Origin of the sequence: Arthrobacter wenxiniae (assembly GCF_013376105.1) — a bacterium.
Classification (GTDB): Bacteria; Actinomycetota; Actinomycetes; order Actinomycetales; family Micrococcaceae; genus Specibacter; species Specibacter wenxiniae.
This window is the reverse complement of the sequence record NZ_JAAMFM010000004.1, coordinates 110,772-216,367: the sequence shown is the minus strand read 5'-3', so window position 1 is coordinate 216,367 and position 105,596 is coordinate 110,772. Positions and strand designations below refer to the sequence as shown.

Here is a 105,596-nt window from a genome sequence, read left to right as displayed (position 1 = left end):
GCTCTACGGGGCACTACTGAACTTCTGTACGGTATATGTGGAGTGGGCCGTCGTGATGCGCCGAATTGTCTGCATCGCCGAAGGATCTAAACCGATAGTCCGCCGGTGTGAACTGGCTGAGGCGATTTTGAAATTCATAAGCGAAATCTGGCCAAATTAGGGTTAGCCGACGGCTCCCTGGATCGATATACCAGCTATCGCATCCTCCTTGTGTCCAAACCGTGGCAGCGCCCACATGGTCAAGTTCCAAAACGTACTTGACTTCTGCATCTCGGTCGACGTCGAGCATTCGGTAAGGCGTCGAGTGTAGGTATTCGATGGCTTTGAGTATGTATCGGACCTGAACCTCAATCATGAATATGGCAGAGTTATGCCCGAGACTGGCATTTGGACCGTTGATGATGAACATATTGGGAAAACCGCTGACGGAGGTTGATGCATAGGAAACCATTCCATTTTTCCACCGCTCTGAGAGCCTCAACCCCGCGCTGCCCATGATTCTTTCGGCAAACGGAGGCGTTGTCGCCTGGAATCCCGTGGCGAGGACCAAGACATCAATGTCATGTTCGGCGCCGTTTGCGGCTATGGCCGTTCTGCCATTGATACGTTCGAGGGGGGACGGTTCAAGGACGACGCCGGGCGATGAAAGTGAAGGGTAGAAATCATCTGACAATAAGACCCGCTTGCAACCTATTGAGTAGTCCGGGGCCAGCTGGGCGCGCAGGACCGGATCGGCGATTTGCCGCTCAAGATGTTCTACGGCCTGAGCACGCAGACGCCCGATGTGCTCTGGAGATTCTGCCCTGGCCGCGAATCCGGCTTCAGCCTTCCAGAAGAGCCGTGAGCGCAACCTGGCAGCGGAATCAGGGAGTCGTAGGAAGGTGCGCTTCTCGGCTTCGCTGTAGCTGCGGTTTGACCTGGGCACCACGTACGGTGCGCTTCGTTGAAACAACACCAAGCCTTCCGCGACGGCGGCGAGATGCGGCACGAGCTGCACTGCTGAAGCTCCGGTACCAACCACGCCGATGCACTTTCCCGCCAGTTCCGCGTGTTCATCCCACCGTGAGGAATGGAAGATCGGTCCCGGGAAGGATTCTAGCCCCTGAATGTCGGGAATGCGCGGCTCTGAGAGCCGGCCGGCAGAGACTACAAGCATCTCGCATCTGTAAATGGCCTGTGGAGTTCGGACCTGCCACCGCAGGCTGCTGTCGTCCCAGTTCATCTCCAAGGCCTCGGCGCGCATACGAAGATGCGGCCTCAATCCCTCTTCCTGGACACATTCCCGAAGGTAGTCGTGGATCTCCGCGCCTCGCGCGTAAAAGTGGGACCAGTCTAGTTTGGGACGGAAGGAGTAAGAGTACAAGTGAGAGGGGACATCGCATGCTACACCTGGGTAAACATTGTCGCGCCAAGTTCCGCCGACGTCGTCAGCTCGTTCGAGAATGACAAAAGATGTGATTCCTTGGCGCAGCAGTTGAATGCCCATCCCCAAACCACCGAAACCGGCCCCGACAATCACGATTTCCACTTCCACCACCGGAAGATCAATGGGATGAGGCCGCCGGATCGTCAGCGCGTTGGGCATCAGGCACCAGCCTCCTGTCGGTTGGATCCGGATAGTTGTCGCTGTGGCCTGGAAAGGAATCCATCGATGAGACTGAACAACTCAGCGGGCCGTTCGAGAACCACCGCGTGACCGCTTTCAACTTCGGCGTAGCTGGCGTCCGGGATGGCTCCGACAAGGGCCTCGGCCTGCTCACGGCCTGCGATCGTGTCGTTGGAGCATCCGATCACCAGTGTCGGGATGCAGATACGTGCGGCGGTTTCGCTGAGATCGACCGTCGCGGCCAGACGAATCTGGGCGTCTGTGAACAAACCGGGGCTGAACGGGGACATTGCCTCAAGTTCTTCCAACGGGCTGCTGTTGAGGAACGAAGTCCCCAGCGCAGAGAACCTCGCGAACCGGCTCAAAACCGTGGGCCCCAGGATACGCAGCCGTTGCCAGAGGTCATTGAATATCCGGTGGCTGGCGCCTGCCTTCAACCACCCGGACACTAGGACAAGCCGTCCGGGAGCCGGGTGTGATGCGGCAACGGCTGCGGCGATGACAGCCCCCAGTGAGTATCCGACCATGCTGACCTGTCTGCCCGGCAACACTTCATCGATTGCAACGCGGACCTGCCTGGCCACGTGCTCGAGCCGTAAGGTCTCGTGTTCACCGAGTGCCGGAAGGCAGAAATCCACTGACATGACGCGACCGTGGCGGGCGAGCATTGGAAAGATGAAGCCGAAATCCGCTGCCGTGCTGCCACCGATCCCGTGAATCAGGACGACAGGATCCAAGTCCTCCCGATCGGCGCCGCCAAGATGGCACGTCACCTTGGCACCATCTACGTCCAGGGACATGGTTTCATTCGCACAGAAGCCATTCATGAGCGCGCCTGGGCTGCACCAGCAAGGGGCAGAACCGATCCGTAGTCCGTGGTTCGCTGCCTGATTGTCCGGCCCATCTCGGCGGCGATCTGTTCGACGTCGGCGACCGAGAGTGTTCGGTTGGCTTCGGGTCCTGCTTCGGGCCACACCGTGCCGTCCAGCAGCAGTCCACCGAAGTCGTTCGCGCCTCCCCGCAGCACGGTCTGGCTCGTTGCCAGCCCAAGTTTCGTCCACGCCGTCTGCACATTGTCGAGACGACCGTTCAGCATGAGCCTGGCGACGGCGTGGACCGCCCGAATTTCGCGAAGATCCGGCCCGGGGCGGGAGACACCCGCCAGCGATGCCGGCACGTCCGCGGGGAGGATGGGCATGGGGATGAACTCGGTGAAGCCGCCGCTGGTGTCCTGGATCGAGATGAGCGTGCGAAGGTGCGCCACCTGCTCGGCAGGGGATTCAATGTGGCCGAACACCATGGTTGCCGTAGATTTCAGGCCGACGCTGTGGGCGGTCTTGATCACCTCCACCCAATCGGACACTGGCGGGTCGGTCTGGCCGCTCAGCTCCCCGCGGATGCGGTCATCGAGGATCCTCGCGCCCGTGCCGGGGATGGAGTCCAGTCCCCGTTCCTTCAGAGCTTGGAGAAACTCCTGCACCGATATGCCCAGACGGGACGCGCCGTCGAGGATTTCCGCCGGGCGGTAAGCGTGGATATGGAGGTCCGGCTGCTGAGCCCGGATGGCCCCCACAAGCTCAAAATATCCGGTGGCGAGCACCTCGGCAGGCATTCCGCCCTGGACACATACCTCGCTTGCGCCCAGGGTACGGGCTTCATCGACCAGGCTCCTGAGCATTGGGAGCGAGAGTGTGGGCCCTGAGGTTCCCGCCGGCCCGGCGTGGTGGGGATTGAAGAGGGCCGCGTCGATGTTCCGGTTCACCACGTAGGTGATGTCGTTGCCGACGGCGTCGTGCCGTACTTCGTCCGCAAACACGCACAGTGCGTCCAGCTCGATTTGGTCGGTTTCCAGGAGCCGAATGTACTCGCTGTCGGCCAATCCGGACGGGTTTCGGGACGCCCGGAGGAGAATCGACGCGATGTCGCCCTTGAGCGGAGGAGCTGACGGCCGCTGTGCCGCCTTCGACCACGGTTTCCCCAATGCAGGCGCCTGCTCGATCGCGAGACTTGATGACGGGTGTGCCAGCGCCTTCACATGGGGCTGTATGCGTTCGTCGATCCAGGTGCCTTCGTCGGCGATGTATTGCGGATGCACAGTAAGCCGCTCCCTGAGCTCATAGCCGGCCTCGAGGGTGAGCCGGGCCAGATCGTCAATGTACGGCCATGGGCGTTCTGGATTGACGTGATCGGCCGTGAGGGGGCTGACCCCACCCCAATCGTCGATGCCCGCCCGGACCAATAGCGCGAGCTCGGTTTTATCGGTGAGGTTTGGCGGCGCCTGCACGCTGGCTTCAGGTCCCATGACGAGCCGCGTAACCGCAACGGCCGCCACGTACTCCAGCAGCCCGAGATCGGACTCGTTCTGCATAGCTGTTTGCTGCTTGGCACGGAAGTTCTGGACGATCGTTTCCTGGATATGTCCGTGGCGTTCATGGACGGCACGGATCGCAAACAGGGACTCAGCACGGTCGGCGTTGTTTTCCCCAATGCCCAGGAGAACGCCGGTGGTGAACGGAATACGGGAGCGCCCGGCATCGTCGAGCACCCTGAGCCGCAATGCAGGGTCCTTGTCGGGAGATCCGTAGTGGGCCCTGCCTTTTTCGGCCCAGAGTCGCACCGAGGTGGTCTCCAGCATCATGCCCATTGATGGTGCTACCGGCCGGAGGCGCTGGAGTTCAGCCCAAGACAAGACCCCGGGGTTGAGGTGGGGCAGAAGGCCTGTCTCTTCAAGAACCCGAATGGCCATGGCCCGGATGTACTCGAGCGTGGATGCGTAGCCGTGCCGGGCAAGCCACTCGCGCGCTGCCGGCCATCTGTCCTCGGGCCGGTCTCCCAGTGTGAACAAGGCTTCTTTGCATCCGAGTTCAGCGCCTGTCCGGGCAACATTGAGGATCTCCTCCGGGGACATGAACATCGGCTCACCCTTGGCTGCGAGTTTCGAAGGAGTCTCCACGAAAACGCAGTAGTGGCAGCGATCCCGGCACAGCTTGGTGATCGGGACGAACACCTTCTTCGAATAGGTGATGACCCCGGGCCTGCCGGAGTGTGCCAGTCCCTCGTCTCTAAGTCCGGATGCGAGAACGAGGAGACGTTCGAGCTCGTCGCCACGTGCGGAGAACAGGATCTCCGCATCGCTTACGTCGGTCATGCCGGTCACTTCCGCCCGGGAAACGGCGTCGGAGATCAAACGGCGGGATGGATTCATAGTCTCGTTCATGACCACCTTTGTGTGGGCGAGGGGAGGTAGGGACGTGGAACGCGGATTCGCTGACGCCGCGGCGGTGCGTTCCCCCAGGCGGAGAGAAGCGGCAAGCTGGTTCAGCTGCTCTGCGGTGTCGACGTCGCGCCGGAGACCGGACGACGGCGGGATCGACAGTTCGACATAACCGGCGTCAAGATGTGCTTGGCGTGACTGGCCGCCAAAAGCTGGTTCATGGGTCGAACCCCTTTGAGCTGTGATGAGAACCGTTCCAACTCCGTCGGCATCCGGAACCATGGCGCGTGGATAGGAGCCGGCCTGATTGAGCGCCGCTGCCAACTCCGGTCCCGCGAGGCTGGGAAGATCGCCCAACAGCACCGCTACTGGACTGTCACCGGCAGCAGCTACCCCCTCTTCGATTGCCTGGTTGAGCCCGCCACCAAGATCCAGCATGACCTCGGCGCCGAGCTTCGAGAACATCGGCATGGCCTGCGGACTGGTGACCACGATGACCCGGGTGACGGCCAGTGCCGCACTGACGGTGTCCAGGGCAATGGCTGTAGCCAGTTCAGGCGAAGCGTCCAGGCGCGATTTGGCGTCAGCTGTTCCTTTGACGGGAACGACGACGGTCCAGGCGGTCGCGTCATTCGCGAGGCGCTGGCCGCCGTCGAAACGACGCCTACTGTTCAGCATGTGCGCGTCCTTCCTCAAATCCCTGTGCCCAAGCCTCGTTGGCGCCCATCCGAAACATGTCCGCCTCCGCCGAGCGGATCAGGACCCGCCCGCCAGCAGCATCCGGATCCAAAAGATGCGAGAGGCCGCGCACGACGGCGACAGGAAGGCCGTTGCTCTTTCCCTTCACCAGTTCGGCCGCAGAAGCAATTTCGTCCCCGACGGCGGGAGCGGTCACGTCGAGGGTCCGGCCTTGGCTGTCCTGTGTGCCACGCAGGTCTTCGATCAACAGAACACCGCTTCCGCCGATGGCGACATCAGTCTGCCCCTCGCGCCACGCCCTGCCCAGGGTGTCCGTGACAATGACGCCAAGGCGCACGCCGAAGCGCCGCTGCAATGCCGCGCGTAACCGTTCGGCCGATCCGTCAGGGTCCACCGGGAGAAGCAGTACTGTGCCGTCGGGCGTGTTTGATGCGTCCACGCCCGCCGCTGCGCCGACAATTCCAAGGCGGTTTTCAACAATGCGGGTAACCCCTCCGGGGTGCTTCTTGGTGGCAACGATCCGCACTGTCTCTTGGGTGATCGCCTCCTCGCGGTGTGCCGCGAGGACGATGCGCCCCTCGGCTTTGGAAATAATCTTGCTCGTGACAGTGATGATGTCGCCGTCCAGGAGCGAACCGACCGCATCCCCGATAATGGCTGCGAGGTCGTCTCCCTGAAGAATCTCAGGGATTCCCTTCAGTGCGAATATTGTGAGCATGACTACTTCCCAGCCCTTGGGTCCATCAATGCACCAAGCTCTATGCACTGCCGGACCATCTCCGCCGTGGCAGCTGGGTCTGTCATCAGCAGCGGTGCTTCGACAACGCGTACACCCGGCAGCTTGAACGTCTCCCCAGGTGCCACCAGATACCCGTCCAAAATACCGCCCTCGGCACGGGCGCCATAGAGCCTTCCGACTCCCTCTGCGGAACACGCCACGTTGATGGCAGCCAAGCAGACATCCGCGTATCCCCTCAGCGGCGCGCCCCCGATGATGGGCGACACTCCGATGATGGGGGCCGAGGCGGCTTGGAGCGCGCTCCGGATGCCCGGAACGCTGAGGATCGTACCGATCGAAACAACTGGATTGGACGGGGCAATCAGGATCAGATCGGCCGCTTCGATGGCTTCGAGAACTTCAGGGGCTGGCCGGGAATCCTCGGCGCCGTCGACCCTGATCCTATGTGGGGGAAGCGTTGCCCGGTAGCGGACCCACCATTCCTGGAAGTGAAGTGAAATTCGAGCGGGTGCGGTGCCGATCGCCAGGGCCGGTTCGTCGACGTCGACGACTGTTGCGACTCGCCCGTCCGTCATGGGCAGCAACTGCACACCTGTGCGGCGACGTTCAGTAAGTGCAGCGGTAACCTCCGACAAGGGTGCTCCCTCGGCCAGCATCCGGGTCCGCACAATATGGGTGGCTATGTCCTTGTCGCCAAGGGAGAACCAGGGCGCGTCCGCGCCATAGGCTGCGAGTTCGGTCGAAACCACCCACGTCTCGTCGGACTGCCCCCATCCACGGGCGAGATCGGAGGCGCCCGAGAGCGTATACATGCAGGAATCCAGGTCCGGACAGATCTGCAGTCCGTTCAGGCGGATGTCATCGGCCGTGTTCACGACCGCCGCCACATGGTCCCGGGCCGACGCCGGCCGGTCACCGAACGGCGACCACCCGAGCGCGGATTTCACGCCAAGCAGGAATTTGGCACCGCCGACGCCGCCCGTGAGCACAACTATGTTCACCATTTCGGCTGTCCTCCCAAGGGGGTGCGTCGCATGTTGGTCATGCTAGAGCTCCCTTAGGCGTGGCTCGAGGTCGGCTGCGAAGAGATCAAGGAACCTTCGCTGGTCGTGGCCAGGGGCGTGAAGCACCAAGTGAGTGAAGCCGGCATCGACGTAGGGCTTGATCATTTCGACGGCCTCATCGGGGTCCGCGGTCACTATCCAGCGTTTGGCGATCTGCTCGATCGGCAGCTTGTCGGCGGCTGCCTCCATTTCCATTGAATCCCCGACGGAGTGTTTCTGTTCCGGGGTCAGCGACAAGGGTGCCCAGAACCGGGTGTTTTCAAGGGCTGCTTCACCGTCTGGATCGTAGGAGAGCTTGATCTCGATCATGCGGTCGAGGTCGCCATATTTGCGGCCGGCCTTGTCCGCTCCCTCCGCGACGGCCGGCAGCAGCTTCTCGGTGTACAGCTGCATTCCCTTGCCGGAGGTGCAAATGAATCCGTCCCCCGCACTGCCGGCATACCGCGCCACCACCGGACCTCCAGCCGCAATGTAGACGGGCACTCCGGCGTCGGGAACGTCGTAGATGGAAGCGGCCTTCGCCCGGTAGTACTCGCCGTCGAAGTCGACCCGGTCGCCGCCCCACAGCTTCCGCATCAGGGAAAGTGCTTCGCGCAGCCGCGCGAAACGCTCTTTGAACTCGGGCCATTCTCCCAGGTGGCCAGCGGCGATCTCATTGAGCGCCTCACCCGTTCCGACGCCGAGCATGATGCGTCCCGGGTACAGGCAGGCCATCGTCGCGAAGGCCTGGGCCACAACGGCCGGGTTGTAACGGTACGTCGGGGTGAGCACGGAAGTGCCTAGTTGGAGCCTGCTGGTCCGTTCGCCGACGGCCGCCATCCAGGCCAGGGCGAAGGGAGCGTGTCCGCCCACATGCCGCCAGGGTTGGAAGTGGTCGCTGACGGTGGCAGAGTCCATGCCACTGTTTTCCGCATGTACGGCAAGTTCCACGAGTTCCCGTGGTCCGAATTGCTCGGCAGACGCTTTGTAACCCAATTTCAGTGTTGCTGCCACGCAGTGCTCCTCGATGAAATGGTGACCATGGTGTTGTTCGGCGGTCCCAGGACCAGCCGGGTTACGCCTCGAGGACGCCCTGAATCATGTGGCGGGCCACTTCCGTCAGTGCCTGCAGGCCGGCGACCATGTCCTTGTCCTCGGTGAATTCGCGTTCACAGTGGGAGACGCCGTCTACGCTCGGGATGAACATCATGACTGTGGGTGCCATGGTGTTCAGCGCGGTCGAGTCATGCCCGGCCATGGTCCTGATCCGCCGGACGGAGATGCCCAACTCCGCTGCGACTTTCTCGGCCAGCACCAGTCCATCCTCCGGGTAGTGGCGGTGAGGACGAATGTCGAAGTCGGCTACGTTGATGCGGATGTTGTGCTCCGTTGCCAGGTTCGCAATCTTTTCTAGGAGGGTGGACCTGGCACCCTGCACGATCTCCTTACTGTCGGAGCGCAAGTCCGCAACGAGGCGGACCCTGCGGGCAACGACGATCGGGGAATTGGGTTCAACGAACATCTGACCGATCGAAGAGACCAGCGCTTCCTCTTCGTAGTCCCGGGTGACCGCTTCCACCATCAGGATGATCTTGGCAGCGGCAGTCAGGGCATCATGGCGGTCTGCCATCGCGGTAGCCCCGGTGTGCGACTGTTCGCCAAGGACCTCTATGTCTAGCTTCTGGGTATACCAGGAGCGATCCACAGCGCCCAGCGTAATGCCCCCGCGCTCCAGGATACGACCCTGTTCGATGTGGATTTCGGCGTAGCCTGCCACTTCGGGCCGCTCGTCGCCGCCGAGGAAGCCGATGGAATCCAGTGCCTCACGGACTGTGGTGCCCTGATGATCCTTGACGGCCAGCATCTGCTCCTGGTCCATGAGGCCGGCAAAGACCGAGGAGCCCATGATCGACGGCGCGAATCTGGAGCCTTCCTCATTGAACCAGTTCACCACGGCAAGATTGAACTGTGGGGCAGCGCCTCCGGCCGAAAGGTCGGCGGCTATTTCCTCCTGCAGGGTCTTGGCCGCGTGCAATGCTGCCAGCACACCGTATGCGCCATCAAATCTGCCGGCCAGCGGCTGGCTGTCCAAGTGTGAACCGATCAGCACGAAGGGCGCCCCAGGCGTCCATTCAAGTAGCGCGAACATGTTTCCGATCCCGTCCACCTTGACGGGGTAGCCCAGTCCTTCTGCCCGGGCTGCGAACCAGTGCCGGCTCTGCTGGTCCTCCGCGGTGGCGGCCTGGCGGTCCACGCCGTTGTTGGCGGTGGCCCCGATGGTTGACAAGTGCCGGAAGTCAGTCAGAAACGCTTGGATATCCAATGTGGTGCTCCTCAGTGTTGGTAAGACGGGACATGGTGCGGCGCTCATGCCTTCGCCACCACTTGCTCCTTCAGTGCCGGAATAATGTGTTCGCCGTAGACGCGCAGGGTTTCCTCTTTGTTGTCATGCTGCAGGTAGCCGGCAAACTGGGTGACGCCGAGAGCCTTGAGCTTTTCAAGTTTTTCGATGTGCTGCTCATAGGTGCCGAGCAGGCAGAAACGATCAACGATTTCGTCCGGAACGAAGGTCGTGTGGGTGTTTCCTGCGCGTCCGTGCTCGTTGTAGTCGTAACTTTCACGTCCAGCAATGTAGTCGGTCAGTGCCTGCGGGACCGCGGAGTCATCCCCGTACTTGGCAACGATGTCGGCCACATGGTTTCCCACCATGCCACCGAACCAGCGGCACTGGTCCCGCATATGTTCCCAGTCGTTGCCGACGTACATCGGTGCGGCGACGCAGAATTTGATGGACATCGGATCCCGGCCCGCAGCCGCCGCGGCAGAGCGCACGGTATTGATCATCCATTCAGCGATGTCCACATCGGCCAGCTGCAGGATGAATCCGTCGCCCACTTCGCCTGTGAGCTTGAGCGCCAGTGGACCATACGCGGCCACCCACATCTCCAACTCCGAGCCCTGGCTCCAGGGAAACTGGAGTGTGGCGCCGTTGTATTCTACAGGCCTGGAGTTGGCCAGTTCACGGATCACGTGAATGGATTCGCGCAGCGCCTTGAGGGTAGTGGGGGCGCCGTTGCTGACCCGGACAGCGGAGTCTCCGCGTCCGATCCCGCAGACGGTCCGGTTGCCGTACATCTGGTTCAAGGTGGCATAGACGGATGCGGTCACGGTCCAATCGCGGGTTGCGGGGTTGGTGACCATCGGTCCCACCTTGATACGCCGGGTTTCGGCGAGGATCTGGCTGTAGATCACGTAGGGTTCCTGCCAAAGCAGGTGCGAGTCAAATGTCCAGACATAGTCGAACCCGTGTTCCTCGGCGTTTTTGGCCAGGGCGATGGTGCGAGCGGCAGGCGGGTTGCACTGGAGAACAGCTCCGAATTCCATGGTTTTGTTGCTCCTAGATCAGGTACTGGCTGGGTGCGCGGCGGATGTATTGCCCGTGGTTCTTGCTGCCGAGGTACTGGTTTTCGTTGATGAGGACACGTCCACGCGATAGTACGGTGTCCACGTGGCCGTCGATCTCGAATCCTTCCCAGGCCGAGTGGTCCATATTCATGTGATGGGTCTTGTCCAGTCCGATGGACGTGTGGCCGCGGGGGTCGTAGATAACGACGTCGGCATCCGCACCGGGTGCGATGACGCCCTTCTTGCCGTACATGCCAAACATCCGCGCCGGCGTCGTACTGGTAATTTCCACCCAACGCTCCAGTGAAATTTTGCCGTTGACCACTCCCTGGTACATCAGATCCATGCGGTGTTCCACCGAGCCGATGCCGTTGGGGATCTTGGAGAAGTCGCCGACACCGAGCTCTTTCTGGCCCTTCATGCAGAAAGGACAGTGGTCCGTCGCGACCATCTGCACATCGTTCGTGCGCAGCGACTGCCACATATGGTCCTGGTGATGTTCGTGCTTGGAGCGCAAAGGTGTGGAGCAGACCCATTTGGCGCCTTCGAAGCTTTCTGCGCCCAGCTGGTCCTCCAGCGAGAGGTACAGGTACTGGGGACACGTTTCCGCAAAAACGTTCTGTCCATTGTCCCGGGCAGCAGCCACCTGCTCAACGGCCTGTTTGGCCGAAACATGCACCACATAAAGGGGCGCACCAGTTAGGTTGGCCAGCATGATGGCCCGGTGCGTGGCTTCCTCTTCCATCTGCCATGCCCGTGCCACCCCGTGGTAGTACGGTGTCGTCTTGCCTTGGGCCAGCAGCTCCTCGACCATGGCGTCGATCGCGGGACCGTTCTCCGCATGCATCATGGTCATCATGCCGGTGTCGGCCCCCACCCGCATAGCCTTCAATATCTGTGCATCGTCACTGTAGAAGACCCCGGGATAGGCCATGAAGAGCTTGTAGCTCGAGACGCCTTCATCCATCAGCGACCGCATAGCCTGAAGCGAATCCTTGTTGACGCCCCCAACAATCTGGTGGAAGCCATAGTCGACGGCGCACTCGCCGGATGCCTTCTCATGCCAGGCGTTCAAGCCGTCCATCACACGCTCGCCTTGGCGCTGGATTGCGAAGTCGACGATCGTCGTCGTACCTCCCCACGCGGCGGCCCGGGTGCCAGTCTCAAAAGTGTCGCTGGCTTCGGTGCCGCCAAAGGGCATCTGCATATGTGTATGGGCATCGATGCCACCGGGAATAACATACTTCCCGGTGGCATCGATGACCTGACCGACTGAATTCTTCAGATCGGTGCCGAGCAGCTCGGAACCACTTTCCAGAACCGCAACGATTGTCTCACCGTCGATCAGGACGTCCGCCTTGCCGCGGCCGGTGGCACTGACCACCGTGCCGCCGGTAATGAGTTTTGTAGCCATAGGTGTTTGTCCTCTTGTTGTTCGAGCCGGGCGGGCTATGGTGTGACGATCGGATCGTAGATATCCGGCCGTCGGTCCCGGTAGAACTGCCAGTTGTTTCGAGTCTGGCGCACGAGGTCCAGATCCAAGTCCCGAACCAGCATCTCTTCGCTGCGGGTACTGCCCATTGCGCCGACAAAATTACCCAACGGATCCACGAAATATGAACTGCCGTAGAAGTCGACGGCCGAATCCCCGAACTCCTGCTTTTCGGCACCGACCCGGTTGGGCACCGCAACAAAGTAACCATTGGCGCCAGCGGCTGCAGGTTGCTCCAGTTCCCAGAGCCGATTGGACAGGCCCGGCTTCGAGGCATTTGGGTTGAAGACAATCTGTGCACCGCCCAGCCCGAGGACACGCCAGCCCTCTGGAAAATGCCGGTCATAGCAGATGGTCAAGCCGATCTTGCCCACTGCTGTGTCAAAAACCGGCCATCCCAGATTGCCGGGGCGGAAGTAAAACTTTTCCCAAAAATGATCCACCTGCGGGATGTGGTTCTTGCGATACTTGCCCAGATAGCTCCCGTCCGCATCGATGACCGCGGCGGTGTTGTAAAGTACCCCCGGCTGGTCTTCTTCGTACAACGGCAAAATGATGACCATATGGTGCTCCGCAGCCAGTTTCTGGAACCGTTCCGTGATGGGCCCGGGGATGGCTTCGGCGTAGTCATAGTATTTTTGATCTTGGACGATGCCGAAGTAGGGCCCGTGGAAAAGCTCCTGAAAGCAAATAATCTGGACACCTTGTGCCGCCGCCAGACGAACATAACCCTCATGCTTGGCCAACATGGATTCCTTATCGCCTGTCCACATCGCCTGGGTGATCGCCGCTCGTACTATTGTCATTACTTTCCTTTCGGTAGTCCAAGCCGGAGTTGTCTCTTCGACGGCGAGCCAGGCTCCGTTGTCTTGGATGGTTGTGTTGGACGGTTGCCCCGCGCTTTGGTCTAGACCTTGTTCGTCTCGACGTTGAGGTCTGATGCTTCGGCCAGCATGTCGGCTGCCCGTGCATGGACATTTGGACGCAAGCGGTTGATGAGCAGGCAAGACAGGCCACCGAGTGCAACTCCAATAGGCCACGAGAACGTCGCCAGGCTCTCAAATACGGGCATGAGCGCGACACAGAGCGTGATGGCACCAGAGATGGCTATCGAGATGACGGAGTTGAGGTTTGTTCCGCGGCTATAGAAGTAACGGCCGTTGGGAGCGTCGCTATAAAGGCTGTGGGGATCGACTTGGGCTTTTCTGATCAGGTAGTAGTCCGCCATCATGATCCCAAAGATAGGCCCCATCAGCGCCCCGACTCCTCCGATGAACAAGTTGATGACTATGGGATTGGAATACAGATTCCACGGCATGACCAACAAGGCCAGCAGGGCCGTAATGATGCCCCCCGTTCGGAAGCTGATGTATTTGGGCAGGACGTTCGCAAAGCCGTAAGAGGGCGAAACAAAGTTCGCGATGATGTTGATCCCGATGGTAGCTATGCCAATGGTGATAATTGCAATCAGGAGGATGGTCACACTGTCTATGTCGCCGAGCAGTTCGATGGGATCGGAAACGGCTTTGCCGTAGACCTTGACGGAGGCCAGTGCTATGACGACGGACACTACGCAAAAGGCCACACCGTTGAGAAGCAGGCCCAGCCGGTTGCCGTTGACGACCGACTTCTTGTCCGGCGAGAAACGTGTAAAGTCCGCAAAGTTGAGCATCGGTCCCGCCATGAACGCGCAGGTCAGTGATACGGCGGAGAGGACTGGCACAATTGAGGATGAAAGGCTCAGCGGTGCCGCGCCGACGTGATAGTTCCAGTCAAGCGTCCAATTTGCCCGCGCGAGGGTCCAGATGGCCAGAGCTATCATTGCGATCCAGATGGACGGCCCGGCGAAGTCCGAAAGTCGGCGAACTGTTTCCATGCCGCGGTGAAGGACTACGAGCTGTGCCGCCCACAGGATGAGAAAGCAGATCCACCCCAAGGCCGAGAGCCCCAGGAACGACGACTCCGTCAGTGTCTTGGAGCCCGGCAGGACTTTCAGGACCAGAAGCATCACTGCGGCCGAGGCCAGGTAGGTTTGGATCCCGTACCAGGCGACGGCGACGAAGGCGCGCAGCAAGGAGGGGATGTTTGCGCCAAATACGCCGAAGCTTGCACGGGAAAACACGGGGAAAGGGACGCCTACTTTTTGCCCGGCGACGCCCATCAGGTTGCTTGCAAAGTAGATGACCACCACGCCGAGGGAGAGCCCGAGGGCCATCTGCCAGCCCGTAAGGCCCAGCACGAGCAAGCCGATGGCCATCGTATATCCGGCCAGGCTGTGCCAGCAGGACATCCACCAGGCGAAAAGATTCCAAGTCTTCCACGTGCCTTCGCCCTCCCGTGGGGCAATATCTTCGTTGTACAACCGGCTGCTGTAGCCGGGAGGGATGCTGGCCATGATTGCTCCTGATGATCATTGGTTGGAAGGATACAGTTGTGAATTGCAGCGCATTAGCAGCAAAGAGCGGGCACCTTTCTGGGGCTGACCTCCCCGAGAGCATCGTCGAGCACGGTGCCGTGCTCATTCGTTTTGATCACGGCCAACTCCCTTTGCGAGCATTGGGCGATTCGCGGAAATTGAACAGAATTTGGAGACAGCGAGTCAGAGAGGTGCCGCACCAGGCAGGGAGGAACGAGTGAGCGCCGGCTACAGCCGCGTCGACCTCGATGACGGTGAGCGCGACTAGCGAGGTGGCCTTACCCGTGGCCGGATTCGTCATGTCCTGGAGCCGGCGGCAGGCCGGACCCGCGAACGCGCCATCGGCCCAGTTCTTGATGGCTGCATGAAATCCCCTGGTAGGTGGAGGTGGATGTGAGGTTTCTCCATCGTGGACCATCCAGCGAATTCAAGACAGAGGCATTGCGTAAAGACAACGCCATCGTCCTTTACGCTATGTCAATGAACATCACCGTGCAGGGAATCTTGGATGTGCCGGAAATCCAAGTCGCAAACCCGCAAATTCTGGCTGGCGGCGATCAGTTGGACAATCCCGTCCGCTGGGTCCATATCGCTGAGGTCACCGATTTCTCCGGGCTACTGCAGGGCGGCGAAATGGTCCTCACCACCGGCCTAGCCTTGGATCCCCCGCCCGGTCAGGAACCATCTGCCGAAGATTCGGAGGAAAGGGCCCAGGCATATCTGCGGGCGTTGGACCGGGCAGGTGTATCCGGTGTCATTGTGGAGTTGATGGCCGGACGCACAAACGCGGTCGCTGCGCTGCGTTCTGCGGCAATGCATGTGCGGATTCCCGTCATTGTGGTCACCCAGCGCGTTCGTTTTGTGGAAGTGACAGAGGTGGTGCACCGCCTGATCGTTGCCGAACAATTGGAACAAGTTGAGAAGGCACGGTTTGTGCACGAAGTCTTTACCGAACTCAGCCTGACCGGCGCCGCACCGGAGGAAATCGTCACCAGGGCTGCGGAAATAATCGGTGCTCCCATAGTTTTGGAAGACCTGTCGCATCTAGTGGTCGCCTATGCCCCCGAGGGCATTCCAGCCCAGGAGCTGTTGAATGATTGGGAAAGGCGGTCACGCCGCGTCCCATTGCGCCACCAGACCCTTCGTTCAGGCACTGAGGACTGGCTTCAATCAACAGTCGGGCTGCGCGGACATCCGTGGGGCCGCTTGGTCGTGCCTATAGGATTGGCGGACGATTCTGCGGCCCATATGGTTTTGGAGCGCGCCGGCCAGGCCTTGGCCATCAATCGCATGGCGGAGCGGGACCAGCGCGAACTTAGCCAGCAGGCTCAGGCAGGCCTGCTCCACGAGCTTCGACAAGGTCGCTCGATGGAAGAGTCTGAGGCGCTTGTGCGGGCAGCGGCGTTTGGCTTGCGGGCCGCGCCACTTTATGTGCCTGCCGTGATCCGCCTGGTCAGACCCCACACACCGGATCCACTAGTACTGCAGCGTCAGGAAAGAAGTCTATTGGATCTGGTCAATCAGACTCTTCAGGCAAAGGGCATGTCCGGTCTTGTTGCCAGCCTACAGACTGGTTCTGTCGCGATTCTGCTTGCGATACCGGCCCGGCAGCCCGCAGATCCGATACTGCAACGGCTTTGTCGCTCCTTGATCGATGGTGCCGCCGGCAGCCTGACCGCTCTGAGCTGGACCGTCGGCATTGGCGAAAGCCGTGAGGCTCTGCTGACTGCGGCAAGAGCTGGAATTGATGAGGCAAACCACGTGGCCGAAACCGCGAGCACACTGCGGCAGAGCGACCGACCGATGTATCGCTTCGCCGACATTCGCCTGCGCGGTCTCCTGGCGCTACTGCGCGGCGATCCGCGGGTGCAAACCTTTGTGGAGGCAGAGCTGTCCGGGCTCTTGCGCAGGGGCGACGGCGGCGATCTGGACCTGCTGCAAAAATATCTGGAGAGCGACGGAAACAAGGCCGGGCTTGCCCGAAGCGGATACCTCAGCAGGCCAACACTCTACGCTCGGTTGGCCAGCCTGGAGAAAAGGCTCGGAGTCAGCCTCAGCGATCCGGAATCCCGCACATCGCTGCATGTGGCGCTGCTACTTTACCGGCTCAGAAACCTTTGACCACTCAGCAGAGAAGGCCAAGGACAACGTGGACACCATTGTTGGGACGTTGACCGTACGGGCAGAACCTGACAGACACCCTAGTTCTTCCGGGTGGGAACCGAATTCAGTGCTTTGATGTTCTTGTTCATGGTGTTATTGGGTTTGACCTCCGCGGTTGTGACACGGACAGCGAGCAGTGTTTGGATCTCCGGCCAACGGTTCGCCACGGTTCCCTGGGGCCGGGTCGGCTTCCTTCATTCCAACGGGGTGACTTTCCGGGTGAAGAACGCCAGACGCTCCGGGCGCTGGCCCGATTGGTTGTTTTGAGCATCAGGCATCGGACTTCTTTAGTGCTCAGACGGCGAGGAGTTCCTGGGTCGTACAACCGGTGGCGCACACCTTGGACCAGCCAGAGCCTGCCGGTTGCCTGACGGTACTTAGCCTTGATCCGCCGATAAAACTCGGGGGTTGCTCGGCGTTTTAAACACGAAATGCCCGTCTTTGTCGAGGCCGCCCACCCGGTCCTGCCCAAAATCCCAAAATTAACAAAATTCAGGATTCACCACAGACCCAACCTAGATCGGTGGATACAGGCTTAGTTTGGCATGAGGGTGTGACACTGTGTCCGCTGTCCAGTGGCGGTGGTCGATGACCGATTGCACGACTGTCATGGGCCGTCGTTGTTTTCTGAGGGAATGGATGGCGAGTGGTGGTTCTGGATATGGAGGGCCTAGTGCTGCGACCCTGGCCAGTCCCGTCAATAGCAGCGGTGTTTCCAGCCCCACAATGCGCCCCGGGCCGGGTGCCGCAACTGTATTCCAGGGTGGTGGTAGGGCATGGATAATTCCGTCCGCCTGCGGAGGTCGGTTCACAACGTTCATGATTTCACCTCGTTGGCTCGCCGCCCAGGCGGTGCAGGAGGAGGGCCACGTGGAGGGAGGTGCGGGATTCGGCGTCGTCCAGGTCGACGGCGAGCAGTTCCTCCAGCTTCGCGAGCCGATTGTAGAGTGTGGGCCGGCTGAGGTATCCTTTGCGGGCCAGGGCGGCCTTGTTGCCGCCGGATTCCAGGTAGTGGCCGAGCAGGTCAAGGAGCCCGGGCCGGCCTTGGGCTTCGGCGTCGAGGATGCCGGCGAGTTCGGATTCGGCGAACTGCTGCACGCGGGGGTCGTTGCGCAGCAGCGCGAGCAGGCCCCGGAGCCGGATGTCCGTGGCTCGGTAGAATGGCCGCCCGGGGCCTCGGAGAGTTGCGGCCGTTTCGGCCACGTGTGAGGCCTCGTCGATTCCTGCGGCAGCTTCGAGCAGGGTGACGCGGAGGCGCCCGACGCCGATTCTCCAGCGGGCGGCTTCCTCGCCTGAGTGCTCTGCCAGGGACTCCGTGAGGCGTTCGAGTGTTGGCTCTTCGAGTTGTTTGGCGGGCAGGGCCAGGATCATGCCGATGGATCCGGATTGGAGGCTCGCGGTCAGGGCGCTGCCCGAGATGGACTTCAGTGTCTGCGCCAGCCGTTCGAGCAGTTCGCGTTCCTCTTGTTGCCCGAGAAGGAGGTCGTTGGTGCCGGATGCGGTCGTGGACGTGGACGTGGGGTTGCTGCGGGGAGGAGTTCGGAAGACCAGCGGGAGGTAGAGCGGGGCGCGCTTGAGCCCCAAGGACGCGGCGCGTGCCAGGGCTTCTGCCTCACTCAGTCCACGGGGGTTGCGCAGGATGTTCAGCAGCCCGGCCTGTGCCTGGTGGGAGAGTTCGCGTTGGTCCCTTTCGGCCAGGCGGTTGATGGCCAGGGTCTGGGCGGCACGTTCCAGGACCATGACCGCAAGATCGTCATCTCCTGTGGTTGTGGGCACCACGAGCCGTCCCCAGAGCTGGCTGCGCACGCCGACCGGGACCTGCAGCCACTGCTCGTGGCCGGCGCGGACGGTCCGGGCGGGGGAGGGGGTGGTGCGGGAGCGCCGCTCCCAGTCGTTGAGCAGTTCGGTGGTGGGCACCTGCCATGCGGCGTAGGCCAACACAAGGTGTTGGAGGTCTTCGAGAACGACGGGGGCTCCGATCATCGCCGCCGCCTGTTCCACTACCTGCTGCGTTCCGGCGCTTTCCAGGCTCAGCAGGGTGAAGGCTTCGTGGATGTCGCGGGCCCGTTCGACGCGTTCGAGCTGTTCGGCGACGATCATGCGGTGCACGGTTTCGGTGATGGCCACGAAGCGCACCCGGTGCTCGAGCGTGATCACGGGCAGTGCCGAGTTCCGGGCCGCCGTTCGCAGGGCGGCAAGGCTGCGGGCGCGGGGCCCCGCGAGTTCCACGATGAGACCCGCAACCCCTGCCTGCTCCAGTGAGTGGATGTACGACGCCGTGCGGCCTGGTTCCTTTTCCAGCTCCAGACCGGTCGTGAGCACCAGCTCGCCGCCGGAGAGCAGGCCGGTCACATCCAGCAGTTCGCTCACGTGTACCCAGCGCACGGGGGAGTCCAGGGCGCCCTGCCCGCCCAGGACGGTGGGCGCGGCGTCGTGCACTACGGCAAGGTCGAGAATGGCGCGGAGGGTCGGCAGCATTTACACAGTGTAAATCAGATTGGTCAATTACTTACAGTGTGCCAGTTATGCTGTCGGTGCCTGGCGGAGAGACTTGGATCACGGACAACACCAAGCATAGGAGAAACATTGAACATCATCGAGCACTGGATCAACGGCAGCTACGTTCCGGCCGGGGAGCGCACCGCCCCGGTCACGAACCCGGCCACGGGCAAGGTCACCTCCGAGGTCGCCCTGGCGAGCGTGGAGGACGGCAATGCAGCCGTCGCCGCAGCGAAAGCCGCCTTCCCCGCGTGGCGGGACATGTCCCTGACGCGCCGCACCCAGATCCTGTTCGCCTTCCGGGAACTGCTCAACGCCCGCAAAGGCGAGTTGGCCGCGATCATCACCTCCGAGCACGGCAAGGTGCTCGATGATGCGTTGGGGGAGGTCAGCCGCGGCCAGGAAGTCGTCGAGTTCGCCTGCGGCATGCCGCACCTGATTAAGGGCAGCTACACGGAGAACGCATCGACAAAGGTCGACATCCACTCCGTCCGCCAGTCCCTGGGCCCGGTGGCGATCATCAGCCCCTTCAACTTCCCGGCCATGGTGCCCATGTGGTTCTTCCCGCTGGCGATCGCGGCTGGCAATACGGTCATCCTCAAGCCGAGTGAAAAAGTCCCCACGGCCGCGAATTGGATGGCGGAACTGTGGAAGGAAGCGGGCCTGCCCGACGGCGTGTTCAATGTCCTCCAGGGTGACAAGGTGGCCGTGGACACGCTGCTGACCCACCCGGACATCAAGGCCGTCTCCTTCGTCGGCTCCACCCCCATCGCCAAGTACGTCTATGAAACCGCCACCGCCCACGGCAAGCGCGTCCAGGCACTCGGCGGGGCAAAGAACCACATGATCGTCCTGCCCGACGCCGACCTGGACTTGGCTGCGGACGCCGCCATCAACGCCGGCTTCGGTTCCGCAGGCGAGCGGTGCATGGCCATTTCCGCCCTGTTGGCCGTGGGCGGCATCGCCGATGAACTGGTCGCCAAGATCGCCGACCGCGCCAAGGCCTTGCGCACCGGCGACGGGCTGCGCGGCTGCGACATGGGCCCGCTGGTCACCTCCGCGCACCGGGACAAGGTGGCCGGCTATGTTGACGCCGGCGAGGAATCCGGGGCCACGCTGGTGGTCGACGGGCGCACCATCGCGCCGGACGCCGAAGGGGACGGCTTCTTTGTCGGCCCCACCCTGTTCGACAACGTCACCACCGACATGTCCATCTATCGGGACGAAATTTTCGGCCCGGTCCTCTCGGTGCTGCGGGTCGGCAGCTTCGACGATGCCCTGGCCGTGATCAACGCCAACCCCTACGGCAACGGCACTGCGATCTTCACCAACGACGGCGGGGCGGCCCGCCGCTTCCAGAACGAAGTCGAGGTCGGCATGGTCGGCATCAACGTCCCCGTGCCCGTCCCGATGGCCTACTACTCCTTCGGCGGATGGAAGAACTCGCTGTTCGGCGACACCCACGCCCACGGCTCCGAAGGCGTCAGCTTCTTCACCCGCGGCAAGGCCGTGACTACCCGCTGGGTGGATCCCAGCCACGGCGGCATCAACCTCGGCTTTCCCCAGAACGCCTGACACATCATCACTTTTCGACAATTTCTGACGAAGGAACATGGACATGACTTCCATCATTGACAACGGCCCCCTTGCCGATGCGTCACGCGGCGCGTCCCCCGCCATCGACACCGCAGCAGCCCGGCGGGCCTACGAGCTGGACCGCAAGCACGTGTTCCATTCCTGGTCCGCCCAGGAGCTGCTGGATCCGATGGTCATCTCGGCCGCCCAGGGATCCTGGGTCTGGGACGGCGAGGGCAATAAGTACCTCGACTTCTCCTCGCAGCTGGTGAACACGAACATCGGCCACCAGCACCCGGCCGTGGTGTCGGCCATCGCGGCACAGGCCGCGAAACTGTGCACCATCGCGCCCAGCCATGTCAACGAGGCCCGGTCCGAGGCCGCACGCCTGATCGCCGGGCGCACGCCGGGTGAGCTGGACAAGATCTTCTTCACCAACGGCGGCGCCGACGCGAACGAACACGCCGTGCGGATGGCCCGGCTGCACACCGGCCGGGCGAAGGTCCTCTCGGCCTACCGGTCCTACCACGGCGGGACGCAGCTGGCCGTGAACATGACGGGGGACCCCCGGCGTTGGGCCAATGACACCGCCAGCACCGGCACCGTCCACTTCTTCCCGCCCTACCTGTACCGGACCAGCTTCCACTCCACCACGGAGGAGGAGGAAAGCCAGCGCGCCCTGGAACATCTGGAACAGCTCATCGGCTTCGAAGGACCAGACACGATCGCGGCCCTGGTCTTGGAATCCATCCCCGGTTCGGCGGGCATCTACGTCCCGCCGGCAGGGTACATGCAGGGAGTGCGGGAGCTGTGCACAAAGTACGGCATCGTGTTCATCGCCGATGAGGTCATGACCGGTTTTGGCCGCACGGGCAAGTGGTTCGCCGTGGAGCACTTCGACGTGGTCCCGGACCTGATGACGTTCGCCAAGGGCGTCAATTCCGGGTACGTGCCCCTGGGTGGGGTCGCCATTTGCCCGGAGATCGCCGCCACCTTTGGCAAGCGCGTCTATCCGGGCGGGCTGACCTACTCCGGGCACCCGCTCGCCACCGCAGCGGCCGTCGCCACCATCACTGCCATGGAGACTGAGGGCATGGTGGACCACGCCGCCAGGCTCGGCACCGACGTCATCGGCCCGGCACTGGCCGGCTTCGCCAAGCGGCACCCCGCCGTCGGCGAAGTGCGGGGGACGGGAGTCTTTTGGGCCATCGAACTCGTCAAGGACCGCCAAACCCGCGAGCCCCTGGCCCCCTACGGATCCTCCAGTCCGGAAATGAACCAGCTCATTGCGGCCTGCAAGTCCCGCGGGCTGCTGCCGTTCGCGAATTTCAACCGCATCCACGTCGTCCCGCCGTGCAACACCAGCATCGAAGACGCCACGGCGGGACTGGATATCCTCGACGAGGTGCTCGACATCGCCGACGGCTGCACCGTGTAGAACGGGGCACCAGAAGCGGTCTGGCATCAACGTCAAACGGACGGGCAAACAGATTTCCCCCTGCGGGCAACCCGCAGGGGGAAATCCTTTTGGCCCGGAGCGTGTCCCTTCCGCCGATCTGGGCCGTCATGCAGTTGGGGGAGGCTAGGGTTCCGGGCCTCCTCCATGCCCACGTGTCGAAGGCGGGCAGTTTGCGCCCAAGCGGTGGATTCAGACGGCGGCCATGGCCGTCATGATGGAGAGCCCGAGGGAACAGCCGTCGGCGTCGGCACCTTGGGTTATGCGTTGGGCGATCAGGTCGCCGAGTTCGTCGGTGTGGGCACACATGCCGGGTCCGGCTAGTGCCGGAAGCCCGGCGAGGACGGATGCTGCGGCGCGTTCGAGGGACAATGCGGCCTCGCCCTCTCCAAGGGCAGCCAGGCAGAGTGCGGCCGAAAGAACGGCAGCGGCCGGGTTCGCCCATCCCCGCCCGGCAATATCGGGCGCGGATCCATGGACGGGCTCGAACATGCTGGGTGCCTGGCCATCGAGGTTCAGGTTGGCACTGGCAGCAACACCTAGTCCACCTTGAATGGTCGCGCCCAGGTCCGAAATGATGTCCCCGAAGAGATTGTCGGTGACTATGACGTCAAACCTCTCCGGTGTCATCGGCATGTGCTGGCACATAGCGTCAACGTGGACGTAGTCGACTTCGACATCAGGATACTGGGGAGAATGCTCGTCAACGACCGTTTGCCACAGTTCTCCGGCATGCACCAGGACGTTCTTTTTGTGGCACAAGGTGAGCTTCTTGCGACGTTTTTGCGCAAGCCGGAACGAGTAGTCAACCACGTCAGCAATCGCCCGGGCCGTGTTCACTGATTCCTGTAGTGCCACCGCATTCTTCGTGCCCCCGTGGACGGTGGATCCCTCGCTAACGTACAGGCCTTCGGTGTTCTCCCGCACGACAACGAAGTCACACCGGTCGGGGCTGAGATCCTTGATGGGCGTGGGGACGCCAGGGTAGAGCCGAACGGGCCGGAGGTTGACCTGCTGACGGAACTCGCGCCTGATGCGCAGGATTAATCCTCGCTCCAAGATGCCAGGGGCCACTCGGGGATCGCCCATGGCGCCAAAGAGAATGGCGTCGTGGCGCCTAATTCGCTCAAGTGTTCCCACCTCGATTAGTTTGCCGGTGTCCAGATAGTTCTGTGCGCCCAAGGGGTATTCAGTTGATTCCAGTCTGAAGCCGAAGCGTTCGGAAGCAGCGTCCAGCGCCTTAAGGGCCTGATGATTGACTTCGGGTCCGATGCCGTCGCCATGGATGACAGCTAGATTGTATGTTCTCACTGTTGATGATTCCTTCTTGCCGGTACGAGTTGGCCGGTGCAAGCCGAATGCTCTCACCGCCTCAGCGCGATGGTGTCAGTTGGCTATTTCCGACTGCCAGCGTGTGGTCCAGTCGGAGAGGTGGGTGGCTATGGCCTCAGCATCGACGGTTGCGAGGGATTTGATTTGTTGTTCCCCGTAAGGGACGTAGTTCGCCTCCAGAAACGATGGTGACAGTTTGACGGTCCTGTTGGTTGGGCCTTCCCCGACAACTTGCACGAATTTTGCGTTGACTTTGGAGGAGATTTGGAAGTCGATGTACTCGTGGGCTGCATCGATCTTCTTCGTCCCTTTCGGAATGACCATGGCGCTAAGGACGGCGATGGCGCCCTCCTTGGGCTGGACGAAAGCAACTGGTGCGCCGCTCTTCCGGAGGGCGCTGGTCCGGTCGGCATACCAGACTCCTATAACCGCTTCTCCGCTGGTGAGGAGCTTGCTCATCTCGTCGGGCGTGCTCCAGATCGCTGCAAGGTTGGGTTTGAGCGACTTGAGCTTCTTGAATCCCGGGTCGATGTTGGATTCGCTGCCCCCGTTGAGCTTGGCCATGGTGGCGAGGAATTGGTATCCCGCTGTGCCGCCGACGTTGCAGATCGCAACCTTGCCGGCGTATTTGGGATCCCAGAGGTCCTCCCAAGAGGTGGGCGGTGTTGTGACTTTTTCAGTGTTGTAGGCGATTCCTGTCATCGAAGCGAGTTCAGCGATCCAATAGCCTTTGTCATCCACAGCCAGGGGGTAAAGTTCAGCGATGGACTTGAGTTTACTGTGGTCGATGGTTTGTAGCAGGCCTGCGGCTTTCGCCTGGTAAATGATGGCAAGGTCCATATAAGCGACGTCGAAGGCGGAGGCCGATGCCTTTAACTGTGTCAGGGCCTCGCTTGAAATGGCGGTGGTCACGTTGACCCTGGTGCCGGTGGCTGCGGTGAATGGGTCAACGACGGTTTCTTGAATGGTCTTCTGGAACGTGCCGCCGAAGCTGTTGATGCTGATGCTGTTGGCACTGGCACCCTGCGATGAGCCGGAAGCGCCAGTGGCGTTGGGTCCGCATGCTGTCAATGCGAGTCCGGCCGCGGTAGTTCCAATTGCGAGGCCAGAGATGGACAGGAACTGACGTCGGTTGAGGTTGGCATTCATGGTTTCTCTCCTGAAGTTGGTTGGGGCATGTGGATTGAAGGGCGATGATCAGTGGGGCCAAGGCCCGGTCAGTGCAGTGTTCGGCCACCATCAACGGCGAGCGTTGATCCGGTCAGGTAGCGATTGGTAGCGAGGAGTACGACGGCTTCGGCGATCTCGTCCGGCTCTGCGGTTCGTTTGACAAGATAATTGTCGAAGTTCTGGACAGCGGACCTTGCTTCGTCGCGGCGGAGTTCTTGCGCGCGTCGGGCCATGGGAGTGTCCACGGGGCCCGGACACACACAATTGACGCGGATATTTCGGGGGGCTAGATCGATGGCCATTGACGCGGTTAGTCCGACCACTGCCGACTTTGACGCAACGTAGGCTGACATGTCGGGAATTGCCCGGAGTCCGGCGCCGGAAGCTATGTTCACTATGGCGCCCCCGTCGATCATCAAAGGGACGAAGGCCCGGGCCGTGCGCCAGATCCCCGTCACGTTGAGATCGAGAATGCGAGTCCAGTCGGACTCGCTGACTGCCAGGATGTCCCCTGCAACGACGGCTGCCGCGCCGTTGATGAGTACGTCGCACCGGCCATGTTTCTGGGCAACCCAGGTGGCCAGGGCGTCGACGCTGTCGGTTGATGACAGATCAGTGATGGGAGCGTCGCTGACGTCGGCGAGGTCGGCGATGACGATGCTGTAACCTATCGCGCGGAACCGGTTCGCGGTCGCCGCTCCGATTCCGCTTGCGCCTCCTGTAACTACCGCGATGGGAGAAGCGGCGTCCACAGTTGGACCGGCGTTCATTGGAGTGGCCCGCGTGCAAGGAGTGCCGGGCGTACCTGGTCAGCGTAGGCTGCGCACGTGGTGAATGCTCCGGTGCCCGACTCAAGGATGTGCTTAACTGTTTGCTCGAGCGCCCATAGACGAGAGTGTCGGCCAATCACCTGCGGGTGCATACCGAGCATGAAGTGGGTACCGTCCTCGCGAGAGATCCCGTCGTACTCGAGAATCCAGGATTCTGAGACGGCCGAGGGTGCCGACATATTCCTGCCGGTGAGGCGATTGCTGTAAAGGAAGAAGGGAGCGTCATCGAGAACCCACGCAAACGGCAGTTCAACAATGGTGGTTTGCCGTCCCTGATCAGTTAACAGGTGTGCGGTGTCTGAATCGAATAGGTTCGACGAGAACGACATGCCGAACTGCTCCATGTATCGGACCGAGTCGGGGGTCAATTCGCCGGCTGGCGAACGCCAACCGCGAGGGTTCCGGCCTGTCGCGGAGACGATGGCGTCCCAGCCTTTTTGAAATTCTTCGAGTTCGGCCTCGGGGCCGAGGCTGTCCGACCACTGATGTGTATGGCTGTGGTGTTCGATCTCGATTCCGGCCTCGAGGATCGCATCGATCTCGCGTGGATAGTTCTCCACGACGATGCCGGGGATGAAGAACGTTGCGGCGACGTCATACTTCTTCAGAAGCGCGAGGATGCGCGGCAGGCCCACCTTGGGCCCATATTGGCCCTGCGAGACCCAGACCGGTTTCGTGGCGCTGTCAGGATCTCGGGCGATCCAGAGCTGCTCGGCGTCCATGTCGAAGGTGAGCAGTACGGGTGTGGTCATCGGTTGCTTCCTGACGTGAGAGTTGCTTCAAAATATGGGTGGACGGGTGCGGATGGCAGTCGGTATACCCTCTCTTGGAACCTCGCGGCGTAGGCCAGCAGCAGTTCCTCCGATCCGGGGCGCCCGATGAGCTGCATGCCGACTGGAAGGCCCCGGACGACGCCACAAGGGACGGTGACGGCTGGCAACCCGGTGTAGTTCATGAGGTAGGTGAAGGCGACGAAGCCGCGGCGGGCATCCTCGGGAAGTGCCAGATCGCCGATGGGGATTTCGGGTGCTACAAAGGCGACGGTGGGCGTCACAAGCAGGTCCACGCCGTCAAGAAGTTCTTCCATGTATTCGAGGGCTGCTAGTTGCATCTCGACGCCGGCCGAGTATGCGGCACCCGAGACGGTAGTCGCCCGCTGGAACTGGTGGCGACTGTAGTCTGTGAGAAGCGCCCTTGTTTCGGGGTTCTCATACAATTCTCTTCCGCCAGTTGAGAGACGGTCAGCCTGCATCATGTCGTAGAAGGCGCCACTGAATCGGCCCGCGTCCATGATCTCGTCCCTTTCTTCGAGGGTGCCGCCATGGGAACGGGCAAACGCAAGGGCGGCAGCGTGCACGGCGGATACGACGTCGTCCTCTGCACCAGGGATACCGCTATCACCGATCCAGCGCATCCTGGGGCTTGCCGGGAATCCCGTGCCCTGGCGGAGTCCGGTTGGTGTGAGTCCACGGCTGAGTCCGTCCGGCGCGAACGGGCCTGCCATTACTTGGTACAGAAGCTGGGCATCGAGGGCGTCAAGGGTCATGGGGCCCGCTGAGGAGAAGCGTCGTGTGCCGATGCGTCCACCTGTGCGCGGCAGGGCACCCCGGGCGGGCATCAACCCAACGCAGCCACACAGGGCGGCCGGTATCCGGATGGAGCCTCCACCGTCGCTGCCGACAGCGATTGTGGTTAGGCCGGCACCGATGGACGCTGCGGCACCGCCGCTGGAGCCGCCGCTGGTCCGGTTGGGATCCCATGGGTTCACGGTCTCGGGCTGGAGGTCGTTGGTTGACCTAATGTAGATCGCGAACTCAGGTGTGTTTGTCTTGCCAACGAGAATCCCGCCTGCACGTCGGATGCGCCGTACGAATTCCGCGTCGTTCGTGGGTACATGGTCGGCGAAGACTCGGGACCCGTAGGTCGTTCGTACTCCTGCTGTGTCGTAGGTGTCCTTGACCGAGAATGGTACGCCCCACAGCAGGCCCGGTGATTCGCCGGCTACCCGTCGGCGCTCAAGTTCGGCGACCTGTTCACGGGCGTGGCGTTCGTCGACGGTGAGAAAGGAATGGAGTCGGCCGTCGCTTGCCGTTATGGCCGCGAGCGTCTCGTCGAGGACCTCAGTCGCCGTCCGCTTACCGGTGACGACGTCATTGCGGATTTCAAGTGCTGTTGTCGGGTTCACGACCAGCCACCCCAGATGGACCATCCGCCGTCGACGCGGAGCGTCTGGCCGGTGATGTACGACGAGTCTGCGGTGAGCAGAAAGCGCGCGACCGTGGCGATCTCATGTGGTGTACCCAGGCGGCCGAGCGGGGTGCGTTGGAGGACCTGATTCTCGTCGAGCAGTCCGCGCTCGAAGTTGCGGATGACGAGGGGAGTGAGAATCGTACCCGGGGCTATGGAGTTGACTCGTACTCCGTCAGGAGCCCACTCGGCAGCAAGCTGCATTGTCAGGCCATCGAGACCAGCTTTTACGGACCCGTACCCGGCGCGGCCCGGAATGGCGGTGTTGCTTGCGAGACTGGACATGTTCACGGCGGCGCCGCCGGTTTTGACGAGGTGGGGGTGGGCGAGGCGCAGTAGGCGTGCCGCCGCTAGGAGGTGCATTTGAAAGAGGCTGGACCAATCGTCGTCGACTATGTCGATGAAGCGTTTGGTGAGCCCCGTCCCAGCGTTGTTTATAACGCCGTCGATGCGACCAAAGTTTGTGATCGCCGCATCGACTAGCGTCTGGGCGGCCTTGCTGTCGCGGACGTCGGCGAACACGGCGACGGCGTGTGCCCCCTGGGCTTGGGACAATGCGACAGTTTCGGTGAGGTCCTCGCCTTGCGTGCGGCCGTGGACGATGAGGTTCCATCCGGTGCGGGCGAGCTCGAGCGCGCACGCGCGGCCGATGCCGGATGAAGACCCCGTGACGATGGCGGTGGGACGGAATGGGGTGATGGGATCAACGGTCATGTCGTCCTTTGGGGTTGCGGGTGACCAGTCCAACGAGAATGACGCAGAAAACCACGATGACGGTGGAAACAGCGGCGATGGTCGGATCGTTGGAATACTGAACGTAAGTGAAAATCGTGACGGGAAGGGTGGAGAACGTTGGGCCAGTCAGGAAAAGCGTCACAACGGCCTCGTCGAAGGAAATAACGAACGCGAAGACGGCGCCCCCAATGATCGATCCACGTACCGAGGGCACGACAATGCGGAGGAAGGTGTGGACTGGTCCGGCCCCGAGGGAACGGGAGGCTTCTTCCAGCCTCGGATCCAGCTGCCGAAGCCCGGCCAGCACGGCTCTTGTTACGAAAGGGCACGCGACGATGACGTGGGCCAGAACGCCACCCTCGAATGTGCCCCGCCATCCCGACGCCGACAGTACGAACAGGATACCCAGCCCCAGCACGACACCTGGAAGCATGATTGGAGAAAGGAAAATCTGCTCAAAAAACGCACCCAGGCGGCCGTTGTTATAGGTAATTCCATAGGCTGCGAGCACTCCGGCAACGACACTTATAAAGGTCGTAAGCGTTCCTAGGCGCAAACTGACCCATAAAGCGTCAACGAAGGTCGCGTCTTGGGCCGATTTGACGTACCACTCGAGCGAAAAGCCTTTCGGCGGAAAGGTGACGTAGCCCGTCGCGGTGAAAGACGAAGCAGCGACCACCGCGAGTGGTGCCACGATGAATACGACAATCACGACTATTGCGAACCAAAATAAGGCTGAGCCGATGCGAAATTGTCTGCGCCCGGCTGACCTGACGGAAGTCTTAACGAGTCGCACGACGCACCGCCCAAGCTTGGAGAACTAGAATCACCAGGGTGATACCGAGAAGCACGACGCCGAGCGCGGAAGCCAACGGCCAGTTTTGTGCGCTCGTTGCTTGTTGGTAAATTACTGTCACGATAGTGGACACTTTGCCCCCACCGAGGATCTGCGGCGTGACTAGTGCACTCATGCTCGTGACGAATGTAAGTGCTGATCCTGCGGCTAAGCCGTCCAGTGACTGAGGGAGGGTAATCCGGAAAAAGATGCGCGAGCGCGTCGACCCGAGCGATTCAGCTGCTTCCTCCGTGCGTCGATCGATCGCTCCGACGGCGGTCACGAGGCTGAGCACCATAAAAGGGAAGTATGTATGCACCAGCCCGATCACGATGCCTATCGGTGTGAACAATAACTTCACCGAGGCCAGGCCGATGGCGTCAAGGGAAGACTGCAGAAATCCGTCGCTCGAGAGGAGCACCGACCAACCGAACGTCTTCACGACCACACTGGTAAGCATCGGCACCATGACGATTGCCATCAATGCACCGCGGAGGAACCCGGGCCCACGAGTGATGGCGAGAGCGAGGGGATAGCCGATCAGTGCGGAGATTGCAGTGGTCGCGAAAGCCAACCCGAGGGTTCGAACGATCAGGTCACCGTAGAGGGGCGTCGTGAAGACGGCAATGAACTGTTCTGCTGTGAATGCTCCGCTCTGACCCGCGCTTGCATCAAAGTGATCGAAAGAGAAACGGAGAACGAAGAACAGAGGTGCGACGAACCCAGCCAGGAAGAGCAACATCATCGGTGCCATGAGCACTAGCGACTGCCTGGTTCGTGTGCCGGGAGCCCGACGAGGTGAGCGCGACGCACCGGGCTGCTGTCTAAGCTGCGGCTCGGCAGCGAGCACTGGGGCCGTCACGACGCTGCATCCACGTCGTTGGCAACTACAACTACATCGGCAGAAGCCATCTGGAGCGCGACCTGATCCCCACTGTGGACGCGATCTGCCAAGGAGCCGGTTACCAGCGCTTGCAGCGAAACACCATTGGCGGTCAACTGCACGACCGTCGAGCTCCCGTAGTAGAAGGTCTCATTGACCGTTGCGACGAGTGCGCCGATTTTGTCGTCAACGGGTGTGAGTTGAATGTCCTCGGGCCTGACAAGCAGCGTTACTTCTGCGCCTGCTGCTGCTATGTCATTCGTTCTGATCGGTCCGGCGTCCGTCGTGACGACTGATCCATTGCTGTCGACAGCCAAAACTTTTCCGGAGAGCAGGTTTGCATCGCCGACAAAACTCGCCATGAAGCTCGTGGCAGGACGGCGATAGATTGCATCCGGTGTATCCAACTGCTCAATCCGACCACCTCGCAGTACAGCAATCCGGTCGGCCATGCCAAATGCTTCCTGACGGTCGTGCGTGACCATGATCGCAGTCGTGCCGGTCCGCTGTTGCAAACGGCGGATTTCTTCGCCGACTTCACGACGGAGGTTTGCATCGAGGTTCGATAGCGGCTCGTCTAGCAGTAACAGCTCGGGATCCATTGCCAAGGCCCTTGCCAAAGCCACCCGCTGTTGCTGTCCTCCTGAGAGTCCGGAAGGGCGCTTGTGTGCATGTCCACTGAGTTGGACGAGGTCGACGAGCTCGTCCACGCGGCTGCGGATCTGTGCCCGCCCCTTTTTTTGAACCCGAAGCGGGTAGGCAATGTTCTCAGCCACGCTCAGGTGGGGGAAGAGGGCATAGCTCTGGAAGACCATGCCAATGTTGCGTCGGTTGATTGCCACCGCCGCGAGATCGTTTCCCCGTAACACGATCTCGCCACCGGAAGGTTGGATAAATCCGGCGATGCTCCGAATAATTGTCGTCTTGCCTGATCCGCTCGGGCCGAGCAAGGCGATTAGCTCTCCTGAGCCAACCGAGAGATTCACATCCTGAAGGACACGTAGGCTGCCGTAATCGACAGACACCCCGCGCAACTCAAGAACTGTTTCCCGGGCAGTAGGTACTGGCATCGCCGTCCTTTTGGACTGTGCGGACTGAAGGGCGGTGATCATCCCGAACCTCGGTCTTTCTCGGATAATGGCGGCATCCTGGAGTGGATGTGGACTAAATTGGTCCAATGTCGTCTGGTCGGACCAGATGCTATGACTTAGGTCTCATCATCCGGCCTTCCGCGGTGTGGGTCAAGGTCCGAAATGGTTTTGTCGAAAAGTTTCTTCTACGCCTCGGGGGACTGACGGCGTCATGGAGGCGCGAGTCATTCGCCGGAGCAAACACGCTGTTAAATCAATATCTGGAGGAGTGAAACGGTGTCATCTGGAGTGCATAGGTTGGTCAGACCAGCTGTTAGCATTGGCGATAAGTTAGTGCGTTTGGAAAGGGTCCCATGTTTACGCCGATCAAAAAGGGCCGAGCATTCGAGGCGGTGGTTGCCCAGATCGAGGCTGCCATCTACGCCGGCGAATTAAAGGCTGGCGACAATCTCCCCTCCGAGCGTGCGCTGGTCGACGAGTTTAATGTTGGACGTTCCACCGTCCGCGAGGCACTGCGGATCCTTGAGAGCATGGGGCTCATCAAGACAAGTCCAGGCAGCCACAAGGGGCCACGCGTCTCAGCGTCCCTCACCCAGGGCATCTCACGGATGCTCAATGGCGCCGTGAGGGTCGAGGAGATCGAACTAGTTGACCTTATCCAGTACCGAATAATGTCCGGATCGACATCGAATTTCCTCGCCGCGCACTTACGAACCGACGAAGATCTTGTTGAGATGGGCGCTGCCATTCAGCGAATGGTCGAGTCGGATAAAGACGACAGTGCTGGATTTGCTCGTGCAGACGCAGAATTTCACGCCGCCATCCGAGTGGCTGCCGGTAACGCGTTGATGGAGTTAATCAATGAGGTGATCGATGCCGCCATCATAGAGCTGGTGGCGACTACCATTGAGAACACGCCCGAAACGCGTGCGACGCGCGAAGAGTTCATCCGTGTTCACCGCGCCGTGCTCAAAGCCATTGCAGATGGTGACGGCATCGAAGCCGCTCGGCTTGCCCGACGGTCACTCATTTCTGAATATGGTGCATCGCTCAGCGTTGATGAGCGCCGTCGTTTGGTTCTTCTAGACCTTTCTTCAGAATCGGCCAGCTGACGCGCGGCGTGGCCGCAAACGACGCGGCCCGACAGCTGCTTCAGCGACGATTGAAGGTTGATCTGAAAGAGCCGCTCCCGTCTTCGAATCCCACTTGGGCATGGAAGTCTGCCTATTCACAGAGGGTATCTAGTTGTTGTCAGCGGGCCAACAGCTCCTAGCTATGTTTGCTGTGTGGATGTTGCGCTGGTCCCTTATCCATGCTGGCAAACCGTCTAAGCTAGGTGAGCGCCATCGATCCAGTGACCGATCCTCCTGACCACCGCCTCTTGGATACCGAAGGTTTGTTAGCGGCCATGAAAGCTTCTGCCCATAGGCGGCCACGAAACTGCCCACTGCCCAGGTAGCCAATGAAGAACAAGCCTGAGGCCAGGCCAAATGTGCCGACCGTCAATCCCAGGGCGGCATTCATTCCGTGCGGTGCGGCAAAGGCTACGTTTGTTCGGTCTAAGTAGTTGATGAGATACAAGATGCCGAGAAATGGCAGCAGCCGGCGGGACACTTTTCGGACAACAAGTTTGCGCATGGCTGCATCGGATGTGGTTGGTCGGTTGGTGGTCGTCATCGTGGTCCTCGGTGATAGGGGATCGGTAATAATAAGTTGCCGGAGCTTACGGCTGGTGGGGGAACGCTTTGCCTGGGTTGAGGGTGCCGCGCGGGTCAAGGGCCTTCTTGATGCTCCGGTGGAGGTTAATGACCCCCTGTTCCAGTTCCGCGGCTGCCCCCGGCAACTTGAGAAGGCCGACCCCGTGTTCGCCGGTGACTGTGCCGCCCAGCTCGCGGCAGGCGTCGACGATCTCATCGAAGGCCGTTTTGGCCCGGGCTACAGCTGCCACGTCACCGACAGGTGCAATGATGAGCGGGTGGAGGTTGCCATCGCCCGCGTGGGCAATGTTGGCGATGACCACCTGGTTCTTGGCGGCTGATGATTGGATGCGGGAGAGCATTTCCGGAACGGCGGACCGGGGCACACAAACATCTTCGGTCAGCACTGGGCCTAGCCGCTCAAGGGCGGGGTAGGCCATGCGCCGGGCAAGGAAGAGCCGGTCGATCTCTTTGGGGTCGGTGGCCTGTTCAATATTGGTCCCCCCGCTATCAGAGAAAATGGTGGCAACTCGATTGGCGAGTTCGGCACCGGTGGTTCCGGGTTCGTCAACCTTGGCAAGGAGGAGCGCGTGGACGTCCTGGGGCAGTTCCAAGCCAAGCCATTCATCCACGGCCCGCAGGCACATGGAGTCGATGAGTTCAAGTGCCGCGGGGACTATTCCTGACGCCGCAACTGTCGCGACGGCTTGTCCTGCCGACTGAAGAGAAGGGAAGAATCCGATGACTGCCCGGTCCTCGCGCCCGGACATCGGGAGCAATTTGACCGTGACCTCCGTGATGATTCCCAGCGTTCCTTCCGAGCCGACGAGGAGGGAGGTAAGGTCGTATCCTGTGACACCTTTTGCGGTTCGGCGGCCGAGATGGACGATTTCCCCGTCCGGCAGGACAACAGTCAAACCGAGGACGTAATCTCCGGTCACTCCGTACTTGACGCAGCAAATACCGCCTGCATTCGTGGCTGCGTTGCCGCCAAGGGTGGAAATCTTGTAGCTGGCCGGATCTGGCGGATACCACAAGCCCTTTGCGGCGACGGCCTCCCTCAGGTCATCGTTGATGACCCCGGCCTCAGCCACGGCAAGGCTCTCATCAGTATTGATCTCAAGAATTCTCGTCATGAGTTCCAGGGAGACGACGATGCAATTGGTAACACTGTTGGCGCCGCCGGAAAGCCCCGTCCCGGCGCCTCGGGGTACCACGCGCAAGCCATGACTTGAGGCATAACTGACCACGGCGGCGACTTCCGCGGTGGTCTGCGCCAACACCACAGCCAGCGGGGTGGTGAAGGGCGCCCATTCGGCGTCATCGTGGCTGTATTTCCGTACGGAATCCGTATCGCTGAGCACCTGCCCTTGAGGCACACACCCGGCAAGCTCGCCTACCAAGTCCTTTGCGGTCACTGTTGAGTTCATTCTGCGCTAGTCCTTTGCGGCGACGGCATGGCTTTGACCGGCGGGGTTCCGGGGTCTCTGTCCCACCATATTGTGAGACTCACGTCACAGGAATGGGCACTATGTCCGTATAAGTTGTTCTAGTCTGGAGATCTCATCCAGTCCTGTTATTTTTGGCCGGCCGTCAGTGAGGCGAGCAGATTGCAGGGGCAGCCTATTGCACCGTTTGGCGAAAGCGTTAGCTCTTTCGGGATATTCGACCGGCGCCAATTCGGACGTGACGCTGCACGCGATTAGAGGGCTGGCTTTAAGCGCAGAGGGTGCATGTGACAGCCTGAAGCTGGACAGTTCGGACGGACTTAATTGATCGCTTGAAGAGCTGTTCCCGCCGGGAACATTTTTTCGGGTCTGCCCAAGGTTTAGATGACAGGCTGGACTGAGCCAATAACAGACGGTTGGGTTTGCTGAGGCTCAGGGCGGTGCCGGCGAAAATGAGGGTGTGTACAACGTACACACCCCGGTGCCTCGGACTGGGCCGTACTGGTTCGGTTTGCTGTGGATTCTGTATCTTTTCTGTACTTCCCAGTGTTTGTAAGGGCTGTCGGCTGGTTCGAGTCCCACCTCGGGCACGTGTTTTCCCTGTTCAGGGGCTTGAGGGCCTCTGAGCGGAGCTGGCCGACAAGCTCGGCATCGACGCCGCACGGCGCAAGGGAACAGTGGCCGAATTCAACCCCCGCCGCAGAACGCGGAGAGGACCCGGCGCTTGGCCGCGGCTTCACTCTATGCAACCACTTCCGCGGCGACGTGGAACACCAGTGGAACACCAACCGAACCCCAGCCTTGCCCCGGTCGGCACGGGCCCCTACTGTACGGCCAAGATCCAGCTGGGCGATCTGGGCACCTTGGCAGGCCTCGGCGTTAACAAACCCTCCGAAGTCACCACCGAAGAGGGAACCGCTATCTCCGGCCTCATCGCCGTCGGCGCCGTCAGCGTCTTCGGCAGCGGCTACCCCGGATATGGCTCCCACATCGGCCCCGCCCTGGTATTCGGCTACCGGGCCGGAAGGGACATAACCAAGCTCGCAGCCAGCCGCGGCGTACCGCGAGTGGCCCGCGTCTGAGGCCCCTATCGGTCCTGACGGGACGCCCGGCCGAAGATTCGAAGGAGTCAGGAAACAGCAAATGCTCCATGGTGGATCCGCTGCCGTGGCGGGTGGGGCTTCCGGAATCGGCGAAGCCATAGCCCGCAAGCTTGCCGATGACGGGGCTGCGGTCACCATCGGCGAAATCGGACGCAGGGTCCCGAGGATTGTCGATGAAATATTGGCCCGTGGGGTCAGAGTCGAATTCATTCGCACGGATCTCACCGATGAACCTTCAGTGCGCGGCCTGATGGAAGGGACAGCGCGCACCTTTGGAGGCTTGGACATCCTGGTAGCCAACGCCGGCATTCCCGGGGTCGAGACACCGCTACACGAGTTCGACATGTTGAATTCGCAACGCGTCATCGACGTCGACCTCACGGGTGTCGCCATCTGCAACACATGGGCTGCCGGAACGATCCTGGCATGCCGCAGGGAAGTCGCGGATCCCCGGACCGCGTCGATGATCAACACGGCCTCGATTCTTGCCCACGTGGACCAGGCGAACAGCAATCCATACTCTGCAGCGAAGGCAGCCGCAGCAAACTTCACCCGGTCCGCGGCGCTGACCTATGCCCGGGAGGGGATCCGCTTCAATGAGAGCGCGAATGCCGTTCCGTTCCTGTCCAGTGATGCATCTTGCGCACTGACGGGATCCGTTGTCAACGCCGACGGCGGATACACGTCCGGCTGAAATCCAATCGGTCGGTTGCTGCGCCCGGACCTAGGCTTACGCAACGCACCTACTTTTGTTGGCGGGTGTGGGTCGCAGAATGACTGGGCTGTTCAGCCGGGCATAAGGGGGATTCCTGGTGCCGGGTGTGCGGAAGCCGCCACCAGGGCCTTCCGCACATGAAACAGCCTCAGATCGGCCCCTGAGCGGCATTTCCTGCCTGCCCTGGTGGCGCTGTTGCCCGACCTCCACCGGACAGCGTCTTCCGCAATCCTGGGGCCGGCCGAATCCTGCTGCCGGAACGAGCGGATCTGTGAGTGGACTGTCAGGAGGGCCTGATCATGATGGCGATCCTGCAGTCCTGGTGCCAGGGCGTCGGGCTGTGGGGTGAGGCGAACATGCGGATAATTTGGCCGGCCGCGAACGCCAAGGTCTACGGCGGCGGTGTCGCCGAAGGCGGGTTCCTCCGCGTCTGCAGGACCCGTATCAGTCAATCCGACGGGGCAGGGCCTCGGGGCGCGCGAAAACTGTGCGACGACTTGATCGATGCCGAGAGATCCGAGCGGAAGAAGGCCAACACCTCCGCAGCACGAGCCGCGTTGTTGGAGGATGCCGCGACAGCACCCGCGAAGACCGTGATAATCGCGCAGTCGGCCGGGAGAACGCCGAGGATGCACACGCCGGGTTGTCCGACCAGTTCGCTGAGCTGCTGCAGGCCGAGATCGACCTCTCCCTCGGCGAGCAGGCGCGCCACGGGTACGCCTGGACGGGCCTGCACCAGCCGATCGCTGATCTCATCGGTCATGCCCCACTGGTCCATCATTCGCAACAGCTCTGTGCCGCTCGGCCCGGTGGAATATCCGATGCGGAATGCCGCGCGCAGGGCGCCGCGAAGCTCGTCGGCATTCGCAAAGGCCGTGCCTTCGGAACATGTGGCTGCATCGGCGCTGCGTGCTGCAACGCCTACGGCGACCTCCGACAGTACGATCGGGGCGATGGATGCCGGATCGACGTGCCCCTCGGCAGCGAGGCGTTGGAGGGCGTACTCGGCGAGGAACACAAGGTCGAACGGCTCGCCGGCGGCCACCCGCTGGGCGGCGTTCACTCCGCCTACGGATTCGAGCTGCAGAAGCGGTAGCCCGGCACGGGCGGCAGCTTCAGCGAGGTCGGCGAGAACGTGGCGGGTGGCCATCGACGAGATCGCCCTCATGCGGCATCCTCGAAAGTCTCGGCGTCCACTTCGGCAGCAGATGCTGGCGCATAGCGCGCGCCAGAGATGGTGGCCGTGCCAATCAGCTCGCCGGCCCGCGTCAGCAGCGCGCCGTCGACAGGGAGGTCGGCCGCCGCCATGTTCTCACGCAGGTGCGCGACGCTCGTTGTTCCCGGGATCGGCAGAACGTGATCGCCGCGGGAGAGCAGCCAGACCAGCGCGAGCTGTGCTGGGGTGCAGCCGGCCTCCGCGGCCAGCTCGCGCCAAGAGGCCAGCAGCGTCGCATTCGCACCCCAGTGCTCGGGCTGGAAGCGCGGCATGCTGCGGCGGATGTCGTTTGGGGCCAGCTTACCTGGGTCCTTGATCGCATCGGCGAGGAAACCCCTTGCGACCGGCGAAAACGCAACCAGGGTCACGCCGTCCTCGCGAGTGGCGTCGAGCACGCCCAGCTCGGCATTGCGACTCCACAGCGAGTATTCGTTCTGCACGGCCGCGATAGGGGTGATTGACTGCGCCTCGCGCAGTCGCGCGACCGACACCTCGGACAGGCCGATTGCGCCGATCTTGCCCGCGGCGACCATCTCGGCCAGCGCGCCGACGCTGTCGCCGATCGGCACTTTCTTGTCCCACCGGTGAAGGTAGTACAGGTCGATGTAATCGACGCCAAGGCGGCTCAGCGAAGCATCGACCTGTGCGCGCAGCGTGCCGGGGCGTCCATCGATGACTTTCACGCCGTCGACGGACGCCATCCCGCACTTACTCGCCAGGAAGACCTCGTCGCGGCGCCCCGCGATCGCAGCACCTACAAGCTCTTCGTTGCGGCCGCCGCCGTACAGTGTTGCCGTGTCGAGCATCCCGATGCCTTCATCGAGTGCTGCGCGCAGCACCGCCACCCCCTCGTCACGCGACGGGGGGACGCCGTACGCGTGGCTCAGCGACATGCAGCCCAGGCCGGTGGGGGGCAGCCTCACGCCAGCTGCTTCTCAAGCGCGCCGAGCACGCGGTAGCAGTCGATGACCTGGCGGATCGACGAGTTCGGCTCGCGCCCCTCGCGGATCGCGCTGACGAACTCGCGGTCCTGCAGCTCGATGCCGTTCATGCTCACCGCCACCTTCGAGACGTCAATCGGCTCCTCGCGGCCGTTGAAGAGGTCGTCGTAGCGCGCGATGTACGTCTCGGTGTCTCCGATGTAGCGGAAGAACGTGCCGAACGGGCCGTTGTTGTTGAACGAGAGGGACAGGGTGCAGATCGCCCCGGACTCGCTCTTGAGCTGGATCGACATGTCCATCGCGATGCCCAGCTCCGGGTTGACGGGGCCCTGGATCGCGTTCGCCTGCACGATCCTGCCCGCCTGGTAGGCGAACAGGTCGACAGTGTGCGCGGCGTGGTGCCACAGCAGGTGGTCGGTCCAGGAGCGCGGCTCGCCCTTGGCATTCGTGTTCGTGCGGCGGAAGAAGTACGTCTGCACGTCCATCTGCTGCACGTTGAACGAGCCCTCGGCGATCCGGTTGTGCACGAGCTGGTGCGAGGGGTTGAACCGCCGCGTGTGGCCCACCATGGCGACGCGGTCGGACGCCTCGGCCGCGGCGAGCGCCGCCTTGGCGTCGGCGAGCGAGTCGGCGAGCGGGATCTCGACCTGCACGTGCTTGCCGGCCTTGAGGACCTCCTGCGTCTGCGAGGCGTGCAGACCCGTGGGCGTGGCGAGGATGACGGCATCGACGTCGTCGCGCTCGAGCACGGCGTCGAGCCCGACGACGGCGTTGGCTACGCCGTACTTCGCCGCGACTGCCTGGGTCGGTTCGAGCCGCGTGCCGCTGACGACGGTCACCTCGGCCTCGGGGATGTTGATCAGGCCGTCGAGATGTTTCATGCCGAAGGCGCCTGCGGCGCCGACGACGGCCACACGGATCTTGTCAGTCATGGGGGCTCCTTTGTTGCGGATGCGGTCAGTCGGTCGGGTTCGTGAGAACAAGGTGGCCGACGGCGGTGTTCGACGCGGGCACGTGGTAGAACCGGTGGTCAACAGAAGGCGCCTCGCCGCCGAACTGGTCGTCCATCGCGCCGCGCGCGATCAGCCAGTCGACGAGCTCGATGCCCTCGGAGCCCGCCTCATCGACGTACTCCATGTGATCCCACTCGGTCAGGCCAAGCGGGTCGGCGATGAGGTGGTCGAGGAACGCGTTGTCCCACTCCTCATTGATGAGGCCGGCGCGCGGACCCTGGAGCTGGTGGCTCATGCCGCCGGTGCCCCAGATCTGCACGTTGAGCTCCGGGCCGTCCCACTTGTCGAGGGCGCGGCGAAGGGCCCTGCCGAGCTCGTAGCAGCGGCGGCCGGAAGGCACCGGGTACTGCACCACGTTGACGGCCAGCGGGATGACCCTGCATGGCCATTCCTCGACGTCGCCGAAGACGAGCGAGAGCGGCACGGTGAGCCCGTGGTCCACGACCATCTCGTTGACCAGGGTGAGGTCGAAGTCATCCTGGATGACCGACTGCGCGATGTGCGCGGCGAACTCCGGGTAGCCCTTCACGTCGGGCACAGGGCGGGGGCCGTAGCCCTCGTCCGCGACCGGGTACTCTGCCCCGGTGCCGAGCACGAAGGTGGGGATGATCGAGGCGTCGAAGGCCGTGGCGTGGTCGTTGTAGACGAGGATGACGACGTCGGGCGTATTCTCCCTGGCCCACTTTCGGGTCCACTCGTACCCGCAGAACACCTTCTTCCAGTACGGCTCCTCGGTTTTGCCGAGGTCCATCGCGGCACCGATGGCCGGGACATGCGAGGTGAACAGCGCCGACGTGTACTTCGCCGGGGCGTTCCCGCGCATGGTCGCGGACTTCTCGCGCGGCCCCGGCGGGACCCAGCCGTCGAGGTCCTTGAGGCGGTTGCCCTCGGGGCGGCGTCCGCCGCCGATCATCATGTCGCGGTAGGCGGCCTCGGACATGCCAGTCATGGAGCCGGCCATCTGCTGGAAGCTCAGGCCGTGCGTGGCGCCGATCTTGCTCAGGAAGTAGATGTTGCCACCCTCGGCCATCATGGCGTTGAGGTCCATGTCCAGCACAGCCTGGCGCTGCTTGGGTGAAAGGGGCCACTCATCGAGGTACGCCTCGCGGTCGGCCAGGTATCGCCTGCGGTTCTCGGGCTTCATCAGCGACATCGAGAACTGGTTGAGGTGGTATCCCTTGCGGGCCATCTCCGCGTCGAAGATGATCGTGCCGGGAACGTCCTTGTACGGCTTGTCGAGTGCCATGTCATGCTCCTTCTTGCCAGTAGAGGCGGCGCGGGTTGTCCACGAGCAGCTTCTGCTGGAGCTCGGGCGTCGTCGCGATCCGTGGGATGTAGTCGACCAGCAGCCCGTCGTCGGGCATGTGGTCCTTGAGGTTGGGGTGGGGCCAATCGGTTCCCCACAGCACGCGGTCGGGGAACTCCTCGACCACGCGTCGGGCGAACGGCACCACGTCGGTGTAGGCGTGCTGTTGGCCGTCGAGAGCGTGCGGGCCGGTGACGGACAGGCGCTCTGGGCAGGAGACCTTGGTCCACACATTGGTGTTCTCGCGCATGAAGCGCAGGAACAGTGCGAACTCAGGGCCGTCCGGGTCCTTGGACACGTCGGGTCGGCCCATATGGTCGACGACGACGTCGGTCGGGATCGCGGAGAAGAAGTCGTAGAGCTCCGGCAGGTCCTCGGCCTCGAAGTAGATGACCACGTGCCAGCCGAGCGGCGCGATCTTCCCGACGATCTCCTCGAGCGAGTCGGTGGGCACCCGGTCGACGAGGCGCTTGACGAAGTTGAACCGGACCCCGCGGACGCCGGCCGCGTCCAGCCCGGCCAGCTGCTCCTCGGTCACGTCGCGGCGGACCGTGGCGACGCCGCGGGCGCGGCCGCCGCTGCGCTGCAGCGCATCGACCAGTGCCCGGTTGTCGGCGCCGTGGCAGGTCGCCTGGACGATCACGTTGCGGTCGAAGCCGAGGTGGTCGCGCAGCGCGAAGAGCTGCTCCGCCGAGGCATCGCACGGGGTGTACTTCCGCTCGGGGGCGTAAGGGAACCGCTCCCCGGGCCCGAACACGTGGCAGTGCGCGTCGACCGCGCCGGCCGGCAGGCGGAACGTGGGCTTGGTGGGGCCGTCGTACCAGTCGAGCCAGCCGGCGGACTTCTCGAAGCCTCCCGTGGTGTCTCCGTGCGCCATGGTCACTTCTCCACGTACTCGAGGCCGGCGGCGGCGAGCGGCCCTCGCATGCCGTAGATATCCAGGCCCAAGACGCCCTCACGGAACTTCACGCGTTTGGCTTCCTCGTTATCCTCGCGCTTCTGGCTGGCGTCTGCCACCGCTCCGACAAGCTCGCGCGGGACAACCACGACGCCGTCGACGTCGGCCACGACCACGTCGCCAGGGTTCACCACGGCGTTCGCGACCACTACGGGGACGTTCACCGATCCGAGGGTGGCCTTGACCGTGCCCTTGGCGTTGACAGCGCGGGAGAACACCGGGAAATCCATATTCTCCAGATCGGCGACGTCGCGGACACCACCGTCGATCACCAGGCCCTTGCAGCCGCGGGCGGTCAGCGAGGTGGCAAGCAGCTCACCGAAGAAGCCGTCCTCGCTTTCGGTGGTGCAGCCGGCGACGATCACATCGCCTTCCTGCACCTGCTCGGCGGCGACGTGGAACATCCAGTTGTCACCAGGCTGTAGCAGCACGGTCACTGCCGGACCACAGAGCTTGGCGCCGGTGTAGGCCGGCCTGATGTAGGGGCGCAGGAGCCCGACCCGCCCCATCGCCTCGTGGATAGTGGCGACGCCGAACTGCGAAAGCCGTTTGACGTCCGTGGGATCCGGACGTTCGATGTTGGTGCGCACGATGCCGAGGGTGTTCAGTCGCATTTGATGGTCCTCTCAGAGTCCGCGCGCAGTAAGGGCGCGGTCAAGCCTTGGGTAGACACGGCGGGCGTTGGCTTCGAACACCTGCGCGCGCTGCGCGTCGTTCAGGTTCGTGGTGGCGTCGACGTACCGCTTGGTGTCGTCGAAGTAGTGTCCGCTGCGCGGGTCGACGTCGCGCACGGCGCCGATCATCTCGCTCGCGAAGAGGATGTTCTCGGTCGGGACGACCTTGGTGAGCAGGTCGATGCCCGGCTGGTGGTACACGCAGGTGTCGAAGAACACGTTGTTCAGCAGGTGCTCCTCGATTACGGGCTTGCCCAGCGCCATTGCGAGACCACGGAAGCGCCCCCAGTGGTAGGGAACGGCGCCGCCGCCGTGGGGGATTACGAGCTTCAACTCGGGGAAGTCTCGGAACAGATCGCCCTGGAGCAACTGCATGAACGCGGTGGTGTCGGCGTTGAGGTAGTGCGCTCCGGTCGTGTGGAAGGCCGGGTTGCACGACGTGCTGACGTGCACCATCGCCGGGATCTCGTATTCGACGAGCTTCTCGTAGATCGGGTACCACGAGCGATCGGTCAGCGGCGGGGACGTCCAGTTGCCGCCGGACGGGTCGGGGTTGAGGTTCACGGTGACGGCGCCGAGTTCCTCGACGGCACGAGTAAGCTCGGCGACGCTCGTCGCGGGATCCGTACCGGGGGACTGGGGGAGCATCGCCCCCATGAGGAAGCGTTCGGGGTAGAGCTCGCTGACGCGGGCGCACAGGTCGTTGCAGATCCGGGCCCAGGTCTCGCTCACAGCGAGGTCTCCGATGTGGTGCGCCATGAACGAGGCACGAGGGCTGAATACGGTGACGTCGCTGCCGCGCTCGTTCATGAGCTTGAGCTGGTTGGCCTCGATGGTCTCACGGATGTCGTCATCGCCGATGCGCAGGGTCGAAGGGTCAGGAGCGTCCGCGCGTCCTTCAGTGAATGCGATCTGCAGGTCACGCCAGGCTCCGAGCTGTGTTGGAGCTGTGGTGTAGTGGCCGTGGATGTCGATAATCACGCGTGTCGTCCTTGTCACTGAGTGTAAGCGGTGTGAGAGCAGCTGCACTTCGTTGGTTCAGTGCTGCCCCAAACTGACTTTAGGCGTGTTCGCCACTGTGGTCCAATAGATATGCAAAGACAGAGCCATCGATAGGATCTATGTCATGACGTTCACAGACCTCAACCTGCTCCGGACATTCGTCACGCTCTACGAGCTGCGCAGTGTCACGGGCGCCGCCAGGCGACTGCACGTGACACAGCCCACGGTCAGTTATTCCCTGAAGCGGCTCAGGGAGCGGTTCGGCGACGAGCTGTTCCGTCGCGAGGGGAACGACATGGTGCCGACCGCGAAGGCGACGCAACTGTTTGGGCCCCTACACAACGCCTTGGCACAAATAGACGCGACCGTCATGGGATCGGACGTGTTCGAACCGACCGGATTCAGCGGCGAACTCGTCGTCGGACTCACCTCGATCGGCGAGCAGACGTTCCTCCCACCGATCATGACCGCCCTCGGCCGGGTCGGCGCCGATCCGCGAATACAGGTGGAACGGCTCGATTCGGACGAGGTCGAGAGCGGGCTGATCCGCGGCACCATCGATCTGGCGTTGACCGTGTCGCGGATCGCCACACCGCGGCTGTGGAGGACGCACGTGCGTTCGGTCGAATACGTGGCTCTGTCGTCCGGGTCGCATCCACTGCCCGCGACCGGGCCTGACATGTTCGAGGGGAGGCGCTTTGTGCGGGTCTCCGCCCGTGGCGGGCACGTCTATCCTTTGCAGGCGCTGACCGAACACGACTTGATGTCCCAGGTCGTGCTGACCATGGAGGAATACGGCACCGTGCCCGCCGTGCTCGAGGCGACGGATCTGGTCGTCCTGCTGCCCCGGCATGTAGCGGGGGTGTTCTGCGGCTGGTTTCCCCGCCTTCGCATCGCCGAGCTGCCCTGGCCCGGGCAGAGCACACCAGTGGAGTTGTACACGCGGCGCGAGGCCAGCCTCTCGCAGGCGCAGCGATGGTTCCGCTCGCTGGTGCTTGATGCGGTTGCGGCGGATGAATACAAGTCGTAGTCATCAGCGTCTGCGGGCGTCTCAAAATCGGACGGGCCGCGCACGCTGCATCGGCGTGACTGAAGAGGTCGGTGGGGACGGTGGGACCCGGCGTAGCCAGTGGACCTATCGCCGGCGGGCCCAAGCGGAGCGCTAGCGTTTCGTCCTGTTCCAGCTGGCCTTGCCCGGAGCGAACGGGCTACGCACATGGATCGACCATGACGAGTGCGGGTGGATCGTCAGAATCGCGTGCTCCCACCAGGCGCGGGCTTCGTTGGAGAGCTCCGGTAGAACCGCATCCTTGTCGGCGTCGTCCTCCAGACGGGGACGCAGCGCCTTCCAGACCAGCTGCACCTCGGGAGCTCCGGTCGGAATGCCGTCGACGTCGATCACTGCACGATCCCACGGCAGCTGCAGTCGGGGATCTCGTCGATAAACCCAGGCGCTATCCGTGCCGTCCTCGATGTTGACCTGTAGTACCCATGCGCCCGTTGCGTCATCATGGATACGGATTGGCTGCAGATCGGCATCCATATCAGCCTCTGCCCAACGGAGAACGCCGTCGCCCGACGGAGCCCACGCGCTAAACGGCGCCGGCAAGTCCTGCACCACTTGACGCAGGTCGGCGATCGTCGTGCTGACATCGATATTGTCGTGCCCGCGAGTGTCAGTGCCGAGCCAGTGGTCGAGCGCCACCCCTCCGGACAACCACCAACGCGCCGATGACGGCCCGAGCAGCTCCGCCACGACTCGCAGGGGCAGGGGTTCCCATCGCGTCGCGACGGTGGGTGTGGATGAGGCCATGGCTCAAGGTTACCCGTGGGCGGCGGTGGTTTGTCGAAATGGCAGGGGCATCGAACAGGAAACCTGCGGGAGCAAACCATCCAAAAAGGAATTCTGGCTCCAGCGTGTGAACGCAGTCACCGCCCCAAAGGCCCCCCTGTCCTGCCAAAATGTGGAATTGGTTCATGGGACGGGAGTCGTCAAATACTTGCACGCCCGCACTTTCGACACCGATGAGCGACCCTCCGTCAAGCCATCGAGGGCCAAGCAAACAGACAGCGGCGAATCCGGCCGGGAGGGATCCGCTCTTTAACTCCGCCACCCCAGGAACGCCCGACGGCGGGAGTGTCCCGCCCCCGGGCGTTCCTGGGGCTAATAGGGAAACCAGGCGCTTGGTACCAGAGCGCGGGGAGGCTGCCGGCGCTCCTGCCTACCCGTGAGTGGATTCCTCCAGCGGCCGGGAGCAGGGCATCTCCGGCGGCCGTCAGTTCCACCGGGCGGCTGCTGCGTGGAACAGTCCGACACCCGTAGAGTGTTCCGGCTTGCGGCTTGCGGGTTGTCAGGCTGAGCAGCTGCCCTGCCGTGCACAACCGGGTCACGGAATCGGCGGAGGGCACTTCCTGACGCCGCAACAACGGCCTCCAGCAACCGGATTCCCGTTACTCCCGCTCCCGAGCACTAGATTGCCTTAGATTCCTCCAGACTGGCCGCGGCCTGGGCTGTGGCGGCCGCGTGGCGGGCCGCCTGCCAGCCGAAGGTCATGCCGGAGCCGACCTGCACGCCTGCGCCGGGGTATTCCGAGCCCATGACCGACGCGGCGTCGTTTCCAGCGGCATAGAGTCCGGCCACCGGTTTGCCCTCGGCATCAAGTGCCTGCCCATTTCCGTCGGTCAGCACCCCGTAGGCGGTGGCCAGCGGTGTGGGCACGACGGCCATCGCATAAAAGGGCGCCTTCAGCAGCGGCCCGATGTTCGGGTTCGGCCCATGGTCCGGATCCCCGGCCACCTGACCGAAGAGCAGCTCGCCCTTGTGGAAGTCCTCATCCACGCCGGTGGCGGCAAATCCGTTGTAGCGCTGCACGGTCGACTCCAAGCCCGCCGCGTCCACGCCGATTTGGGCCGCCAAGCCGGTGAGGGTCTTGGCGTCGTAGAGATAACCGTCCTTGATGTAGCGCCGCAGCGCCGCACGCGGCAGGTGGGGCATCGTGATCATGCCCAGCCCGTACTTTGCCAAGGTCCGCGAGTCCACGACCAGCCAGGCCGGCACCGCGGCGGCGTCCGGGGAGGCGAACATGGCCCGCACAAATCGGTGGTAGGAACAGGATTCGTCCACGAAGCGCAAGCCGTTAGAGTCCACGGCGATCACGCCGGGACGGGCGCGGTCCCAGATGTGCGGGAAGACCACGCGAGAACCGTCCCTTCGTCGTCCGATGGAGCTGGGGAACCACAGTGCGTTTTCCCCGTCATCCCTGGCCAGCGTGGCACCGGCCTCCCTGGCCAGGGCCAGCGTGTCTCCGGTGGACCCTTCCCCGGCCCGCGAGTAGAGCGGCGTGGGGGAAGGCAGCAATTTCTTTCGCATTTCAGCGTTTTGGGCGAAGCCGCCGCCGGCGAGCACCACGCCTTGGCGGGAGCGGATGCGCAGGCGCCTGCCGTTGTGCACAACCACCGCACCGACAACACGGTCCCCGTCCTTAAGCAGTTCGGTGGTTTGCGCACCGAAAAGGAACTCCACCCCGCGCTTGCGCGATTCGTGGAACATGCGGGCCACAAGCCCGTTGCCCATCACCAGACGCGTGCCTCGCGGACGGGTGAGCCGGTCAAGGGCCCACCGCAGGCCGAGTTGCGCAGCCAGGGCCACGGCCTTGCCACGCTCAGCCAGCGAGCCGTTGTAGAGCTTGAGCAAGACGGACACGTCCGCGCGGCGCAACATCAGGGTCCCGCCCAGAAGAGCGAACTCGGGTACCGGCGGACGGACACGGCCGAAGTCGGCCTTGTCCAGCAGGCGCCCGTCGAAGGGGTCCGGTTCCAATGCGCGTCCGGTCTTACCAGTCTCGGGCAGTTCGGAGTGGTAGTCGACCACGGCAGGGGAGCGGCGGAAGGTGACGCCGAGGTCATGCATCGCGTCCAGCATCTTCGGCGCGGCGTCCAGATAGGCGAGCCAGCCTTCACGCGGGGCGTTGCCGCTCACCACGGCATCCAGATAGCGTGCGGCGCGGTCGTAATCGTCCAGGATTCCGTCTTCACGCTGGAACCGGTTGTTGGGCACCCAACACGTCCCGGCCGAGTAGGCGGTGGTTCCCCCGAGGAATTCGGTTTTTTCCAAGACCAGGACTTCCGTGCCCTGGGCCGCGGCGGTCAACGCCGCTGAAAGCCCCGCCGCTCCAGTACCGAGCACCAAAAGGTCCACTTCCTGATCCCAATTGTCCGACAGGGGCGTTTTCATGTTTCTCCTTCGCGCACATCCGTGTGCGTCCCGTGCTGTATGTACATCTCATTATGGGCGCCATACAATGTAGAGTCTATGACTAATTAGGTTACTGATTATGTGCAAAACAAGAATAGTCCGGGTCTGGCGCGCTGGACCGACATGCCGCGGTCGTACCGGGACGGGGAACCTGGCGCCAGCAGATCATTTCGGGGCCGTTGGTTTTTGACGAGGTAAGTCCCGAGCGGCGCATCGGTCGTTGGACCGCCGACGCCCGCGTCCGAGGACGGTGCCCTGTGGCCATTTCCAAACCGTGGGCTTTGGCCGAGCCGACCCGCGGAGGAGGTCCGGCCCAGGCGCATTTGAAGGCGCTCCCCTGCATATCTTCGGACGCCGATAATGGACTTTCGCCAATTTGAGGCGGGGGAGTGCCTGGCATCACCGGAATCGTTCGGCGCTGGAAGCCACGCTGGGTTGAATTCCGATACGGCTCGCTGCCAGGGAGGGCACGCCCACCGGTAGGCCTGCGAAGGACAGTGCGAGGGAGCCGTTGTGAAGGAGGTTCAGCGCGCCCGAGAAACCAACGCCCAGGCGTCCGTAAGACGTGCCACTCTCGGTCGTGGCCGCGCGGCGGGCAAGGTCCAGTTCCTCGAGGGTGTTCCGGGCATGCGGCAGGAATGACAATCTGGCGGCCGTCAGTGAAACGGCCCGGGTATTGCGCTCGAACGGGTCAGCGCCGAGGTATTTGCCAGCTTCTTGATGGTCTGTCTCAGTGGGGACTTTGCCATGCGCAGGCGGCTGGCGGCCCCGCCGGAGTGGAGTTCCTCCGCGACGGCACGAAATGCCTCGATTGACGCAAGATCCCTGTGCCGGTCCGGTGGGGTAATCCCTGAAATCCAGAGCCCCTGTCGGTTCGATGTTCAGGTACAGGGTACATTCTGAAGACATGACAGAGATCCGTTGGCTGGAAGCCTTCGTTGCGGTGGCCGAAGAACTGCACTTCGGCCGTGCTGCTCAGCGCCTGCACACTTCACAGTCCCCGCTGAGCCAGACGATCCGGAAGCTTGAGTCCGACCTGGGAACGCGGCTCTTTGAGCGGAACACGCGAAGCGTGGCATTGACGCCCGCCGGCCACGCCCTCCTGCCGCGGGCCTACCGCGTGCTCCAGGAGATGCGCCTGGCCCGGGAGGCAGCACAGGCGGACGTAGCGGGCATCCGGGGCAAGATTAGAATTGGATTTTCCGGAGCGGTGAACCACTTGACCCTCCCGCCCCTCACCCGCGCCTTGCGGCGCAAGCACCCGGACATCGAACTGGACCTCACCAGCAGGGTACGCACCGCGGATGGGCTGGCAAGCGTTGCTAAAGGCACCCTTGATCTCGCCTTCGTCGGCATGCCGGAATCCCCGGTGCCCTCCGTTGCGGCCCGGCTGATTGCCCGGGAGGAAATCGGGGCGCTGCTCCCACTGGATCATCGGCTGGCCCGGGAGTCGTCAATACCGCTGCAGAGCCTGGCGGGGGACGACTTCATTGCCCCGCCGCTGGACGGCTCGTCCTCCATGACGGAAGTCTTGCTCGCGTCTTGCATGGCCGCCGGGTTCCGGCCGCGCGTCGTCCAGGAGCTTTCCGATCCCTACATGGTGCTGACCTTCGTGGCCGCAGGCGTGGGCGTGACCCTCATGAGCAGCGGGATAGCCGGGATCATACCCTCCGGCGCAACGTACGTTGCCCTTGATCCCCCGCAGCACTTCATGAACCACGCCATCGCGTGGTCCGAGGAAAACGACTCCGCTGTGCTGGCGGCGGTGCTGGCCGTTGTCGAGGAGATCTTTCCCAAGATCCCCAACTAATCATCCACTCGATATAGTCGAATTGCAGCATAGTGATAGATCATTTTAGTCGTGGACAAGCTAAGTGATCGCAGCCACACTGGAGGGAGAAGCCGCATAGCGCGGCAAGCCGTTTCGCAGCCCGGCCCACCCCAAGAGCCCCGGGACGGTCCCGTTACCTGAAGGGAACACCATGTCAGTGTCGACATCAGCGCCAGCACGCCCCAAGAACAATGCGAAGATCGCAGCAGTTTCAGGGTTTGTGGGCAGCGCACTTGAGTATTACGACTTCTTTATCTTCGGCTCGGCGGCGGCGCTGATCTTTGGCAAGCTGTTCTTCGCTCCCGGTCCTTCCGCGATGCTGCTGTCCTTCGCAACCGTCGGTGTCGCTTACATTGCCCGCCCGCTCGGCGCAGTGATCTGCGGACACCTTGGCGACAAATTCGGCCGGAAGCGGGTGCTGCTCCTCACCCTGCTGCTCATGGGCTCATCCACCTTCCTGATCGGATGCCTTCCCACGTACAACGACATTGGAATGGCAGCGCCGATGCTCATTGTGGCCCTCCGGCTTGTGCAGGGCCTCTCCGCCGGCGGCGAATCTCCGGGGTCAAGTTCCCTCACGCTCGAGCACGCACCGGAGAGGAAGCGCGCCTTCTACACCAGCTGGACCATGAGCGGCATCATGTTCGGCATCGTGCTCTCCACGCTGGTGTTCATTCCCGTGGCATCCATGCCCGAGGACCAGCTGCTGGCCTGGGGCTGGCGCATCCCGTTCCTCGCCAGCGCCGTGGTGACAATCATCGCCGTCGTGCTCCGCCGCCTCCTGGAAGAGCCCCCGGTCTTCGCCGAAGTCAAGGAGCACGACGAAGTGGTCAAGGTTCCCCTCGTCACCCTGTTCCGACACCACTGGGTCACCGTTCTCCGCGTCACCGCCATGTCGCTGTTTACCATCATCAACACCATCATCAACGTCTTCGCCCTGTCCTACGCCACGTCCGTCGTCGGCGTTGAAAAGGGCCTCATGCTGACAGTCATCGCCGTCGCCAACCTCGCCGCGGTGGCCATGGGTCCATTGGCCGGCATCCTCGCGGACCGGATCGGGCGTAAACCAGTCTTCGTCACCGGTCTGGTGCTGCAGATGGCGATGATCTTCGTGTTCTTCTCGGCCCTGTCGGCGGCGAATGTTCCGCTGATCTTTGTGACCGGCATCCTTCTGATCGGCGTTGCCTACAGCGGGTCGAACGCCATCTACCCCGCATTCTTCCCGGAGCAGTTCCCGGTCAAGGTCCGCTACTCCGGCATGGCCATCAGCCTCATGTTCGGACTCCTGCTGGCAGGATTCGCACCGGTCATTTCCGAGCTGCTGATCGGTGGCGACAAATCCAACTGGGTTCCTGTCGCAACATTCGCGGCCGTGGCCTGCGTCATCTCCGCCGTCGCAGCCCTGCTTGCACCCGAGTCGTTCAAGACCCCGACGGCCCTGCTGGGACTGAAAAAATCCGACCCACGTCACCACGCGCCGTCGTCCGTTACCCCGGAGCCGGCAACACGGCAGTCCAGCACGGCCGACGACGCTTCCCGCGCAGTTGCCGATAAGGCACGGGCATGAGTCAGCAAACCCTGGCAGGCACCCAGATGTTCCGGCCGCGTGAAGCCGATATCAACCACCGGTTCGTGGTGGGCCTGCTCGGTTCCGGTATCGGCGGATCCCTCACCCCGGGCCTGCACGAAGCGGAAGCCGACAGACTGGGCCTGGCCTACACCTACCGCGTCATCGATCTGGACGCCATCGGACAACCTGCCGAAAGGTCCGCGGCGCTGGTTCGGTACGCAGCCGATCTCGGATTCGACGGACTGAACGTCACCCACCCGAGCAAGCAACTGGTCCAGGACGGCCTGGACGAGCTTTCACCCGAAGCCCGGATCCTCGGGGCCGTCAACACCATCACCTTTCACGACCGCAAGGCAGTGGGGCACAACACGGACCACACCGGTTTCATCAGCGGCCTCAAGGCCGGCCTCCCATCGGCCGCGACTGACTCCGTGGTGCAGATCGGCGCGGGAGGAGCCGGTGCGGCGGTGGCCTTCGGGCTCCTCAGCACCGGAACCCGGCACCTGGTCATCGCCGACATCGAGCCGGCCCGAGCCGAGGCCCTGGCCGCCCGGCTGGCCCCGCACTTTCCGGACAGCCGACTGTCGGTGACCCGGGCGGATGCTCTCGCCGGAAGCATCCGGGAAGCCGACGGGTTGGTGAACTCAACGCCGATCGGCATGACAGGTCACCCCGGTATGCCAGTGGATCCCGACCTGATCCACTCCGGGCTGTGGGTAGCGGACGTGATCTACCGGCCGCTCGAAACCGGGCTAATCAAGGCCGCCCGCGGCAAGGGCTGCGCCGTCCTCGACGGCGGACGCATGGTCGTGGGGCAGGCAGCCGCCGCCTTCGAGCTCTTCACGGGCATCCCCGCCGATGCCGAGCGCATGCTGGCCACGTTTCGAAAGGCAGTCGGCTAGATGGGTTCCCAGGCACCGAGCACCATCGCCGAGTCCCGCTGCCTGGTGGTCGGAGCAGCCAGCGGCATCGGGCGCGCGACGGCGGCACGCCTCAGGACGTCCGGCGCCACGGTGGTAGGCGCTGACCTGCGCCCGGGCACCTGGCCCAAAGCACCGGGCAGCTCATCGCTTGCCATGGACGTCACCGACCCGGCATCGGTTGCGGCGGCCGTCTCTGCAGCGGCCCTGGAGATGGGAGGGCTCGACGCCGTGGTGAACTGCGCCGGCATCCTGGGCCCCGTCGCCCCGGCAGCCGCCACATCGGTTGAAGACTTCGAACGCATCATGAAGATCAACCTGACAGGGGCGTTCATTGTCTCGCAGGCCGTCCTGCCGGGGATGGCCAAGGCAGGCTATGGACGGCTGCTCCATATCTCCTCGACGGCGGGCAAGGAAGGCGTGGTCAATATGCCCGCCTACTCTGCCAGCAAGGCCGGGATCCTGGGCCTGGTCAAGTCACTGGCCAAGGAGTTCGCATTGTCCGGAGTCACCGTCAATGCCCTCGCCCCTGGCAATGTGGTGACCCCGCTCTTCGCCGAAGTGCCGAAAGAACAGCAGGCGGCCCAGGCCGCCAAGATCCCGATGGGCAGGTTCGGCACACCCGCCGAAGCGGCCGCCCTCATCGAATTCATCGTTTCGCCGGCGGCCTCCTACACCACCGGCTCCGTCTTCGACCTGTCCGGCGGCCGGGCCACCTACTAGCCCGCACCAGCCTCCGCCGGACCGCAGCACAATTTCCTACCAGCACCAGAAAGATGGCACCCGTTGATGATCACCCCGTCACTTGTCACCTCACGCCCCCTTCGCATCGGAATCGCTGGGTGCGGGGCGATCTCCCGCAACCACCTGGAGGCGTTCCGCGCCCTTACCGACGCCGTCATCGTGGGGGTCTGCGACATCGACCTCCAACGCGCCCAGGAAACCGCCCAAGCCTGGGGAATCCCTGCAGCAGTCACCACCGTCCAGGAACTCCTGGGCCTGGGCCTGGACATCATCTCGGTCTGCACCCCACACCCCACCCACGAGGATGTGGTGCTCCAAGCCGCTGCCGCAGGAGTCCACGTGCTCTGCGAGAAGCCCATCTCCACTGAACTGGCGTCCGCAGAGCGCATGCTAAAAGCTTGCGACGACGCCGGCGTGAAGCTGGGCGTCCTCTTCCAGCGGCGGTTCTGGCCGGCAGCCCAGCGGATCCGCGCAGCGATCGACGATGGCACCCTGGGCCGGCCCATCATGGGCCAGTGCTCGGTGATGTTGCACCGCGAATCGGAGTACTATTCCCGCGACGCCTGCCGCGGGACCTGGGCCGGCGACGGTGGCGGGGTGCTGATGACCCAGGCCATCCACTACATCGACCTGCTGCAGTGGTTCATGGGGGACGTGGCCGAGCTCTACGGGAAGATCAACACCTACAAGCACGGCGCGAACATCGAGGTCGAAGACTCAGCGACCGCCGTCATCACCTTCACCTCCGGTGCCATGGCCACCCTGGAAGCGTCGACGGCGGTGTCTCCCAGCCTGGGCGTGCAGATCCGGGTCACGGGGGAGAGCGGGGCCTCCGCTTCCCTGACCGAATTCCCGGAAGGCAGCGACGGACGCGTGGACCTGTGGGCCGTTGACGGAGCCATCAGCACCGAACCTGCTTATCCCGAAGGAACTGACCCGAACGTCAGCCTCACCGCGATCAACGGCCAGCTCATCCCACACCACACCGCGCAGGTCCGCGATTTTGTCCATTCCCTCAGGAACGGCGGGGAACCGGCGGTCACCGGCCAGGACGCGACGAAGGCCCTGCGCATACTGCTGGCGGTCTACGAATCATCCCGCACGGGTCTCCCGGTCCGCTTTGACCGGCTGCCTGAAAGCACACGATCCCTCGCACAGGTTGCGGGCTAAGGAACAGTAATGGAACAGAACACACGCCACGCCGCCCGCCCCCAGACACTGGGCCGCCACGGCCGTGCCCCAAAGACTCCCCGCTACGACGCAGCACGGCGGATCGCCTCTCTCCTGACGTCAGGCGCCACCCCACACACCGAACGGTGCCTGGACGGAGCGCAATCATGACCGAAAACGCGCACAGGCCGATCGGCCTGGCCCAGCTGTCCCTGCTGAACACCGCCCCGCCTGAATTGGTGGGAATCGCCGCCCAGGCAGGCTTTGATTTCATCGGCGCCCGGGTGCGCCCAGTGACGCCCACGGAACGCCCCTACAACCTCCAGCCAGGCTCACCGATGCTCCGCGACACATTGTCCAGGATGCAGGACACCGGAGTGACCGTCCGGGATATCGAATTCCTGCTGCTCGACGGCAGCGACCAGCGCGAAGCATGGCTGCGCATGATGGAAGCGGGCCAGGCCCTGAGGGCAAGCTCCCTCACCGTGGCCGGTGCCGACCCCGACAGCGCCCGGCTGATCGGCACGCTGGCCCGGATGACCGAGGACGGCCGCGGATTCGGGATCACCCCCACCCTGGAAGCGATCTCCTACCAGCCCGTCGCCTCGATCGCCCAGGCCGCGGACATCGCCCGCCAGGCCGGCTGCCGGATCGTGGTGGACACCCTGCACTTCAACCGCTATAACGGTCAGGGCGCCGCTGCCCAGTGGGAGGAGCTGCGCGCCAACACAGACCTCGTGCCGCTCCTGCAGTTGTGCGACGGCCCGGCGGAACGGCCAGGCAGCCGCGAGGAGCTCGTCATCGAATCCCGCTCGGAGCGGGGCGTTCCCGGCGAGGGCGAGTTCGGCCTCGTGGCGGCGGTTGCCGCACTTCCGGCCAGCCTTCCGGTCAGTGCGGAGACACCTTCGGACCGGCGGGTGGCGGAACTCGGCGAGCTCGGCTGGGCGCGCCTGCTCAAATCAGGTGTGGACGCCGTGCTGGCCCAGGCAGGCAGCGCGCGGCTGACCGGAACTCTTGACGCGGCAGGTGTGAAATGAGCGGCACCACTGCAGAGTTAACGACGGCGCAGCTCGCGCCGGACGTGCGCATACCGCTCATCGGCCTGGGCACCTGGCCCCTGACGGGTGAGGACGCCGCCGCGACGGTGAGCCAAGCCATAAACAACGGCTACCGGCACATCGACACAGCCGAGAACTACGCCAACGAGGCTGCCGTGGGGGAGGGCATTCGCCGCAGCGGCATCGACCGCGGGGACCTGTTCCTCACCACCAAGTTCAACACCCAGTGGCACAGCCGGACCGGTGTGCGCGAGGCCTTCCGCAAGTCGGTGCACCGGCTCGGAACCGAGTATCTGGACCTGCTCCTGGTTCACTGGCCCAACCCCGCCCAGGGGAGATTCGTTGAAGCCTGCGAAGGCCTGCAGGACCTCGTCGACGATGGCTCCATTAGGGCCTGGGGAGTCTCAAATTTCAAACCGGCGCACCTGCAGGCCGTTCAGGAGGCCTGCTTGCCCGTCCCGCTGAACCAGGTACAGGTTGATCCCGAGCACGGCCAACCGGCCCAACTGGCCTACCACCGCGAGCACGGAATAGTCACTGCCGCCTACAGCCCTTTGGGCCGCAACGGGAGTTTCCTGGAGCAGGCGGCTGTGCGCGGCCCTGCCAGGGAGCTTGGCATGACACCGGCCCAGATCGTCCTGCGCTGGCACGTGCAGCACGGCCGCGTGGCGGTGCCGAAGTCCGCGAACAGCCAACGCCAACGCGAGAACCTGGACGTCTTCAGTTTCGCCCTGACCCGGCAGCAAATGGCCGCGATTGATGCACTCGAAACCGGTGCGCCGCCGCGCCTGGACTCCGACACCTACTTCCACTGAGAAAGCACTGAACATGACTGCACCAGCAAATCCTTCATCTGCCCTCCCGAGCCTGGACTGCGATGTCCTGGTAGTCGGCTCCGGCGCGGGTGGTCTGTCTGCCGCCGTGGCCGCCGCCTATCACGGACTGAAAGTAGTGGTTGTTGACAAGGCCGACGTCTGCGGCGGCGCCACGTCCTGGTCCGGCGGGTGGGCCTGGACCCCTGGCAACCCGCTGGCCAAAGCCGACGGCGTCAACGAGGACCGCGAGCTGTTCCGCACCTACCTGCGCCACCGGCTCGGCCCGAACTACCAGGCAGACAGGGTGGAGGCATTCCTCGAGGCGGTCCCGCATATGGTCGGCTTCTTCCAGGACAAAACCAGCCTTCAGTTTGTGCCGGGAACCAAGATCAAGGACATCTACGGCAGCACTCCCGGCGCAGGCACCGGACACCGGTCCGTGGGGCCCAAGCCGTTCAACGCACGCAAGATCAAGCCTGAACTCCGGGCCAAGATGCGGCACCAGCTCTACGAAACCTCGTTCCTGGGGATGGGCATTATGGCAGGACCGGACCTGACAAAATTCCTCTCCGCCTCCCAAGGAAACATCCGGGGCATCTTCCACGCTGGCTGGCGGGTTGCATTCCATGTGCTGGACCTCCTCACCCACCGGCGGAACATGCAGCTGGTCAACGGCACCGCGCTCACGGGCCGGCTGCTGAAATCCGCCGATGACCTGGGCGTGGAGATCCGCGTCTCCACGCCAGCCAAGCACCTGCTGACGGACGCGTCCGGGAAGGTGACGGGCGCAGTCGTAAGTTCCCCGGAAGGCGAGCTGCAGATCAACGCATCCCGCGGCGTCGTCCTGGCCGCCGGCGGCTTCCCCAACGACGTCTCCCGCCGCAAGGCGCTGTTCCCCAAAACCCCCACCGGCACTGAGCACTGGACACTTGCGCCGAAGGAAACCACCGGTGACGGCATCACCATGGCCCAAGCCGTAGGAGCCCGCTTCGAGTCCGATGTCGAGTCCCCGGCCGCCTGGTGCCCGGTCTCCCTGGTGCCGTACCGCAACGGACGCACCGGAACCTTCCCGCACATCATGGACCGGGCCAAGCCCGGCAGCATCGGCGTCCGCCGGGACGGCAAGCGCTTCGTCAACGAGGCCAATGGCTACTACGACTACGTCGAAGGCCTGCTCAACGCCACCCCTGAGGGCGAACCGGTGGAGGCCTGGCAGATCGCCGACGCGGAGTTCGTCCGTAAGTTCCCTTTGGGGATGGCCAAGCCGCTGCCCGTGCCGCTTTACCCGTACCTGCGCTCCGGGTACCTCAAGAAGGGCAAGACCCTTGAGGAATTGGCAGCAGCCTGCGGGATTGATCCGCAGGGGCTCGCCGCGACGGTCGCTGAATTCAATCGCAACGCGCGGAAGGGCATCGACCCCGTCTTCGATCGGGGGGCCAGCGAATTCAACCGCTACGGGGGCGATCCCAAGAACACCCCCAACCCCTCGCTGCGGCCCCTGCAAAAGGGACCCTTCTACGCCGTCAGGATTGTCCCGGGATCGTTCGGCACCTTCGCGGGCCTCGCGGCCGATTCACGCTCCCGTGTCCTGGACAACGATGGCCAGCCCATCAAGGGTCTTTACGTCGCGGGCAACGATCAGGCCTCGGTCATGGGCGGGCACTACCCCGCCGGGGGAATCAATCTGGGGCCGGCGCTGACGTTCGGCTACATTGCCGGCCGCGACATCGCCAACGCGACACACTACGAAGATGACGGCACCCTCATCGACACGATGGCCGTGTCTTGAAAAACTGTTGATTTCTGGGACGTGTCGGAGTTGAACTCTTCATGCGGGTTTTGCGTGGGGAAGAGTTGACTCAGGGGCGCTGCTGGTTCTGGTCGGGGGTGGCAACCCAGACGGTCCGGGTGGTGCGGGGGCCAGCTCCGGGTGGTCCGGGAACCGTTTCAGTAGTTCTTTCACGGCGTCGCGGTCGTCGGCGGTCAGGGCCGCCAGGTGCGAGAAGCGCGCGAACCATTCCTGGGCGTATTCCCGTGCAGCCGGGGTTGCGGGTGTGATCGTTGTTACTTCGGATTGGGTGACGCTGAACCCGGCGGCCTCGATGACCGGCGCCCAGTCCGGGTGGTAGTTCCACCCCTCGGCCGCGGCAGCGGCGTGACAGCGCTGCTCCAGCAGCACCCCGCCCGGCGCACCCCCGACAGGAGCAGGGCGGGGTCGGCGACGCTGCGCGCAGCTGTCACTCCGGCCAGGTCCAGAACGGCTGCGAGGTCGCCGAACACCTCGGCGTCGAGATCGAGGACGCGGTGCTGGTCCTGGCCGTCCTATCGCTGGTGGGTTCGGTGGTCGTGGTCCCGCATCGTGGGGTGCTGGTGATCCATGCCCCTCACCTTTCCGCCGTGGCCGCAGAGCCCAGGCCGGCGGCGCTCGGCCCAAGGTCGAGGCCATGGCGTCGCTGACCCAGCACGATTTTAGAGACCGTTGCTTCCGAGGCGGCCGAAAAGACCCCGAAGCGCCCCTCAACGGCCCACCGGGTTTCCTCTTCGATGAGGTCGGCGTTGATCCTTGCGCCGGCCATGACACCCTCGGCCGCCGCGGTGATCACTTGGGCCATTAGGTTGGAGACGTTGCCCGCCGCATAAACTCCAGATAAGGCGGTCGCACCCGTCGCGTCGGTCTCGATGAACCGTCCGGCTCCGGACGGATGCAGTTGGGACGTTAGTCCGAGTGATTCCAGTAACGCGGATCTGGCCGCCATCCGTGTCCCGACAGCCAGCGCTTGCAGCTCGAACGAACGCCCCTGGCGAAGTGTGAGCCCGGTGAGGTCACCATCGACGGCGTCCACAGTAGCCACGGCACCGTCAACGACCGTGACAGAGCGGGCTGCCAGCTTGCCCCACTCCTCGTCGGTGGGTTCCACCGTGTCGTTGAGGAACAGGGTGATGTCCGGGGACCATTGCCTGAACAGCAGTGCCTGATGGACCGAGAGGGGGCCGGTGCCCAGCACTCCAATCCGTTGCCCGCGGATCTCCCAGCCATGGCAGTAGGGGCAGTGCACAACCCCCCTTCCCCACTGCTGGTGCAGCCCGTCGATCGGCGGCAGTTCGTCGGTCAAGCCGGTGGTGACGAGGAGCCGTCGGCAGGAGAACCGGCGGCCATCTCCGAGAAGCACCTCAAATCCCTCGGGGGTCCGCCGTGCCGAAACGGCTTCACCCTCGGTGAGCGTTCCTCCGTAGGAGAGCACTTCGCCGCGCCCGATGGACAGGAGTTCTCCGGGGCTTATACCGTCCCTCGAAAGATAACCGTGGACACCCGCCGCTGGCGCGTTGCGGGGTGTCCCGGAATCGATGACCAGCACCGAGCGTAGCGCCCGGCCCAGCGTCGTGGCGGCGCTGAGTCCCGCAGCGCCGCCCCCAATAATTACAACGTCATACCGAGTGGCGTCCATACTGATTTGTCCTTCGTTGCGTCTGGAAGTTTGCCGCCAGCAACATTCGGCGGTTCCACCACCTTCCACCGCAAAAAGGGGAATTGGCAAACTCTATTGCTGTTATGGCAAACTGTGGGTATGGCAAATGAGCTTGATGACGTCCTCGGAGCGGTTGGCCCCCGGCTTCGGGCACTCCGCGCGGAACGGGACCTCACCCTCGGGGATGTGTCCTCCGCATCCGGGGTGTCAGTGAGCACCCTGTCCCGCCTCGAATCGGGTCAACGCAAGCCAAACCTGGAAATCCTGCTTCCCCTCGCGAGGCTGTATGGCGTTCCCCTCGATGATCTGGTCGGCGCCCCGCCCACCGGGGATCCCAGAATCCATCTCCGGCCCATCACGCATGCCGGCATGACCGCTGTTCCTCTCACGCGCCGCCCTGGCGGATTGCAGGCCTTCAAGATGGTGCTCACCGGTGATGCCCGCGGGGCGGAGCCCGACCCGCGCGTTCACGAGGGTTACGAATGGCTGTACATCCTCAACGGCCGATTGCGTCTGGTGCTGGGCGACAAAGACTTTGAACTCCGCGCCGGTGAAGCCGCGGAATTCGACACCCACACACCCCACTGGTTCGCCAGCGCCGACGGGAAACCCGTCGAGTTCATCAGCCTGTTTGGACAGCAGGGCGAGCGGATGCACGTCCGCGCACGACCCAAGCCCTCATAGCCGAAGAAGTCCGAAAAGTTCAGTCACTGGCCGGTCAACGAGGGTGGATCGATCTATGATATTGCCGCCCGGTGCGCCGGCTCCTGTCCAACGCCCCTCGGCATGGTTGCAGAACTCGAAGCGGACCCTATCCGGTTGCGAACCCTTGAAGGGTCGGCAATTGCGACAAGCAAAAGGCAGGCTCCGCGGAACCAACCCCATCTCAGACCCGCCAAGCAGCGGCACCTACGCGCCGCTCACGCGGGCCGCACCCACACCTAAAACGAGTTGGCAGAACTGTTCGACGTTTCCCCTGCCACCGCCTACCGAGAGCTCCAGCGGCCCAGCAGCAGAAGAATGACATTTAGCGCTGCTAAAACACCGCCATTTGCTGCTGCAAGTCACACCCCTTTTCTGCCATTGTTGGTTGTCGATTTTGGGTTCGGTACTGTTGCTGGATGAACGACACCACGATTTACACCGTTGGACATTCGACGCATCCGATCGACGAATTCATCGCCCTTCTGAAGTCGCACGGGGTGAAAAAACTGGTGGACGTGCGCACGATTCCGAAGTCGGCGCACAATCCTCAATTCATGGAGGATGCGGTGGCTGCCAGTCTGCGGGCCGCAGGCCTTACCTACCGCCGGTCGAAGGCGCTGGGCGGCCTGCGTCACGTGCGCAAGGACAGCCCGAACGGAGGTTGGCGCAACAAATCGTTTCAGGGCTACGCCGATTACATGCAGACAAGTGAGTTCGCCGAGGCCATCGATGACTTGGTGGAGCGGGCACAACACAACGATGTGGCGATCATGTGCGCGGAAGCCGTGCCATGGCGCTGCCACCGGTCCATGATTGCGGATGCCCTGACGGTACGAGGCATCAAGGTGCTGGACATCATGACCGAGAAGAAGGCGACACCGCACGTGTTGCGATCCTTCGCACGCGTTCACGGCACGACCGTCACCTACCCACCCGAAGACTCAACCACCGATGCCCAGGCATGAGGCGCTGGATAACAACCTTGTGGGATCGGTGCAAGCCAAAACGCATGAGCGGAAACCTGTGCCGCCGAGGCGCCTACGTGAACATTGTCTTCTCGATCCGGGACATCGCGGCTGGTGGTGAAACCGGGGTTCGTGTCGTGGCAGGACAGGCGCCCAGTTCGCCGAGGCCGGGGTGGATCCGGACACCGGCGGGGCCCGGGTCGCTGGGACGCCCGGCGGCGACTGAGAACGCGTCCCATCGACGCGACGGGGATCAGGGGCCGGGACCTGCCGCTCACCCCGGACAAATTCCCCAGGACAGGCCTTCCGCGAAAGGACGCCACGCCCACCGACTCACGGCAATCGCACCAAGCTCCGGCCCGGGTGAGTAGGGTTGGTATCAACGTTCGTGGTGTTGGGTGTCGGTCGCCCCGGTGCCCGCGACGCGACCTCAACAGCAGCAGCCTCAGGAGGACCCATGGAAGTTTGGCCCGGAAACGCATACCCGCTGGGAGCCTCGTTTGACGGCACCGGCACCAACTTTTCCTTGTTCAGCGAGCAGGCCGAAAGGGTGGAGCTGTGCCTCCTGGCGGACGACCTTTCGGAAACGCGCATCGAAGTGACTGAAGTGGACGGGTACATCTGGCACTGCTATCTGCCGCAGGTCCAGCCGGGGCAGAAATACGGCTACCGTGTGCACGGAGCCTACGAGCCTGAACATGGCCAACGGTTCAATGCCAACAAGCTTCTCCTTGACCCGTATGCCAAGTCCATTCACGGACAAATTGACTGGGACCCTGCGCTCTTCTCCTATGAATTCGGCGATCCGGACTCCCGCAATGACACCGACTCGGCGCCGCACACGATGTACAGCGAGGTCATCAGCCCCTTCTTTGACTGGGACGGCGACCGCCAACTGCACATTCCCTACCACGAAACCGTCATCTACGAGGCCCACGTCAAGGGGCTGACCGAGCTGCACCCGGAGGTCCCGGAGGAGCAGCGCGGAACGTATGCCGGCGTCGCCCACCCTGCCGTGATCGAGCACTTCAAAAAGCTCGGAATCACGGCGGTGGAGCTCATGCCCGTTCACCAGTTCGTCAACGACGGCACTCTCGTGGAGAAGGGTTTGAACAACTACTGGGGGTACAACACCATTGGCTTCTTCGCACCCCAGAACACCTACAGCTCGGATGGCGACGCCGGGCACCAGGTCCAGGAATTCAAGGCCATGGTCAGGGACCTGCACCGGGCGGGCATCGAAGTCATCCTAGACGTGGTGTACAACCACACGGCCGAAGGCAACCACCTGGGCCCCACCTTGTCGTTCAAGGGCATCGACAACGCAGCCTACTACCGCCTGGTCGACGACGACCTGAAGCACTACATGGACTACACCGGAACCGGGAATTCACTCAACGTCCGGCACCCCCATTCCCTGCAACTGCTCATGGACTCGCTGCGGTACTGGGTGACGGAGATGCATGTGGACGGATTCCGGTTTGACCTCGCCTCCACTCTGGCCCGCGAGTTCTACGACGTCGACAAGCTCTCGACCTTCTTCGAACTGATCCAGCAGGACCCGGTCGTCTCCCAGGTCAAGCTCATTGCCGAGCCGTGGGACGTTGGACCGGGCGGCTACCAGGTGGGCAACTTCCCGCCGCAGTGGAGCGAATGGAACGGCAAGTACCGTGACACCGTCCGTGACTTTTGGCGTGGCGAACCGGCCACCCTCGGCGAGTTCGCCTCCCGTCTGACGGGTTCGGCGGACCTCTACGAAAGTTCCAGCCGGCGGCCCGTGGCGTCCATCAACTTCGTCACCGCCCACGACGGGTTCACGCTGCGCGACCTCGTGTCCTACAACGACAAGCACAATGAAGCCAACGGTGAGGACAACAACGACGGCGAGTCCCACAACCGTTCCTGGAACTGCGGCGTGGAAGGGGACTCCGACGACGACGCCGTCCTCGCGCTGCGTGCCCGCCAACAGCGCAATTTCATCGCCACGCTCCTGCTCTCGCAGGGAGTCCCGATGCTTCTGCACGGCGACGAGCTCAGCCGTACACAGCAAGGCAACAACAACTCTTACTGCCAGGACTCCGAGCTCAGCTGGGTGCACTGGGACGCCATGGACCAGCCGCTGGTGGAATTCACCGCCATGGTCAACAAGATCCGTCGCGACCACCCCACGTTCCGGCGCAGCCGCTTCTTCGACGGCCGTCCCGTACTCCGGGGCGAGGGCGAAGAGCTTCAGGACATCGTCTGGCTCAAGCCCGACGGAACGGAAATGCGTCCCGACGACTGGGACAGCGGGTTCGGCCGGACCATCGGCGTGTTCTACAACGGGGACGGCATCCGGGAACAGGATTCCCGCGGCCGGCGGATGACCGACGACAGCTTCCTCATGGGCTTCAACGCCCACGTTGACGGCGTGGACTTCCAGCTCCCGGGGGAGGAATATTCGCCGTTCTGGGAGATTCTGGTGGACACCGCCGACGGCGACGACGCCGGACTGCTCAAGGCTGGATCCGTGCTCACGTTGGCGGCGAAGTCCCTCGTCGTGCTGCGCGCGTCCTCGGGTCCGGAGACCCAGGTGGACTACTCCGCCGCCGCGTCCATGGCCGCCATGGCTTCCGACGAGGACACCGCCGACGGCGGGGCCCCCGACGAGACCGGGGCGGCCCAGCCGTCGGACGCGGCAGCCGGAACGGCCGGGGCCACGTCGCCGTGAGGACCCCTGTTTCCACTTACCGGCTGCAGGTCAGCGCGGACTTCACTCTTTGGGACGCCGCCGGGGCGGTCCCCTACTTGAAGTCCCTCGGCGTGGACTGGCTCTACCTTTCGCCCATCCTGACGGCCGAAAGGGGCTCCACCCACGGCTACGACGTCACGGACCCTTCCGCCGTCGATCCCGAGCGTGGCGGGCCCGAGGGACTGCTGGCTGTTTCCAGGGCGGCCCGCGAGGCGGGAATGGGGATTCTCGTGGACATCGTCCCCAACCATGTGGGCGTGGCCACCCCGTCGCAAAACCCGTGGTGGTGGTCCCTCCTGAGGGAAGGCAGGGCCTCGCCCCACGCCCAGGCCTTCGACGTCGACTGGGACGCCGGCAACGGCCGCGTCCGGATCCCGATCCTGGGCAGCGACCCCGACGTGGATGCCCTGGAGGTCAAGGACGGAGAGCTGAAGTACCACGAGCACAGCTTCCCGCTCGCCGCGGGCAGTTACACAAGCGGCGACGACCCGCGCACAGTGCACGGACGCCAGCACTACGAACTGATCGGCTGGCGCCGTGCCGACAACGAGCTGAACTACCGGCGCTTCTTCGCCGTCAATTCGCTTGCCGGCATCCGCGTGGAAATCCCCGAGGTGTTCGACGGCGCGCACGTGGAGATCCTCCGCTGGTTCCGGGAAGGGCTCGTCGACGGATTGCGGATTGACCATCCGGACGGCCTGGCCTGCCCGGAGGGCTACCTTCGCAGGCTGCGCGAGGCCACGGGCGGGCGCTACCTGCTGATCGAGAAGATTCTCGAGTCGGGGGAGTCCCTCCCGGCTGCCTTCGAGTGCGAGGGAACCACCGGCTACGACGCCCTCGCGGACGTGGACCGGGTCCTGGTCGACGCCCGCGGCCAGGCCGGGCTCGACGCCCTGGACGCCAGGCTGCGCGGCGGCGCACCGGCCAACTATGGGCAGATGATCCACGGCACCAAGCGCCGGGTCACCGACGGCATCCTGCACTCGGAAGTGCTGCGGCTGGCCCGCCTGGTGCCTTCCGGTGCCGGCCTGAGCCTGGAGGACTCGGCCGAGGCACTTTCTGAAATCATTGCCGCGATGCCTGTCTACCGCACCTATCTGCCGCACGGACGGGACATCCTGAGGGAAGCGTGCACGGCCGCGGCCCGCCGTCGCCCCGCACTGGAGGCTGCGGTGAACGTGCTGCTCCCGCTCCTGCTGCACGCAGGGCCGGACGACGGCGGCGAGCTCGGCCGGCGCTTTCAGCAGACCTCCGGCATGGTCATGGCCAAGGGCGTGGAGGACACCGCGTTTTTCCGGTACACCCGGCTGGGGAGTCTCACCGAAGTGGGGGCCGATCCGACCGAGTTCGCCCTCGAGCCGGAAGAATTCCACGCACGGATGAGCCGCCGGCTGGCCGCCATTCCGCTGTCCATGACGACGCTGAGCACCCACGACACCAAGCGCAGCGAGGATGTCCGGGCCAGGATCTCGGTGCTGGCCGAGCTGGCGCCGGAGTGGCAGCGCAGCTTGGACAGGCTGCAGGAGCTGGCGCCGTTGCCGGACGGCCCGTTTGCCAACCTGCTGTGGCAGTCCGTCGCGGGTGTCTGGCCGGCGGCCCGGGAACGGCTGCAGTCCTACGCGCAGAAGGCGGCACGGGAAGCGGGCAACTCGACGAACTGGACCGACCCGGACGCCGGCTTTGAGGCGAAAGTTGCCGCCGCCGTCGACGCCGCCTTCGACGACGACGACGTGCGTCGGGAACTGGATTCCCTGGTTTCACTGCTGGAGCCCTACGGGGCATCCAACGCCCTCGCGGCGAAGCTTGTGCAGCTGACCATGCCAGGGGTGCCGGATGTGTATCAGGGCACCGAATTCTGGGACCGGTCGCTGACGGATCCGGACAACCGCAGGCCCGTCGATTTTGCCGCCCGCCGGCGCGCACTTCAGGCACTCGACTCGGGTGGGCATCCTGGGTCGCCCAGGTCCGATGCGGCAAAATTGCTGGTCACCTCACGGGCGCTGCGGCTGCGCCGCGACCGTCCCGGGCTGTTCGCCGGCTACGCGCCTGTTGCGGCGAAGGGTGCGGCCGCGGTGCACCTGCTCGGGTTCGATCGTGGCAGCGGACCGGGCCGGGGGGCGTTGACGCTGGTGACCCGGCTGCCGCGACGCCTGGATCAAGACGGCGGCTGGCAGGACACCGTCATCACCCTCGACGCGGAAATGACGGATGAGTTGACCGGCAGGACCTTTGGTCCGGGCGAGGCAGCAGTGGCTGACATCATGAACGACTACCCCGTAGTTCTCCTCGCGCCTGCAGGGAAGCGTGAAGACGGGGGACGGACAGAATAGCGGGAAGTGTTGAACTGCGAACCACGGAAGGCGAGGGAAGGGTGAAATGACTTTGCATGGACAGGGAAGCGGCCGCTTTGACCTATGGGCGCCCGAAGCGGAAACGGTCACGCTGGTGGCTGCCGGCCGGAAGCATTCCATGAGCCGCCGCGTGGGCGATGCGGCCGGCCACGAGGGATGGTGGACGGCAGCCGGTGCGCCGGCTGGGGGAGAAGTCGACTACGGCTACCTGCTGGATGCGGACACGACCCCCCTGCCGGATCCCCGGTCCCGGCGTCAGCCCGGAGGCGTCCACGACCTCTCACGGACCTTCGACCCGTCCGTCCACCACTGGAAGGACGCGCAGTGGCGGGGCCGCCAGTTGGCCGGGGCTGTCATCTACGAACTGCATCTGGGCACCTTCACGTCCGAAGGAACGCTCGAGGCCGCCAGTGAAAAGTTGGGCTACCTGTCCGGGCTTGGCATCGATTTCGTGGAGCTGCTTCCGGTCAATGGTTTCGACGGCACGCACAACTGGGGGTACGACGGCGTCCTGTGGTATGCGGTGCACGAAGCCTACGGCGGACCGGCGGCCTACCAGACGTTCGTCGACGCCGCACATGCGGCGGGCATCGGCGTCATCCAGGACGTGGTTTACAACCACTTGGGCCCGAGCGGAAACTACCTGCCCCGTTTCGGACCGTACCTCCTGCCGGGGGAGGGCAACACCTGGGGCGAGTCGGTCAATCTTGATGGTCCCGGCTCGGACACCGTGCGCGGGTACATCCTGGACAACGCCGGCATGTGGTTGCGCGACTACCATGTGGACGGCCTTCGGCTTGACGCCGTCCACGCGTTCAAGGATGCCCGGGCAGTGCACCTGCTCGAGGAACTTGGAGCCCTCGCCGACACCGTTTCGGCCGAAACCGGCCGTCCGGTGTCAATGATCGCCGAATCCGACCTCAACGACCCGCGGCTGCTCTACCCGCGGAACGTCAATGGTTATGGACTTGCCGGCCAGTGGAGCGACGACTTCCACCATGCCGTGCACGCCAACGTCAGCGGCGAGTCCGACGGATATTACAAGGATTTCACGGCCCTGGGGGCCCTGGCCAAGGTCCTGCAGCGCGGGTTCTTCCACGACGGCACCTACTCCAGCTTCCGCGGCCGCCACCACGGCCGCCCGATCGACCCCGCCCTGGTTGGGCCGGCAGCCCTGGTGGTGTGCAACCAAAACCACGACCAGATCGGCAACCGTGCCGCCGGAGACAGGCCGTCGCAGACGTTGGGCTACGGGCAGCTTGCGCTTGCCGCCACCGCCACGCTGATGTGTCCCTTCACGCCAATGCTGTTCATGGGCGAGGAATTCGGCGCGAGCACCCCATGGCAGTTCTTCACCTCCTACGCTGACGTGAAACTCGGGCAGGCCACCGCCCTGGGCAGGGTGAAGGAATTCGAACAGATGGGGTGGGATCCGGCAACGGTGCCCGACCCCCAGGACCCCCGCACCTTCACGCGGTCCAAACTGAACTGGCCGGAGGCGGACGACGGCGACCACGCGCGATTGTTGGAGCTTTACCGGCGCTTGATCGCCCTGCGCCGGGCGAACCCTCAGCTGGTCCGCGCCGGTTTTGCCGACACGACGGTCGAGTTCAGTGAACGGGACAAATGGCTTGTTCTCCATCGTGGCGGACTCTGCATCGCGTTCAACTTCTCGGCGGTTGCGCGCCCCGTCCCCGTCGCTGGGTCCACCCTGCTGCTGGCCACGGACGACGGCATAATTCCCACGCCCGGTAATGGCGCCGAAGGGTTCCAACTGCCCCCTTACAGCGCGGCCGTCGTCGCGTGATCTCCCGCCATGGAACGGCAAGGGGCACGTGAGTGGAGTCCGGCCGCATCTGGCCACGCGCGGCCGCGCGGCCACCCAATAATCCATCAAGGAATTACGTGTCCATGCCGGACCGGGACATGAAGCCCACGCGGCCAGGATGACAGGGCACCATGATGGCCGCGCTGTTTCTGGCATGGCCGGCAGACGGCTGTCATGGCAGACTCTTGGCACCAGCTTCGGGAGAGGTGGAAGCAACGATGGACGCTAAGCCGTTGTCGCACCCATGGACCGGCCGGGTGAAGGCCTCAGTGGCCGGCCAGCGGCTGCTGCTCGCCGCCAAGACTGCGCTGGCGGTGGGCCTTTCGTGGTTTCTAGCCTCGCATCTGCCGGGAGAGGCCGAAAAATACGCGTACTATGCCCCTTTGGGCGCCCTGGTCGGCATGTACCCGACGTTCATGGGCTCCGTCCGCGTAGGTCTGCAGACACTCGTGGGATTGTCGCTGGGAATTGTGCTCGCCGCCGGCGTGCTCTTGCTGGGGACCCCCAACATCGTTACGATCTCACTCGCGGTGGGCTTGGGAGTGCTGCTTGCCGGACAGCGCCGTCTGGGGGCCGGCCGTGAGTACGTCCCGGTCGCCACTTTGCTGGTGTTGATCATCGGTGGGCGGAACGCGGACGTCTTTTCCTTCGGGTACGCGCTGGAGATGGGATTGGGCGTCGCGGTCGGGCTGGTCGTCAATGTCACGATTTTTCCCCCGTTGAATCTGGACGCAGCGCGCCAGCGGATAACACGGGGGCGAACGATCCTGATCAGCCAGCTCGAAGACGTTGCCACGGCCCTCACCGAGCAATGGCCCCCGCGGCACGAGGACTGGGCTGGGCGCCAGGAGGTTCTGGCCGGGGCCGTCAATGACATTCGCGGTGCCGTCCATGGTGCCCATGAGAGCCACAAGGGCAACCCGCGGGCCTACCGCCGCTCCCGACACCGCCTGGTTGCCGAAGGTTTCGAAGATTTGGCAGTTCTGGAAGACATCACGTTTTATGTCCGTGACCTCACGGAGGTGCTTGCGGCCGTCATCTGGGAAGGGCCCCTCGAGGGCCACCTGCGAGCCGAGCTTTGTGCTCCCATGGGCAAAAGCCTGCAGTCGGTCGCGGACATATTGACGGCCTGGGATGACGGCTCAATTGACAAGGACATGTTCAAGGCCGCGCACGACGCCTTTGGCGCACTGGCTCTGGCGATCGCTGAACAAGAAGAATCCGACGGGGCCCGGCTCAGCCCTGGCGCCGCCGTCGCCTTCGATGTGCAGCGCATTCTCCTGGCATTGCGGCGCCGGCTACTTCACGACGACGGGACGGACTGACCAATCCTTGGACCCGTGGCGGTCAAGGGCGATCCCGCCGTGGTCTTGACCGACAGGCCGCCGTGCCGGGGCAGGCCGAATCACCTCACAGGGTTCGTCGGGCCCTTGCGTCCCGGGTTCTGGGGATCTAGCGTTGAAAGGTCAGCGGGAGAAGTACCGGGCCGGAAGAATGCCCTTTGGGCGCCTTCGGTAAAGGAGTGTGGAAATGCCCGAAAAACAGAACCCAAGCCTCAAGGACCCCGCTCTGTATGAGACGCTGAGAGAGGACGGCGCCTCCCAACAAAAGGCGGCCCGAATCTCCAATGCAGCCGCCAGGAAGGGGCGCTCCGCCGTGAGCCGGAAGGGCGGCAAGTCGGCCGCCTACGATGAGTGGACAGTCGACCAGCTGCGTGCCAAGTCGAAGGAAATTGGCCTCAGCGGCTATTCGCGCAAGCGAAAGCAGGAATTGATCGACGCTCTGCGGAATTCATAACGGGCATGACTTCCCATGCACCAATGCTGCAGCGTGCGGTCAGGAATGGTGTGGACGTCAACAGTGCGAGAATGCGACGTGCAATGCGGAGGGAAGCGGGAACTTTCGGAACAGCCCGCGGGCGGGCGCGCCCGGGTCCCTGCGTAACCGCAGGTCCCTGCCCAGTCGTGCGCTCGACTGTCACATTCGGGCAAACCTGGCCTTTATGATTTGGTAGATGCCGTAGCAAATCAGACCCACACCCAGGAGCGACAGCAGGTAGAGACCGTAGGGCTGTTCACGCACGGCTTTCAGCGCGCCATCGACTCCGGTGGATTCCTTGGGACGTGCTTGGACGGTGGCGATGATAAAAAGGAGTCCCACGAGAACCAGTACGATGCCTTTCGCGATGTAGCCGACGACTCCGGCGGCCACGACAATGGACCGTCCCGTGCCCGCTGCCGGCAGGGCCAGCTTCTTGGTGAACGACCTCTTGATCCCGCGCACCACAAAAGCGATTCCAACCACTGCGACAGCAGCCCCAACGGCCACCAGCAGCAGCGGGCCCAGAGGCGCCTGCATGATCTTGGCCGTCGCGTCGCTGGTGGACTGTCCGCTGTTCTTCCCGCTCCCCACGGCAAACGAGGCGAAGGCCAAGGCCAGCACAAGGTACACGGCACCCTGCACGGCAGCGGAAAGTTTCTTGCCCAGCCTCGTTTTCCCCTGCAACTGGCGATGGCCAAAGGCGGTCTCACTCAGCTGCCAAAGCGCCAGGGCCAGGCACGCTGTGAAGGCGATCCACAAAAGGAACACGCCGGCCGGCTGGCCGGCCAGCTGGGACATGGCGCCGCCCTGGTCCGCCTCCCCGCTCTTCCCGAAGGCCAGCCGCATGGCGATTGCCCCGATCAGAATATGGAGGCCCCCGCTGACGGCGAACCCCGCACGGGCCGTGATGACAAAGGCCCGGGAGTTCGATGCGCCTTCGGCCGCATCCGCGGCGCCCTTCAACTCGTTACTGATGGTCTTGCCTTCCGTCCACCGGCGGACCAGGCACAATTGTGCAGGGCGTACCACCATCTTGCCACCGCAGCCAGCCCCGGAACAGCCTCTTGTTGGCGCGCGGAAACCATGCCAATATCTGCCGCGCCGGGGCTGTTCATCTTTTTCCCGTGGGGGAGCAGAACTAAATGACAGGCACTTCATTGAAGGCAAAGGAGACGCCCTGCCGGACCGGAATCTGAACCAGTGGAAATTTCAACCAGCCGTGGCCCCGGTGAGTGGTCGGAGGAAACGCTGCCACACGTCCTCGACGGCTATCGAGACAAACTCATCGAGATGGGGCCTCGGCCGACAGCCTGATTACGACCGTGGACCGGGCGGGCAACGGTTCCATTGCCGTCAGTGTCCGCTGGGACAGGCACCGTGCCGTCCCGGCCATTGTCCAAGACACCGGTGCTGCGGGGCCCGGGAATTCGCACGGATTGGATGGGATCCCCCTGGGAAATTCTGGTGGTCCGGTTGTCAATCAGCCGTTTGGGTTGGAGCCTGGACAGCCTCCGACACCAGGGCTGAGCGACGAAAAAGTCATCATGTACACCGACGACGCGGGCACCACCTGGTTGGAGGGACGCAGCGATTCCGAGCGATGAACAACACCACGTACAAATGATCGGGGTGGTCGCGGCCGGCAGGGGGCACGAGAGCCGTCGCGGTGTCTATTTGGCGAGGCCGGCCACCAAATTGATGGTGGTTGCGAGGACTATGGCTCCGAGCAGGTAGGACAGCAGGGCATGGCGCAATGCCGTTGAGCGGATGGCATCGGTTGTCAGGTCGGTATCGGATACCTGGAATGTCATTCCCACCGTGAAGGACAGGTACGCGAAGTCGCGATAGTGGGGCGGGGTGTCCTCGTTGAAGTCCACCCCGGCGCGGCGGCGGTAAAAGAGCCTGGCATAGCGGAGCGTGAACAAGGTGTGGACAAGGAACCAGGACAGGGCCACGCTGCCCAGCGACACTCCCAGGATGGCAGCCTTCGTCCCGCCTTGGGCGTTGGCAGCGTCCAACAGGATGAGAACCACGCCTCCAAAGCTCGCCAATGTCGCGGCAATGACAAGTATGTCCGAGACGGCGAGGCCGGGGTCTTCGCGGCTGGCGTGGGCGGCCGTCGCGACGGGGTCCAGCCGTCCAATGACGGCCCAGACCCAGCCGAGAAAAGTCAGGCATGACGCATCCCAGCCCAGGGCCGGGGCGTAGTTCCACGAACCGAGGGACCCCACCAGCGCGGCCGTGACAATGCCGACCGCGAACATCACCGCCACCCGAAACCGCGAACGGTGGATGCGTCTGTCATACTGCGGGCTGGTCATGGCTCATTTTGACACATGAGACGCCCGCCTGCCGTGATCATTCCCATCCCATCCGGTGGGAGGCCATGCCGGCGCTGCGCACAGTCGCTGGCAGTAGTGGGGGGAGGGTTTGGGACTCGGTGAACGATGCCGTAAGGGACGCCGGGGCCCATGGTGGCGAGGGTTCCCGGGAGGGAGCCTCGCATGGCGCCGCGGAACTTCAGTTGGCGGGCGTACCGGCTGGCCGATGAGCCGGAATCCGCGGTGACGATGGCATTGTCCGGGAGCCGGGACGAAAGCTCTGAGAACAGCCGCACCGGATTGATGGGATTCGCCTCCACGGCAGCCTCCATCGCATGGTCTCCCACCAGCGGGCAACGTTCGCTTCGACGGTTTCGCGCCAGCCACGGTCCTCCTGGCGTTCACGGAGCGGGATGCGTGCCTGGAGCGTGGTCTTTGCATCCCCCCCGATGTTGGTCTCATACGCGTAGCGCATGCCGATCATTCTTGCGTCGATGTCGATCTGCACTCCGCGTGCCTGGCCGGGTTCGGCATGAACTGGGTGCAGGGGAAACTGGAACCGACGGTGAGCAAGGTGTCGCAGCCCATCATGGGTTCCTGGCCGGGCCTGGCGCCCAACGACCTGAAGGAGCCCGTCACGCAGCGGAGATCGTCGGCGAGGACGTCCCTGCCCAGGACCCCACGGGCAGTGCCACCTTGGTGCCCGCATTGAGCAAGGCCGCCGCCGCGCGGATTCCTCCACCGGCGGGAGTGGTGGTGGGCCACTGCGCGCCGAGGCTGGAAGGCACCGTCTTGAATGCCTGGGTCGGGGCAGAATATTTCATTTCCTGCCCATCCGAGGGGGATCATGACGGCGGGGGCGCCCGTTCGGCCAGCGCAATCCGGATGGCGCGGTCCAAGACGTTTGGGAGTTGTTCCGGGACGGTCACGAGCTGCACGTAGTCCCCGGCGACGTCCTTGAACAGGGTCGCCAGGTCAACTTCCTGCCGGTAGGAGCCGCCGATGGCGGACTGTGCCGTCTGACCCACGATCACAACCACCGGGACAGGGTCCGGCTTCGCCTCGTAGAGGCCCTCGAGCGGGTGGATGGCGCCGGGGCCGGAGGCGGCCATGCAGACACCCGGCCTGCCGGAGGATTTAGCGTATCCCACGGCCTCAAGAGCGGACATTTCCTCATGCCGGGACTGAATGAACTTCGGCTGGTTCCCGGCGCGGCCGGAACGCGGCCAGGGTGCCGATGGAATGGATTCGCCATGGCCAGTCCATCCCCTGCGGCCGCGCCGCGCGACAGCCAAATAATTGAACATACGCAAACATTGCAACTGCGCAACGAAAGGATGGATACTCGGAAGCGTGAACCCTGCTAGTGAACATGAGCCCGCAAGTGTTGTCCCGGCGGCCGCGGTAAGCCCTGCCGGCCCGGTGGACGAAATTGAGGCAGCGATGCGCGCCGCGCGGGTTTTTCTGGCCGTCATCGCCCAATCGGTGGCCGAGGTTGAACACCGCGTCACCTCCCCGCAATTGAGGGTGCTGGTCTTCATCGCCACCCACGGGCCGCAAAACCTGGGAGCCGTGGCCGCAGACCTGGGCGTGCATCCCTCCAACGCCACCCGGACCTGCGAGCGGCTGGTGGCCGCCGGCCTTCTGGACCGCAGCGACAATCCGGCGGACCGGCGGTATCTGCTCCTTGCCCTCAGCGGAACGGGACGTGCCCTGGTGGACCAGGTGATGGCGCACCGCCGTACGGCCATCGCCGCCGTGATGAACCGAATGCCCGCTGAATTGCGCCGCAGCATGGGTCCGGCTTTGGACGCCTTCGCGCAGGCTGCGGGGGAGGCCGTTGAGGATGAGCGCGTCGCGCTGGGCTTGAATGGCCCGGGACTGACGGACGGGCCTTACCCGGCCGGGCCCGGGAACTGATTCATCGGGCTTCCATCGCGGCGAAGGCCGTCGCCAGCGCCGCATCAAATCCGGCCGGCTTGCGCCAACGCGGGCCGCCACAGGCCACGGCCACCATCGTCGCGGCATGGGCCAGGTCCACGAGCGCACCGCAACGATGCCAGGTCCGTCCCGCCCGTGCCAGCAACAACGCCTGCACGAGGTGCCGGGCACCGAGCACCCGCATGACCACAACGGCGTCCCTGGACGGCGGGGCGCCGGTAACGGCCCGGTAGAGGGGCTGGGGCCGGAGCAGCTGGCACAGTCCCACCAGGGCCCGTACCTGCTCGACCGTCCTCATCGCCGCACCCAGCGCCCGAGCGGGGAGCCAGTGACGGCTGCAAGCCCGGGGGCGCCCGCGGCGGCCCCCACAGCCACTGGCCCGTGGTGTTGGGATGCCCATGGCTGGGTGCTCCGTGCTTTGGAACGGTGGTCGAAGGCGCCGTGGGTGCCGAAGTCCTTGTCGGAGTCTGCCGGTTCCCACACATTGGCCGGCTGGTCCGCAGGCCGCCGTTCGCTGGTCTGTTGTGCGGCAAAACCGGTGCGGGCGGCCACCTCGGGCTGGTGGATGGGTGGCACCGGCTGTGCCTTTTTGGGCAGCCGTGAAAGGACCCGGGAAAACTGGGGAGTGTTTACGGCAGGCATCTGCACCATCGTGTTGTGCGCTCCGCTGTGCTCGTGGAGCAGTTCACACCGCAGGGACTCGTTGAAGCCCTGAATGGCATGTTTGGCTCCGCCGCAGGCGCTCTGCAGTGGAATGCCGCGGTAGGCCAGTGGGGATCCCACCTTGACCATGGTTCCCCGGGTGCGGCTCCGCATCCTGCGCAGGGCCGCATGGCTCGAGGTGTCCACCGGCACTGTCAGCGCGGTTCCGCCGGCCGCCTCCACCTCCGCGGCGGCGCCGTCGAGCCCCGCCCGCCCGCGGGCCAAGAGTGCAACCCAGGCGCCCCGGCGGCCGAACGCGATGGCGGTGGCGCGGCCAATCCCACCGCTGGCGCCGGTGACGACTACGACCTGGTGAACTGTTTCCATCGCTGCTCCTTAGGGATATTCCCGCTCAAGTTTCGGCGTCGTGGCGAGGCGGCTGGCGGTCTCGAGCATCGCGGCATGGACAAATGCCTGCGGGAAATTGCCGCGGAGCTGGCGCTGTTCGACATCGTATTCCTCGGTAAACAGGCCCGTCGTGGCGCACGCGGCGCGGTTGCGTTCGAACCAGTGCATCGCCTCAACCTCATGGCCCTGCTGGTGGACGGCCATGGCCATGTCGAAGCCACACAGCAGAAACGCCCCTTCCGCCTGTCCCAGGGCGCGGGCGTCCTGGCTGAAACGGTACACATACCCCTCGCGCCCCAGCTCGGCGCGGACGGCTGCCAGCGTTGCCAGGCTGCGGGGGTCATTTGCCAGGACCGCGCCCCGCAGGGCGGGCAGGAGCAGTGCCGCATCCACCCGGCCATCAGTGGGGCTGCGCTGCCATCGGCCGCTGGGGTTCAGGCAATCCCTGGCCGTGTCGGCAACTATGGTGTCCGCCAGTGACGTCCAGGGGGCGCCTTGCGCCGCAGGGGCATGGACGGCCACCGCACGCAGGCCTGCCGCACAGATCAGCCGCGAATGGGCCCACTTGTCGTTGGCGAGCTCCCAAATGCCGGCATCCGGTTCCTGCCAGCGGTCCGTGATGGCTTGTACCGCCGCCTCGGCCGCCCGCCAGTTCTCCAGGTCCAATCGGTCGTGGGTGGCCGCGGCGGCCAAGAGCAGCAACGTCTCGCCGAAGGCATCCAGCTGGAATTGTTCATTGACCCAGTTCCCCAGCTTCGCGGTACCCCCGGGGTACCCCGGCAGGCCGAGGTCGGATTCGTCGGGAACCCGGCCGCCGCTTGCCGTGTATGCAGGTTTCAGGTCCGGCCCGTCCTCCAGAAGCCTGGCGGTGACAAACCGGACGGCGTCATCGAGCAGCGGGTATGGACCGCAGGCTGCGACCGACTGGCCCGCATAGCATTGGTCCCGGATCCAGGCGTAGCGGTAGTCGTAGTTACGCTTCTCGAGTGCTCGTTCCGGCATGCCCAACGTGGCCGCCGCGACCATGGCGCCGCCGGCGCCGGTCATTCCGCGCAGCACGGCATAGGACTGCCTGGCATCGTCGGGGGCTATCGTGTCCAGCAGCTGCGGGACGGCGTCGTCCCAGCTGCGCTCCGTTGCGGCCCACGCCGCGTCCACGTCCACGGGAGCCGACGGGAAGGGCTGCTCGGCCAGTTCCAAGACGAGGTCGTGGCCACCGCCGGCGGGAACCTCCAAGCGCAGCCGCAGCGCGCCGTCGTGCACCGTGGCCTCCGGGGCACCGGAAAGCCGCAGGTACACGCGTCCGCTGCGGCCCGTCCAAACACCGTCCGTACATTTAAGCCTGGTCATCCCGTGTTTGCCGAAGCCCGCACCGGCATCGAGTACCACAGTCACCGCGGCCGGGCCGGAGACGGCGCGCAAGCGGCGCAAGAGGACTGCGCGGTGCGGGTCCGCGGGCAGGGCCAGCGCCTCGCGGCATTCGATGATTCCGTCGGTGGTGACCCAGCGGCTCTGCCAGATCAGCGTCCCGTCCAGATAGCTGCCTCCCCAAACATAGCGGGGGTTCTCCGGTGTCACCGCGAAGGTGCCGCCTCCGCCAATCAGGGAGGAAAAGACAGCCTCACTGTCCCAGTGCGGCACGCACATCCAGGCCACATCCCCGCGCGGACCCAGCAGTGCCGCACGCTCGCCGTCGGCCAGCATGGCGTACTCGCGCAGCACGTGGGGTGATTGGGGCTCCTGGACGATAGCCGGCATAACTTGACACTAGACGCAATGATTGCGCCGACGCAATAGCTTGAGCTGCGGCGGAGGCATGAGGGGGGCGAGGCACCGCCACCGGTGCCCACCCGCGTGGACCGGCTGCCATGGACCAAATTCCACGGGTCGGTGATTGTCGGTCGTGGCGTTTCGTGGATTCTTGACGGCCTGGAAATCCAAATCGTTGCCACCGACGGCTGCCAGCACGCCCTCAACATCTCGACCGCCCAAGTCGGGTTCACCGGGACGGTCAACCCCGTCGGCGAAGTTGTTGGAACCCTGCAGTTTGGGCGGCTCGCCGACAAACCGGGGCGGAAGGGATTGTTCATCCCGACTTTGGCGATCCACCTTCTCGGCGGTGGGATTGCGGGGATGGCGCATCGGATTCTTCATCGGCCCCTTCCTCGGCCTGATCATCACCTACCTGCGCCGCCACATCCCGGAAAGCCCGCGGTGGCTGAGGACGCACGGGAATGAGAAGGAAGCTGAGGACACCATTGACAAGATCGAGGGCGGCATCGTGGCCGACGGGCACGAACTCAGCGAGATCGATGACGATCTGGCTCCTGGAAGTCACCCCCATCAAGAACATCCCGTTCCACCGGATGGCCCACACCGTCCTCCGGAAGGATCCCCAGAAAACATTCCGGGGGTGAGCATGATGATTACGCAGTTGTTCCTGTACAACGCGATCTTCATTACCTATGCACTGGTGTTGCAGAGTTCTTATCACATTTCCCCCAGTGGCATCACGGTCCCATTCTTCCCTTTTGCCCCAGGAAACCTGGCGGCGCCGCTGGTCCTGGGCCCCTTGTTTGACAGCATGGGACGGCGCAAGATGATCTTTGCCAGCTACGTGTTGTCGGGAATCGTGCTGGCCGTCTCCGCCGCGCTGTTCGAGGCGGGGGCGCTGACCGCCGTCACGCCAACAATGTTCTGGTGCCTCTCCTTCTGCTTCGCCTGCGCCGGGGCCTCTTCGGCGTACCTGACAGTCAGCGAGATCTTGCCCCTGGTACTGCGCGGCCAGGCGATTTCCTCCTTCTTTGCCATCGGGCAGATTGTTGGTTCCGTCGCCCCCGCCCTGGACGGTGCCCTGATCGGCGATGGCTACACCCGCGGAACCGGGAAACAGCCCACCGGGGAGTGATGCCCCGTCGGCGCAGTGCGCTGGCTGACGAGGGAGAGGACCAGCGCGTGAAACACGTTGTGGTCGGGGCCAGTGCCTCGAGCGGATCCCCGGAAGCGCTCCGGTGCGCAGCGGCCGAAGCGCGGTGGCGGGGCACGGATTCGGTGGCGGTCCAGGCATGGCGTCCGCCGGCGCCTCCCTCCTGGGCGTGGATGCCCCGCGAACATGGTCCGCCTCCGGCTCTTCGCTTCTGGAACACCGCCTGGTCTACAACGCGAAGTGCCCTGTGATGATCATGCCGCCCTCGCGGACAGGGGAGGAGGAATCAGCGCTGAAGCGCGGGAGCAGGCGGCCGGCCTCGAACGTCGCGAAGGCGGCAGCAGCTTCTGGACGGCCCGGGCTGCGGTTCCAAGGTCCACGTGCTCAGCGGCGGTCGTCGTCGCCGTGGAGGAGGAATTTCTCCGGGCCCCCATGGGGCTGCGGGGAGGAAACAAGCCAAGCCTGCAAACCGGCGTGGTCGCGACGGTCCATTTCATCCATGTAGGCCTGGCGAAGCGTGACGACATAAGCGTGGATGGCCGGGGAATAGGCGCCCTCGAGCGATTGATAGCTGCCGCGCCAAGCCCGGCAGAGGTCCCCATCGTCAAGGGTTCGGACGGCCGCGGTGAAGATGTCGGCCCCGACGGGCATGTCCAGGTGGGGACGAGAAACGGAGACGACGGACGTGGCCGCGGCGGGCGGGGTGGGGACGTGGGGTGCTGTGAGCCGCAGCAACCGGTTGACGGCCCACGGGGACGTGGCTGCGGCCAGCATGACGAGTGGCCAGAGCCGAACATGCAGGAGGACGGCGAGTCCGGCGACCGCCACGCAGGCCCCCAAAGCCGCGGCGGACCCCCACACCCACAGCCAACCGCGCTGGTGCCCGTTCATGCGTCTTCCCCTCCCCGCACAGGGTTCGGGTCTTGCCAGGCAGGCAACTGATGACTGCGTGCGCTCGATGCCGGCGTGGCCAGCGGCGCTGCCAGGGCCCACCACGACGCGGGGCCTGGTTGCGCTGTCTTTTCGGTGTTGGAGACGATCACGAAATACCCCCGGTTGGCGCTGCATCATGCGGTCTGCCGGGGTCTGGGGCTTCAAATTAAGACTACGCCGCAGTTGGGTAACCGGAAAGGGGAGGCGATCCACGCGACGCACGGAAAGCGCCCAGTGGCTGAATTGCCTTCGATGAACCGTGTCAAAATGCCCGCGAAGTTGTCCTTGACACCACAGCCGTTTTTCGTCAATACCTGGGAACTGGCCCCAGTCACCCCGGACCGGAAGCCCTTGCCCATTCGCTGACCGCAATTGCATCGGAAAAAGGCCGAAGGGACCGCCCACGCAGTCCGCCGCCTCCGGCGGAGCAGGGCCGGCCCCGTGACCAATGCTCACGGTTCAGGTCCCCGAAGAATGAACGACTGCCATTTCGTCAGGGAGCGTTCGCCGATGGTGTGGGAGTTCCCTCAGCCGGCTTCACTGGGCCGGCATTGTGCTGCTGATCATCGCGGTCACCGTGTGGTTGGCGCGGTTCATCGGAGGCCGCAGGCACTGTTCGGCCTGAAGTGCCGCCATGCCTCTTGACAACCCCTGGTCTCAGCAAACAGGGAGTGGCGCGTATGTGACCGCCGGCTGTCCGACCGCGACGCAGCCGTTGTCGGTGCACTGCCACGAGACAGGCAACAGGCCCACACCTGCCGCGGCGGTCCGATGACGTGCTTGTTAAAGTCTCATGATCCGGCCTGCCGGACCAACAGGGCGCCGGCATCGACAGTTAGGGTCAGATGGGATGCCTCCCCGAGGGGGTCGCCGTCCAGTTGGAAGGCTTGGGGCGTTGCCACGGAGATTTCTGCCGTCTTGCCGTGAAAATATTCGACTGACGGGTCCTTGCTGCGTCCGCGGCTGAACAGTCCGGCAAGCACGCCGAGCCAACCAAGTCTTCCACGGGGCGCGACAACCATGAGGTCCAGTTCGCCGTCGTCGAACCGGGCGCCCGGGAAGAGCTCCACCCCGCCCTGAAGCTTCCCGCAATTGCCGCACGTGACGCCTCGCAGCCGATGGACCGTTGAGTGCCCGGCATCGATGGTGATGGTTGCCTTGACCGGCCGGCCAGGGAGCTTGCGGATGCCCGCATCGACGTAGGCGAGCCAGCCCACGGTATCCTTGAGTCCATCCTTCGTGTCCGCCATGACGGCCGCGTCGAATCCCAAGCCGGCCATGACCAGGAACAGCTGTTGGTCCCGGGCATGGTCCACCGTCGCCAGAATGACGTCGATGGGGCGGTTGGCGCCAGTAAGCGCCTCCCTGGCAGCGGCAGCCGGGTCATTGATGTCAAGCCCGAGGTTTCTGGCCAGCAGGTTTCCCGTTCCCAGCGGAATGATTCCCAGGGCCGTGCCCGTACCGGACAGCACCGCTGCCACGCAGCGGACTGTGCCGTCTCCGCCGGCGGCGATGACCACGTCAACGTTTTCGGCCAACGCCTGCCTGGCTTGGCTTGTTCCACCATCCTCTGGCGTTGTTTCCAGGAAAAGGGGCGCCGCCCAACCGTTATTGGACGACACCGTGGTCATCATCGCCCGCACATCGGCGGCCTCGCCCTTGGCTGGATTGATGATTACAGCAGCACGCGGGGGCAGGGAGTCTGCGGATTGGTTCATGGCTTGTTCTCCTGACGGGTGGGAACTCTCGGAAGGAGGCCTCTCCCCATGGGATTGCCCTCCAGCCCTCTCTCGCGCGGAGGGGGCGAAGAATTTACAAAACAAATGCGTGGCAGCTCGCTGCCCTTGTCGGTTCGACGTCATTCTTGCGGTCACCCACACCATATACCGGTGAACCGCACAGGTCTTGAACCAATCGGATTCAATTGTTCGCCGGCTCGACCACCGGTATCGGGGGAGGACCCGCCATTCGCACAATCGGGAAATGGGCCCGGACCACGGAGGGCACTTTGAATAAGGAAGCCTGTGCCGGGCGCGGGCGGCCGGCAGCCAGGTCGATCAGCGCCGGCCCGGTGTGCGGCTCGACCCGTTTGCGAAGGTGCGCGGGTGTTTCGGTCAGGACGACTTCCACGGTCGGGACGACGTGCAGTTTTTGAAGGTGTCCGGCGACGGCTGGGGAGTCTCGCCGGCCCAGCGGCGCTACCGCCCATGCGGCGGAACCCACTATCACCAGGCTGGCTCCGCGGGACCGCCGGGCGGCAGTGGCCGCCCGGACGGGCAGCAAACCCAACCATCCACACCTCATATTTCTAGAACGCGAGGGACGGGGCGTCGGCGGTGGACAGGGTCAGGACCGCTTCTTCCACGGCCTCGTGTTCCTCCAGGCGCCCTTCGATGGTGCGGAGGCGGCGCGCCACGTCGGATTCGGGCAGGTTGCCGGCAAGGTCGACGGCCGCGACCAGGTAGAGCTTGCGCGGGCCGACGTACTCGAGGTGGAGGTAGGTGAGCCTTGCCACTTCCTTGTAGTCCATCAGTCGCAGGGCTGCGGCCTTCCTCAGTGCGGGGGTGACGGCCTGTCCAACGAGGAACTGCCGGTTTTTTTTGGATCAAGACCACGGCAACGATGCCAAGGAGGATGCCGACCAGAATGGATCCGACGGCGTCGGGCGCGGCGGATCCGGTGAGCTGGTGCAGGAGGATGCCCGCGGACGCCAGCACGACGCCGGCCAGTGCCGCGCCGTCCTCGGCGAAGACGGCCCGGGTGGTGGTGTCTGAGCTGTTGAGCACCTGGTCCAGGACCGGGCGGTCCTGTTTGCGCGCCTCCGCGCGGGCCTGGCGCAGGGCCTGGGCGAAGGAGACGCCCTCCAGGATGAATGCGGCGCCGAGCACCATGTAGGCGAGGGCAAAGTTCGTTGCCGGCTCCGGGGCCAGGAGCTGTTGGGCGCCATGCGTGATGGAAACCACGGATCCGGCGGTGAAAAGTCCGAAGGCGGCAAACATCGACCAAACGTAGGCTTCGCGGCCATATCCCATGGGGTGAGCGGCGTCCCGGGGTTTCGCCGATTTTCGCTCGGCGACGAAGAGAAAAGCCTGGTTGCCCGTGTCCGCCCACGAGTGCGCGGCCTCCGCCAACATCGACGCGGAGCCCGTGATCAACGCCGCGGCCGTCTTCGCCAGCGCAACCAAAAGATTGACACTGAAGGCAAGGACCACCGTGAACGACATCGACGCCGGCCCCTTCACGGGGCGCTGGCACTGCGGGCCGAGATCACGGAGGCCTCCTGGGGGATGTGGGACAGTCCAGCGGTGCGGACCGCCATTTCATTCTGCCCTGAAGCGCCAGGACTTGGAAGTGCCAGATTTCGCACGGCCCGTCGCCGGTGTCGTTGTTGCAACCTGATGTTGTTGCAGATTGTGGGGTGTGTTGGGGTGCGGTTCACTGGGGTGGTGGTTGGATGGGGGTAGATGAGAGGGATGTGGCGCCCGCCGCTTCCACCGGACCATTAAGGCAGTCATGGACCATTTTGAGGCCGAGCATCCCCGGCCGCGCCACTTCCTGCTTCACCTGAGCGACACCCACCTGCTGGGGGGTCCGGGTCCCCTGTACGGCGCGGTGGACAGTGAGGAGCGGCTGCGTCAAATCTTCGCCGAGATCGCCACGTCGGGTGCCCGGCCGGAAGCTGTCATTTTTACCGGCGACCTCACCGACAAGGGCGAGCCCGGGGCGTATGCCAAGCTGCGCGGGATTGTGGAGCCGGCGTGCGCGGAGATGGGCGCGGAGGTGATCTGGGCGATGGGGAACCATGATGATCGCGGGAACTTCCGCGCGGGCCTGTTGGGGGAACCGGCTGACGGCGCGCCCGTGGACCGCACGTACTTCCTGAACGGGTTGCGGGTCATCACCGTGGATACGTCGGTGCCGGGCTTCCATCATGGGGAGCTGGGCGCGGACCAGCTGGAGTGGCTGGCCGGGGAGTTGGCCACGCCTGCCCCGGACGGGACCATCCTGGCCCTGCACCACCCGCCGGTGCCCAGCGTGCTGGACCTGGCCGTGCTGGTCGAGCTGCGCGGCCAGTCCGGGCTGGCGGCCGTGGTGCGGGGCTCGGACGTGCGCGCCATCCTGGCCGGGCACCTGCACTACTCGACCAGCGCCCTGTTTGCCGGGATCCCGGTGTCGGTCGCCTCGGCCACGTGCTACACCCAGGACCTGAACGTCCCTGGGGGCGGCACCCGGGGCCGCGACGGCGGGCAGGCGTTCAACCTGGTCCACGTCTATGAGCACACCATTGTCCACTCCACCGTTCCGCTGGGTTCCGGCCCGACGGTCGGGGAGCTGGTCAGTGCGGAGGAGACGCGGGCCCGCCTTGACGCGGCCGGGGTGCGCATTCCCGACCATGCCGCGCGCACCACGGGCATCCCGGTCCAGGCCCGACGGCGCGGGCTGGCGCCGCGCTAGCCTTGCCCATCGTGGCGGTGGTCGCCGGTGGCGGGCTGATTTTCCCAGGGGGCCGTGATCGGGAAATACTTCTGCAGGAAGTCCGTGACCAGTTCGGCGCGTTCCGCGGCGGGCACCTCGGGGAAGCTGCCGTCGTTGAGGCAGAAAAAGTCCATGTTGCGTTTGGCGAGCAGTTTGGGCAGGTAGTTCAAGCCCGCCCGGGCCGTCGTGTCGACGTAACGCACCTTGGCGCCGGTTTGCACGGTGGCCCGGCTCACGGGGCGGCCGAAGTGCGCGGACTACGGCTGGGGTTCCTCGAATGCAGGACGTTCACGACGGGGATGCAGGGGTGCCGGCCTCCCGGCAGGCGCTCCGGACCATTCGTCGGTGGCGGAGGCTGCAGCATGTTCGCCATTGTTCGTCCCGCATAGGTCGCGGGATATCGCCAGAACGGCATCTTCCCACCGAGGTTCCCCCGGGTACCGGCAGTCAGCGCCGGGGCAAACCGTGCATGGCCCTGAACGCGAGCGCCCTCGACCAGCGCGGCGGGCCGGTGCTGGCGGCCGGGGCGGGTCAAGCCGGCGGCGTTCACCGAGGGCGTACCGGCGGCAGGACTATGGCTGGCTTCACGATCGTTTTACTGGCATGAGGCGCCGCCCGTTCGTGGGCAGGCCGCGCCGCCACCAACCGGCCACGACCGCCTGTGGAGGTGTGCGGTGAAAGAGTCTCCCAACGTTCCCCAGTCAGGGCTTGGGGCCGAAGATGCCATGGATGCCTATTCCCGGACCGTCATCGCGGTGGCCGAAGAGGTCGCGCCGCATGTGGCCGCCGTGGAGATGACGGGCAGCGGCCGCAACGGGAGCGTACGCCTGGGTGCGGGCTCCGCCGTCGTCTTTACCGAGGACGGCTACATGCTGACCAACGCCCATGTGGTTGCCGGGGCCAGCGCAGGGTGGGCGGCCTTTGCCGATGGCACGGGAACGGACATCGAGATCAGGGGCGCGGACGTCCTGTCCGACCTCGCCGTCATCCGCGGCGCGTCGCACCTGCATGCCCCGGCCAGACTCGGTGACGCCGAGGGGTTGCAGGTGGGGCAGCTGGTCATTGCCGTGGGCAACCCGCTGGGCCTGGCCGGATCGGTGACGGCCGGGGTGGTCAGTGGGCTGGGGCGGTCCATGCCCACGGCGCTGGGCCGCACCCGCCGGGTGATCGAGGACGTGATCCAAACCGATGCCGCGCTCAACCCGGGCAGTTCCGGAGGCGCGCTGGCCGATGCACGCGGCCGGGTGGTCGGCATCAACACGGCCGTGGCGGGCGCCGGCCTGGGTCTGGCCGTTCCGATCAACGCGACCACCCGGCGGATCATTTCCGCGCTGATGGCCGACGGGCGGGTCCGGCGCGCCTACCTGGGCCTGGTCAGCTCCCCGATGGCGCTCAACGACACCCTCGCCCTGCGCACCGGCCAGCGGGAGGGGCTGCGCGTGGCGGACGTCATCGCAGGGTCGCCGGCGGACAGGGCCGGGTTGAAGCCCGGCGACCTGGTGCTCACCGCCGGGCAGCGCCCCGTCTCAAGCGCCGAGAGCCTGCAAAAACAGCTGTTCGCCGAGGCCATCGGCATCCCGCTGCCGGTGACCGTGCTCCGAAACGGCGCGATGGTGGACGTCATCGCCGTGCCGGTCGAGATGACGGAGTAGAGGCGGCCCGGCCGGCCGGGGAATCAGTGCCTGACGTCCGCTGTCAGAACTTCAAATGCCTCCACGTCCAGGATCTGCATGTCCTGTGCGGCACTGGTTTCCGTTCGAAGCCGGGCCGCGGCCTTCTGGCTGGCCGAAAGCGCGTCTTCGTCGTCCCACAGGGTGATGGAGAGGGACTTGCTGTCCTTGCCCAGAAGGTAATAGATCCCCCGGCAACCCGGCATTTCCAGCACCTGCTCGACGGTGGCCGCCGTGGGCGCGCCGGTGCTCCCGGGGCCGGGACGGTATGTGCTGACTCTGGCGAACATGAATTCCTCCAATTTTGCGTGGCGGGCCGGCCGCCGCCGGACGGTGAAATCGTGGGGCGGCCGGTCCCAAGGCGGATTGCGCCCCTCAAACAAGTAAGGATCCAATCGCGTCCGAATGCAATGCTGCGAATGCAGTCCATGGTGGGAATCCGCCGTACGGCCCGGCCGTTTCAGCCCGCCGGCGGTGATGCGGCCCCGGACCGCCACGCCGGGTTCCAACTGGCGCGCGGTCGGGTCCATGGGGAAGGATGGGGGATGGAATCCGTGGCGGCGCCGGTCCCCGCAGCCACGGGACGAGCCGCGTGCCCCGCACGGCGGTCCACCCCCCAGTCGCCTCACAATTGCCCGGACGGGCGGAGGAATATCAAGAATGACCGCAAGTGAAGAAGTGGCCGCCCGTTCCATGCCTGCCCCGACGACGCCGGACCCGCGCCTCCCGCGGTTGGCCGACGTTGCGGCATTCACCGAGTACATGGCCCAGGGCTGGGGCACGCCGGACAGGACGCCGCCCGTGGTGGCGGGTGCCGCGGCCGCCGCGGCGCAGCACCGTTCTCGCCTCTCCGCGGAATTTGCCGGCCAGGCCTTGATCGTCGGCGCCGGCACCGCCCCCGTGCGCAGCAACGACACATACTATGATTTCCGCCCGGATTCGGACTTTTACTGGCTTACCGGCGCCGCTCTAGAAGGAGCGGTTTTGGTCATGACACCGTCCGGGGCCTCGCACGAGGCCACGCTCTTCATCCCGGCGCCGTTCTACGCCGGCGACCCCCGGTTCTTCACCAATGCCGCGCACGGGGAGATGTGGGTCGGTTCGGCCGCGGACTTTTCCGACTGGGCTGCGGCGCTGTCCCTGCCGGTGAAGGCCCTCACGGAGCTCGACGCCGGCATCGGCGCCGCCATGCGCGCCAGCTCGGGGACGCTTGCGGCCGGCCCCGTCCAGGCCGACGTGCGGCGCCGCCACGGGATTGGTGCCGGCGGCGCGCTGGGACGGGTCCTCTCCACCCTGCGGATGGTCAAGGACGACTGGGAGATCGCCCAGCTGCGCGCGGCCGTCGGCCACACGGTGGACGGGTTCGCCGCCGTCGTGCGGGAAATCCCCGCCGCCATCCAAGGTGGAGGGGAGCGCTGGCTTCAGGGCACATTTGACAGGCACGCCCGTACCGTCGGCAACGGCGCGGGCTACGCCACCATTGTGGGCAGCGGCAAGCACGCCCCGACGCTGCACTGGGTGCGCTGCGACGGCCCCGTCCTGGAGGACGAGGTGCTGCTGCTGGACATGGGGGTGGAGGCGAACAGCCTTTACACCGCAGATGTCACGCGCACGTTCCCTGCCAGTGGCACCTTCAGCCCCGTCCAGCGCCAGGTCCACGACCTGGTGGAGAAGTCGCACCGGGCCGGCCTGGCCCAGGTGGGGCCGGGAAAGCACTTTGCCGATTTTCACGACGCCTGCATGGAGGTCATCGCCAACGGACTCAACGACTGGGGCCTGCTGCCGGTCTCGGTGGATGAGGCGCTGTCGCCGAGGGGCCAGCACCACCGCCGGTACCTGGTGTGCGGGGTGGGGCACCACCTGGGCCTGGACGTGCACGACTGCGCCCAGTCCAGCTACGAAAGCTATCAGGGCTCGCCGCTGGTTCCCGGCATGGCGCTGACCGTGGAGCCCGGCCTGTACTTCCACGAACACGACCTCACCCTGCCGCCGGAGTTGAGGGGGATCGGCGTGCGCCTGGAGGACGACATCGTGGTCACCGACGCCGGCTCGGACGTCATCTCCGAGGCCCTGCCGCTGGACGCCGCCGGCATTGAGGCCTGGATGCGGCAGATCCAGGGGGCCTAGCTCCAATGCCACCTGCACGGCGGCCGTTTTGCCGAGGGCTGGCGGGTTGGCCGCGCCGGTCGACCGGCAGCCGAGGATCCTGGTGGGGGCGGAGCCCCTCTTTGATCGGTCTTCCAGCTCGATCACACCCAAGACGATGGGCCACGCGGGTGTCCCGGCGGGTTCCTTTCGCCCTAAACCTCGGGCTCGCCCATTCGTTTCAGCAGCTCGGCCATCGCGGATGGATAGGCGCGGCTGGATGGATAATTGCTGTGCGTGGCCAGCGTCAACATGTACGAGGACGTGTCCAGTTCGTCGGCCCCGCGGTCAATCTCGTTCCCTGCATACGATTTCACCGGGAATCCCAAGAAGTCGGTGCGGCGCCAGAGGTTGATCCAGCGAGGCAGGCTGTCCCCGGGGGTTGTGAGCAGCTGCGAAAGTGACTGGGGATGGCTTTGGTGCGGGTGCGTCGTGTCGTAGTCCTTTGCCACCTGCCTTTGCCATGGATCCGGAGCCCACAGGGAGGCGCCCAGGCTCCCGGGGGTGCCCAGAACTGTTGGTCCGAAAAGTTCCGGGAAAAAGCGGCCAAAATAGGCTCTCAGCTGGCAGCCGTAGGTCAGCAACCCGATATTGCCTAGGTCCTTTCCATCCGCATGCCGGGCAAACAAACAGGCTACAGCCAACACCCCGCCCAAGCTGTGGGCCGAAAGGATCACCTTGCGATGCGGTTCGGGAGCATCGTCGAAGTCAAGCCACTCCTCGATCCGGGCACACAGTTCAGGGACCACACGTTCGGCATAGCACGGCGGGCCAAAGGGGTGGGCGGCATTGGGCAGAAAACACATCAAGTCCCACAGGACCCCGGCCGGGCGGAACGTGCTCGACGCGGCACTCACAACAATCCCACCCACCAATGCCAGCGCTACAATTCCCAGCACCGCACTTGACATCCCCTGTGTCAGCAAAGACCGGGTTGGTGCCCCGTCCTCTGCTATGGAGGGCTGGACAAGGCTCCAGCCCAGTGAGCCCATCAGACCGACCAAAAAGGTTCCGGCCAACCAACTTAGGCTGTGTTCGACGCGGTGGAGCAGCGCCGCCGTTCGCCGCCCTTCCAACACCCGGCGCGCCACACTGCCAATCGGCGGAACTGACGGCTGGGGGCGGCCGTCCGGATACCTGCCGGCCGTGACGCCTTCCGTGGGCATTGAGTTGGGGTCCGGGGTGCTGAGCACAAACAGCTTGCCAAATAACTGGCTGCACAGTACCCAGGCGAGTATGAAAACCACCACTATGACCGTGATGAAAAGGGCAAGGCCGTACTGGTCATAAACCGGGACTTCCGTGACCATGGGGGCAGCTCCGTTTGCAGCCGCGCTCCCATCCGTCACTATTCGCCACACCACCGGATCTGCGGTCCCGCCTGTCAGCGACAACTTTCCATTGAGGAAGTTGGCGGTGCCCACCACCAGGACACTGCTCAACGCCAGGGCAACGCCCAGGGAAATAGTCATGATGATGCCGGGGCCCATGCCGCGCCAGCCTTCCCGGTTACGGGACCCCTCATCCCCCTTTCGAAGGACACGCCACGCCAAACAGGCAAGCAGCAGGGCGGCCACGACAAACAGTCCGGCGGGCAGCCCCGCGGGCCCCGGGCGGTGTGGGGTCATCTTCATGACCAGGCACCCTGCGATGAAGCATGCGGCAGAACCTGCAAACAACACAAGGGAGGCAGCGGTTCCGGCGCCCCGCCGCCAGCCGAGTCCGGTAATGGACATCCCGAGCATCGCCAGGGTCAGTAGGCCCGGCGTCCAGAAGACGCCAAGAAAATGTGAACCCTGCTGCGCCGAAGCTGACGCGACGGCCGAGGATTCCGGAGGAAACCACAGCAGTCCGGCATTGACCAGACCCAAGGCCACGACCAGCCCAAGCAGGCTCGCAGCCCACCTGAGTTCGCGGCGCCAGACCGGACCGGCCGTCCTGCCGGTGGGCTTCCCGGAGCCCGCGACGTCGGCATTGCCGGTGACGCTGACCAGGATTCGACAGGTAACGGCAATCAAGATCGCCACAGCCACGAGCAGGACGATAAAGGAGCCGCGTCCCGCGGCGATCGCGGAAACGGTGCGTGCAGGGTTGCGGCCGTCAACCAGCACCTTGCTCAAGCCGGCGCCGCACGCCGGAGCGAAGAATGTCGAGGCATCCCGGCAGCCAGGAACCGGAGAATACAGGGCATCCCAGGCAAGCATGGCGACAACAAGGGCGCCTGCGCCGGAAAGATGAAGCAGCTCCGTTGCCCGCGGCATCATCGGGCTGTACCAGAATCCCTTTGTTTGGAGAATCGGACGGCCGGGGCTGGCGGAATCGGCGGATGTCGTTGGCCCGGCGGGCAGGGAACCGCTTTCGGGGTGGGCGGCGACATTGGCGGCGTACCTGACCCGCCCCAGGACTGAAAGAGCATAAATGACCGCCAGCATCGCCAGGGGCAGAATGGCCAGCACGACGTTGCGCCTCGGTTGGTCAAGTGCCGCCAGCCCATTGAACAGGCCTGGAAGCGTGGAGCAAATTTCTCCTGAACGGACGCATTGAGTGCCGATCAGGTCCACGCTTGCGGCAGTGGCAGAGGCAACCAGGAGCAGCGTCAGAAAAAGTCCAAAGACGCGCACGATTCCGCCACCATTGGCATCCCGCCACCCCCTGCCACCAGCCAGGCCGGCGTCACCGTCACCGTCCCCGGGCTTGGGTTTCCGCGTCAGCGGGCGCATCCAATATGCTGCGTTGCACAGGGCAAATGGCAGCATCATGAGCCAGCCAACCCTTCGGATGACCGCCGCACCCTTGCCCAGGAGGTTGGCCCCCGGCACCGGGGCATACCTGGCCATGGCGCCCCAGGAATAGGCCTCCCGGCGCACATTGGCGGGCACCTCGCTGCCAAATTGTGGCGGAAGCCCGGCGTCCTTCGATGGCGTTTTCGGGATCCAGAACGAGCCCAAGTCATCTCCCGACACCATTACGGCGTCGCCGTGGGGTACGCCCAAAATGTCCCACGGAGGGGTGTCCCTGACACCGTGAATCCTCAATTCGAGGATGTGGGGAGTGGCTGGCGGCTCATCCCGGGGTACTGATGGACCATTCGATTCGATGCTCATGGCAGTTCCCATCTGCGCGACCAGCTCCGGCAGGGAGTAGCTGATGCTACAACAAATCGAATGCCAAGAACAGGATTACTTCGCAGCCGGTTCCCCTGACGAGAACCGGAACGGCGCCGCCGTGAAGGGGAGGCCTCAGGTTTCAAGAACCGGGCTCCGCAGCTATGCCGCAACAGTGTTTCGGGATTAGGCTTATCGATGATCCTTCTGTGTTCTGACTCATAATCCGTACGGACGATGCGGAGAGGCAGCCGATGCGGGAGCCCACCATGGAGAAGCCGGGTCCGCCGGAACCTGGCCCAGCCGGGCACCGGCAGTCCACTGAAGAGGGGATGAACGATGAATACAGGCACGGGTCAAGCCCAGGGCCGGGGGCTGGAAGTACGGTCCATCGACTACGTACCGCTCAATGAGCGGCACGGCAAGGTCTCCCACATCGGGCCGTTGTGGTTCATGAGCAATGCCCAGATCGCCACGTTGGCTGTCGGACTCATCAGCATCACCACTGGTGGCAACCTGATCTGGTCACTGATTGCCATCGCCCTCGGAACTCTTCTGGGGACCCTGTTCATGGCCGCGCACTCGTCGCAGGGGCCCCAGCTCGGCCTTCCGCAAATGATTCAGTCCCGGCCGCAGTTCGGATATATCGGCGCCTTGCTGGTGTGGCTTTTTGCCTATTTGCAGTACGCGGGCTTCAACATTTTCAATACCGTGCTGGCTGGCCAGGCGCTCTCTGCGTCGGTGCATGTTGGATCGGGGGCCCTCTGGTTCTGGGTGGTGACCATCATCGCCGTCGTCGTGGCCCTGTTCGGCTATGACCTCATCCATGGCTTCGAGCGCTACCTGACGTACTTGACCATCGCCATGCTGGCTCTGCTGACGGTGGCGGTTTTGACCCACCTTTCCATGCCGGCCGGTGCCTACAACATGGGACACTTCCATCTGGTGCCATTCCTGGGCCAATTGGGTGTGGCTGCCGGGTACCAGATTTCATGGGCCATTTATGTTTCCGACTACTCCCGCTACCTGCCGCCCACGTCCGCCCGGGGCACATTCCGGTGGACATTCTGGGGCAGTGCGCTGGGCGGCATCTGGGTCATGTTCCTTGGGGCGTTTATCGCAGCGGCAGCGGGCAAGAATTTCGACACCATCAGCTCCATCGAGGCCACTGCCGGCAAACTCTTCCCCGGGTTCGGTTCCATTGCGCTCTTTATTGCAGCCCTCGGCCTGGTGTCCGTCACGGCGCTGAACATGTATGGCGGGTCCCTGACGCTGATTTCCTCGATCGACAGCGTGCGCCAAATCCGCCCCACGCTGCGCCTGCGGGTGACCACCATTGCGATCACGGCCGCGATCTCGCTGGTCTTTGCGAATCTCGCGTCGGCCGACTTCCTGGCCAGCTTCAACGATTTCCTGCTGCTGGTGCTGTATTTCTTCATCCCCTGGACGGCGGTAAACCTGACGGACTACTTCATCGTCCGCAGGGGCCACTATGCGATCGCCGAGATCTTCAAGGCTGACGGCATCTACGGCAGGTGGGGCTGGCCGGGGATCATTGCGTACCTGGTTGGCTTCATCGTCATGATTCCGTTCTTTTCCGCCGGTGCGCTCTTCGTTGGGCCGGTGGCCGCGGCCATGAAAGGCGCCGACATCTCACTGTTCATCGGGCTGCCGGTCTCGGCGGTGCTTTACTGGCTGCTCACCCGAGGGGTGGATGTTCAGGGCGAGACGGAGCTGGCCAAGGCCCAGGCCGCGGAACTGGAGGTGGCCGCGCACGAACACATCCTGCCGTAGGGCCGGCAGCGGCCGGAAAGTTTGGGGTCGATGAAGTGCAGTCGCCGTTCGGCCGCGCCGGAAGTGGCGACGGCCATGTCCGTGCCGGTGAGTGTGGTGGCCGGCACGCCGCGCCGATGCGGGTCCGCCATGCCGATTGTCCACGGCGGGCCGGGATGCGGCCCTCCCAACAGCTGGATGTCTCCGCCTCCGTTCACGGCGTGGGAGGTTGAACCTGCGATTCGGAGCATATCGCTGGCCCGCTCGATGGCCCACCAAGAGCGCGAGCATCAGGCTGAAAGCCACGATGAGTGCATCCTTGACCATCTGACGAACTGGATCCGACCCCGTCAGGAGGAATGACCCGAAGGAATCCGCGTTCAGGAGGGGGATGTACTTTGCCAGTGCGCGGACCAATCCCAGGGCTGGCTGCGTACGCTGGGTCGGAATCGAGAGGGTCACGTCCGTGGCCAGCAGCGCCGCGAGTGCGGCAGCCGCCGCCCCGGTGCGGTGCTGGCTGCTGGACGGGACCGTGTCGAGCGAGAGCAGGAGTCCCAGGATAAGAAAGAAGGTCAGGACCAGATCCGACACAAGGTGACTTCGATGGCCGCGGCCGGCAATCCGTTGGTCGGAGGTGCCCCGGCACGCTGGAACAAGTGGGATCGGGCTCCCTCGGCCGCGGCACCCCCGGCACCACACGGTTGACACCCAATCAAGGGAGGTCGGTAGGAACAACGGCCGCGTAATTGGGCCGTTGGGTCCCCAAGAAGGACGTGGACAGCACGGAGTGGGTCTCCGGGGAGGACAGCTCCAACGGGATGGCACAGACGACCAGGGGCATGAAGATCGAAGTGACCGGATCGTTGCCGCCGCTTCACTGTTGCGAACTGCGCTGGGCCCCCTTGACCTTAAAGTGGGGCCTTTTGGCCGTGTCCGGGAGCGGCGGAAGTTTCTACAGTGGCAACTACAAGGCAGGGAAACATAATGACAGGGAGGGCCGCAAGCCGTGCGAGGCGAACAGGGTGAAATTCGGCAACGGGTCCGGTCAACGATGATTCAGGACGAAACCCAATTTCCCGTTTGGTGTGACCGCTGCGCAACGGACGCCCACATCGTGATCGAGTCTGTCCGCCGCCCCCACTGGGCACCCTGCAATTTCCTGGACGTAACGTACTTCTGCACGAAGTGCGATTCACTGTACGAGCACCTGGTCAAAGCTGACGAGCTCAATGCCAACTTTGCTGAGGTGGTCGATGGCCTCACGAATCGCGTCAGGGTATGACGAATTCGGCGCATGGGCACACGCCGCCCACAGTGCCGCCAGCATTCCCTGCCGGTGAGGGCGCCCGGCGTGGTGCCCGGCGCCCGGAACCCGCGGCAACATTTCCGACGGCCGGCGGCACCGGCCACACAAAGATGGAGTGACTGGCATGACCGATCAATTTGTGGACGGGCGCTTTGCGGGAAAGACTGCGATCGTCACTGGTGCGGGATCCGGGATCGGCCGTGCAACGGCTGTCCGGCTGGTGCACGAAGGAGCCAGGGTTATCGCCACCGACGTCATGGAGGAGCGGCTTCAAGAGTTGCATGGCGCCGTCGACAGCAGCCAACTGGTCACGGTTTCCGGGGATGTGGCTGCGCCAGGCACGGTGGATGCCCTGGTGGCCGCTGCGGACGGCAGGATTGATGCATTGGCCAATGTTGCTGGAATCATGGATGGGTTTCTTCCCGTGGCCGAGATGGAAGATGCCCTGTGGGAGCGCGTTTTCGACGTCAATGTCACGGCTGTCATGCGGTTGACCCGTGCAGTCCTTCCATTCATGCTCGCAGCGGGTGCGGGCTCGATCGTCAACGTCAGTTCGGAGGCCGGCCTCCGTGGTTCTGCCGCCGGAACGGCCTACACGACGTCGAAACACGCGGTGAATGGTTTGACCAAGAGCACGGCCTTTTTCTACGGGCCTCAGGGAATTCGCTGCAACGCAGTTGCACCCGGCGGCGTTGCCACCAACATCGACGCCTCGATGAAGTCGGAGTTCGCCGGCCAGCGGCTCAGGTCCTTCATGGAAACCAACGTACCGTCCGTGGCCACGCCCGAAGAGTTGGCTGCGGCCATCACGTGGCTGCTCAGTGATGACGCCGCAAATGTCTCCGGGGTGATACTGGCCAGTGACGGCGGCTGGGCCGCGATTTGAGGAACCTGGCTGGGCGCGGGCAGCCAGGTTCCCTTCGCAATGCATCGAGTCCGACGCCGGCGGGCCACTTGGGACTGCAGCGGAAGGGCGGCAGTTGTGCCGGCGCCGATGGTCTTCAAGGAAGGAGTGAAAGATGAGAGCAGTTGTGGTTTACGAGTCCATGTACGGCACTACCCGGCACGTTGCGGAAGCCGTGGCCCGCGGTCTGGGCGGTCTCGAAACCGTGAAGGTCGTTTCAGTATCGGCCGCCTTCGACTCGCGTTATGCCGGGCCTTCCATTTTGACCGGTCGGGCCTCCAGGGGAATTGCCAATCACCTGCGGGCTTCGGGTTTCACCATGTTGGCGCCGGCGGAGAGTTTCGTTGTCAGGGGCAAGGACATCCTCCTGCTGCCCGGGGAACAGTTGCGGGCGGAGGCGTGGGGCAGGAATTTGGCGGAACAGCTGGGGGCGGTGCCATGAGTTTTCCCGTACCCAGTCAACGTTTCTGTGGAGCATGTGACGTCCTCTTGTCCTTTGCAGCCGTGTCAGCTGATGCGGGTGCGGTCATGGCCGTAGCTTTCAACGGCGCTGGAGTTCCGTTGGCGTCCGTGGAACGCGGTCCCTTTCGTTCGTTCTTGGGCCCGGGAATCATATTGGGCGGCTGCGACAGCGGACACATCTGGTTGCTGCCCTCGCGCTGGCCTGACACCCTGGTGGGCATGGCTCGCAGCCTGTGGCGCGGTGACTGCGGCGACCGGAGATGTGCTTGGGCTGCTCATGCCGGACCTTGTCTACGGCCGCGAAACTAAGGCATTGGCGGATGCCGCCACCGCGCAGGATATTGTCGATCTTTTCCCGGTCGCTCCCATAGCGGTCGTTCCGGCGCTTCGCGCGGCGCGTGGCTGCGAGTTCCGGGGTGGTTCCTGATCGGCGCCGCGCTGTTGTTTGCCGGGATGTGGCTGGGGGAGATCATCCCTGACCTGGCCGCCGGCCGGCCTCCACCAGCGCCGCCGCATGGCGCGTGAGCACCAATCCCGTCCATGTCTTGGACCTGGCCATTTTCCTCCCTGCGACATGTGCCAGCGGCGTCTTGACATTGCGTCACGGGCGCATGGGCCGGATCACGGCCCCGGCGGCTCTTGTTCTTCCTGCCCCGACGTGCCTCCCCATTCTTGTCACGCCATTTGTCACCTATGCGGGCGGAGTCACACCCGGGTGGGCCGTCATCCTTCCCATCGTGCCCTTTGCCCTGGCCACGCTCGCGGTGCTCTGGAAACTGCTCCGCCCGATCAACGGCTCCGCCCGTGGCCGCGCGGGCCTGAATGATCCCGACGGACCGGGGTGCGGCCCCGTGGCGCGTGGAGACGAGGGGTCAGGTGCCCTGCCCGCCACCTGTTCCCTGGGCGCCGGTCGCGAGTTCTGCCTCGAGCCGTTCGACGTCGTCCGCGCGGCACAGTTCGGTGCCGGGCGTCAGGACGGCGGCGCTTCCGGCGGCGACGGCCGTCCTCAGGGCCATCTCGGGATGGCATCCCTGTGCGAGCCGCAGGACAAAGGCGGCCAGGAAACTGTCACCTGCTCCTACTGCGCTGACCAGGTGAACCTGCGGAACCTGCATCCGGGTGGTCCCGGCCTTGGAGACAAGCAGTGCCCCGGCGTCGGCGAGTGTCAGCGCAACGTATTCGGTGGAGCCGTCGGCAATCAGCGCCGAAGCGGCAGCAAGCTGCTGTTCCCCGGACTCGAGGGCCGTACCGGCGTGCTCGGCCAGTTCCCTGCGGCTCGGCTTGACCATGAAAACGCCTTCTGCGAGCGCCTCCGTGAGGGCCGGACCGGAAGTGTCCACGACACACCGCGCGTCGGCCTGTCGCGCCAATCGGGCGACGCGGGCGTAGAAGTCGTGCGGCACCCCTGGCGGCAAGCTGCCGCTGGCAACCACGTAACCGCCTGCCCGGAGGGAGCGCTTGACCAGCCGCAGGCAGTTGCGCCACTCATCCTCACTGAGTGCGGCGCCTTCCAGCACGAACCGGAACTGCTTCCCCGTTGACGTCTCATCGACCGTGAAGTCCTGCCGCGTGTTGCCCCGGACCGGGACAACCAAGGCCGGGACCCCCTCCGCCTCCATAAGCTTGCGGTAGGTATCCCCGGTGGTGCCGCCAGCGGTGTACACGGCCAGTGCGTGGCCGCCGAGCCGCTGGATCACCCTGGCAACATTGGCTCCTCCGCCTCCGGGGTCGAGGTGGCTTTCGTTGCACCGAAGCTTGTGGCCGCTGAAGACGCGGTCAGTGGAGGTGCTCACGTCCAACGCCGGGTTCACGGTGAGCGTGAGAATCGGAATGGCGAACCGCGGCTGCGAGGTGTCCATGATGCCCAGCATAGGGGGTCGGCTCCCATCCCGGGCTGGAAATCACGGTCCAGGCCCTCCTGCATAATGCGCCGGCACCCGGCGCGCCTGCGCCAGCCGGCGGCGTCAAGGCTCGACGGCGTGGTGCCAACTTGCGTGGGTAGTGCACTTAAGCGACGGGCCAGACAACCCGCGTCAGCCAGGTCGCCGGATCAGGCTGCTTGGCCGGGTCGCTGAGGTAGTATTCCCACATCGTGTCCGCGGGTGTGCAACCATCCTCCCGCATGCGCTCTTGGATGGCCCCGTAGGTTGTTCCCAGTGTGTCGTACGAGCCCCTGTGGATGGCCTCATAGGCCTCGGCCTCCGGCAAGGCGCTTGCCTGGACGTCTGCCGTGGCCGTGAAACTGCCGGCAACGGGGAAGCCTGCTTCGACATCAATGGTCTGTGCGGGCATGCCGTGGTACAGCGCGAACGGAGGGCCGGCCAGACGGGTATTTTGAGCCTGGGTTGCCGCCATCACCGCGCCGAAGGCCCGCCCAAAGAACTCCCTGAGGGCCTCCATGGGGACCACTTCGCGAACGACGGCCGTCCGCTGCGCAGGCGTATGGACTATCGTGGTTTCCGGTTTCGAGGTGTTCACAAGGCCAGACTCCGCCATGGACGCCCGGCTGGATAGAGCCGAACGGCCCTGCTTTCAGCGCGCCTGTTCCGGCGTCCGGGCAAGGCCCCCGTCAGCAACCCGCCCTGCAAGCGAGGTGGACCCCGTGCCGACCCGCCCGGAATGCCCCGCCCGCCTGCTGGCAGCGTTGCGGACCACGGCTTTTTCGCGGTTCCCGGGGGACTTTCTGCCCTAGTCAATGCGGCACATTTGGGGTCGGATTGACTCATGACAGCAGGAATTGAATCCGGAACCCGTTGGCCCGTTATTCGCAAGGACATCACGGGATTCCGGGTTCGGCCAAACCTGGTGGACTACGAAGCGGCCTGTGCTGGATTCAGCTGGGACGAAGCCAGGCGTGCCCTGTCCGGGCTCCCCGGCGGCGCCGGTCTCAACATCGCCTATGAGGCCGTGGACCGGCACGCTGCCGGCGGGAACGCCAGTCGCACGGCCCTGCGGTTCATCCAGGCAGACGGCAGCACGCACTCCCTAAGCTTTGCGGATCTGGCCCAGCTGAGCAACCGCTTCGCCGGTGTCCTGCGAAGCCTTGGAATCGTGCGGGGGGAACGCGTTTTTTCCCTCTTGGGCCGCACTCCCGGGCTGTATGCTGCGATTCTCGGCACGCTTAAGAACGCCAGCGTTTTCTGCCCGCTCTTCTCGGCGTTCGGTCCCGAGCCCATCCGCCAAAGGCTGGAACTGGGAGAGGGCCGGGCCCTGGTGACGACACGGGCCCTGTACCGCAAGAAAATCGCGCCGCTGCGTGCCTCGCTTCCGCACCTTGACCATGTCCTGCTGACCGATGCCGACGGCAACCCGGAGCCGGGCACGCTGGACCTTGAACTGCTCATGGGCCAGGCCGCGCCGGACGGCGCCATTGCCGTGACCCTGCCCGAAGACATGGCGCTGCTGCACTTCACCAGCGGAACCACCGGGACGCCCAAGGGAGCCATCCACGTCCATGACGCCGTCACAGCCCACTATGCAACGGGCAGCTATGCCTTGGACCTGCATCCCGGTGACATCTACTGGTGCACGGCCGACCCCGGGTGGGTGACAGGTATCTCCTACGGCGTGATCGCGCCACTGGCCCATGGGGTGACCGTCATCGTTGACGAAGAGGAAATGGACGCCGACCGGTGGTATCGAATCCTTGCCGAACAACGCGTCACGGTCTGGTACACCGCCCCCACCGCACTTCGAATGCTGATGAAGGCCGGGGCGGATCGCGCCGCGGGCCACGACCTCTCCGCCCTGCGGTTCGTCGCGAGCGTCGGCGAACCGCTCAACCCGGAAGTCGTCGTGTGGGGACAGGAGGCATTGGGCCGACCTGTCCACGACAATTGGTGGCAGACCGAAACGGGCGGCATCATGATCTCCAACCTTGCCGCCATGGACATCCGGCCAGGGTCCATGGGACGTCCGCTGCCCGGCGTCCGGGCCGCCCTGGTGGCTCGCGATGAGCAGGACAAGCCGATCGTGCGCGACGGCGAAGCGGTCCTCGTCACCGATCCGGACCAGGTGGGGGAGTTGGCGCTGCGTCCCGGCTGGCCGTCGATGTTCCGCGGCTACCTCAACGAAGAGGACCGGTACCGCCGCTGCTTCGTGGGCGGCTGGTACATCACCGGCGACCTCGCGAAGCGGGACGCCGACGGCTATTACTGGTTCGTCGGACGGGGGGATGACATGATCAAGTCCTCCGGCCACCTGATCGGCCCGTTCGAGGTTGAGAGCTCCCTCATGGAACACCAGGCAGTGGCCGGGGCCGGCGCCATCGGCGTCCCGGACCCGGTGGCCGGACAGGTGGTCAAGGCCTTTATCGAGTTGCGACCGGGCTGGGAAGCGTCCGAGGATCTGCGCATGGAAATCATCGGATTCGCGCGCAAGCGGCTGGGCACGGCCGTAGCGCCGAGACTGCTGGACTTCACCACCGCGCTGCCCAGGACGCGAAGCGGCAAGATTCTCAGGCGCTTGCTCAGGGCCCGCGAACTGGGCCTGCCGGAGGGTGACACCTCAACGGTCGAAAATCCCCCCGAGCCGCCCACCCCGGAGACTCCGCCGGGGGCACTGGCATGACCGGCCCGTTGAGCCCTTCCCTGCGCCCCAGGGATCCCGGACACGGGCGGCACCTGCTGTTGCAGATGCTGCGCGTGCGCCGGCTCGAGGAAAGATGCGTGGAGCTGTACAGCGCGGCGAAGATCCGCGGCTTCCTCCACGTGTACATCGGCGAAGAAGCCGTCGCTGCCGGAGTCCTGGAATCCCTGTCGGCCGACGACACCGTGGTCGCGACCTACCGTGAGCACGGCCACGCGCTTTTGCGCGGCGTGCCTGCCGGGGCGATCCTGGCCGAAATGTACGGACGGGTGGAAGGCTGCTGCCGCGGTCGTGGCGGATCCATGCACCTCTTTGACGCCGCCACCAATTTCTACGGCGGCAACGCGATCGTTGCCGGCGGACTGCCGCTCGCCGTCGGGCTCGCCCTGGCCGACAAGATGTCAGGACGCCCCCACGTCACAGTCTGCTTCTTCGGTGAAGGCGCCGTCGCGGAGGGGGAGTTCCACGAGAGCCTGAATCTGGCCGCGCTCTGGGACCTTCCTATCCTCTTTTGCTGCGAGAACAACCTTTACGCCATGGGCACGGCGCTGGTCCGCTCAGAATCGCAGACAGACCTCGCCCTGAAAGCTGCCAGCTACGAGGTGTCGGCCTGGGCCGTGGACGGGATGGATGTCCTGGCGGTCGAGCAGGCGGCCCGCACGGCGGTGGATGCGGTCAGATCCGGTGCCGGCCCGCACTTCCTGGAATTTCGGACCTACCGCTTCCGCGCCCACTCCATGTTCGATCCGGAACGCTACCGGGAGAAGGCTGAAGTGGTCGCCTGGCAGGCACGGGACCCGATCACCCTCCTGCGGAGCAGCATGGAGGAGAACGGACAGCTCACCGCGGACGACTGGACGCAGTTGCAGTCTGAAGCGGAATCCGAGGTCGCAGCGGCCGTCAAGTTTGCCGAGTCCGGAACACTCGAGCCCGTGGAAGATCTCACCCGGTTCGTCTACAGCGAGCGGAGGGCGCCATGAAATCCAGCTACCGGGAGGCGGTTCGGGCGGGCATCCGCGACGCGTTGCAGCGCGACCCGCGAGTGTTCCTGATGGGCGAGGACGTGGGCGCCTACGGGGGGTCATTCGCCGTCAGCCTGGGCCTCTTGGAGGAGTTCGGGCCCGAACGCATTCGGGACACCCCCCTCTCTGAATCCGGTTTTGTAGGTGCGGGAATCGGAGCGGCCCTCGGCGGAATGCGCCCCATCGTGGAAATCATGACGGTCAACTTCAGCCTGCTGGCCCTCGACCAGATCGTGAACAACGCCGCATCGCTGCTGCACATGTCCGGCGGGCAGTTCCATGTACCGCTCGTCATCCGGATGACCACCGGCGCGGGACGGCAGCTCGGCGCCCAGCATTCGCACAGCCTGGAAGGCTGGTACGCGCACATTCCAGGCCTGCGGATTCTGGTCCCGGCTACCCTGGAGGATGCCCGCGGCATGCTCTGGACGGCGCTGGAGGATCCGGACCCGGTGCTGATCTTTGAACACGGCTCCCTGTACAACGTCACCGGTGAACTCGACGACGGTGCCGGCCCGGTTGACATTGACACCGCTGCCATCAGGCGCCCCGGCGGCGACGTGTCGCTGATCACCTATGGGGGGACGCTGCCCGCCGTCCTGGAGGCCGCCGAACAACTGGCCGACGCCGGGGTTGACGCCGAGGTGCTGGACCTGCGCACCCTCCGGCCCCTCGACGACGACGCCATTCTGGCATCCGTGGCCAAGACGCGCCGTTCGGTGGTGGTCGATGAAGGATGGCGCAGTGGAGGCATTTCGGCCGAGCTTAGTGCCCGGATCACCGAGAACGCGTTCTATGAGCTGGATGCGCCCGTGGGCAGGGTCTGCAGCGCCGAGGTGCCAATTCCCTATGCCAGGCACATGGAAGCGGCCGCCCTGCCGTCCGTGGAACGGATCGTCGCCGCGGCAAGGGAGGTGACGGGGAACGGTGGGTGACTTTCTGATGCCTTCCCTGGGGGCCGACATGGACCACGGCAAGGTGGTCGAATGGCTCGTCAAGCCGGGGGACTACGTGCGCCGCGGGGACCTGGTCGCCGTCGTCGACACCGACAAGACGACCATGGACGTGGAGTCATTCCAAGAGGGCGTCGTGGCGGACCTGCTGGTCGCCATTGGCCAAACAGTCCCCGTGGGGACGCCGCTGGCCCGGATAGCACAGACCCCGGCCGAGACCGGGCACCCGGCACCGGAACCGACACCCTCCCCGGAAGCTTCTCCGACCCCGGAACCGGCGCCCCCGACGAAGGAAGCGCCGACGAATGAAGCCCCCATGGCGCCGCCGGTCCGGCACTTGGCGCATCAGCTGGGAGTCGACACGGCGGGGATCCGCGGCAGCGGCAAGAATGGCGCCGTCACCCGGGCCGACGTGGAGCATGCCCGCGCCGCCCGTCGCGGGGGCAGGACGCGGTCCTCGCCCAGGGCCCGCGGGCTCGCCGCGGAACTCGGCGTCGAACTGGCCGGGATTTCCGGGACTGGTCCGGGAGGCGCCGTCACCGAATCGGACGTGCGGCGGTCCGCGGGGAGCCGGCAGCCAGCGCCCTCCACGCCGGCGGAAGTGAAGGCACCGCGGCAGGAGGCAGCCACGGCAAAGCCAGCGGCGGCGGGTGAACGTGTCGCCAGCCTGCGCCGCGCAGTCGGCACCCTCATGACGCGGTCCAAGAGGACCATTCCGCACTACTACCTGGGCACGACGGTGGACCTGCGCGCCTCCCTGGACTGGATGCAGTCCGTCAATGCGCGGCGCCCCGTCGCCGACAGGCTGGTCCCCTCGGCACTCCTGCTCAAGGCAGCGGCGCTGGCGGCCAGGGACGTCCCGGACGTCAACGGCTTCTACTCGGCCGGCGCGTTCCGGCCGAGTGCCGCCGTCCACCTCGGCGTCGCGGTGGCCCTGCGACACGGAGGGCTGGTGGCGCCGGCAATCCATGACGCCGACACCCTGACCGTGGACGAGCTCATGAAAAAGCTGCGCGACCTGGTCGGCCGCGCCCGCGCCGGGCGCCTGCAGCGCGCCGAAATGGCGGATCCGACCATCACGGTGACAAACTTGGGCGACCTCGGGGTCGAAAGTGTCTATGGGGTGATCTATCCCCCGCAGGTGGCCTTGGTCGGCTTCGGGCGGGTGATGGAACAACCATGGGCGCAAGACGGCCTGCTGGGTGTGCGCCCCGCCGTCGTGGCCACACTCTCTGCTGACCACCGGGTTAGCGATGGACTGCGCGGCGGCCGCTACCTGGCCCGCATTGATGAACTGCTACAGCAACCGGAGGAGCTATGACTGAACTGGAAGCCCGCAAGGCCGTTCGTGCCGCCATCGGTAAGGTGGCGCCCGACGTCGACGCCGAAGAAATCAACGATGGATCACGGCTGCGGCAGGACCTCGAACTGGATTCACTGGACTTCCTGCGGCTCGTGGAAATCATTGCCCACGACTGTGGCCTCGACATCCCCGAGCAGGACTACCCCGCCGTGGGCACCATCAAGGGGCTGGTTGGCTACCTCGCCGCCCACGGCTGAACGGACCCGGCCCCGCCGGACCCGGCCCGGCCGGTGCATCCTCGGGTGCCCGGCAGAATCGGCGAAGGGGACTTTCGCCGCTGGCTTGAACGAAGACGCCAAACAACCGTTGGGAGGCAGGGATGGCACTCGATCCAAGCATCATTCCCGCCTGGGTCCTGGTGGCCGCGGGTGTCCTTGCCCTTGCCCAGGTGGCGCTTGACGTGGTTGCGCTGGTTGATCTCGCAAAGCGCCCCGTGGGGGCCGTCGCCTTTGGCAACAAGTGGGTGTGGGTTGCGATCATCGTCTTCGTGAACCTCCTCGGCGCCATTCTCTACCTGGCACTCGGCCGCCGGCGCACCGTCGTGTCAGGGGATACCCCGGCATCGACCGGCGGGGGAGCCCCGGCGTCGAACATTGCCGATGAACTCTATCCCCGGACCGGGGAGGAGGATGCGCCGTGAACGCCGCACTTGAGGCCGTGGGGCTGACCAAGGCGTACAAGGGCAGGCGCGTGCTCGACGCCGTCAAGCTGACCGTCGAGGAGGGCTCGGTTTTCGGATTCCTGGGACCCAACGGGGCCGGCAAGACGACGACGCTGCGCCTGGCCACGGGACTGGCCCGCCCGACGTCGGGGACTATTCGGCTTCTGGGGCAGGATGTGTCCGCTGCCGGCAACGCACTGCGGGCCCAGCTGGGGTTCCTGCCCGATGTCCCCGCCTTCTATCCGTGGATGACGGCCCAGGAATTCCTGCATTTCTCCGGGGACCTCTTCGGCCTCGACCGCCAGGTCCTCAGACAGCGAACCCGGATGTTGCTCGACACGGCAGGGCTCAACGGCGTGACGGGCAGGATCGGCGGATACTCCCGCGGCATGAGACAGCGCCTGGGCATCGCCCAGGCGCTGATCAACGCACCCCGGCTGCTGCTGCTCGACGAGCCCACGAGCGCGCTGGACCCGATTGGCCGCAAGGACGTCCTGGAACTGATCAATTCGCTGCGCGGACGCACCACCGTCTTCTTCTCGACCCACATTCTTGGCGACGTCGAGCGGGTGTGTGACTCGGTCGCCATTCTGGACCGCGGGCGGGTGCTCACCCAAGCGCCCATCCACGAACTCAAGGCGCGCTATGGAGGGCACAAAATCCTTCTGGAGGTGACCGAGGGTGCCGACGGGTTGGCATCGGCCATCGCCCAGCGGCCCTGGGCCGTGTCCGTCGCGAGAGGGGACGCAGCATCCATCGAAGTCACGGTGTCGGATGTGCACCGCGCCCAACACGAAATTCCCGGACTGGTCTCCGACCTCCATGCCGGCCTCGTCCGCCTCGAGGCGGGGGAGATGGGGCTTGAGGAAGTGTTCGTCGCACTGGTTGGGCGGCCGAAGGCATGAGAACCGCCCTGGTGCTTGCCCGCAAAGAGGTCCTGGAAATCCTGCGGACGTGGCGGCTCTACGTCCTGCCTTCCATCATGCTGCTCTTCGCCGCAACGGGACCGCTCCTGGCGAAGTACACGCCACAGCTTCTGGGCGCCGTCGCCGGAGGCCAACTTGGCTCGCTCCACCTTCCTGAACCGACTGTCTTCGACTCCTATGGGCAGTGGATCAAGAACCTCTCGCAGCTCGTCTTGTTTGCACTCATCATCATGTACGGCGGCATAGTCTCCACCGAGCGCCGCAGCGGAACGGCCGTGCTGGTGCTCACCAAGCCGGCGTCACGCGGAGCGTTCGTGCTGGTGAAGGCCGTGGTCCATGCGCTCTACGTCATGGTGCTCCTCATCGCCTGCACCTTTGTGACCTGGGGTCTTAGCGCCGTCCTCTTCCCCACGGCCCCCGGCGGGCCGCTGTGGTCAGCCGCCCTGGTTTGGCTGGTGCTGGCCGTGGCCTACCTGTCACTCATGACGCTGTTCTCTGTGCTGATTCCGTCAGCGGCCGGGGCCTCCGGCGCGGGGCTGGGCGCCTTCGTGGTGCTGTCGGTGGGCGGACTCTGGAAGCCACTCAGCGACTATTCGCCCGCCGGGCTCCTGGGCCGGGCGGCATCGATCGCCGGCGGCGACAGCGCCGGCTTCCCGTTCCTGCCCGTGGCGACGGCACTGGTCATGAGCGTTGCCGCCGTCGGGCTCGCAGCAACAATCTTCCGCAGGAAGGAACTGTGAGCCAGGTGCCGGCCCGCGGATGGCCGATGGCCACGGAGGCAGCGACTTCCCCCTGCAGGCACGCGGCACCGCCCAACGAGGTCTGGCGGCGTTCGGCAGCACGCTTTGCCGTGACCTTCGCCTCTATGGGAACCGCTGGAAAGCATGCATGATGGGTGCCATGACTGCAGAAAGGGATCATCCGGCGTCGCACCAGCGCGGCGGGGCCGGAATGGATGCAAGCGCGCGGCGGGGCCGGTACGTCTCGGCCGTCCTCGGCTCCGCCGTCATCTTCTGGCTCGTCAACATATGGCCCGGGTGGCAGACAGTGCCGTTTCTGAGTCCGGCAACGTCCGGGGTGCTGGGCATCTTCAATGCATCCCTGGTCATTTCAGTGATCGTCAACCTGGTGAACATCGCGGCTAACAACCCGTGGGTCCGTGCCCTGGGGGAGATCATCACCTCCGCCATCGGGCTCGTGGTCCTGGCACGCCTCTGGACCATCTTCCCCTTTGATTTTGGCAGTTCGTCCTTCAATTGGATTCTGGTGGCGCGGATCCTGATCGTCCTTGCCTGTGCCGGATGCGGCATCAGCATCGTGGTGCAGCTTGTCACCATCT

Annotated in this window: 87 protein-coding genes and 3 pseudogenes (1 of these 90 only partly in view); 40 read left to right on the top strand and 50 right to left on the bottom strand. The window is 64.4% G+C overall.

Annotated elements, in window-relative coordinates; genetic code table 11:
• Positions 1–13: 13 nt before the first annotated feature.
• The 11 genes from G6034_RS05235 to G6034_RS05180 form a co-directional block, all read right to left on the bottom strand.
• Positions 14–1,585, bottom strand: coding sequence for a flavin-containing monooxygenase (locus G6034_RS05235; protein ID WP_176634031.1), 1,572 nt, complete (start codon positions 1,583–1,585; stop codon positions 14–16).
• Positions 1,585–2,433 carry an alpha/beta fold hydrolase gene (locus G6034_RS05230; RefSeq protein WP_218063586.1) on the bottom strand — a complete coding sequence of 283 codons (849 nt, stop codon included), beginning with the start codon at positions 2,431–2,433 and terminating at the stop codon, positions 1,585–1,587. Before G6034_RS05230 ends, G6034_RS05235 begins: the two co-directional genes overlap by 1 nt.
• A complete protein-coding gene (gene cofG / locus G6034_RS05225; RefSeq protein WP_246295308.1) occupies positions 2,430–5,498 on the bottom strand; it encodes a 7,8-didemethyl-8-hydroxy-5-deazariboflavin synthase CofG in 3,069 nt (1,022 codons plus the stop codon). Before cofG ends, G6034_RS05230 begins: the two co-directional genes overlap by 4 nt.
• A complete protein-coding gene (locus G6034_RS05215; protein ID WP_176634029.1) occupies positions 5,485–6,237 on the bottom strand; it encodes a coenzyme F420-0:L-glutamate ligase in 753 nt (250 codons plus the stop codon). Before G6034_RS05215 ends, cofG begins: the two co-directional genes overlap by 14 nt.
• Before the next feature lie 2 nt (positions 6,238–6,239).
• Positions 6,240–7,262: a 2-phospho-L-lactate transferase gene (gene cofD, locus G6034_RS05210; protein ID WP_218063585.1), complete on the bottom strand. Its 1,023-nt coding sequence runs from the start codon at positions 7,260–7,262 to the stop codon at positions 6,240–6,242.
• A gap of 42 nt (positions 7,263–7,304) precedes the next feature.
• The gene (gene fgd / locus G6034_RS05205) at positions 7,305–8,315 is read right to left on the bottom strand and encodes a glucose-6-phosphate dehydrogenase (coenzyme-F420) (RefSeq protein WP_176634028.1); all 1,011 of its coding nucleotides are present in this window, start codon (positions 8,313–8,315) and stop codon (positions 7,305–7,307) included.
• Between the two features lie 61 nt (positions 8,316–8,376).
• Positions 8,377–9,624 carry a M20 family metallo-hydrolase gene (locus tag G6034_RS05200; RefSeq protein ID WP_176634027.1) on the bottom strand — a complete coding sequence of 416 codons (1,248 nt, stop codon included), beginning with the start codon at positions 9,622–9,624 and terminating at the stop codon, positions 8,377–8,379.
• A 44-nt stretch (positions 9,625–9,668) separates the two neighbouring features.
• Positions 9,669–10,685 (bottom strand): TIGR03842 family LLM class F420-dependent oxidoreductase, encoded by a 1,017-nt coding sequence (locus G6034_RS05195; RefSeq protein WP_176634026.1) that lies wholly within the window; start codon positions 10,683–10,685, stop codon positions 9,669–9,671.
• A 13-nt stretch (positions 10,686–10,698) separates the two neighbouring features.
• Entirely contained in the window at positions 10,699–12,120 is a 1,422-nt protein-coding gene (gene hydA, locus G6034_RS05190; RefSeq protein ID WP_176634025.1) for a dihydropyrimidinase, read from the bottom strand.
• A gap of 35 nt (positions 12,121–12,155) precedes the next feature.
• Positions 12,156–13,004 carry a nitrilase-related carbon-nitrogen hydrolase gene (locus tag G6034_RS05185; RefSeq protein ID WP_176634024.1) on the bottom strand — a complete coding sequence of 283 codons (849 nt, stop codon included), beginning with the start codon at positions 13,002–13,004 and terminating at the stop codon, positions 12,156–12,158.
• 101 nt (positions 13,005–13,105) lie between these two features.
• Positions 13,106–14,593: an NCS1 family nucleobase:cation symporter-1 gene (locus G6034_RS05180; protein ID WP_176634023.1), complete on the bottom strand. Its 1,488-nt coding sequence runs from the start codon at positions 14,591–14,593 to the stop codon at positions 13,106–13,108.
• 462 nt (positions 14,594–15,055) lie between these two features.
• Between G6034_RS05180 and G6034_RS05175 the strand changes: the two genes are divergently transcribed.
• Entirely contained in the window at positions 15,056–16,735 is a 1,680-nt protein-coding gene (locus G6034_RS05175; RefSeq protein WP_246295307.1) for a PucR family transcriptional regulator, read from the top strand.
• Between the two features lie 867 nt (positions 16,736–17,602).
• On the opposite strand, the gene G6034_RS05170 is transcribed toward G6034_RS05175, so the two are convergent.
• The gene (locus G6034_RS05170) at positions 17,603–19,255 is read right to left on the bottom strand and encodes a PucR family transcriptional regulator (RefSeq protein WP_176634022.1); all 1,653 of its coding nucleotides are present in this window, start codon (positions 19,253–19,255) and stop codon (positions 17,603–17,605) included.
• A gap of 108 nt (positions 19,256–19,363) precedes the next feature.
• On the opposite strand from G6034_RS05170, the gene G6034_RS05165 reads away from it, so the two are divergent.
• Both G6034_RS05165 and G6034_RS05160 read left to right on the top strand, forming a co-directional pair.
• A complete protein-coding gene (locus G6034_RS05165; protein WP_176634021.1) occupies positions 19,364–20,851 on the top strand; it encodes a CoA-acylating methylmalonate-semialdehyde dehydrogenase in 1,488 nt (495 codons plus the stop codon).
• Between the two features lie 43 nt (positions 20,852–20,894).
• Positions 20,895–22,289: an aspartate aminotransferase family protein gene (locus tag G6034_RS05160; protein WP_176634020.1), complete on the top strand. Its 1,395-nt coding sequence runs from the start codon at positions 20,895–20,897 to the stop codon at positions 22,287–22,289.
• A 210-nt stretch (positions 22,290–22,499) separates the two neighbouring features.
• Here the strand turns inward: G6034_RS05160 and G6034_RS05155 are convergent, their stop codons facing one another.
• The 9 genes from G6034_RS05155 to G6034_RS05115 all read right to left on the bottom strand — a co-directional run bounded on the left by G6034_RS05155 (position 22,500) and on the right by G6034_RS05115 (position 31,451).
• On the bottom strand, positions 22,500–23,618 hold the full coding sequence (locus tag G6034_RS05155; protein ID WP_176634019.1) for a 3-isopropylmalate dehydrogenase: 1,119 nt from the start codon (positions 23,616–23,618) through the stop codon (positions 22,500–22,502).
• A 75-nt stretch (positions 23,619–23,693) separates the two neighbouring features.
• On the bottom strand, positions 23,694–24,788 hold the full coding sequence (locus G6034_RS05150) for an ABC transporter substrate-binding protein (protein ID WP_176634018.1): 1,095 nt from the start codon (positions 24,786–24,788) through the stop codon (positions 23,694–23,696).
• Positions 24,789–24,856: 68 nt separating this feature from the next.
• Positions 24,857–25,579, bottom strand: coding sequence for an SDR family NAD(P)-dependent oxidoreductase (locus G6034_RS05145; RefSeq protein ID WP_176634017.1), 723 nt, complete (start codon positions 25,577–25,579; stop codon positions 24,857–24,859).
• Entirely contained in the window at positions 25,576–26,391 is an 816-nt protein-coding gene (locus tag G6034_RS05140; protein WP_176634016.1) for a polysaccharide deacetylase family protein, read from the bottom strand. Before G6034_RS05140 ends, G6034_RS05145 begins: the two co-directional genes overlap by 4 nt.
• Complete coding sequence (locus G6034_RS05135; protein WP_176634015.1) at positions 26,388–27,824, bottom strand: amidase family protein; 1,437 nt, start codon at positions 27,822–27,824, stop codon at positions 26,388–26,390. The genes G6034_RS05140 and G6034_RS05135 overlap by 4 nt, the downstream gene beginning before the upstream one ends.
• On the bottom strand, positions 27,821–28,600 hold the full coding sequence (locus tag G6034_RS05130; RefSeq protein ID WP_176634014.1) for an SDR family NAD(P)-dependent oxidoreductase: 780 nt from the start codon (positions 28,598–28,600) through the stop codon (positions 27,821–27,823). Before G6034_RS05130 ends, G6034_RS05135 begins: the two co-directional genes overlap by 4 nt.
• A complete protein-coding gene (locus G6034_RS05125; protein ID WP_176634013.1) occupies positions 28,590–29,333 on the bottom strand; it encodes an ABC transporter permease subunit in 744 nt (247 codons plus the stop codon). The genes G6034_RS05130 and G6034_RS05125 overlap by 11 nt, the downstream gene beginning before the upstream one ends.
• A 70-nt stretch (positions 29,334–29,403) precedes the next feature.
• On the bottom strand, positions 29,404–30,210 hold the full coding sequence (locus G6034_RS05120) for an ABC transporter permease (protein ID WP_176634012.1): 807 nt from the start codon (positions 30,208–30,210) through the stop codon (positions 29,404–29,406).
• A 104-nt stretch (positions 30,211–30,314) separates the two neighbouring features.
• Positions 30,315–31,451: an ABC transporter ATP-binding protein gene (locus G6034_RS05115; protein ID WP_176634011.1), complete on the bottom strand. Its 1,137-nt coding sequence runs from the start codon at positions 31,449–31,451 to the stop codon at positions 30,315–30,317.
• 332 nt (positions 31,452–31,783) lie between these two features.
• Between G6034_RS05115 and G6034_RS05110 the strand changes: the two genes are divergently transcribed.
• A complete protein-coding gene (locus G6034_RS05110) occupies positions 31,784–32,542 on the top strand; it encodes a FadR/GntR family transcriptional regulator (RefSeq protein WP_176634010.1) in 759 nt (252 codons plus the stop codon).
• Positions 32,543–32,762: 220 nt separating this feature from the next.
• Here the strand turns inward: G6034_RS05110 and G6034_RS05105 are convergent, their stop codons facing one another.
• Both G6034_RS05105 and G6034_RS05100 read right to left on the bottom strand, forming a co-directional pair.
• Positions 32,763–33,107, bottom strand: coding sequence for a hypothetical protein (locus tag G6034_RS05105; RefSeq protein WP_176634009.1), 345 nt, complete (start codon positions 33,105–33,107; stop codon positions 32,763–32,765).
• A 46-nt stretch (positions 33,108–33,153) separates the two neighbouring features.
• Complete coding sequence (locus G6034_RS05100) at positions 33,154–34,557, bottom strand: FAD-binding oxidoreductase (RefSeq protein ID WP_176634008.1); 1,404 nt, start codon at positions 34,555–34,557, stop codon at positions 33,154–33,156.
• 794 nt (positions 34,558–35,351) lie between these two features.
• On the opposite strand from G6034_RS05100, the gene G6034_RS05095 reads away from it, so the two are divergent.
• From G6034_RS05095 to G6034_RS20415, 3 genes and pseudogenes are all read left to right on the top strand, one after another.
• Positions 35,352–35,657 (top strand): FAD-binding protein, encoded by a 306-nt coding sequence (locus G6034_RS05095; RefSeq protein ID WP_176634007.1) that lies wholly within the window; start codon positions 35,352–35,354, stop codon positions 35,655–35,657.
• Between the two features lie 61 nt (positions 35,658–35,718).
• Positions 35,719–36,372, top strand: a complete 654-nt coding sequence (locus G6034_RS05090) for an SDR family NAD(P)-dependent oxidoreductase (protein ID WP_176634006.1) — start codon at positions 35,719–35,721, stop codon at positions 36,370–36,372.
• Between the two features lie 320 nt (positions 36,373–36,692).
• Positions 36,693–36,755: pseudogene (locus tag G6034_RS20415) on the top strand (hypothetical protein); the annotation flags it as partial.
• 86 nt (positions 36,756–36,841) lie between these two features.
• Here G6034_RS20415 and G6034_RS05080 read toward each other — a convergent pair.
• The 7 genes from G6034_RS05080 to G6034_RS05050 are packed head-to-tail and all read right to left on the bottom strand — an operon-like array spanning position 36,842 to position 43,482.
• A complete protein-coding gene (locus tag G6034_RS05080) occupies positions 36,842–37,561 on the bottom strand; it encodes a substrate-binding domain-containing protein (RefSeq protein WP_176634005.1) in 720 nt (239 codons plus the stop codon).
• Positions 37,558–38,532, bottom strand: a complete 975-nt coding sequence (locus G6034_RS05075; protein ID WP_343037938.1) for an aldo/keto reductase — start codon at positions 38,530–38,532, stop codon at positions 37,558–37,560. Before G6034_RS05075 ends, G6034_RS05080 begins: the two co-directional genes overlap by 4 nt.
• On the bottom strand, positions 38,529–39,482 hold the full coding sequence (locus G6034_RS05070) for a Gfo/Idh/MocA family oxidoreductase (protein ID WP_218063581.1): 954 nt from the start codon (positions 39,480–39,482) through the stop codon (positions 38,529–38,531). Before G6034_RS05070 ends, G6034_RS05075 begins: the two co-directional genes overlap by 4 nt.
• Positions 39,483–39,507: 25 nt before the next feature.
• A complete protein-coding gene (locus G6034_RS05065; protein WP_176634004.1) occupies positions 39,508–40,809 on the bottom strand; it encodes a protocatechuate 4,5-dioxygenase subunit alpha/beta in 1,302 nt (433 codons plus the stop codon).
• Between the two features lies 1 nt (position 40,810).
• Positions 40,811–41,746 carry an amidohydrolase family protein gene (locus tag G6034_RS05060; RefSeq protein ID WP_176634003.1) on the bottom strand — a complete coding sequence of 312 codons (936 nt, stop codon included), beginning with the start codon at positions 41,744–41,746 and terminating at the stop codon, positions 40,811–40,813.
• A gap of 2 nt (positions 41,747–41,748) precedes the next feature.
• Positions 41,749–42,441: a 4-carboxy-4-hydroxy-2-oxoadipate aldolase/oxaloacetate decarboxylase gene (gene ligK / locus G6034_RS05055; protein WP_281375404.1), complete on the bottom strand. Its 693-nt coding sequence runs from the start codon at positions 42,439–42,441 to the stop codon at positions 41,749–41,751.
• A 12-nt stretch (positions 42,442–42,453) separates the two neighbouring features.
• Positions 42,454–43,482: an amidohydrolase family protein gene (locus tag G6034_RS05050; RefSeq protein WP_176634002.1), complete on the bottom strand. Its 1,029-nt coding sequence runs from the start codon at positions 43,480–43,482 to the stop codon at positions 42,454–42,456.
• A 145-nt stretch (positions 43,483–43,627) separates the two neighbouring features.
• Between G6034_RS05050 and G6034_RS05045 the strand changes: the two genes are divergently transcribed.
• Positions 43,628–44,533 carry a LysR family transcriptional regulator gene (locus tag G6034_RS05045; protein WP_176634001.1) on the top strand — a complete coding sequence of 302 codons (906 nt, stop codon included), beginning with the start codon at positions 43,628–43,630 and terminating at the stop codon, positions 44,531–44,533.
• Between the two features lie 132 nt (positions 44,534–44,665).
• Here the strand turns inward: G6034_RS05045 and G6034_RS05040 are convergent, their stop codons facing one another.
• Positions 44,666–45,259, bottom strand: coding sequence for a nucleotidyltransferase domain-containing protein (locus tag G6034_RS05040; protein ID WP_343037937.1), 594 nt, complete (start codon positions 45,257–45,259; stop codon positions 44,666–44,668).
• Between the two features lie 714 nt (positions 45,260–45,973).
• Positions 45,974–47,737: an FAD-dependent oxidoreductase gene (locus G6034_RS05035; protein ID WP_176633999.1), complete on the bottom strand. Its 1,764-nt coding sequence runs from the start codon at positions 47,735–47,737 to the stop codon at positions 45,974–45,976.
• Between the two features lie 928 nt (positions 47,738–48,665).
• Here G6034_RS05035 and G6034_RS05030 point away from each other — a divergent pair.
• From G6034_RS05030 to G6034_RS04995, 8 genes are all read left to right on the top strand, one after another.
• Positions 48,666–49,568 (top strand): LysR family transcriptional regulator, encoded by a 903-nt coding sequence (locus G6034_RS05030; protein WP_176633998.1) that lies wholly within the window; start codon positions 48,666–48,668, stop codon positions 49,566–49,568.
• Positions 49,569–49,740: 172 nt separating this feature from the next.
• Positions 49,741–51,156 carry an MFS transporter gene (locus G6034_RS05025; RefSeq protein WP_246295304.1) on the top strand — a complete coding sequence of 472 codons (1,416 nt, stop codon included), beginning with the start codon at positions 49,741–49,743 and terminating at the stop codon, positions 51,154–51,156.
• On the top strand, positions 51,153–52,061 hold the full coding sequence (locus G6034_RS05020) for a shikimate dehydrogenase (protein ID WP_176633997.1): 909 nt from the start codon (positions 51,153–51,155) through the stop codon (positions 52,059–52,061). Before G6034_RS05025 ends, G6034_RS05020 begins: the two co-directional genes overlap by 4 nt.
• Positions 52,062–52,802, top strand: a complete 741-nt coding sequence (locus tag G6034_RS05015; protein ID WP_176633996.1) for an SDR family NAD(P)-dependent oxidoreductase — start codon at positions 52,062–52,064, stop codon at positions 52,800–52,802.
• Between the two features lie 66 nt (positions 52,803–52,868).
• The gene (locus G6034_RS05010; RefSeq protein WP_176633995.1) at positions 52,869–53,993 is read left to right on the top strand and encodes a Gfo/Idh/MocA family protein; all 1,125 of its coding nucleotides are present in this window, start codon (positions 52,869–52,871) and stop codon (positions 53,991–53,993) included.
• A gap of 167 nt (positions 53,994–54,160) precedes the next feature.
• Positions 54,161–55,030 carry a sugar phosphate isomerase/epimerase family protein gene (locus tag G6034_RS05005; protein ID WP_176633994.1) on the top strand — a complete coding sequence of 290 codons (870 nt, stop codon included), beginning with the start codon at positions 54,161–54,163 and terminating at the stop codon, positions 55,028–55,030.
• Complete coding sequence (locus G6034_RS05000) at positions 55,027–55,866, top strand: aldo/keto reductase (RefSeq protein ID WP_176633993.1); 840 nt, start codon at positions 55,027–55,029, stop codon at positions 55,864–55,866. The genes G6034_RS05005 and G6034_RS05000 overlap by 4 nt, the downstream gene beginning before the upstream one ends.
• A 13-nt stretch (positions 55,867–55,879) precedes the next feature.
• On the top strand, positions 55,880–57,655 hold the full coding sequence (locus G6034_RS04995) for an FAD-dependent oxidoreductase (protein WP_176633992.1): 1,776 nt from the start codon (positions 55,880–55,882) through the stop codon (positions 57,653–57,655).
• 595 nt (positions 57,656–58,250) lie between these two features.
• On the opposite strand, the gene G6034_RS04990 is transcribed toward G6034_RS04995, so the two are convergent.
• Entirely contained in the window at positions 58,251–59,312 is a 1,062-nt protein-coding gene (locus tag G6034_RS04990) for an NAD(P)/FAD-dependent oxidoreductase (RefSeq protein WP_176633991.1), read from the bottom strand.
• A gap of 120 nt (positions 59,313–59,432) precedes the next feature.
• Between G6034_RS04990 and G6034_RS04985 the strand changes: the two genes are divergently transcribed.
• The 7 genes from G6034_RS04985 to G6034_RS04955 all read left to right on the top strand — a co-directional run bounded on the left by G6034_RS04985 (position 59,433) and on the right by G6034_RS04955 (position 69,710).
• The gene (locus G6034_RS04985) at positions 59,433–60,017 is read left to right on the top strand and encodes a helix-turn-helix domain-containing protein (RefSeq protein WP_176633990.1); all 585 of its coding nucleotides are present in this window, start codon (positions 59,433–59,435) and stop codon (positions 60,015–60,017) included.
• Positions 60,018–60,454: 437 nt separating this feature from the next.
• Entirely contained in the window at positions 60,455–61,003 is a 549-nt protein-coding gene (locus G6034_RS04980; RefSeq protein WP_176633989.1) for a DUF488 domain-containing protein, read from the top strand.
• A 457-nt stretch (positions 61,004–61,460) separates the two neighbouring features.
• Entirely contained in the window at positions 61,461–63,713 is a 2,253-nt protein-coding gene (gene glgX, locus G6034_RS04975; protein ID WP_176633988.1) for a glycogen debranching protein GlgX, read from the top strand.
• On the top strand, positions 63,710–66,064 hold the full coding sequence (gene treY, locus G6034_RS04970) for a malto-oligosyltrehalose synthase (protein ID WP_176633987.1): 2,355 nt from the start codon (positions 63,710–63,712) through the stop codon (positions 66,062–66,064). Before glgX ends, treY begins: the two co-directional genes overlap by 4 nt.
• 46 nt (positions 66,065–66,110) lie before the next feature.
• Positions 66,111–67,892 (top strand): malto-oligosyltrehalose trehalohydrolase, encoded by a 1,782-nt coding sequence (gene treZ / locus G6034_RS04965; protein ID WP_176633986.1) that lies wholly within the window; start codon positions 66,111–66,113, stop codon positions 67,890–67,892.
• A gap of 152 nt (positions 67,893–68,044) precedes the next feature.
• Positions 68,045–69,238 carry an FUSC family protein gene (locus G6034_RS04960; protein WP_176633985.1) on the top strand — a complete coding sequence of 398 codons (1,194 nt, stop codon included), beginning with the start codon at positions 68,045–68,047 and terminating at the stop codon, positions 69,236–69,238.
• A gap of 205 nt (positions 69,239–69,443) precedes the next feature.
• The gene (locus G6034_RS04955; RefSeq protein ID WP_176633984.1) at positions 69,444–69,710 is read left to right on the top strand and encodes a DUF7218 family protein; all 267 of its coding nucleotides are present in this window, start codon (positions 69,444–69,446) and stop codon (positions 69,708–69,710) included.
• A gap of 180 nt (positions 69,711–69,890) precedes the next feature.
• Here G6034_RS04955 and G6034_RS04950 read toward each other — a convergent pair whose 3' ends face one another.
• From G6034_RS04950 to G6034_RS19480, 4 genes are all read right to left on the bottom strand, one after another.
• On the bottom strand, positions 69,891–70,766 hold the full coding sequence (locus tag G6034_RS04950) for a DUF1206 domain-containing protein (RefSeq protein ID WP_176633983.1): 876 nt from the start codon (positions 70,764–70,766) through the stop codon (positions 69,891–69,893).
• A 638-nt stretch (positions 70,767–71,404) separates the two neighbouring features.
• The gene (locus G6034_RS04945; protein WP_176633982.1) at positions 71,405–72,055 is read right to left on the bottom strand and encodes a DUF1345 domain-containing protein; all 651 of its coding nucleotides are present in this window, start codon (positions 72,053–72,055) and stop codon (positions 71,405–71,407) included.
• Between the two features lie 635 nt (positions 72,056–72,690).
• The gene (locus G6034_RS19485; RefSeq protein WP_218063580.1) at positions 72,691–72,879 is read right to left on the bottom strand and encodes a hypothetical protein; all 189 of its coding nucleotides are present in this window, start codon (positions 72,877–72,879) and stop codon (positions 72,691–72,693) included.
• 21 nt (positions 72,880–72,900) lie between these two features.
• Positions 72,901–73,224: a thiamine pyrophosphate-binding protein gene (locus G6034_RS19480; RefSeq protein WP_218063579.1), complete on the bottom strand. Its 324-nt coding sequence runs from the start codon at positions 73,222–73,224 to the stop codon at positions 72,901–72,903.
• Positions 73,225–73,408: 184 nt separating this feature from the next.
• Between G6034_RS19480 and G6034_RS04935 the strand changes: the two genes are divergently transcribed.
• Positions 73,409–73,975 (top strand): MarR family winged helix-turn-helix transcriptional regulator, encoded by a 567-nt coding sequence (locus G6034_RS04935; protein ID WP_343037936.1) that lies wholly within the window; start codon positions 73,409–73,411, stop codon positions 73,973–73,975.
• A 1-nt stretch (position 73,976) separates the two neighbouring features.
• Here G6034_RS04935 and G6034_RS04930 read toward each other — a convergent pair whose 3' ends face one another.
• Genes G6034_RS04930 through G6034_RS04920 form a run of 3 tightly spaced genes read right to left on the bottom strand, consistent with a single transcriptional unit; the run spans position 73,977 to position 76,804 of the window.
• Entirely contained in the window at positions 73,977–74,294 is a 318-nt protein-coding gene (locus G6034_RS04930; protein ID WP_176633981.1) for a hypothetical protein, read from the bottom strand.
• Positions 74,291–75,025, bottom strand: coding sequence for an SDR family NAD(P)-dependent oxidoreductase (locus G6034_RS04925; RefSeq protein WP_176633980.1), 735 nt, complete (start codon positions 75,023–75,025; stop codon positions 74,291–74,293). The genes G6034_RS04930 and G6034_RS04925 overlap by 4 nt, the downstream gene beginning before the upstream one ends.
• A gap of 9 nt (positions 75,026–75,034) precedes the next feature.
• Complete coding sequence (locus G6034_RS04920) at positions 75,035–76,804, bottom strand: glycoside hydrolase family 15 protein (protein ID WP_176633979.1); 1,770 nt, start codon at positions 76,802–76,804, stop codon at positions 75,035–75,037.
• Between the two features lie 289 nt (positions 76,805–77,093).
• Here G6034_RS04920 and G6034_RS04915 point away from each other — a divergent pair, with 289 nt between their 5' ends.
• Positions 77,094–77,954, top strand: a complete 861-nt coding sequence (locus G6034_RS04915) for an MFS transporter (protein WP_176633978.1) — start codon at positions 77,094–77,096, stop codon at positions 77,952–77,954.
• Between the two features lie 402 nt (positions 77,955–78,356).
• Here G6034_RS04915 and G6034_RS04910 read toward each other — a convergent pair whose 3' ends face one another.
• From G6034_RS04910 to G6034_RS20250, 4 genes and pseudogenes are all read right to left on the bottom strand, one after another.
• Entirely contained in the window at positions 78,357–78,863 is a 507-nt protein-coding gene (locus G6034_RS04910) for a hypothetical protein (RefSeq protein WP_176633977.1), read from the bottom strand.
• Positions 78,864–79,696: 833 nt separating this feature from the next.
• Positions 79,697–80,623, bottom strand: a complete 927-nt coding sequence (locus tag G6034_RS04905; protein WP_176633976.1) for a diacylglycerol/lipid kinase family protein — start codon at positions 80,621–80,623, stop codon at positions 79,697–79,699.
• A 590-nt stretch (positions 80,624–81,213) separates the two neighbouring features.
• A complete protein-coding gene (locus G6034_RS20255; RefSeq protein ID WP_343037941.1) occupies positions 81,214–81,435 on the bottom strand; it encodes a hypothetical protein in 222 nt (73 codons plus the stop codon).
• Between the two features lie 133 nt (positions 81,436–81,568).
• Positions 81,569–82,129, bottom strand: a pseudogene (locus G6034_RS20250) (cation diffusion facilitator family transporter); the annotation flags it as partial.
• 289 nt (positions 82,130–82,418) lie between these two features.
• Here G6034_RS20250 and G6034_RS04895 point away from each other — a divergent pair.
• Positions 82,419–83,360, top strand: a complete 942-nt coding sequence (locus tag G6034_RS04895; RefSeq protein WP_176633975.1) for a phosphodiesterase — start codon at positions 82,419–82,421, stop codon at positions 83,358–83,360.
• On the opposite strand, the pseudogene G6034_RS04890 reads toward G6034_RS04895, so the two are convergent.
• Positions 83,357–83,611, bottom strand: a pseudogene (locus G6034_RS04890) (hypothetical protein); the annotation flags it as partial. The gene G6034_RS04895 and the pseudogene G6034_RS04890 overlap by 4 nt on opposite strands.
• Before the next feature lie 495 nt (positions 83,612–84,106).
• Between G6034_RS04890 and G6034_RS04885 the strand changes: the two are divergent.
• Entirely contained in the window at positions 84,107–85,033 is a 927-nt protein-coding gene (locus tag G6034_RS04885) for a S1C family serine protease (protein WP_176633974.1), read from the top strand.
• A 23-nt stretch (positions 85,034–85,056) separates the two neighbouring features.
• On the opposite strand, the gene G6034_RS04880 is transcribed toward G6034_RS04885, so the two are convergent.
• The gene (locus G6034_RS04880; RefSeq protein WP_176634052.1) at positions 85,057–85,341 is read right to left on the bottom strand and encodes an antibiotic biosynthesis monooxygenase family protein; all 285 of its coding nucleotides are present in this window, start codon (positions 85,339–85,341) and stop codon (positions 85,057–85,059) included.
• Between the two features lie 370 nt (positions 85,342–85,711).
• Between G6034_RS04880 and G6034_RS04875 the strand changes: the two genes are divergently transcribed.
• Complete coding sequence (locus tag G6034_RS04875; RefSeq protein WP_246295303.1) at positions 85,712–87,178, top strand: aminopeptidase P family protein; 1,467 nt, start codon at positions 85,712–85,714, stop codon at positions 87,176–87,178.
• Positions 87,179–87,351: 173 nt separating this feature from the next.
• On the opposite strand, the gene G6034_RS04870 is transcribed toward G6034_RS04875, so the two are convergent.
• Positions 87,352–90,300, bottom strand: a complete 2,949-nt coding sequence (locus tag G6034_RS04870; RefSeq protein WP_218063578.1) for an alpha/beta hydrolase family protein — start codon at positions 90,298–90,300, stop codon at positions 87,352–87,354.
• A gap of 339 nt (positions 90,301–90,639) precedes the next feature.
• On the opposite strand from G6034_RS04870, the gene G6034_RS04865 reads away from it, so the two are divergent.
• Positions 90,640–92,094, top strand: coding sequence for a purine-cytosine permease family protein (locus G6034_RS04865; protein WP_176633972.1), 1,455 nt, complete (start codon positions 90,640–90,642; stop codon positions 92,092–92,094).
• Here G6034_RS04865 and G6034_RS20410 read toward each other — a convergent pair.
• The gene (locus G6034_RS20410; RefSeq protein WP_425485463.1) at positions 92,019–92,342 is read right to left on the bottom strand and encodes an FAD:protein FMN transferase; all 324 of its coding nucleotides are present in this window, start codon (positions 92,340–92,342) and stop codon (positions 92,019–92,021) included. The genes G6034_RS04865 and G6034_RS20410 overlap by 76 nt on opposite strands.
• A 1,161-nt stretch (positions 92,343–93,503) precedes the next feature.
• Between G6034_RS20410 and G6034_RS04855 the strand changes: the two genes are divergently transcribed.
• Both G6034_RS04855 and G6034_RS04850 read left to right on the top strand, forming a co-directional pair.
• Positions 93,504–94,265, top strand: a complete 762-nt coding sequence (locus tag G6034_RS04855) for an SDR family NAD(P)-dependent oxidoreductase (protein ID WP_176634050.1) — start codon at positions 93,504–93,506, stop codon at positions 94,263–94,265.
• A gap of 160 nt (positions 94,266–94,425) precedes the next feature.
• On the top strand, positions 94,426–94,725 hold the full coding sequence (locus tag G6034_RS04850; protein ID WP_218063576.1) for a hypothetical protein: 300 nt from the start codon (positions 94,426–94,428) through the stop codon (positions 94,723–94,725).
• An 892-nt stretch (positions 94,726–95,617) separates the two neighbouring features.
• Here the strand turns inward: G6034_RS04850 and G6034_RS04845 are convergent.
• Together G6034_RS04845 and G6034_RS04840 are read right to left on the bottom strand one after the other, a co-directional pair.
• Positions 95,618–96,604, bottom strand: a complete 987-nt coding sequence (locus tag G6034_RS04845; RefSeq protein ID WP_176633969.1) for a 1-phosphofructokinase family hexose kinase — start codon at positions 96,602–96,604, stop codon at positions 95,618–95,620.
• Between the two features lie 148 nt (positions 96,605–96,752).
• Positions 96,753–97,241 (bottom strand): GyrI-like domain-containing protein, encoded by a 489-nt coding sequence (locus G6034_RS04840; RefSeq protein ID WP_176633968.1) that lies wholly within the window; start codon positions 97,239–97,241, stop codon positions 96,753–96,755.
• A gap of 228 nt (positions 97,242–97,469) precedes the next feature.
• Here G6034_RS04840 and acsA point away from each other — a divergent pair, with 228 nt between their 5' ends.
• The 9 genes from acsA to G6034_RS04795 form a co-directional block, all read left to right on the top strand.
• Entirely contained in the window at positions 97,470–99,314 is a 1,845-nt protein-coding gene (gene acsA / locus G6034_RS04835) for an acetate--CoA ligase (protein WP_176633967.1), read from the top strand.
• Positions 99,311–100,312, top strand: a complete 1,002-nt coding sequence (pdhA, locus tag G6034_RS04830; RefSeq protein ID WP_176633966.1) for a pyruvate dehydrogenase (acetyl-transferring) E1 component subunit alpha — start codon at positions 99,311–99,313, stop codon at positions 100,310–100,312. Before acsA ends, pdhA begins: the two co-directional genes overlap by 4 nt.
• Positions 100,309–101,289: an alpha-ketoacid dehydrogenase subunit beta gene (locus G6034_RS04825; protein WP_176633965.1), complete on the top strand. Its 981-nt coding sequence runs from the start codon at positions 100,309–100,311 to the stop codon at positions 101,287–101,289. The genes pdhA and G6034_RS04825 overlap by 4 nt, the downstream gene beginning before the upstream one ends.
• Positions 101,290–101,296: 7 nt before the next feature.
• Entirely contained in the window at positions 101,297–102,628 is a 1,332-nt protein-coding gene (locus tag G6034_RS04820; RefSeq protein ID WP_218063575.1) for a dihydrolipoamide acetyltransferase family protein, read from the top strand.
• On the top strand, positions 102,625–102,867 hold the full coding sequence (locus G6034_RS04815; protein WP_176633963.1) for an acyl carrier protein: 243 nt from the start codon (positions 102,625–102,627) through the stop codon (positions 102,865–102,867). Before G6034_RS04820 ends, G6034_RS04815 begins: the two co-directional genes overlap by 4 nt.
• A 122-nt stretch (positions 102,868–102,989) precedes the next feature.
• Positions 102,990–103,310: a PLD nuclease N-terminal domain-containing protein gene (locus G6034_RS04810; RefSeq protein ID WP_218063574.1), complete on the top strand. Its 321-nt coding sequence runs from the start codon at positions 102,990–102,992 to the stop codon at positions 103,308–103,310.
• A complete protein-coding gene (locus G6034_RS04805) occupies positions 103,307–104,236 on the top strand; it encodes an ATP-binding cassette domain-containing protein (RefSeq protein WP_176633962.1) in 930 nt (309 codons plus the stop codon). The genes G6034_RS04810 and G6034_RS04805 overlap by 4 nt, the downstream gene beginning before the upstream one ends.
• Entirely contained in the window at positions 104,233–104,997 is a 765-nt protein-coding gene (locus G6034_RS04800; protein WP_176633961.1) for an ABC transporter permease, read from the top strand. Before G6034_RS04805 ends, G6034_RS04800 begins: the two co-directional genes overlap by 4 nt.
• Positions 104,998–105,157: 160 nt before the next feature.
• Positions 105,158–105,596 carry the 5' portion of a hypothetical protein gene (locus G6034_RS04795; RefSeq protein WP_176633960.1) on the top strand. It continues 89 nt past the right edge of the window, so only the first 439 of its 528 coding nucleotides appear in the window; it begins with the start codon at positions 105,158–105,160; its stop codon lies beyond the right edge, outside the window.

What these genes read in the sequence shown, in the direction of transcription:
- G6034_RS05235 (WP_176634031.1), bottom strand. Translation starts at nt 1,585, where the DNA reads ATGCCCAACGCGCTGACGATCCGGCGGCCTCATCCCATTGATCTTCCG.
- G6034_RS05230 (WP_218063586.1), bottom strand. Translation starts at nt 2,433, where the DNA reads ATGAATGGCTTCTGTGCGAATGAAACCATGTCCCTGGACGTAGATGGT.
- cofG (WP_246295308.1), bottom strand. Translation starts at nt 5,498, where the DNA reads ATGCTGAACAGTAGGCGTCGTTTCGACGGCGGCCAGCGCCTCGCGAAT.
- G6034_RS05215 (WP_176634029.1), bottom strand. Translation starts at nt 6,237, where the DNA reads ATGCTCACAATATTCGCACTGAAGGGAATCCCTGAGATTCTTCAGGGA.
- cofD (WP_218063585.1), bottom strand. Translation starts at nt 7,262, where the DNA reads ATGGTGAACATAGTTGTGCTCACGGGCGGCGTCGGCGGTGCCAAATTC.
- G6034_RS05195 (WP_176634026.1), bottom strand. Translation starts at nt 10,685, where the DNA reads ATGGAATTCGGAGCTGTTCTCCAGTGCAACCCGCCTGCCGCTCGCACC.
- hydA (WP_176634025.1), bottom strand. Translation starts at nt 12,120, where the DNA reads ATGGCTACAAAACTCATTACCGGCGGCACGGTGGTCAGTGCCACCGGC.
- G6034_RS05185 (WP_176634024.1), bottom strand. Translation starts at nt 13,004, where the DNA reads ATGACAATAGTACGAGCGGCGATCACCCAGGCGATGTGGACAGGCGAT.
- G6034_RS05180 (WP_176634023.1), bottom strand. Translation starts at nt 14,593, where the DNA reads ATGGCCAGCATCCCTCCCGGCTACAGCAGCCGGTTGTACAACGAAGAT.
- G6034_RS05170 (WP_176634022.1), bottom strand. Translation starts at nt 19,255, where the DNA reads ATGCTGCCGACCCTCCGCGCCATTCTCGACCTTGCCGTAGTGCACGAC.
- G6034_RS05160 (WP_176634020.1), top strand. Translation starts at nt 20,895, where the DNA reads ATGACTTCCATCATTGACAACGGCCCCCTTGCCGATGCGTCACGCGGC.
- G6034_RS05150 (WP_176634018.1), bottom strand. Translation starts at nt 24,788, where the DNA reads ATGAATGCCAACCTCAACCGACGTCAGTTCCTGTCCATCTCTGGCCTC.
- G6034_RS05145 (WP_176634017.1), bottom strand. Translation starts at nt 25,579, where the DNA reads ATGAACGCCGGTCCAACTGTGGACGCCGCTTCTCCCATCGCGGTAGTT.
- G6034_RS05140 (WP_176634016.1), bottom strand. Translation starts at nt 26,391, where the DNA reads ATGACCACACCCGTACTGCTCACCTTCGACATGGACGCCGAGCAGCTC.
- G6034_RS05130 (WP_176634014.1), bottom strand. Translation starts at nt 28,600, where the DNA reads ATGACCGTTGATCCCATCACCCCATTCCGTCCCACCGCCATCGTCACG.
- G6034_RS05120 (WP_176634012.1), bottom strand. Translation starts at nt 30,210, where the DNA reads ATGGCACCGATGATGTTGCTCTTCCTGGCTGGGTTCGTCGCACCTCTG.
- G6034_RS05115 (WP_176634011.1), bottom strand. Translation starts at nt 31,451, where the DNA reads ATGATCACCGCCCTTCAGTCCGCACAGTCCAAAAGGACGGCGATGCCA.
- G6034_RS05110 (WP_176634010.1), top strand. Translation starts at nt 31,784, where the DNA reads ATGTTTACGCCGATCAAAAAGGGCCGAGCATTCGAGGCGGTGGTTGCC.
- G6034_RS05105 (WP_176634009.1), bottom strand. Translation starts at nt 33,107, where the DNA reads ATGACGACCACCAACCGACCAACCACATCCGATGCAGCCATGCGCAAA.
- G6034_RS05100 (WP_176634008.1), bottom strand. Translation starts at nt 34,557, where the DNA reads ATGAACTCAACAGTGACCGCAAAGGACTTGGTAGGCGAGCTTGCCGGG.
- G6034_RS05090 (WP_176634006.1), top strand. Translation starts at nt 35,719, where the DNA reads ATGCTCCATGGTGGATCCGCTGCCGTGGCGGGTGGGGCTTCCGGAATC.
- G6034_RS05080 (WP_176634005.1), bottom strand. Translation starts at nt 37,561, where the DNA reads ATGAGGGCGATCTCGTCGATGGCCACCCGCCACGTTCTCGCCGACCTC.
- G6034_RS05070 (WP_218063581.1), bottom strand. Translation starts at nt 39,482, where the DNA reads ATGACTGACAAGATCCGTGTGGCCGTCGTCGGCGCCGCAGGCGCCTTC.
- G6034_RS05065 (WP_176634004.1), bottom strand. Translation starts at nt 40,809, where the DNA reads ATGGCACTCGACAAGCCGTACAAGGACGTTCCCGGCACGATCATCTTC.
- G6034_RS05060 (WP_176634003.1), bottom strand. Translation starts at nt 41,746, where the DNA reads ATGGCGCACGGAGACACCACGGGAGGCTTCGAGAAGTCCGCCGGCTGG.
- ligK (WP_281375404.1), bottom strand. Translation starts at nt 42,441, where the DNA reads ATGCGACTGAACACCCTCGGCATCGTGCGCACCAACATCGAACGTCCG.
- G6034_RS05045 (WP_176634001.1), top strand. Translation starts at nt 43,628, where the DNA reads ATGACGTTCACAGACCTCAACCTGCTCCGGACATTCGTCACGCTCTAC.
- G6034_RS05035 (WP_176633999.1), bottom strand. Translation starts at nt 47,737, where the DNA reads ATGAAAACGCCCCTGTCGGACAATTGGGATCAGGAAGTGGACCTTTTG.
- G6034_RS05030 (WP_176633998.1), top strand. Translation starts at nt 48,666, where the DNA reads ATGACAGAGATCCGTTGGCTGGAAGCCTTCGTTGCGGTGGCCGAAGAA.
- G6034_RS05025 (WP_246295304.1), top strand. Translation starts at nt 49,741, where the DNA reads ATGTCAGTGTCGACATCAGCGCCAGCACGCCCCAAGAACAATGCGAAG.
- G6034_RS05020 (WP_176633997.1), top strand. Translation starts at nt 51,153, where the DNA reads ATGAGTCAGCAAACCCTGGCAGGCACCCAGATGTTCCGGCCGCGTGAA.
- G6034_RS05015 (WP_176633996.1), top strand. Translation starts at nt 52,062, where the DNA reads ATGGGTTCCCAGGCACCGAGCACCATCGCCGAGTCCCGCTGCCTGGTG.
- G6034_RS05010 (WP_176633995.1), top strand. Translation starts at nt 52,869, where the DNA reads ATGATCACCCCGTCACTTGTCACCTCACGCCCCCTTCGCATCGGAATC.
- G6034_RS05005 (WP_176633994.1), top strand. Translation starts at nt 54,161, where the DNA reads ATGACCGAAAACGCGCACAGGCCGATCGGCCTGGCCCAGCTGTCCCTG.
- G6034_RS05000 (WP_176633993.1), top strand. Translation starts at nt 55,027, where the DNA reads ATGAGCGGCACCACTGCAGAGTTAACGACGGCGCAGCTCGCGCCGGAC.
- G6034_RS04995 (WP_176633992.1), top strand. Translation starts at nt 55,880, where the DNA reads ATGACTGCACCAGCAAATCCTTCATCTGCCCTCCCGAGCCTGGACTGC.
- G6034_RS04990 (WP_176633991.1), bottom strand. Translation starts at nt 59,312, where the DNA reads ATGGACGCCACTCGGTATGACGTTGTAATTATTGGGGGCGGCGCTGCG.
- G6034_RS04985 (WP_176633990.1), top strand. Translation starts at nt 59,433, where the DNA reads ATGGCAAATGAGCTTGATGACGTCCTCGGAGCGGTTGGCCCCCGGCTT.
- G6034_RS04980 (WP_176633989.1), top strand. Translation starts at nt 60,455, where the DNA reads ATGAACGACACCACGATTTACACCGTTGGACATTCGACGCATCCGATC.
- glgX (WP_176633988.1), top strand. Translation starts at nt 61,461, where the DNA reads ATGGAAGTTTGGCCCGGAAACGCATACCCGCTGGGAGCCTCGTTTGAC.
- treZ (WP_176633986.1), top strand. Translation starts at nt 66,111, where the DNA reads ATGACTTTGCATGGACAGGGAAGCGGCCGCTTTGACCTATGGGCGCCC.
- G6034_RS04960 (WP_176633985.1), top strand. Translation starts at nt 68,045, where the DNA reads ATGATGGCCGCGCTGTTTCTGGCATGGCCGGCAGACGGCTGTCATGGC.
- G6034_RS04955 (WP_176633984.1), top strand. Translation starts at nt 69,444, where the DNA reads ATGCCCGAAAAACAGAACCCAAGCCTCAAGGACCCCGCTCTGTATGAG.
- G6034_RS04950 (WP_176633983.1), bottom strand. Translation starts at nt 70,766, where the DNA reads ATGGTGGTACGCCCTGCACAATTGTGCCTGGTCCGCCGGTGGACGGAA.
- G6034_RS04945 (WP_176633982.1), bottom strand. Translation starts at nt 72,055, where the DNA reads ATGACCAGCCCGCAGTATGACAGACGCATCCACCGTTCGCGGTTTCGG.
- G6034_RS19485 (WP_218063580.1), bottom strand. Translation starts at nt 72,879, where the DNA reads ATGAAATATTCTGCCCCGACCCAGGCATTCAAGACGGTGCCTTCCAGC.
- G6034_RS19480 (WP_218063579.1), bottom strand. Translation starts at nt 73,224, where the DNA reads ATGTCCGCTCTTGAGGCCGTGGGATACGCTAAATCCTCCGGCAGGCCG.
- G6034_RS04930 (WP_176633981.1), bottom strand. Translation starts at nt 74,294, where the DNA reads ATGAGGACGGTCGAGCAGGTACGGGCCCTGGTGGGACTGTGCCAGCTG.
- G6034_RS04925 (WP_176633980.1), bottom strand. Translation starts at nt 75,025, where the DNA reads ATGGAAACAGTTCACCAGGTCGTAGTCGTCACCGGCGCCAGCGGTGGG.
- G6034_RS04920 (WP_176633979.1), bottom strand. Translation starts at nt 76,804, where the DNA reads ATGCCGGCTATCGTCCAGGAGCCCCAATCACCCCACGTGCTGCGCGAG.
- G6034_RS04910 (WP_176633977.1), bottom strand. Translation starts at nt 78,863, where the DNA reads ATGAACGGGCACCAGCGCGGTTGGCTGTGGGTGTGGGGGTCCGCCGCG.
- G6034_RS04905 (WP_176633976.1), bottom strand. Translation starts at nt 80,623, where the DNA reads ATGAACCAATCCGCAGACTCCCTGCCCCCGCGTGCTGCTGTAATCATC.
- G6034_RS20255 (WP_343037941.1), bottom strand. Translation starts at nt 81,435, where the DNA reads ATGGACTACAAGGAAGTGGCAAGGCTCACCTACCTCCACCTCGAGTAC.
- G6034_RS04895 (WP_176633975.1), top strand. Translation starts at nt 82,419, where the DNA reads ATGGACCATTTTGAGGCCGAGCATCCCCGGCCGCGCCACTTCCTGCTT.
- G6034_RS04885 (WP_176633974.1), top strand. Translation starts at nt 84,107, where the DNA reads ATGGATGCCTATTCCCGGACCGTCATCGCGGTGGCCGAAGAGGTCGCG.
- G6034_RS04880 (WP_176634052.1), bottom strand. Translation starts at nt 85,341, where the DNA reads ATGTTCGCCAGAGTCAGCACATACCGTCCCGGCCCCGGGAGCACCGGC.
- G6034_RS04875 (WP_246295303.1), top strand. Translation starts at nt 85,712, where the DNA reads ATGACCGCAAGTGAAGAAGTGGCCGCCCGTTCCATGCCTGCCCCGACG.
- G6034_RS04870 (WP_218063578.1), bottom strand. Translation starts at nt 90,300, where the DNA reads ATGAGCATCGAATCGAATGGTCCATCAGTACCCCGGGATGAGCCGCCA.
- G6034_RS04865 (WP_176633972.1), top strand. Translation starts at nt 90,640, where the DNA reads ATGAATACAGGCACGGGTCAAGCCCAGGGCCGGGGGCTGGAAGTACGG.
- G6034_RS04855 (WP_176634050.1), top strand. Translation starts at nt 93,504, where the DNA reads ATGACCGATCAATTTGTGGACGGGCGCTTTGCGGGAAAGACTGCGATC.
- G6034_RS04850 (WP_218063576.1), top strand. Translation starts at nt 94,426, where the DNA reads ATGTACGGCACTACCCGGCACGTTGCGGAAGCCGTGGCCCGCGGTCTG.
- G6034_RS04845 (WP_176633969.1), bottom strand. Translation starts at nt 96,604, where the DNA reads ATGGACACCTCGCAGCCGCGGTTCGCCATTCCGATTCTCACGCTCACC.
- G6034_RS04840 (WP_176633968.1), bottom strand. Translation starts at nt 97,241, where the DNA reads ATGGCGGAGTCTGGCCTTGTGAACACCTCGAAACCGGAAACCACGATA.
- acsA (WP_176633967.1), top strand. Translation starts at nt 97,470, where the DNA reads ATGACAGCAGGAATTGAATCCGGAACCCGTTGGCCCGTTATTCGCAAG.
- pdhA (WP_176633966.1), top strand. Translation starts at nt 99,311, where the DNA reads ATGACCGGCCCGTTGAGCCCTTCCCTGCGCCCCAGGGATCCCGGACAC.
- G6034_RS04825 (WP_176633965.1), top strand. Translation starts at nt 100,309, where the DNA reads ATGAAATCCAGCTACCGGGAGGCGGTTCGGGCGGGCATCCGCGACGCG.
- G6034_RS04820 (WP_218063575.1), top strand. Translation starts at nt 101,297, where the DNA reads ATGCCTTCCCTGGGGGCCGACATGGACCACGGCAAGGTGGTCGAATGG.
- G6034_RS04815 (WP_176633963.1), top strand. Translation starts at nt 102,625, where the DNA reads ATGACTGAACTGGAAGCCCGCAAGGCCGTTCGTGCCGCCATCGGTAAG.
- G6034_RS04810 (WP_218063574.1), top strand. Translation starts at nt 102,990, where the DNA reads ATGGCACTCGATCCAAGCATCATTCCCGCCTGGGTCCTGGTGGCCGCG.
- G6034_RS04800 (WP_176633961.1), top strand. Translation starts at nt 104,233, where the DNA reads ATGAGAACCGCCCTGGTGCTTGCCCGCAAAGAGGTCCTGGAAATCCTG.